100 protein-coding genes, 4 tRNA genes and 1 pseudogene are annotated in these 111,437 nt (G+C 60.6%); 56 read left to right on the top strand and 49 right to left on the bottom strand.

The genetic code is table 11. From position 1 onward, the window contains the following. From DTP52_RS31785 to yjiA, 3 genes are all read left to right on the top strand, one after another. Positions 1 to 94: hypothetical protein (locus tag DTP52_RS31785; protein ID WP_371925661.1), on the top strand; the 94-nt coding region annotated here is incomplete at its 5' end. A 13-nt stretch (positions 95 to 107) separates the two neighbouring features. Next, entirely contained in the window at positions 108 to 305 is a 198-nt protein-coding gene (locus DTP52_RS28900) for a YbdD/YjiX family protein (protein WP_003201656.1), read from the top strand. Between the two features lie 290 nt (positions 306 to 595). Beyond that, the gene (gene yjiA / locus DTP52_RS28890) at positions 596 to 1,567 is read left to right on the top strand and encodes a GTPase (protein WP_178082510.1); all 972 of its coding nucleotides are present in this window, start codon (positions 596 to 598) and stop codon (positions 1,565 to 1,567) included. Here the strand turns inward: yjiA and DTP52_RS28885 are convergent. From DTP52_RS28885 to DTP52_RS28860, 6 genes are all read right to left on the bottom strand, one after another. Further along, complete coding sequence (locus DTP52_RS28885) at positions 1,559 to 2,272, bottom strand: GntR family transcriptional regulator (RefSeq protein ID WP_109756400.1); 714 nt, start codon at positions 2,270 to 2,272, stop codon at positions 1,559 to 1,561. The two genes, yjiA and DTP52_RS28885, sit on opposite strands and share 9 nt — an antisense overlap. 22 nt (positions 2,273 to 2,294) lie before the next feature. Further along, positions 2,295 to 2,999, bottom strand: a complete 705-nt coding sequence (locus tag DTP52_RS28880) for a FadR/GntR family transcriptional regulator (RefSeq protein WP_109756399.1) — start codon at positions 2,997 to 2,999, stop codon at positions 2,295 to 2,297. 59 nt (positions 3,000 to 3,058) lie between these two features. Further along, entirely contained in the window at positions 3,059 to 4,372 is a 1,314-nt protein-coding gene (locus DTP52_RS28875; protein WP_109756398.1) for a C4-dicarboxylate transporter DctA, read from the bottom strand. Positions 4,373 to 4,858: 486 nt separating this feature from the next. Next, positions 4,859 to 5,389, bottom strand: a complete 531-nt coding sequence (locus tag DTP52_RS28870) for a hypothetical protein (protein ID WP_109756397.1) — start codon at positions 5,387 to 5,389, stop codon at positions 4,859 to 4,861. A gap of 208 nt (positions 5,390 to 5,597) precedes the next feature. Further along, positions 5,598 to 6,851 carry a serine hydroxymethyltransferase gene (gene glyA / locus DTP52_RS28865; protein WP_058544066.1) on the bottom strand — a complete coding sequence of 418 codons (1,254 nt, stop codon included), beginning with the start codon at positions 6,849 to 6,851 and terminating at the stop codon, positions 5,598 to 5,600. A gap of 222 nt (positions 6,852 to 7,073) precedes the next feature. After that, complete coding sequence (locus tag DTP52_RS28860; protein ID WP_109756396.1) at positions 7,074 to 10,922, bottom strand: bifunctional diguanylate cyclase/phosphodiesterase; 3,849 nt, start codon at positions 10,920 to 10,922, stop codon at positions 7,074 to 7,076. 271 nt (positions 10,923 to 11,193) lie between these two features. On the opposite strand from DTP52_RS28860, the gene ettA reads away from it, so the two are divergent. After that, complete coding sequence (gene ettA / locus DTP52_RS28855) at positions 11,194 to 12,858, top strand: energy-dependent translational throttle protein EttA (protein ID WP_018601028.1); 1,665 nt, start codon at positions 11,194 to 11,196, stop codon at positions 12,856 to 12,858. A 174-nt stretch (positions 12,859 to 13,032) separates the two neighbouring features. Here ettA and lanM read toward each other — a convergent pair whose 3' ends face one another. The 6 genes from lanM to DTP52_RS28825 all read right to left on the bottom strand — a co-directional run bounded on the left by lanM (position 13,033) and on the right by DTP52_RS28825 (position 20,336). Further along, positions 13,033 to 16,107: a type 2 lanthipeptide synthetase LanM gene (lanM, locus tag DTP52_RS28845; RefSeq protein WP_109756395.1), complete on the bottom strand. Its 3,075-nt coding sequence runs from the start codon at positions 16,105 to 16,107 to the stop codon at positions 13,033 to 13,035. Positions 16,108 to 16,191: 84 nt separating this feature from the next. Beyond that, positions 16,192 to 16,350 (bottom strand): hypothetical protein, encoded by a 159-nt coding sequence (locus DTP52_RS31250; protein ID WP_162893868.1) that lies wholly within the window; start codon positions 16,348 to 16,350, stop codon positions 16,192 to 16,194. Positions 16,351 to 16,883: 533 nt separating this feature from the next. Further along, on the bottom strand, positions 16,884 to 17,375 hold the full coding sequence (locus DTP52_RS28840; RefSeq protein WP_109756394.1) for a GreA/GreB family elongation factor: 492 nt from the start codon (positions 17,373 to 17,375) through the stop codon (positions 16,884 to 16,886). 70 nt (positions 17,376 to 17,445) lie between these two features. Beyond that, positions 17,446 to 17,802, bottom strand: a complete 357-nt coding sequence (locus DTP52_RS28835) for a hypothetical protein (protein ID WP_109756393.1) — start codon at positions 17,800 to 17,802, stop codon at positions 17,446 to 17,448. Between the two features lie 103 nt (positions 17,803 to 17,905). Beyond that, a complete protein-coding gene (locus tag DTP52_RS28830; protein WP_109756392.1) occupies positions 17,906 to 19,759 on the bottom strand; it encodes a DUF4105 domain-containing protein in 1,854 nt (617 codons plus the stop codon). An 88-nt stretch (positions 19,760 to 19,847) separates the two neighbouring features. Next, on the bottom strand, positions 19,848 to 20,336 hold the full coding sequence (locus tag DTP52_RS28825; protein ID WP_030140293.1) for a DUF3015 domain-containing protein: 489 nt from the start codon (positions 20,334 to 20,336) through the stop codon (positions 19,848 to 19,850). A gap of 285 nt (positions 20,337 to 20,621) precedes the next feature. On the opposite strand from DTP52_RS28825, the gene DTP52_RS28820 reads away from it, so the two are divergent. The 4 genes from DTP52_RS28820 to DTP52_RS28805 all read left to right on the top strand — a co-directional run bounded on the left by DTP52_RS28820 (position 20,622) and on the right by DTP52_RS28805 (position 25,194). Beyond that, a complete protein-coding gene (locus tag DTP52_RS28820) occupies positions 20,622 to 23,060 on the top strand; it encodes a Lon protease family protein (protein ID WP_109756391.1) in 2,439 nt (812 codons plus the stop codon). Between the two features lie 351 nt (positions 23,061 to 23,411). Next, a complete protein-coding gene (locus DTP52_RS28815) occupies positions 23,412 to 23,753 on the top strand; it encodes a hypothetical protein (RefSeq protein WP_013694243.1) in 342 nt (113 codons plus the stop codon). 132 nt (positions 23,754 to 23,885) lie between these two features. Then, the gene (locus DTP52_RS28810; protein ID WP_003205748.1) at positions 23,886 to 24,374 is read left to right on the top strand and encodes a TIGR00645 family protein; all 489 of its coding nucleotides are present in this window, start codon (positions 23,886 to 23,888) and stop codon (positions 24,372 to 24,374) included. A gap of 202 nt (positions 24,375 to 24,576) precedes the next feature. Further along, on the top strand, positions 24,577 to 25,194 hold the full coding sequence (locus DTP52_RS28805) for an FKBP-type peptidyl-prolyl cis-trans isomerase (protein ID WP_042731943.1): 618 nt from the start codon (positions 24,577 to 24,579) through the stop codon (positions 25,192 to 25,194). A gap of 132 nt (positions 25,195 to 25,326) precedes the next feature. Here DTP52_RS28805 and DTP52_RS28795 read toward each other — a convergent pair whose 3' ends face one another. The 3 genes from DTP52_RS28795 to DTP52_RS28780 form a co-directional block, all read right to left on the bottom strand. Next, a complete protein-coding gene (locus DTP52_RS28795) occupies positions 25,327 to 25,584 on the bottom strand; it encodes a hypothetical protein (protein WP_003205743.1) in 258 nt (85 codons plus the stop codon). Between the two features lie 206 nt (positions 25,585 to 25,790). Continuing rightward, positions 25,791 to 26,132: a zinc ribbon domain-containing protein YjdM gene (locus DTP52_RS28790; RefSeq protein ID WP_109756390.1), complete on the bottom strand. Its 342-nt coding sequence runs from the start codon at positions 26,130 to 26,132 to the stop codon at positions 25,791 to 25,793. Positions 26,133 to 26,357: 225 nt separating this feature from the next. Further along, complete coding sequence (locus tag DTP52_RS28780) at positions 26,358 to 27,326, bottom strand: polyprenyl synthetase family protein (RefSeq protein WP_109756389.1); 969 nt, start codon at positions 27,324 to 27,326, stop codon at positions 26,358 to 26,360. Between the two features lie 239 nt (positions 27,327 to 27,565). On the opposite strand from DTP52_RS28780, the gene rplU reads away from it, so the two are divergent. The 6 genes from rplU to DTP52_RS28750 all read left to right on the top strand — a co-directional run bounded on the left by rplU (position 27,566) and on the right by DTP52_RS28750 (position 33,613). Further along, positions 27,566 to 27,880 carry a 50S ribosomal protein L21 gene (rplU, locus tag DTP52_RS28775; protein WP_003176051.1) on the top strand — a complete coding sequence of 105 codons (315 nt, stop codon included), beginning with the start codon at positions 27,566 to 27,568 and terminating at the stop codon, positions 27,878 to 27,880. Between the two features lie 35 nt (positions 27,881 to 27,915). Beyond that, the gene (rpmA, locus tag DTP52_RS28770; protein ID WP_003205738.1) at positions 27,916 to 28,173 is read left to right on the top strand and encodes a 50S ribosomal protein L27; all 258 of its coding nucleotides are present in this window, start codon (positions 27,916 to 27,918) and stop codon (positions 28,171 to 28,173) included. A 190-nt stretch (positions 28,174 to 28,363) separates the two neighbouring features. Then, positions 28,364 to 29,587, top strand: a complete 1,224-nt coding sequence (cgtA, locus tag DTP52_RS28765; RefSeq protein WP_039593902.1) for an Obg family GTPase CgtA — start codon at positions 28,364 to 28,366, stop codon at positions 29,585 to 29,587. Between the two features lie 325 nt (positions 29,588 to 29,912). Beyond that, a complete protein-coding gene (proB, locus tag DTP52_RS28760; protein WP_109756388.1) occupies positions 29,913 to 31,031 on the top strand; it encodes a glutamate 5-kinase in 1,119 nt (372 codons plus the stop codon). Between the two features lie 9 nt (positions 31,032 to 31,040). Continuing rightward, positions 31,041 to 31,496: a CreA family protein gene (locus DTP52_RS28755; RefSeq protein WP_003205733.1), complete on the top strand. Its 456-nt coding sequence runs from the start codon at positions 31,041 to 31,043 to the stop codon at positions 31,494 to 31,496. An 80-nt stretch (positions 31,497 to 31,576) separates the two neighbouring features. Next, complete coding sequence (locus tag DTP52_RS28750) at positions 31,577 to 33,613, top strand: toxin-antitoxin system YwqK family antitoxin (RefSeq protein WP_109756406.1); 2,037 nt, start codon at positions 31,577 to 31,579, stop codon at positions 33,611 to 33,613. Positions 33,614 to 33,839: 226 nt separating this feature from the next. Here the strand turns inward: DTP52_RS28750 and rpsT are convergent, their stop codons facing one another. Next, the gene (gene rpsT, locus DTP52_RS28745) at positions 33,840 to 34,118 is read right to left on the bottom strand and encodes a 30S ribosomal protein S20 (protein WP_003185593.1); all 279 of its coding nucleotides are present in this window, start codon (positions 34,116 to 34,118) and stop codon (positions 33,840 to 33,842) included. 254 nt (positions 34,119 to 34,372) lie between these two features. Here rpsT and murJ point away from each other — a divergent pair, with 254 nt between their 5' ends. The 6 genes from murJ to ispH all read left to right on the top strand — a co-directional run bounded on the left by murJ (position 34,373) and on the right by ispH (position 41,844). Continuing rightward, entirely contained in the window at positions 34,373 to 35,911 is a 1,539-nt protein-coding gene (gene murJ, locus DTP52_RS28735; protein WP_109756387.1) for a murein biosynthesis integral membrane protein MurJ, read from the top strand. A gap of 130 nt (positions 35,912 to 36,041) precedes the next feature. Beyond that, a complete protein-coding gene (gene ribF / locus DTP52_RS28730) occupies positions 36,042 to 36,980 on the top strand; it encodes a bifunctional riboflavin kinase/FAD synthetase (protein WP_162893867.1) in 939 nt (312 codons plus the stop codon). Positions 36,981 to 36,993: 13 nt separating this feature from the next. Further along, positions 36,994 to 39,825, top strand: coding sequence for an isoleucine--tRNA ligase (gene ileS, locus DTP52_RS28725; RefSeq protein WP_109756385.1), 2,832 nt, complete (start codon positions 36,994 to 36,996; stop codon positions 39,823 to 39,825). Next, positions 39,818 to 40,330, top strand: coding sequence for a signal peptidase II (gene lspA, locus DTP52_RS28720; protein WP_109756384.1), 513 nt, complete (start codon positions 39,818 to 39,820; stop codon positions 40,328 to 40,330). Before ileS ends, lspA begins: the two co-directional genes overlap by 8 nt. After that, positions 40,323 to 40,760, top strand: coding sequence for an FKBP-type peptidyl-prolyl cis-trans isomerase (fkpB, locus tag DTP52_RS28715; protein WP_109756383.1), 438 nt, complete (start codon positions 40,323 to 40,325; stop codon positions 40,758 to 40,760). The genes lspA and fkpB overlap by 8 nt, the downstream gene beginning before the upstream one ends. Positions 40,761 to 40,896: 136 nt before the next feature. Then, a complete protein-coding gene (gene ispH / locus DTP52_RS28710) occupies positions 40,897 to 41,844 on the top strand; it encodes a 4-hydroxy-3-methylbut-2-enyl diphosphate reductase (protein ID WP_109756382.1) in 948 nt (315 codons plus the stop codon). Here the strand turns inward: ispH and DTP52_RS28705 are convergent. Then, positions 41,798 to 42,337, bottom strand: coding sequence for a GspH/FimT family pseudopilin (locus DTP52_RS28705; RefSeq protein WP_109756381.1), 540 nt, complete (start codon positions 42,335 to 42,337; stop codon positions 41,798 to 41,800). The genes ispH and DTP52_RS28705 overlap by 47 nt on opposite strands. 189 nt (positions 42,338 to 42,526) lie before the next feature. Here DTP52_RS28705 and DTP52_RS28700 point away from each other — a divergent pair, with 189 nt between their 5' ends. The 8 genes from DTP52_RS28700 to DTP52_RS28665 all read left to right on the top strand — a co-directional run bounded on the left by DTP52_RS28700 (position 42,527) and on the right by DTP52_RS28665 (position 50,684). Then, positions 42,527 to 43,000 carry a GspH/FimT family pseudopilin gene (locus DTP52_RS28700; RefSeq protein WP_109756380.1) on the top strand — a complete coding sequence of 158 codons (474 nt, stop codon included), beginning with the start codon at positions 42,527 to 42,529 and terminating at the stop codon, positions 42,998 to 43,000. Next, complete coding sequence (gene pilV / locus DTP52_RS28695; protein ID WP_109756379.1) at positions 42,997 to 43,458, top strand: type IV pilus modification protein PilV; 462 nt, start codon at positions 42,997 to 42,999, stop codon at positions 43,456 to 43,458. The genes DTP52_RS28700 and pilV overlap by 4 nt, the downstream gene beginning before the upstream one ends. Further along, entirely contained in the window at positions 43,455 to 44,168 is a 714-nt protein-coding gene (locus DTP52_RS28690) for a PilW family protein (RefSeq protein ID WP_109756378.1), read from the top strand. Before pilV ends, DTP52_RS28690 begins: the two co-directional genes overlap by 4 nt. A gap of 20 nt (positions 44,169 to 44,188) precedes the next feature. Further along, a complete protein-coding gene (locus DTP52_RS28685) occupies positions 44,189 to 44,659 on the top strand; it encodes a PilX N-terminal domain-containing pilus assembly protein (protein ID WP_109756405.1) in 471 nt (156 codons plus the stop codon). Continuing rightward, complete coding sequence (locus tag DTP52_RS28680; RefSeq protein ID WP_109756377.1) at positions 44,646 to 47,753, top strand: pilus assembly protein; 3,108 nt, start codon at positions 44,646 to 44,648, stop codon at positions 47,751 to 47,753. Before DTP52_RS28685 ends, DTP52_RS28680 begins: the two co-directional genes overlap by 14 nt. Before the next feature lie 10 nt (positions 47,754 to 47,763). After that, on the top strand, positions 47,764 to 48,165 hold the full coding sequence (locus DTP52_RS28675; protein ID WP_109756376.1) for a type IV pilin protein: 402 nt from the start codon (positions 47,764 to 47,766) through the stop codon (positions 48,163 to 48,165). Positions 48,166 to 48,221: 56 nt separating this feature from the next. Further along, positions 48,222 to 49,322: a glycine oxidase ThiO gene (gene thiO / locus DTP52_RS28670; RefSeq protein ID WP_109756375.1), complete on the top strand. Its 1,101-nt coding sequence runs from the start codon at positions 48,222 to 48,224 to the stop codon at positions 49,320 to 49,322. 996 nt (positions 49,323 to 50,318) lie between these two features. Further along, a complete protein-coding gene (locus DTP52_RS28665; RefSeq protein ID WP_109756374.1) occupies positions 50,319 to 50,684 on the top strand; it encodes a DUF6124 family protein in 366 nt (121 codons plus the stop codon). Positions 50,685 to 50,858: 174 nt separating this feature from the next. On the opposite strand, the gene DTP52_RS28660 is transcribed toward DTP52_RS28665, so the two are convergent. The 4 genes from DTP52_RS28660 to DTP52_RS28645 form a co-directional block, all read right to left on the bottom strand. After that, positions 50,859 to 52,205, bottom strand: coding sequence for a sigma-54 dependent transcriptional regulator (locus DTP52_RS28660; protein ID WP_109756373.1), 1,347 nt, complete (start codon positions 52,203 to 52,205; stop codon positions 50,859 to 50,861). Continuing rightward, positions 52,202 to 53,791, bottom strand: a complete 1,590-nt coding sequence (locus DTP52_RS28655; protein WP_109756372.1) for a nitrogen regulation protein NR(II) — start codon at positions 53,789 to 53,791, stop codon at positions 52,202 to 52,204. The genes DTP52_RS28660 and DTP52_RS28655 overlap by 4 nt, the downstream gene beginning before the upstream one ends. Beyond that, the gene (locus tag DTP52_RS28650) at positions 53,781 to 54,014 is read right to left on the bottom strand and encodes a PP0621 family protein (protein ID WP_109756371.1); all 234 of its coding nucleotides are present in this window, start codon (positions 54,012 to 54,014) and stop codon (positions 53,781 to 53,783) included. Before DTP52_RS28650 ends, DTP52_RS28655 begins: the two co-directional genes overlap by 11 nt. Positions 54,015 to 54,139: 125 nt before the next feature. Beyond that, positions 54,140 to 55,156, bottom strand: a complete 1,017-nt coding sequence (locus DTP52_RS28645) for an outer membrane protein assembly factor BamD (protein ID WP_092204245.1) — start codon at positions 55,154 to 55,156, stop codon at positions 54,140 to 54,142. 151 nt (positions 55,157 to 55,307) lie between these two features. On the opposite strand from DTP52_RS28645, the gene rluD reads away from it, so the two are divergent. The 9 genes and pseudogenes from rluD to DTP52_RS31775 all read left to right on the top strand — a co-directional run bounded on the left by rluD (position 55,308) and on the right by DTP52_RS31775 (position 62,167). Further along, entirely contained in the window at positions 55,308 to 56,270 is a 963-nt protein-coding gene (gene rluD / locus DTP52_RS28640) for a 23S rRNA pseudouridine(1911/1915/1917) synthase RluD (protein ID WP_109756370.1), read from the top strand. Further along, positions 56,267 to 56,992 carry a peptidoglycan editing factor PgeF gene (gene pgeF / locus DTP52_RS28635; RefSeq protein WP_109756369.1) on the top strand — a complete coding sequence of 242 codons (726 nt, stop codon included), beginning with the start codon at positions 56,267 to 56,269 and terminating at the stop codon, positions 56,990 to 56,992. The genes rluD and pgeF overlap by 4 nt, the downstream gene beginning before the upstream one ends. A gap of 129 nt (positions 56,993 to 57,121) precedes the next feature. Next, complete coding sequence (gene clpB, locus DTP52_RS28630) at positions 57,122 to 59,686, top strand: ATP-dependent chaperone ClpB (protein ID WP_053125348.1); 2,565 nt, start codon at positions 57,122 to 57,124, stop codon at positions 59,684 to 59,686. Between the two features lie 299 nt (positions 59,687 to 59,985). Beyond that, a tRNA-Asn gene (locus DTP52_RS28625) sits at positions 59,986 to 60,061 on the top strand. Between the two features lie 7 nt (positions 60,062 to 60,068). Next, a tRNA-Pro gene (locus DTP52_RS28620) sits at positions 60,069 to 60,145 on the top strand. A gap of 5 nt (positions 60,146 to 60,150) precedes the next feature. Then, positions 60,151 to 60,226 (top strand) — tRNA-Lys (locus DTP52_RS28615). Positions 60,227 to 60,319: 93 nt separating this feature from the next. Further along, positions 60,320 to 60,396 (top strand) — tRNA-Pro (locus DTP52_RS28610). A 145-nt stretch (positions 60,397 to 60,541) separates the two neighbouring features. Next, a pseudogene (locus DTP52_RS31780) lies at positions 60,542 to 61,312 on the top strand (MCP four helix bundle domain-containing protein); the annotation flags it as partial. Beyond that, positions 61,304 to 62,167 carry a methyl-accepting chemotaxis protein gene (locus tag DTP52_RS31775; protein WP_371925660.1) on the top strand — a complete coding sequence of 288 codons (864 nt, stop codon included), beginning with the start codon at positions 61,304 to 61,306 and terminating at the stop codon, positions 62,165 to 62,167. The pseudogene DTP52_RS31780 and the gene DTP52_RS31775, both read left to right, overlap by 9 nt. Positions 62,168 to 62,375: 208 nt before the next feature. On the opposite strand, the gene DTP52_RS28600 is transcribed toward DTP52_RS31775, so the two are convergent. Genes DTP52_RS28600 through DTP52_RS28585 form a run of 4 tightly spaced genes read right to left on the bottom strand, consistent with a single transcriptional unit; the run spans position 62,376 to position 65,111 of the window. After that, a complete protein-coding gene (locus tag DTP52_RS28600; protein ID WP_109756367.1) occupies positions 62,376 to 63,674 on the bottom strand; it encodes an NAD(P)/FAD-dependent oxidoreductase in 1,299 nt (432 codons plus the stop codon). Positions 63,675 to 63,734: 60 nt separating this feature from the next. Next, positions 63,735 to 63,908 (bottom strand): DUF3094 domain-containing protein, encoded by a 174-nt coding sequence (locus tag DTP52_RS28595; protein WP_003185543.1) that lies wholly within the window; start codon positions 63,906 to 63,908, stop codon positions 63,735 to 63,737. Positions 63,909 to 63,960: 52 nt separating this feature from the next. Beyond that, a complete protein-coding gene (locus DTP52_RS28590; RefSeq protein ID WP_109756366.1) occupies positions 63,961 to 64,488 on the bottom strand; it encodes an MOSC domain-containing protein in 528 nt (175 codons plus the stop codon). Then, a complete protein-coding gene (locus DTP52_RS28585) occupies positions 64,485 to 65,111 on the bottom strand; it encodes a DUF1780 domain-containing protein (RefSeq protein ID WP_003205682.1) in 627 nt (208 codons plus the stop codon). Before DTP52_RS28585 ends, DTP52_RS28590 begins: the two co-directional genes overlap by 4 nt. Before the next feature lie 145 nt (positions 65,112 to 65,256). On the opposite strand from DTP52_RS28585, the gene DTP52_RS28580 reads away from it, so the two are divergent. Both DTP52_RS28580 and DTP52_RS28575 read left to right on the top strand, forming a co-directional pair. After that, on the top strand, positions 65,257 to 65,943 hold the full coding sequence (locus DTP52_RS28580; protein WP_109756365.1) for an energy-coupling factor ABC transporter permease: 687 nt from the start codon (positions 65,257 to 65,259) through the stop codon (positions 65,941 to 65,943). A 63-nt stretch (positions 65,944 to 66,006) separates the two neighbouring features. Beyond that, complete coding sequence (locus DTP52_RS28575; protein ID WP_013694234.1) at positions 66,007 to 66,222, top strand: hypothetical protein; 216 nt, start codon at positions 66,007 to 66,009, stop codon at positions 66,220 to 66,222. Here DTP52_RS28575 and yacG read toward each other — a convergent pair. From yacG to pilB, 5 genes are read right to left on the bottom strand one after another with little or no spacing between them, the layout of a single operon-like run. Continuing rightward, the gene (gene yacG, locus DTP52_RS28570; protein ID WP_109756364.1) at positions 66,219 to 66,425 is read right to left on the bottom strand and encodes a DNA gyrase inhibitor YacG; all 207 of its coding nucleotides are present in this window, start codon (positions 66,423 to 66,425) and stop codon (positions 66,219 to 66,221) included. The two genes, DTP52_RS28575 and yacG, sit on opposite strands and share 4 nt — an antisense overlap. After that, positions 66,422 to 67,045, bottom strand: coding sequence for a dephospho-CoA kinase (coaE, locus tag DTP52_RS28565; protein ID WP_109756363.1), 624 nt, complete (start codon positions 67,043 to 67,045; stop codon positions 66,422 to 66,424). The genes yacG and coaE overlap by 4 nt, the downstream gene beginning before the upstream one ends. After that, a complete protein-coding gene (locus DTP52_RS28560) occupies positions 67,045 to 67,914 on the bottom strand; it encodes an A24 family peptidase (RefSeq protein ID WP_109756362.1) in 870 nt (289 codons plus the stop codon). Before DTP52_RS28560 ends, coaE begins: the two co-directional genes overlap by 1 nt. A 1-nt stretch (position 67,915) precedes the next feature. Continuing rightward, a complete protein-coding gene (locus DTP52_RS28555) occupies positions 67,916 to 69,133 on the bottom strand; it encodes a type II secretion system F family protein (protein ID WP_109756361.1) in 1,218 nt (405 codons plus the stop codon). A gap of 2 nt (positions 69,134 to 69,135) precedes the next feature. Beyond that, the gene (gene pilB / locus DTP52_RS28550) at positions 69,136 to 70,836 is read right to left on the bottom strand and encodes a type IV-A pilus assembly ATPase PilB (protein ID WP_109756360.1); all 1,701 of its coding nucleotides are present in this window, start codon (positions 70,834 to 70,836) and stop codon (positions 69,136 to 69,138) included. 223 nt (positions 70,837 to 71,059) lie between these two features. Here pilB and DTP52_RS28545 point away from each other — a divergent pair, with 223 nt between their 5' ends. Continuing rightward, the gene (locus DTP52_RS28545) at positions 71,060 to 71,470 is read left to right on the top strand and encodes a pilin (protein ID WP_109756404.1); all 411 of its coding nucleotides are present in this window, start codon (positions 71,060 to 71,062) and stop codon (positions 71,468 to 71,470) included. Between the two features lie 267 nt (positions 71,471 to 71,737). Then, positions 71,738 to 72,091 (top strand): BON domain-containing protein, encoded by a 354-nt coding sequence (locus DTP52_RS28540; protein WP_109756359.1) that lies wholly within the window; start codon positions 71,738 to 71,740, stop codon positions 72,089 to 72,091. Positions 72,092 to 72,404: 313 nt separating this feature from the next. Here the strand turns inward: DTP52_RS28540 and DTP52_RS28535 are convergent, their stop codons facing one another. The 14 genes from DTP52_RS28535 to dksA form a co-directional block, all read right to left on the bottom strand. Beyond that, complete coding sequence (locus tag DTP52_RS28535) at positions 72,405 to 72,701, bottom strand: DUF2845 domain-containing protein (protein WP_109756358.1); 297 nt, start codon at positions 72,699 to 72,701, stop codon at positions 72,405 to 72,407. Beyond that, positions 72,702 to 75,635, bottom strand: coding sequence for a DUF748 domain-containing protein (locus DTP52_RS28530; protein WP_178082509.1), 2,934 nt, complete (start codon positions 75,633 to 75,635; stop codon positions 72,702 to 72,704). A 121-nt stretch (positions 75,636 to 75,756) separates the two neighbouring features. Further along, positions 75,757 to 76,773, bottom strand: a complete 1,017-nt coding sequence (locus DTP52_RS28525) for a class I SAM-dependent rRNA methyltransferase (protein ID WP_109756357.1) — start codon at positions 76,771 to 76,773, stop codon at positions 75,757 to 75,759. 200 nt (positions 76,774 to 76,973) lie between these two features. Next, positions 76,974 to 78,911 (bottom strand): acetate--CoA ligase, encoded by a 1,938-nt coding sequence (gene acs, locus DTP52_RS28520; RefSeq protein ID WP_109756356.1) that lies wholly within the window; start codon positions 78,909 to 78,911, stop codon positions 76,974 to 76,976. A 224-nt stretch (positions 78,912 to 79,135) separates the two neighbouring features. Next, a complete protein-coding gene (gene pgi, locus DTP52_RS28515; RefSeq protein ID WP_109756355.1) occupies positions 79,136 to 80,800 on the bottom strand; it encodes a glucose-6-phosphate isomerase in 1,665 nt (554 codons plus the stop codon). Positions 80,801 to 81,174: 374 nt separating this feature from the next. Further along, a complete protein-coding gene (gene panC / locus DTP52_RS28510) occupies positions 81,175 to 82,035 on the bottom strand; it encodes a pantoate--beta-alanine ligase (protein WP_109756354.1) in 861 nt (286 codons plus the stop codon). After that, positions 82,032 to 82,832: a 3-methyl-2-oxobutanoate hydroxymethyltransferase gene (gene panB / locus DTP52_RS28505; protein ID WP_109756353.1), complete on the bottom strand. Its 801-nt coding sequence runs from the start codon at positions 82,830 to 82,832 to the stop codon at positions 82,032 to 82,034. Before panB ends, panC begins: the two co-directional genes overlap by 4 nt. Positions 82,833 to 83,197: 365 nt before the next feature. Continuing rightward, on the bottom strand, positions 83,198 to 83,683 hold the full coding sequence (folK, locus tag DTP52_RS28500; protein ID WP_109756352.1) for a 2-amino-4-hydroxy-6-hydroxymethyldihydropteridine diphosphokinase: 486 nt from the start codon (positions 83,681 to 83,683) through the stop codon (positions 83,198 to 83,200). A 3-nt stretch (positions 83,684 to 83,686) separates the two neighbouring features. Then, a complete protein-coding gene (locus tag DTP52_RS28495) occupies positions 83,687 to 85,084 on the bottom strand; it encodes a polynucleotide adenylyltransferase PcnB (protein WP_057450877.1) in 1,398 nt (465 codons plus the stop codon). A gap of 716 nt (positions 85,085 to 85,800) precedes the next feature. After that, positions 85,801 to 87,234 carry a sigma-54 dependent transcriptional regulator gene (locus tag DTP52_RS28490; RefSeq protein ID WP_109756350.1) on the bottom strand — a complete coding sequence of 478 codons (1,434 nt, stop codon included), beginning with the start codon at positions 87,232 to 87,234 and terminating at the stop codon, positions 85,801 to 85,803. A 22-nt stretch (positions 87,235 to 87,256) separates the two neighbouring features. Further along, the gene (locus DTP52_RS28485; protein WP_163856611.1) at positions 87,257 to 90,211 is read right to left on the bottom strand and encodes a sensor histidine kinase; all 2,955 of its coding nucleotides are present in this window, start codon (positions 90,209 to 90,211) and stop codon (positions 87,257 to 87,259) included. Beyond that, positions 90,195 to 90,371 carry a hypothetical protein gene (locus DTP52_RS28480; RefSeq protein ID WP_003176118.1) on the bottom strand — a complete coding sequence of 59 codons (177 nt, stop codon included), beginning with the start codon at positions 90,369 to 90,371 and terminating at the stop codon, positions 90,195 to 90,197. The genes DTP52_RS28485 and DTP52_RS28480 overlap by 17 nt, the downstream gene beginning before the upstream one ends. 77 nt (positions 90,372 to 90,448) lie before the next feature. After that, positions 90,449 to 91,336, bottom strand: a complete 888-nt coding sequence (gene gluQRS / locus DTP52_RS28475; protein WP_109756348.1) for a tRNA glutamyl-Q(34) synthetase GluQRS — start codon at positions 91,334 to 91,336, stop codon at positions 90,449 to 90,451. Positions 91,337 to 91,486: 150 nt separating this feature from the next. Continuing rightward, a complete protein-coding gene (gene dksA / locus DTP52_RS28470; protein ID WP_109756347.1) occupies positions 91,487 to 91,930 on the bottom strand; it encodes an RNA polymerase-binding protein DksA in 444 nt (147 codons plus the stop codon). 350 nt (positions 91,931 to 92,280) lie between these two features. On the opposite strand from dksA, the gene DTP52_RS28465 reads away from it, so the two are divergent. Together DTP52_RS28465 and sfsA are read left to right on the top strand one after the other, a co-directional pair. Continuing rightward, positions 92,281 to 93,453, top strand: coding sequence for a pyridoxal phosphate-dependent aminotransferase (locus tag DTP52_RS28465; protein WP_109756346.1), 1,173 nt, complete (start codon positions 92,281 to 92,283; stop codon positions 93,451 to 93,453). Further along, complete coding sequence (gene sfsA, locus DTP52_RS28460; RefSeq protein ID WP_109756345.1) at positions 93,453 to 94,208, top strand: DNA/RNA nuclease SfsA; 756 nt, start codon at positions 93,453 to 93,455, stop codon at positions 94,206 to 94,208. Before DTP52_RS28465 ends, sfsA begins: the two co-directional genes overlap by 1 nt. Here the strand turns inward: sfsA and DTP52_RS28455 are convergent. Continuing rightward, on the bottom strand, positions 94,164 to 94,481 hold the full coding sequence (locus tag DTP52_RS28455; protein WP_109756344.1) for a Rieske (2Fe-2S) protein: 318 nt from the start codon (positions 94,479 to 94,481) through the stop codon (positions 94,164 to 94,166). The genes sfsA and DTP52_RS28455 overlap by 45 nt on opposite strands. A 194-nt stretch (positions 94,482 to 94,675) precedes the next feature. Between DTP52_RS28455 and DTP52_RS28450 the strand changes: the two genes are divergently transcribed. Genes DTP52_RS28450 through DTP52_RS28435 form a run of 4 tightly spaced genes read left to right on the top strand, consistent with a single transcriptional unit; the run spans position 94,676 to position 98,226 of the window. Beyond that, entirely contained in the window at positions 94,676 to 95,554 is an 879-nt protein-coding gene (locus DTP52_RS28450) for a hemin ABC transporter substrate-binding protein (RefSeq protein ID WP_109756343.1), read from the top strand. Between the two features lie 50 nt (positions 95,555 to 95,604). Beyond that, positions 95,605 to 96,588 (top strand): iron ABC transporter permease, encoded by a 984-nt coding sequence (locus DTP52_RS28445; protein ID WP_178082511.1) that lies wholly within the window; start codon positions 95,605 to 95,607, stop codon positions 96,586 to 96,588. After that, positions 96,588 to 97,355 carry a heme ABC transporter ATP-binding protein gene (locus DTP52_RS28440; protein WP_109756341.1) on the top strand — a complete coding sequence of 256 codons (768 nt, stop codon included), beginning with the start codon at positions 96,588 to 96,590 and terminating at the stop codon, positions 97,353 to 97,355. Before DTP52_RS28445 ends, DTP52_RS28440 begins: the two co-directional genes overlap by 1 nt. 22 nt (positions 97,356 to 97,377) lie before the next feature. Continuing rightward, positions 97,378 to 98,226: a ChaN family lipoprotein gene (locus tag DTP52_RS28435; RefSeq protein WP_109756340.1), complete on the top strand. Its 849-nt coding sequence runs from the start codon at positions 97,378 to 97,380 to the stop codon at positions 98,224 to 98,226. Positions 98,227 to 98,466: 240 nt separating this feature from the next. Here DTP52_RS28435 and DTP52_RS28430 read toward each other — a convergent pair whose 3' ends face one another. From DTP52_RS28430 to DTP52_RS28420, 3 genes are all read right to left on the bottom strand, one after another. Further along, complete coding sequence (locus DTP52_RS28430; protein WP_003205623.1) at positions 98,467 to 98,739, bottom strand: TfoX/Sxy family protein; 273 nt, start codon at positions 98,737 to 98,739, stop codon at positions 98,467 to 98,469. A gap of 232 nt (positions 98,740 to 98,971) precedes the next feature. Beyond that, the gene (locus tag DTP52_RS28425; RefSeq protein WP_063324353.1) at positions 98,972 to 99,313 is read right to left on the bottom strand and encodes a pentapeptide repeat-containing protein; all 342 of its coding nucleotides are present in this window, start codon (positions 99,311 to 99,313) and stop codon (positions 98,972 to 98,974) included. 91 nt (positions 99,314 to 99,404) lie between these two features. Next, positions 99,405 to 100,961, bottom strand: coding sequence for a bifunctional aminoglycoside phosphotransferase/ATP-binding protein (locus tag DTP52_RS28420; RefSeq protein ID WP_109756339.1), 1,557 nt, complete (start codon positions 100,959 to 100,961; stop codon positions 99,405 to 99,407). Positions 100,962 to 101,077: 116 nt separating this feature from the next. Here DTP52_RS28420 and mrcB point away from each other — a divergent pair, with 116 nt between their 5' ends. From mrcB to DTP52_RS28405, 3 genes are read left to right on the top strand one after another with little or no spacing between them, the layout of a single operon-like run. Next, on the top strand, positions 101,078 to 103,396 hold the full coding sequence (mrcB, locus tag DTP52_RS28415) for a penicillin-binding protein 1B (protein WP_109756338.1): 2,319 nt from the start codon (positions 101,078 to 101,080) through the stop codon (positions 103,394 to 103,396). Between the two features lie 16 nt (positions 103,397 to 103,412). Continuing rightward, a complete protein-coding gene (locus DTP52_RS28410) occupies positions 103,413 to 104,132 on the top strand; it encodes a M48 family metallopeptidase (RefSeq protein ID WP_003205617.1) in 720 nt (239 codons plus the stop codon). Beyond that, entirely contained in the window at positions 104,132 to 104,461 is a 330-nt protein-coding gene (locus tag DTP52_RS28405; RefSeq protein WP_109756337.1) for a YqcC family protein, read from the top strand. The genes DTP52_RS28410 and DTP52_RS28405 overlap by 1 nt, the downstream gene beginning before the upstream one ends. Positions 104,462 to 104,467: 6 nt before the next feature. Here the strand turns inward: DTP52_RS28405 and DTP52_RS28400 are convergent, their stop codons facing one another. Continuing rightward, on the bottom strand, positions 104,468 to 104,890 hold the full coding sequence (locus DTP52_RS28400; protein ID WP_178082508.1) for a DUF4124 domain-containing protein: 423 nt from the start codon (positions 104,888 to 104,890) through the stop codon (positions 104,468 to 104,470). Positions 104,891 to 105,291: 401 nt separating this feature from the next. Here DTP52_RS28400 and DTP52_RS28395 point away from each other — a divergent pair, with 401 nt between their 5' ends. From DTP52_RS28395 to msrQ, 6 genes are all read left to right on the top strand, one after another. Continuing rightward, a complete protein-coding gene (locus tag DTP52_RS28395) occupies positions 105,292 to 107,016 on the top strand; it encodes an acetolactate synthase 3 large subunit (protein WP_109756402.1) in 1,725 nt (574 codons plus the stop codon). Between the two features lie 2 nt (positions 107,017 to 107,018). Beyond that, positions 107,019 to 107,510 (top strand): acetolactate synthase small subunit, encoded by a 492-nt coding sequence (ilvN, locus tag DTP52_RS28390; protein ID WP_003205610.1) that lies wholly within the window; start codon positions 107,019 to 107,021, stop codon positions 107,508 to 107,510. Positions 107,511 to 107,555: 45 nt separating this feature from the next. Next, positions 107,556 to 108,572, top strand: a complete 1,017-nt coding sequence (ilvC, locus tag DTP52_RS28385; protein WP_109756335.1) for a ketol-acid reductoisomerase — start codon at positions 107,556 to 107,558, stop codon at positions 108,570 to 108,572. A gap of 144 nt (positions 108,573 to 108,716) precedes the next feature. Next, a complete protein-coding gene (pssA, locus tag DTP52_RS28380) occupies positions 108,717 to 109,562 on the top strand; it encodes a CDP-diacylglycerol--serine O-phosphatidyltransferase (protein WP_053125264.1) in 846 nt (281 codons plus the stop codon). Between the two features lie 75 nt (positions 109,563 to 109,637). Then, positions 109,638 to 110,651 (top strand): protein-methionine-sulfoxide reductase catalytic subunit MsrP, encoded by a 1,014-nt coding sequence (gene msrP / locus DTP52_RS28375; RefSeq protein WP_109756334.1) that lies wholly within the window; start codon positions 109,638 to 109,640, stop codon positions 110,649 to 110,651. Next, the gene (msrQ, locus tag DTP52_RS28370) at positions 110,651 to 111,271 is read left to right on the top strand and encodes a protein-methionine-sulfoxide reductase heme-binding subunit MsrQ (RefSeq protein ID WP_109756333.1); all 621 of its coding nucleotides are present in this window, start codon (positions 110,651 to 110,653) and stop codon (positions 111,269 to 111,271) included. Before msrP ends, msrQ begins: the two co-directional genes overlap by 1 nt. The last annotated feature ends 166 nt before the right edge of the window (positions 111,272 to 111,437 follow it).

Raw genomic sequence — 111,437 nt, 5'->3', positions numbered from 1 at the left:
CCTGTTCTACGCGCTCAAGGTCGGCATCGCCGCCTGGGGCACCAAGGAACGCACGGACAAAGAAGCGCCATTCCAGGCACTGCCGGACGCTTGAGAGGATTGCAACGATGTTCAATGATTTGAGTCGCCTGGGTAAATACCTCGGTCAGGCCGCCCGCCTGATGGTCGGCATGCCCGACTACGACAACTACGTCGAGCACATGCAGACCAAACACCCGGACAAGCCGTTGATGGACTACGAGGCGTTCTTTCGCGAACGCCAGGAGGCCCGTTACGGCGGCAAGGGTGGGCCCAAGTGCTGTTGAAGCACCGCTTGGGTTGAGGTAACTCCTTGTGGGAGCGGGCTTGCTCGCGATAGCGGAGTGTCAGTGAACGATGCTGTTGACTGACCCACCGCGATCGCGAGCAGGCTCGCTCCCACAGTTGTTTGAGGTGGTCTCAGGATTTGCATGCACCACAGATCCCTTGTGGGAGCGAGCTTGCTCGCGATGGCGTCGGGTCAGTAGCATCGATGCCGACTGACCCACCGCCATCGCGAGCAGGCTCGCTCCCACATTGGCTTGTGGTCTTCTTTTAATTTCGAAACAGGAGAACCATGTTGTCCTCTCCCATCCCGGTCACCATCCTCAGCGGCTTCCTCGGCGCCGGCAAGACCACGCTTTTGCGCTATCTGCTCAAGGCCGAGCACGGCCTGAAAATCGCCGTGATCGAGAATGAATTCAGCGATGCCGGCATCGATACCCAGTTATTGGGCGACGAGCCGGTGCAAGTCATGACCCTGGCCAACGGTTGCGTGTGCTGCACCATTCACACCGACCTGACCAAGGCCCTGTACCTGCTGCTCGAACGACTGGACAGCGGCGAAATCGCCTTCGACCGCCTGGTGATCGAATGCACCGGCCTGGCTGATCCGGCGCCAGTGGCGCAGACGTTCTTCATCGACGAGGACTTGCGCGAGCGCTATATCCTCGACGGCATCCTGACCCTGGTGGACGCCGCGCACGCCGAGATCCACCTGACCCAGGCCATCGCCCAGGCCCAGGTCGGGTTTGCCGATCGCCTGCTCCTGAGCAAGACCGATCTGGTGGAAGCGGCCCAGGTCCAGGCCCTTGGCGAGCGTCTGGCGCGGATCAACCGGCGCGCGCCGATCAGGGTGGTCGAACACGGCAAGATCGACCTGGCCGAGCTGCTCGACATTCGTGGTTTCAACCTCAATGCCGACCTGGGCGCGGGGTTCAGCCTGCGTCCGGTTGGCAAGGCGACCCCGGGCGATCGCATCAGCAGCCTGGTGCTGCGCACGGACAAGCCGCTGGATATCGACAAGCTCAGCGAGTTCATGAACCAGTTGCTGGAAGAACATGGCAAGCAATTGCTGCGCTACAAAGGCGTGCTGAACATCGCGGGCGAACCCCGTCGGCTGGTGTTCCAGGGCGTGCTCAAATTGTACGGTTTCGATTGGGACACCGAATGGGCGGCAGGCGAAGCCCGGGAAAGCGTGATCGTGTTCATCGCCGACGAACTGCCCGAAGAGAAGATCCGCGCCGGCTTCGAAGCCGCTCTACTTTGACGATCCCGTGCCTGCGGCCAGCAGCAGTTTTTGCTCCAGGTGGTCCAGGTGCTCGTCCATCAGCCGCAGCGCTTCGTTGACGTTACGGCCTTCCACCGCGTCGACGATTGCCAGGTGTTCCTGCCAGGCGCAGTGCCGGCGGGATTTGACCTCGTGCCGCGCCAGGGCCAGCGAGGTCAATGGCACCAGGCTACCGAGGAATTGTGCCAATGGCGCGTTGCCGGCCATGGTGGCCAGTTGCAGGTGAAACTCGCCGGACAGGCGTATCGCCGGGCCGCGCTCACCGCGATCCAGGCAGCGCTGCTCCTGTTCCACCAGATCCCGCAGATGCCGTAGATCCTGCGGTTGCGGTGCCTTGCAGGCCAGGCGCACCAGGGTCTGCTCAGCCAGGCGGCGGGCGTGGAGGATCTGCCGGGTCTGTTCCAGGTCCGGTGCGGCGACTTGTGGCCGGTGATTCGGTCGCAGGATCACCACTTGCTGGTGGGACAGGCGCGCCAGCACCCGGCGAATGATGCTGCGGCTGACACCGAACACATCCCCCAGGCTTTCTTCGGTGAAGCGGCTGGCCGGGGCAATGCGTTGTTCGAGGATGGCGTCGAAGATTCGCGGGTAGATATCGTCCACCGACGGTTTGCCGATCCGGCCGGGCAGAGGCAGGGCGGCAAGCATATTGCGATTATGTTGATGGGAAACGAGAGTGTTCATGGCGGTCTCCGCAGGCAATGGCTCAGGTGCCGAGGTTGTCGTCCGGAATATTCAATTCGATGCCCATGCGCTGGCCTTCCCGGAGAATGTGCCGACGCATTTCGGCGCTGGCCTGGGCGCTGTTCTTGCCCCGGATGGCACGGACCACGGCTTCGTTTTCTTCCAGGCGCTCGGCCAGGTGTTCGGGTGAGTTGCGCAGCACATCGGCGCTTTGCTTGAGGGCGTTGCTGGTCTGCTGGACCACGTTCTGGAAGATCGGGTTGGACGTCAGGGCAAACAATTCTTCATGGAAGGCGATGTAGGCGTTGGCGCAGGCATCGCTGTCGTCGGCTTCCAGGGCTTCGCGCATGTCCATGAGGGTCAGGCGCAACTGGCCGACTTCCTTGCTGCTGATGGACTGGGCCACAAGACCGACGATGAAGGGCTCCAGGGTGTAGCGCAGTTGCAGCACGTCTTCCAGGCTCGCGCCGGCCATGGCGCTGCCTTCACTGGCTGTATCGCTGAGAGTGGCCTCCAGCACCACCACGCCCTTGCCGGGCATCGAGCGCACCAGGCCCAGGGTCTCCAGCACAATCACCGCTTCACGCAGGCTGGGTCGGCTGATGCCCAGTTGTTCGGCCAGCTCGCGTTGGCCGGGCAGCATCTCGCCCGAGCGCCATTGGCCCCGGGCCAGGGCGGCGCGGAGCTTCTCCACCACGGAATTGACGACGGTTGATGAACTGATCACATGTCACTCCTTGAAAATCACTCAGGCGGTGCCGGTTCGCGGGCCGGCACCGCAGTCTTTCAGAATTGCTGGTGATGGGCACTGCCCACCGGTTTTCTGGGTTGGAAGGTATAGCCTTGTTGACCGGACAGCACCTTGCGCGCACGAGGGATGTCGATGTCTTTTTCCCAGCGGGCGATCGCCACGGTCGCCACGCAATTGCCAATCAGGTTGGTCAGGGCGCGACCGATGCCCATGAACCAGTCCACGGCCAGCACCAGCACCAGGCCGACCACCGGGATTGCCGGGATCGCGGTCAGCGTGGCCGCCAGGATCACCAGCGCCGAGCCGGGAATCCCATGGGCGCCCTTGGAGGTGATCAGCGAGACCAGCAGGATGGTCAACAGATCGCTCATGGCCAGGGGCGTACCGGTCGCGTTGGCGATGAAGACAATGGCCAGGGTCAGGTAGATCGAAAAACCATCGAGGTTGAACGAGTAGCCGGTGGGAATGACCAGGCCCACGGTAGAGCTGCCGACCCCCAGGTGTTCGAGTTTGCGCATGATCTGTGGCAACACGGCGTCGGACGACGCGGTGCCGAGTACGATCAGCAGCTCTTCGCGCAGGTATTTGAGGAACGGCAGCATCGGCAGGCCCGACACGCGCATCACCACGCCCAGGATCACCGCGACAAAAGCGATGCAGGTCAGGTAGAACAGGCCGACGAGGTTGCCCAGGTGCTGTAGCGAATCCAGGCCGTATTTGCTGGTGGTGAAGGCAATGGCGCCAAAGACACCGATAGGGGCCAGGCGCACGATCATGCCCATGATGCGGAAGATCACGTGGCTGAGTTCGTTGATCAGGCGGGAAATACCGGACGCGGCATCACCGACGAGATTCAGTGCGCTGCCAAACAGCACGGCAAACAGCAGCACCTGCAGGATGTTGTTCTCCGCGAATGCTCCGATCACTGACGTCGGGATCAGGTTCATCAGGAACTGGGTGGTGGTGACCATGTGCTGGCCGCGCTGGGCGATATCGCCCATGTCGGCGCTGGAAAGCTGGTCAAGATGGATGTTCGCGCCGCTGCCGATGCCCGTGGTGAAGGCAAAGACCAGGCCGATGACCAAGGCGATGGTGGTGAGTATTTCGAAATAGATGACCGACTTGAGGCCGATGCGCCCGACCTTCTTGAGATCACCGGCGCCGGAGATGCCGCTGACCACCACGCAGAACACGATCAGGCCGATGAGCATCTTGATCAGCTTGATAAAGCCGTCGCCGAGGGGTTTGAGCTGTGCAGAGTATTCGGGAAGGGTAAGCCCGCAGACGATGCCGAGCACCAGTCCGAGGACAACTTGAAGGAAGATCGACCGCGAGCACCATTTGAGCATGGGAGGGATTCCTGGTTCGGTGTCCATGTCCGCCGGCGCTGGGGCTGTTGGCGTCAGGACTTCATTATTGTGGTCTTACCGGTTTGTCCAGTGCAGGCGCAGTCTAGGCGCTGTTTTTGCGGGTATGCAAGCTTGATTGTGATGATTTGGCTTTACCGGTCTTACCAGTTGTGGTGAAAGCCTTGAGCTTGAGCCTTTTTCCGGCTGGAAAAAATTTTGCCGCCAGATGCCTACGCAAATAGTGAGGAGAGAACACAAGACTGCGGCGCAATGCTGTTCACTTAAGGATTGCTTGATTCATTGTGGCGAGGGGATTTATCCCCGCTGGGCTGCGCAGCAGCCCTGACCCGGCCACTGTGGTGTGCCAGGTGAATCGCATTCAAGCTTTTGGGGCTGCTGCGCAGCCCAACGGGGATAAATCCCCTCGCCACAGGGGATAGATGGGTTGTCCCTGTCTTACATTAAAATGTTCTACGGGTATTTTGCTCAGAGAATACTCAGAATGAACGTCGCTTTTGACTGTTCTTCCGTCTCGGCAAGATAGAGATAAGGCGAACCTCGCAGTCTTAATCCCCCCACATGTTTTTTATTGGCGGTCATGAGCGAAATGCGGGTGTGGCCGGATTTGATATTTTTCGGCGTGATGACATTCTGTTGAAAGTCGATAAGGGTGAAAAGAGTCGGCTTTTTAGTGTTGGGATCCTTTGCACCAAGTACTTCGAACCAGCTTTTACTGAGCACTTTGTTGTAGTGCTCGCCAGTGTTTTTTAGGGTCAGGATATAGCCATTCGCGGTATGCCGGAAGTGCAACCGCAAGGGTTCACCGCGCGTCCTCGGATCTTCGGCGCGCATGCCAAGCAGGTGTGAATGATCCTGGGTCTGGGGTTTGCCGGTATAAAAACCACCGCTGAAAGAGCTGACGGTCGCCAGCGCGGGTTTGCCATGCAGCCTTTCCAGTAGATTGACGTGAGCGCTAAACATATCAAGTGTTGCATGAAAGGAATTTTCACTGTCCATGTGAATATTGACTCCTGTAGTTGTTGATTAAATTTTGGATGGGGCGAACTGGATCTTATTGAGTTGTTAATCCCTTGTGGGGCTGTCTGTATTACAGGAGGTTAAATGCTGGCTGGCGTTAGTTGTTTGATCGTATGTTTTACAACGCCAATAAAAAAGGCCCGCATCTTTCGATGCGGGCCTTTTTGGTTACGTTTTGGCGAGCTGATTAAGCGCCGTACACCGGCAGCTTCTTGCAGATAGCCTTGACCTTCTCACGCACGGCGTCGATCACCGCTTCGTTGTTCAGGTCTGCCAGGATGTCGCAGATCCAGCCGGCCAGTTCCTTGCACTCGGCTTCCTTGAAGCCGCGAGTGGTCACGGCCGGGGTGCCGAAACGCAGGCCCGAGGTGACGAACGGGGAGCGTGGGTCGTTTGGCACCGAGTTCTTGTTCACGGTGATGAACGCCTTGCCCAGCGCCGCATCGGCGTCTTTTCCGGAGATCTCTTGCTTGATCAGCGAGAGCAGGAACAGGTGGTTCTCGGTACCGCCGGACACCACGTCGAAGCCGCGTTCGATGAACACGCCGGCCATGGCCTTGGCGTTTTTCACCACTTGCTGCTGGTAAGCCTTGAACTCAGGTTGCAGGGCTTCCTTGAAGCAGATCGCCTTGGCAGCGATCACGTGCTCCAGTGGGCCACCCTGGGCGCCTGGGAAGACAGCGGAGTTCAGCTTCTTCTCGATGTCGGCGTTGGCGCGAGCCAGGATCAGGCCGCCACGTGGACCGCGCAGGGTCTTGTGGGTGGTGGTAGTGACCACGTCGGCGAATGGCACCGGGTTCGGGTAGACGCCAGCGGCGACCAGGCCGGCCACGTGAGCCATGTCGACGAACAGGTAGGCACCGACCTTGTCGGCGATCTCGCGAAAGCGCGGGAAGTCGAGGACCTGGGAGTAGGCGGAGAAACCGGCCACGATCATTTTCGGCTTGTGTTCCAGCGCCAGGCGCTCGACTTCGTCGTAATCGATCAGGCCGTTGCCGTCGATGCCGTACTGGATCGCGTTGTACAGCTTGCCGGAGGAGGAAACGCTGGCGCCGTGGGTCAGGTGACCGCCGTGGGCCAGGCTCATGCCCAGGATGGTGTCACCGGCCGACAGCAGCGCCAGGTACACGGCGGCGTTGGCTTGGGAGCCTGCGTGCGGCTGGACGTTGGCGTAATCGGCGCCGAACAGTTGCTTGGCGCGGTCGATGGCCAGTTGCTCGACCACGTCGACATACTCGCAACCACCGTAGTAGCGCTTGCCCGGATAGCCTTCGGCGTACTTGTTGGTCAGTACCGAGCCTTGAGCTTCCATCACCGCGGGGCTGGTGTAGTTTTCCGAAGCGATCAGCTCAATGTGCTCTTCCTGGCGCTGAGCTTCTTGCTCCATGGCGGCAAAGAGATCGGCGTCGTACTTGGCAATAGTCAAATCACGGCTGAACATGGCGGTCCTCAAGGATCGGGGGCAGAAAAGGGGGGCATTCTAACCCAACCGGTTTTGGAAGGCATATGAAAGGACATCATGTCGCGGACGAATGGGTTTCACGCAACAGGGGTGTCACCTGTGCAGGCCCTATCGCGGGCAAGCCTTGCTCCCACAGAAGTCTGCGTTCCCCTGTGGGAGCAAGGCTTGCCCGCGATAGGGCGGCCCAGATGGTACAAGGCCTCAGTCGAGCATGAACAACGCATCATTGCTGAACTGCGCTTCAAACCGGTTGGCCGGCATCGGCCGACCGAACAGGTAGCCCTGGACTTCGTCGCAGCCGTGTTCGCGCAAAAAGTCCAATTGCTCGTGGGTCTCGACCCCTTCGGCGATTACCGCCAGGTTGAGGCTGTGGGCCATGGCGATGATCGCCCGGGCGATCTGTGCATCCTGCTCGCCGGACGGCAGGCCGTCGACGAACGTGCGGTCGATCTTCAGCACGTCGATGGGGAATTGCTTGAGGTAGTTGAGCGAGGAATAACCGGTGCCGAAGTCATCCACGGCGATGCTCAGTCCCAGGTTTTTCAAACCGGCCAGAATCTGCATCGCCTCGCTGACTTCGCGCATCAGGATACTTTCGGTCAGTTCCAGCTCCAGGCAGGCCGGCGGCAGGCCGGTGCTGCGCAGGATATTGGCGATGCGCGTGCCCAATTGGCCGTCGGAGAACTGCCGGGCGGAAATGTTGACCGAGACCTTTGGCACCCGGACCTTGGCCTGGTGCCACGTCCTGAGCTGCCGACAGGCTTCGGTGATGACCCAGTCGCCGACGTCCACCACCAGCCCGAGTTCCTCGAGTACCGGGATGAAGTCTCCCGGCGGCACCAGGCCGCGACGTGGATGGCGCCAGCGCAGCAGCGCTTCGGCGCCGGTCAAACGTTTGCCATCGCCGCTGAACTGCGGCTGGTAGTACAACACGAACTCGTTCTGTTCCAGGGCGTGGCGCAAATCGCTTTCCAGTTCCAGGCGCTCCAGGGCGCTGGCGTTCATGTCGGCCTGATAGAACTGGAAGTTGTTCTTGCCGCGTTCCTTGGCGTGGTACATGGCCGTGTCGGCGTTTTTCATCAACTGGCTCAGTTCACTGCCATCCTGGGGACTCAGGGCGATGCCGATACTGGCGGTGACGAAGAACTCCCGGCCTTCGAGCACGAATGGCCGGACCAGGCTGGCGAGGATCTGCTCGGCCACGGTAATGGCCCGGTTCAGCGCCATTTCGCGGCTGGCGCGCGGCTGTAGCAACAAGGTGAATTCGTCGCCGCCCATGCGCGCCACGGTATCGTCGTCGGCGACACAACCGAGCAGGCGCGTGGCCATTTCCTTGAGCATCCGGTCACCGGCGGCGTGACCCAGGGAGTCGTTGATGGGCTTGAAGCGGTCCAGGTCGAGGAACATCAGCACCACCCAGGTCTTCTGCCGCTCGGCCGATTGCAGCGCGGTGTGCAGGCGATCCTGGAACAGCGTGCGGTTGGGCAGGTGAGTCAGGGCGTCGTAATAGGCCAGGCGATGAATGCGTTGCTCGCTGGCCTTGCGTTCGCTGATGTCGCTGAAAAAACACACATAGCTGGCCAGGTCGCCTTCGTCATCGAGCACGGCGGTGATGCCGACCCAGGCCGGGTAATGCTCGCCATTGCGACGCTTGAGCCAGACTTCGCCTTCCCAGGTGCTGTGCTGTTGCAGTTGCTTGAGCACGTAGCGCAGGTGGGCTTCCTGCTGCTCGTCCACGGTCAGCATGTTGGGCAACTGGTCCAGCACTTGCGACACGGCATAACCGCTGACGCGACTGAAGGCTTCGTTGGCCTGGACAATGTAGCCCGCCGGGTCGGTGATCAGGATTGCCGAAGTCGAATGCTCGAATACCGTGGCGGCCATGCGCAGGTCTTTTTCGGCGCGACGCTGCTGGCTGATGTCGCGGCCGACGCCGAGCACGCCTTCGAACGCGCCGCTTTCATCCCACACCAGCACCAGCCGCAACTCGATGGGGATCTTGCGCCCGTCGGCACGCAGGCAGTCGAACAGGAACAGCTGGGTCTGCATCTGGTTGCGCAGCTCGGCCAGTTGTTCGGGCTTGTCGAGGGCCTTGCTGACCCGGTCCATCAGGCTGTAGATGCCGGTCAGTTGTTGCGGATTGGCGATGATTGATTGCCAGCCGTTCTGGAAAATCCAGTCGGCGGTGTAGCCCAGCACCGCTTGCACCGACGGGCTGACATAGTTGAGCGAAAGCTTGTTGTCGGTGGAGAAGATCACGTCGCTGATGCTTTCGGCGAGCATCCGGTAGCGTTGCTCGCTGTCGCGCAGCGATTCGCTGGCCTCGATCTGCTCTGTGACGTCCTTGGCCACGCCGATGATGCGTGTCACCTGGTCGTGCCGGTCCCGGGCCAGGGCCTGTTCACGGATGTCGAAGCAGCGCCATCTGCCATTGCGATGACGAAAGCGCAGCTGGCATTGCAACAGTTGCGTGTACCCGCCCCGGCGCTGTTCCTGGCGCAGGTTGTGGTAGTGATCGGCGTCTTCGCTGTGCAGCAGGATTTCCCAGAAGTACTCGCCCATCTGGTGCAGTTCGGTGCGGTCGTATCCCAGGGTCTGGCCCAGGTGATGGTTGCTGAAGATCATCCGCTGGCTGATGACGTCCTGCACATAGAGATGATCCGGCACGGTGCGCACCACGTCGGACCAGAAACCCTCGCGTTCGAGCAGCGAGAGTTCGATCAGCTTGCGGCTGGTGATGTCGCTGATGCTCAGGATGACCGCGTTGTAGTCGTGCTGTTTTTCCGGCAGGCGCAAGACCAGCCACAGGTGCTGGTCGCGGCCATGGGCGTCCTGGAGCTTGATTTCCAGTTCCAGTTGCTTGTGTTGGTCGAGCAGTGCTTCGAGCAGCTTCGAACCAACGGGGTTGTGTTCCTGCGCACCCTTGCCGACCAGCAGTTGCCAGGCCTGGTCGCAGGAGTCGACGTTGAGCAGCTTCAACGCCATCTGGTTGACTTCGGTGACGTGAACTTCCTGGCGCAATTGTTCGAGTTGATGAGAGGTTTTCATCCAGGCGCGCAGTTGATCGCCATTGTGCAGGCCGGCCCGCTCAAAAAAGGCCTTGAGCCCCGACAGGTCGAGCACGCACAGGGCTACGCCGGTGCCTTCGAAAATGTCCTGGTAGCGCCGCCGACCTTCATGCAACTGTCGCTGCCGCCGGCGCATGTTCAACAGCGCGATCACTGGCAACAACGAAAACGCCAGGCCCAGCAGGCATTTGCCGATGAAGGCCGGCAGCAGTTGCTCGAGCACCTGGCGACGGTCGAACAGCCCCCGCAACTGCCAGTCGCTGCTGCTCAGGGGGATGGTCAGTACGGTGTTCTCCAGGTCATCCGGCGACAAATGGGTAGGGCTGCTCGAGGGCAGGCTTTCGTCGCGGCTGATGATCTGCTGGTTGAGACGGTTTTCCACCAGCCACAGCGGGCGCAGCCCCACATCGGCCTGCTTGGTCAGGGTCGAGAAAAAGCTCGGCGTCAGGCGCAGGGCCCAGTAGCCACGGCTGCTACCGCTGGCCTGGTGCAGCAATAGATGCACCACGGAGCCGTCTTCGGCATTGCTGAAATAATGTGCCTGGGCCCGGCTACGTCGCACCAGCTCACCCAGGTAATCGGCGTCGTGACTGTCGGCGTCGCTGTCACTGAGCACTCGGCCGGAGGGGCTCAGCAGTGCCAGGCTGCGCAATTCAGGGAGCGATTGCTGGAGTTTGCGAACCAGGGCCCGCTGTTCGTCGGCTGTTTGTGGTTGTTCGACGATCGGTAGCAGGTTAAGGGCGATTTGCGCGTTCAGGGCCATGTTCAGGCTGACCTGCGCGGCGAGATCGGCGGTGTAGTCGATGGTGTATTGGCGTTGTTGCTGCTGGGTTTCGCGCAGTTGGTCGAGCAATTGCCAGAACAGCAACCCGAGCAATAGCAGCACGAGGGTGGCCAGCGCGCCCTTCAATGTCCCGCGCAGGGGCGAGCCAGGCACGACAGCGGGTGCGCGAGGGGACAGGGGCGGCGTGACGTTGGACAAGCTGTAATCCTGCGGTTTGCTGGACTGGCGCGACGTGCACTATAAGCCGGACGCCCGAAGGGCGGCTAGCATGCCTTGACTTGTGGCAAAGTGCCAGCCCCTGGCGGCTGGACCTTGACCGACGGTTGAGGTAGCTTTGCCGATCAAACAAGAGCGTTCCAGCTCCAGATCCCCAGGCTCTATCCGCCCGCAGGCATTGATGACCGTCAAGTGCCGGCGCCGCGCATGGCCTGGCTCGTTCTTTTCACCTGTCACTGACGCTAGGTTCACCATGGCTCAATACGTCTTCACCATGCATCGGCTGAGCAAAGTTGTTCCGCCGAAGCGGGAAATCCTGAAAAACATTTCACTGTCCTTCTTCCCCGGCGCCAAGATCGGCGTACTGGGCCTCAACGGCTCGGGTAAATCCACGCTGCTGAAAATCATGGCCGGCGTCGATAACGAATTCGACGGCGAAGCCCGGCCAATGCCGGACCTGAATATCGGCTACCTGCCGCAGGAACCTCAGCTGGACCCGAGCAAGACCGTTCGCGAAGTGGTCGAGGAAGCGGTCAGTGTGATCAAGGACGCCCAGGCGCGCCTCGACGAGGTCTATGCCGCCTACGCCGACCCGGATGCCGACTTCGACAAGCTGGCCGCCGAACAGGCCAAGCTCGAAGCGATCCTGCAGGCCAGCGACGGCCACAACCTGGACCGCCAGCTGGAAGTCGCCGCCGATGCGCTGCGTCTGCCGGCCTGGGACGCGAAGGTCGAGCACTTGTCCGGCGGTGAGAAGCGCCGCGTAGCCCTGTGCCGCCTGCTCCTGTCGGCTCCGGACATGCTGCTGCTCGACGAACCAACCAACCACCTGGACGCCGATTCCGTCGCCTGGCTCGAACACTTCCTGCACGACTTCCCAGGCACCGTGGTCGCGATCACGCACGACCGTTACTTCCTGGACAACGTCGCCGGCTGGATCCTGGAGCTCGACCGTGGTGCAGGCATTCCGTATGAGGGCAATTATTCGGGCTGGCTGGAAGCCAAGTCCGATCGTCTGGCCCAGGAATCCAAGCAGCAGTCGGCCCATGAAAAAGCCATGAAGGAAGAACTGGAATGGGTGCGCAAAGGCGCCAAGGCCCGCCAGTCCAAATCCAAGGCACGCCTGCAACGCTTCGAGGAAATGCAGTCCCAGGAATTCCAGAAGCGCAGCGAAACCAACGAGATCTATATCCCGGCCGGTCCGCGCCTGGGTGACAAGGTCATCGAGTTCAAGAACGTCACCAAGGGCTATGGCGATCGCGTGCTGATCGACAACCTATCGTTCTCCATGCCCAAAGGCGCCATCGTCGGTGTGATCGGTGGTAACGGTGCGGGTAAATCCACGCTGTTCCGCATGTTGATGGGCAAGGAAACCCCGGATTCGGGCAGCATCGAAATCGGTGAAACCGTGCAACTGGCCTGCGTCGACCAGAGCCGCGAAGACTTGGACGGCAGCAAGACCGTGTTCCAGCAGATCTCCGACGGCTCCGATCAGATCCGTATCGGCAACTATGAAATCCCGTCGCGCACTTATGTGGGCCGCTTCAACTTCAAGGGCGGCGACCAGCAGAAGTTCGTCAAGGACCTGTCCGGTGGTGAGCGTGGTCGCTTGCACCTGGCGCTGACCCTGAAGGAGGGCGGTAACGTCCTGCTGCTCGACGAACCGTCCAACGACCTCGACGTCGAAACCCTGCGTTCCCTGGAAGAAGCCCTGCTGGACTTCCCGGGCGCCGCCATTGTGATCTCCCACGATCGGTGGTTCCTCGACCGCGTGGCGACTCACATCCTGGCGTACGAAGACGACTCGCAAGCGGTGTTCTTCGAAGGCAACTACACCGAGTACGAAGCCGATCGCAAGAAGCGCCTTGGCGAAGCGGCTGCCCAGCCGCATCGCGTACGGCACAAGAAACTGGCCTGATTCGGTCAGTTGCATAAAAAACGGAGCCTTCGAAAGGCTCCGTTTTTTTATGGCCGCCGCAAATTCCCTGTGGGAGCGGGCTTGCTCGCGAAGGCGTCGGATCAGCAAGCATTGTGGTTGACTGACCCAGCGCTTTCGCGAGCAAGCCCGCTCCCACAAGGTATGTGGCTGTTTTTATCCCGTGGACTGCTTCGCAAAATCGAGCGAAAGAATATTCGGAAGGGTCGGATCCATCTCGTACAGCAAGGCATAGCCTGCACCGGTTATTCCAGTCAACAGACTGACATCGGGCACCCGATCGCTGTCGAGATAGGGCCCTTCGAAAAACTGCCGGGTGACTTCGCCAAGCGCCTGTTTGACTCTGCTGATGCCCTCAGGATTATCCGAGTGCCGATACAGGTCATACAGGCAGAGCAGATTGCCAAAATCGCCATGACAAAGGTTGTAGCCATCGCCAAACCCGTATTGCCAGAGATTGTTTTCGCACCGCTGTATATCGTCGAGCACTGTCTGCCGGGTCACTTCGTCCAGGGCGTCCCCCATCGACTCCATGAGCTGTCGCCTGGCGATGAGGATACCGCCGTCGCCGTGGCACCATTTGGACGCATGGTCCAGCGGCCCGAGGTTGCGCAGATCCAGCCAGAAACCATCCCGACTCAAGCGGTTTTCTCCCTCGAGCACCTGGACGGCCAGGGGCACCAGAGTCACGTCGCCGGTCACCTCATAGGCTTTGCACAATGCATGGATGACACCCGAGAGGCCGTGGGACAAGCCTGTCAAAATGACGGAGCGCTCATCACGTCGCAGAAGCTGGCCGTCTTCAATCAGGATTTGGCTCTTTATGTAGTCGACCATGCGTTGGATCGCCGGCCGCACATCCTCTTGCGCAGAGAGTGCATGGATATTGGCCAGCAGTGTCACAGCACCACAACAACCGCCCAGGAAGTCGAAATCATAGTCTTCAGGAGGCACTTCAATCAGTTGGGTCAGCAGGCCAGCAATTTTCTCATCATGCCTGGCGTCCCCAGTGATCTGGCGACGATTGATGAGCAGATAGAGGTAAGCCCCCAGTCCGTGATACGCGCTGACAGTCAAATCGGTTTTGAAAAAGCCGAAGCGTTGTTCCAGTGAGTCCAGGACCTGATCCATGCGTGACAGAAAGTGTGGTTTGCCGCTCACCTTGAACAGGCTCAGATAAAACAGGCCAATCCCGGCGATACCGGAGTACAGCCCGTGATCCATTGGCGACGGATATTTTCTCTGAGTCGTGGGGTGTGTATGGAAAGACAGCCAGTTTACATCCTCTACTGCGCCCACTATTGCGAGTTCCTCGAGGCGGGTGCTGATCCTCAGGATCGCGTCGAGGGGCTCCTTTTCAAGGTTCGCCAGGGGCTGCTCGATACGCGATGGAAGATTTCCATTCGGTTCTGGGAACAAACAGATTTCGAGCAAGGTGCGTTGCAAGGCCCAGTCTTTGCGAGACAGGTTGGCTATTTTCTGTAGGCAGCTTTCTAGCGGGGGCTCCACGGCTGCCATCGGTATTGTTTCACCCTGTGCGCTCGTAAAATAGTTGGCGTTCAGCGGCATGGTAAAGCACGGAATGCTGGACCTTTGCAGGTCGGCTATTTCATAGCGGGGAATGCCCTTTTCCCGATAGGGGGCTTTCAAATCTTTCCACAAGGTCGCGAGCAGAAGTTCTCTGTCGAGCATGTTTTGCATGAAGCGTGGGTGGCGGATCAGCCCGATGAAATCAGCGTAGCGCTGAGAGTTTTTCAGCAACACCCGGGTCGACAGTTCGCCTGCGGCTTGTTCAAGCCTTTGCATGATCGCGTGCCGATGAACCATGAGTCTGCCATAGGCATATTCAAAGCCTTGGAGAAGCTCTGCTTTATAAGCTTCGGGCCCCTTGCGCTCACCCTGCAAAAGAGGCAGGTGTTTTTGCATCAGGTGGTGTTCGAATTCAACTTTACGCAGATGGTAAAAGCCACTGTCGAAAATCAGGGAATTGCGGGTCGAGATGAATAGAGCTTGCCGGGTCAGACCGCTTTGGTCGTTTCTGGACTGTTGTGAAAAGGGTACGAAGCCGCTGGAACATATCGACCGCTGGACCAATTTAAAGCTATTGGACAGTGCGCAGCCAGCGGGGAGGTCAGTGAGCAGGTCGCTGGTGGAAGCCGTGAACAAACACTCGAGGTCAATCATTACCGGACTGTTGCCGCACGCGATAATGTTTTCGTAGTGAAAGTCGATCCCATTCAACGCATGGATGATGGCTATTTGTGCCCCCATTTTTTCATAGAACAGTCCAACCTCCGCTTCGCTGTCACAAGGCAGGTTGTCGATTTTCTCTACCCAGCTATGTCGCTCGCGGCTGAGGATCCTTGGGGTGTGGATGGAAAAACAATCCGCACCTGTCCACTCATGCAATTGTCCAAGAAGACGATAGAAAAAAATCGCCTCCCGGTTTGCTCTTGGCTTGTAGACCAATGAAGTCGTGCTGATTTTGACTTGGCAAACCGTTTCGCCGCGACCATGGGGGTCACCCAGGCCAAGCTCGATAGCCTCGATTTTCCGGGATGGGATCGAAAATTCCCGCTCCAGCGCTTCCGCATCGTCGGCGAAGTTGTGAATGACTGCATAAAGGTAATGGAGGGTGTCTTCCAGCAGGTCAAACAGCAGTGTCGCCAGCACCGGATAGGATTCGAAGCATTTCAGCAGCGGCAATGTGCGCAGATGTTCATTGAATCCGTTCAGGTCAATGTCATCACCGTTCGCAATCCGTGTATTCAAATAATGGACCAGGCTTTGTTCTGCCGTGCGTCCAACCCGGGCCAGGACATAGCGTTCAAGGCTTGCAAACAAAGCGGGTTCATCAATGTGCGTTGACGCATTCAAATAGCGCTCATCGGCCTTGAAGGTGTCGACGAAATAAAGAAAAAAACGATAGCTGAACCAATAAAAATTATCCGTGCCGCCTGAGCTTTCTTTTTCAATGCTAATGCTATCGAGACGAGCAAGCTTATCCTTGAGGGTGTTCAAGGCGGTTTCGCCATCGGCGGGCAAGCACTGCTGGTTGATAGGCTCCTTGATATAAGAGACCAGTTGTTCCCTGTTCAACCCAAAGTGATTCAGCAAGGTTTGGTCGTCAGCATGCAGACGGGTCAGGTTGTTTTCAAAAAGGGCGATGTCGCCTTCGGAAGAACCTCTGTGCTTCCCTCGCTGATCCAACTTCAAAGCGTTAACAAGCATGCCGTAGCTCCTGGCATGGATAGAGCAGGCGATGCCTGCTCTATGTTTATAAGTTTTGCCTGTGTGATGATTGGTTAACTGGGGTTAACACATGATTGTCGAGCATTCGAGGTTGGTGCACGTTCCAAAAGTATTGCATTCCATCGTGGTTGCCAGCATTCCCCCAATATTGTTGGCGGGCGCTTGGTAAGCGTCGAATTCGAGATGGAAGTCGCCGGACATGTTCAGGATTTTTTCGCTCATGGTATTTCCTCATCAATTATTAAACATCACGTACAGTAATCTGCGGTCAATCGGAGCCGATCAGTGCGCCCGAACTGTAGGATGTGAAATGAAGTTTTTTATGAATGGGATTAGGGATGTTAAAAGTCGTGTTGCATGGACGACTTTGAAAGGGTGGGATTTAGCACAAAAGAGCGGTGCACCCTATGGTGCCGCACTCGACAATGGTCAGCGCTGCTGACTCAATGCCAAGACTGTTAACTTGTCGGTAGGACATGAAGTCACCGTCGAAGTCACCTGACATTGCCAGTATTTGTTCGCTCATTATGTTTCTCCTCTTTTGTTGTTATGCACCTGTTGGGGTGCGGGAAAAACAGTAGCATGCTCCTGATTTGACACCAACTTGTCGTTATGACCTTATGTTGCGGTTACATGTTGCTACAGGCATGTAACCTACTGTCATCACCTTCTAGTGATAGAGCTTTTAGAACGCCGATCCTGTTGGTGATGAGAGTGGTTTGCAATGTTTTATCGGTGCACTTAATGACAGTCGCTTAATCAAGCTCTATCGCAATGATTTCAATGGCGAGATTCCCCACCGGTCGCTCCCAGATCACCTCATCCCCGACCTTCGCTCCCAGTAATGCTCGCCCCAGCGGCGAGCCCCAGTTGATCAGTCCGCTGGCCGCATCGGCCTGGTCTTCACCGACCAGTTGCACCCGCTGTTCATGATCATGCTCGTCGACGAAGGTCACCCAATGTCCGATCCGCACCTGATCCATTGATGTCGGTACAACGACCTGCGCACTCTGCAAACGCTGGTTGAAGTAGCGCAGGTCGCGTTCAATGTCGGCGATGCGTTGTTTGTCTGCTTGATCGCCTTTGGCCGCGTGTTGGCCATGTAGCGCTTGTAACTGGGCGACGCGGGCCTGCAACTGGGCAAGTCCCGAAGGGGTCACGTAGTTGGGTTGCGCACTGACCTGGCGTTCGACCGGCTGGTCGGCCTGGGCTGCGGCGTTGTCTTCGTTGACGAAAGCGCGACTCATGGTGTTCTCCTCTATTGGAGTTTGGGCCATGGTCGCAGGGTTTTGGTTTCGATGAATGTCTGTACGCGACTCACTGCGAGCGATAAGCCCGGGCGGCGTCTTGGTCTTTCTGTTGCTGCCAGGCCCGTTCACGTTCGTCCCAATGGCGTTCGCGATAGGCATTACGCTCTTCGCTCTCGCGCATGGCCTGGCACTGACGGAAACCATCGCTCCAGCCTTCGGCGTAGCGCGGGTCCTTGAGGTAGCGCGGTACGTCTTTCCTGAACTGGCCGGTGATCACACCCGCCGCTTGCCGGCCACTGCTGCAACCATCGTCGTAGCCGTCGGCGAACGCAGGTGGATAACCCCGGGCGATCAAGTCTTCGTGGGTGGTTTCACAGCCACCGAGCAACATCAACATACCCAGGACCACTGCCACACGCTTCATTCCGCTTTTCCGCCGATTCCCGCTCATACAAGAAGTCTAGGAGTGAATTCGTCAGAAAGGCGTGAAAGGCCGGTGATTAATCCGTTCGTTGCACGCGCCGTTGTCAGTAGTGGTACCACTTCACCTCAAGCATCACCTCGTTCTCCGGCGAGGCCAACTGGCTGAATTCACGCTGGGCACTCAGGCGCAGGCCGAGGTTGCGGGATAATTCCCACTGCTGATTCAGGCTCAGACTACGGCGCACTTCGCCGTTGACGAAATAATCGCCCTTGGCTTCCAGGCTCAGGTTGCCCAGCGGATTTTTCCACAGCATACCGCTGTTGAAGCCGGCGGCCGGGGCGATGAATTGGGCGAAGTCATTGTTGTGCTCGACTCGCACCGTGCCCAGGGCAAAGCCCAGCACATCTTCACCCAGCGCCCAGGTGCCGCCCGCGCCGCCGTTGACGTGGCTGACCAGGGTTTCATCGTCGTGTTTGCCCGGTACCCGCTCCAGGCCGCCGGTGACCTGCCAGGACAGTGGTTGCAGCAACTCATTGCGCGGCGTCAGCGAGCGAATGGTTGCCAGGTCGAGTTGCTGCACCTGCCAATCATTGCCTTCGTACTGGCGCAGTTTCAATTGCAGGATCTCGATCTGCGCGCCCAAGGGGAAACTCTCGGCGTTGTCATTGAGGTCGTGGTAGGCCATGCGCAAGCCATATTCGCCGAACGCCCGGTCGCCCCGCGTGCCGAGGCCGGCCTGCCAGGTGCGTGATTCATGACCGTCCTCGGGCAGGCCCGGTTGCGGGATTTCGAGTTCTGGCGCGGGGTTCTGGTTGATCGCCCGTAACAGTTCGAAGCTGCGCTGGGCGCGTTGCGGATCGCGTTCCTGGCCATTGGCGCGATAGCGTTCCAGGCGATAGGCCGCATCGATGATCAGCGCCTGGCGTTCGCGCGCCAGCGCTTTGAATCCAGGCGTTTGCAGTTGTTGCTGGTCGGCGCTGACTTTCAGTACCCATTGCTGCTCATCGTCGCTGAGCGGCTCGGCGCGGCTGAGCAGTTCCCGTTCCCGGGACGGTCGATACTGGATGCTTTCCACCAACCCGGCTTCTTTCACTGCCTTGACGGTGTCGGTGGGAATCGCCGTCAGTGGGAATTGTTCGGTCAGGCGCAGGCTGGGACGGGCCACTTGCAGCAGCTCGAGCAGGCGATAAGAGCAGTTTTCGTCGAAGAAGAAATAGTCGAACTGGATCTGCTTGAGTTCCCAGACGTGCTCGACCATGCGCTCGGTTTCCGCCTGGCTCAGGTTCAGGCGGTATTCCCACAGGTCGCGGTTCTCCAGGCTACGGTACTCGGAGAGCTTTTCTTGGTATGGCACCAGGGCGAACAGGCCGGGATAGCCCCCCATCAGGCCTTTCCAGGCGTAAAGGATGCTGTTGTCCGAACCTTCGATGTAGGCGCCGAAATTGATCGCATAGCTGAGCAGGGCGGTCTTGTCGCTTTGCACGTCGGCCTGGTCGATGCGCAGCAGGGTATGGCCGAACATCGAGGACGGGCTGTTCAGGTAGGCGGCGGGAAAGATCATCACCGCGCTGTGGGGCGACACGTCCTTGAACCACTGGTTGAATTCGCTGCAATCGACGGTCGGCAGGTCGGTCAGGTTGAGCTGCGCCTTGAGCCAGCGCGTTCGCGCCGGGTACACGCACTGGGCATGCTGCTGGCCGGCGCTGGCAGGGCCATAGAGGGCTCGCAGCGTGGCGGTCAGTTCTCGGTCAGGATGTTGATTGCCGTCGGGGGCGAGGAAGAATTTTTTGTCGCTGATATAGCTGCGCCAGCCACCCAGTTTGGCGGTTTCGTAGTGGCCCAGGGAAATCCAGAAGCGGTCATTGGCCAGTTGCTGCAAACGTTGAGGATCGACATGAGGCGCGGCGGACAGCGGGGCGCACACACAGAGCGCCAGCCAGGCAAGGCGTTTGAGCATAGTCGGCTACTTGGAAAGTCGAAAAAAAAAGACCGAAGGGGCCCCAAAAAGAAAACCCGCTCCCCGAGAGGAGCGAGTGCTGTCGAGCTTAAGCTTGAGTGGCGTACTTGGCCAGGCGAGGATCGTTTTTCAACACGGCCAGGGTATTGGTATGCACATCTTCGGCGGTCACGTCAGCCTTGCTGAAGATCTGCTGGAAGTGCTCGTGGGTGACGGCGGAGAAGTGCGCGCGGTCTTCCGGGGCTACGCCCAGTACCACGGCGTAGGTGGTCAGCGCTTCGCCCTGACCCTTGGCCATGTCCTCGGACAGCTCGTTCATCATGCCATTCATGGCCAGCCAGGACTTGCCACCGTAGGTCAGTGCCGCGTTGGTCGAGCAACCGTTGGTGCCGGATGTCATGCCGAAGGTAGCGTTACCGGAAGTGCCGTTGGTGGTGGATGCCAGGAAGTGAGCCGGGGTGCCACGCTGACCTTCGAACAGCATGTTGCCCCAGCCGCAATCCGGGCCGCCCGGCGCCTGAGCCATGGCGTTGATGGATACAGCGGTGAAGAGAGTACCGAGAAGAATCCGTTTCATAGCTATGTTCTCTTTATGTGCATACCGATGGACAGGGTCTGGCACCTCGTTCCTGTTGGGCTAGGCGCCAGTGGGCCGGTTATTGTTCCAGCCGCGCAATTTGGAGTTTAGGCACGATCCCAGGGTTCCGTGACATTTTGCAAAAACATTACGGGGGATCGCTTCTCTCCGGGCCCGCCCGAGGTTTTCCCGTTGACTATGCTTTGGGCAGAGACGCTCCTTGCCAGTCAGGTACAGGCGGCGCCAGAATGCCGCTATCTGCCCCGCCTGATGTAAGGAAGCCCGATGCCTGATCCTGTTGCTGCCAGCTTGCGTCTAGCGCCCGAAGCGCTGACCCGTCCGTTTTCCGCTGAACAGTTCAGCTTCTCTACCACCAATGATCTGGAGCCCTTCCGCGGTGTGCTTGGCCAGGAACGTGCGGTCGAAGCCTTGCAGTTCGGCGTGGCCATGCCGCGCCCCGGTTACAACGTATTCGTCATGGGCGAGCCCGGCACTGGCCGGTTCTCGTTCGTCAAACGCTATCTCAAGGCCGAAGGCAAGCGCCTGCAGACCCCGGCGGACTGGGTCTACGTCAACAACTTCGATGAGCCCCGCGAACCCCGTGCCCTGGAACTGCCATCGGGCACGGCCGGGGCTTTCATCGCCGACATCAACGGCCTGATCGACAACCTGCTGGCGACTTTCCCGGCGGTGTTCGAACACCCGTCCTACCAGCAGAAAAAAAGCGCCATCGACCGCGCCTTCAACCAGCGCTACGACCGTGCCCTGGATGTGATCGAGCGCCTGGCGCTGGAGAAGGATGTCGCGCTGTATCGTGACAGCAGCAACATCGCTTTCACGCCGATGAGTGAAGGCAAGGCCCTGGACGAGGCGGAATTCGCCCAGTTGCCGGAAGCCGAGCGCGAGCGTTTCCATGAGGACATCTCGGGCCTGGAAGAGCGCTTGAACGAAGAGCTCGCCAGCCTGCCGCAGTGGAAGCGCGAGTCCAGTAATCAACTGCGCCAGCTCAACGAAGAAACCATCACTCTGGCCCTGCAACCGTTGCTGGCACCGTTGTCGGAGAAGTACGCCGAGAACGCTGCGGTCTGCGGTTATTTGCAGGCCATGCAGGTCTATCTGCTCAAGACCGTGGTCGAGCAATTGGTGGACGACAGCAAGACCGACGCCATCGCCCGCAAGCTGCTGGAGGAGCAATACGCCCCGAGCCTGGTGGTGGGGCATCCGTCCAGCGGTGGCGCGCCGGTGGTGTTCGAGCCGCACCCGACCTACGACAACCTGTTCGGCCGGATTGAATACAGCACCGACCAGGGCGCGCTCTACACCACCTATCGGCAGCTGCGTCCGGGTGCCTTGCACCGGGCCAATGGCGGTTTCCTGATTCTCGAAGCGGAAAAAATGCTCGGCGAGCCGTTCGTATGGGATGCGCTCAAGCGCGCCCTGCAATCGCGCAAGCTGAAGATGGAATCGCCGCTGGGCGAGCTGGGACGGCTGGCGACGGTCACCCTTACACCGCAACACATCCCGTTGCAGGTCAAGGTCGTGATCATCGGCGCCCGTCAGCTGTATTACGCCTTGCAGGACCTGGATCCGGACTTCCAGGAAATGTTTCGCGTGCTGGTGGATTTCGACGAAGACATCCCGATGGGCGACGAGAGCCTGGAGCAGTTCGCCCAGTTGCTCAAGACCCGCACTTCGGAAGAGGGCATGGCACCGCTGACCGCCGACGCGGTGGCGCGCCTGGCGACCTACAGCGCGCGGCTGGCCGAACACCAGGGGCGCTTGTCGGCGCGTATCGGCGATCTGTTCCAACTGGTCAGCGAGGCGGATTTCATTCGCCAACTGGCCGGTGACGAGATGACCGACGCCGGCCACATCGAGCGGGCCCTCAAGGCCAAGGCTACCCGTACCGGGCGCGTCTCGGCACGGATCCTCGACGATATGCTGGCCGGGATCATCCTGATCGACACCGACGGCGCGGCGGTGGGCAAGTGCAACGGGCTGACGGTGCTTGAGGTCGGCGACTCGGCGTTTGGTGTGCCGGCGCGAATTTCCGCCACGGTGTACCCGGGCGGCAGCGGCATCGTCGATATCGAACGGGAGGTCAACCTCGGCCAGCCGATCCACTCCAAGGGCGTGATGATCCTCACCGGCTACCTGGGTAGCCGTTATGCCCAGGAGTTCCCGTTGGCGATCTCGGCCAGCATCGCCCTTGAGCAATCCTACGGTTACGTGGACGGCGACAGTGCGTCCCTGGGCGAGGCTTGCACGCTGATCTCGGCTCTGTCGAAAACGCCGTTGAAGCAGTGCTTCGCCATCACCGGCTCGATCAACCAGTTCGGTGAAGTGCAGGCGGTGGGCGGGGTCAACGAGAAGATCGAAGGCTTCTTCCGCCTCTGCGAAGCCCGTGGGCTGACCGGTGAGCAGGGGGCGATCATTCCCCAGGCCAACGTCGCCACCCTGATGCTCGACGAGAAAGTCCTGGCTGCCGTGCGCGCCGGTCAATTCCATGTTTATGCAGTGCGTCAGGCCGATGAAGCCCTGAGCCTGCTGGTGGGTGAGCCTGCCGGCGAGCCGGATGAAAACGGCGAGTTCCCGGAGGGCAGCGTCAACGCCCGGGTGGTGGAACGGCTGCGGGTGATCGCGGAGATGATCAGCGAAGACGACATCAAGGAAGCGGAAAAGGAACTGGCGCAGCAAGCCTTGGCGGAGGCCAAGCCGGCTTGATGTTTTCCTGACCGCCGCAAGCCCCTGTGGGAGAACAGCCTGTGGGAGCAAAGCTTGCTCGCGATAACGTTTGTCCAGTCAACAGAAATGTTGCATATGACAACCCCATCGCGAGCAAGCTTTGCTCCCTCAGGCTTGCTCTCACAATCAATGTTTTGTGGATTATTACTGAAAGGTGCCACCACTTTGGCGTCAATATTCACACTGTGACCGCTCGGCGCATTCTGGTCTCGAAACCCCTTGTAGTCGGAACTTTTCTTCTATCCTCTGCTCAAGGATAACGAGAGTCATCATCGGATCGAAACAGCCTCTTCCCGAGACTGAATACCGGATCTACCGAGGGGCGCCGCCATGTCGCGCAACCTTTGCCTCACTCGTCAATGCCTGGGCCTTGTCACCCGTATCGAATGCGCCATCCGTCCCCTGGCGGGAGATACCGGGATGTGGACCTTGCTCTTCGCCGCCGGAATGGCCGGTGAACAACCTTCCGCCATCAAGGCCCAGGGGCCATTCCCCGGCCCGACTGCCGCCGAATCCATCCTCGATACCATTGTGCAGAGCCTGACATTGCACGGCTATGAGCTGGCCGACGACCCGCAGATCTGGTCCCTGCACATGCAAGCCCAACTGCGTGAAATCAATGGAGGCCGTTGTCGCAACGTGGGTGGCTTCGAGTTTCGCCCGCTGCACTGAAGGCCAACACCGCGCGGACACTGGCAGTAAAGTTTTGACACAAGGGCAGGGACCACGGAGGGCCCCGGCATTTGTGGGGCCAGTCGTGGCTGATATACTCGCCGCGATTTTTCAGCCCTGGTGTGAGACTCAATGGAACGCTTTATCGAAAACGCAATGTATGCCTCCCGTTGGCTGCTGGCGCCAATCTATTTCGGGCTGTCCCTGGGCTTGCTGGCCCTGGCGCTGAAATTCTTCCAGGAAGTCTTTCACGTCATCCCCAACGTGTTCTCCATGGCCGAGTCCGACCTGATCCTGGTGCTGCTGTCGCTGATCGACATGGCGCTGGTGGGCGGCCTGCTGGTGATGGTGATGATTTCCGGCTACGAGAACTTCGTCTCGCAACTGGACATCGGTGACGACAAGGAAAAACTCAACTGGCTCGGCACCATGGACTCTTCATCGCTGAAGATGAAGGTTGCTGCCTCGATCGTGGCCATTTCCTCCATCCACCTGTTGCGCATTTTCATGGATGCCAAGAACGTCGATCCCGAACACTTGATGTGGTACGTGATCATCCACATGACCTTCGTGGTCTCGGCATTTGCCATGGGTTACCTGGATAAACTGACCAAGCACTGAGGTCGTTTTATCGCCCAGGCGCGACGCCCGCCTGCTGAGAAGCAGGTGGGCGTTGTCGTTTCTGGCGGCGGCCCTTGATGCGGGGCTCGTCACCCGCCCCGGCATCTGTGCTAGTCTGCTCGCCCTTTTGGTTCCGGGCGCTCCTGGAGGCGCTGTGGTACACACGGCAACTCTGGAGCCGTCCGCACAGCGGAGCAGCATCATGTCCGAAGTTAACCTGTCCACCGACGAAACCCGCGTCAGCTACGGCATTGGCCGCCAGTTGGGCGACCAACTGCGCGACAACCCGCCACCGGGCGTGAGCCTGGACGCGATCCTGGCCGGCCTGACCGACGCGTTCGCCGGCAAGCCAAGCCGCGTGGGCCAGGAAGAGATGTCCGCCAGCTTCAAGGTCATTCGTGAAATCATGCAGGCCGAAGCCGCTGCCAAGGCTGAAGCCGCTGCTGGCGAAGGCCGTGCATTCCTGGCCGAAAACGCCAAGCGTGAAGGCATCACCACCCTGGCTTCCGGCCTGCAATTCGAAGTGCTGACTCAGGGTGAAGGCGCCAAGCCGACCCGTGAAGACCAGGTGCGTACCCATTACCACGGCACCCTGATCGACGGCACCGTGTTCGACAGCTCCTATGATCGTGGCCAGCCAGCCGAATTCCCGGTAGGCGGCGTGATCCCAGGCTGGACCGAAGCACTGCAACTGATGAATGCCGGCAGCAAATGGCGCCTGTACGTGCCGAGCGAACTGGCTTACGGCGCTCAAGGCGTTGGCAGCATTCCGCCGCACAGCGTACTGGTGTTTGACGTCGAGCTGTTGGACGTTCTGTAAGACCCTGCCTGGTTTAGCGTCGGGCAAATAGGTGGGAGCGGGCTCGCTCGCGAATGCGGACTGTCAGTCGACATTATCGTTAACTGACACACCGCTTTCGCGAGCAAGCCCGCTCCCACATGACTTTTGCGTTCATCCGTGGAACCTGCCGCTGAAATCACCCGTCGGGCGCAACGCTCGGGCATAGCAGAACAGGAACAGATTACGCACCAGTTCCTTGAGCACCAGCGGCTCGCTGGAATTGAGGCTGTTGAGGTCCAGATCCCCCTGGTCCTGCAGTTCATTCAGGGCTTCTTCTTCAAGCACTGCACAGACTTCCCCGGTTTCCCGATGCAGGATCCTGAGGTAGGGATGTGGGCGGTCCAGCCAGGCATCGATCAAATAAGTCATGGTTCTCATCTCCTTGATGGGGTTCGATGAGAATAATTCTTATTCGCTAAATAGCAAGCCTCTATTGGTGTTCCGATTGTTTTTCTGATGATGGGTTGTGGCCGCTCAAGACGGCTGGCACCTGGCCGGCGCCCGAGAAATGGGGCTGGAGCGGGGAGGGTGGGGCACCATCCCGCACACGGGGTGCGGGATGGAATACAGCAAGATCAGACTTTTCTGACGAACTCGGATTTGAGTTTCATCGGGCCGATGCCGTCGATCTTGCAGTCGATGTCGTGGTCGCCATCGCACAGGCGGATGTTCTTGACCTTGGTGCCGACCTTGACTACCAGCGAAGTGCCCTTGACCTTGAGGTCCTTGATCACGGTGATGGTGTCGCCGTCCTGCAGGACATTGCCGACCGAATCTTTCTTCACGGTGTCGTCGGATACCGCTTCAGCTTCGCCGCTGGCGGACCATTCGTGGGCACACTCCGGGCAGACCAGTTGGGTACCGTCTTCGTAGGTGTATTCGGAATTGCATTTCGGGCAGGGAGGCAACGTGCTCACTAAGGTTCCTTGGGTATCAGGAGGACAAAAGGGCGCACATTATATAGGGAATTGTGGCGAAAGAGGGACGGTGCTGCGTTCGGAGATCCTGTGGCGAGGGAATTTGTGGGAGCAAGGCTTGCCCGCGATGGCGACGATGCGGTCCTTCAGAAACCGAGTCGCCGGTTTCGCGGGCAAGCCTTGCTCCCACACAAGCCTTGCTCCCACAAAAAAATCCCTTGTGTATCAGTGGGTACGGGCGACCGCGAACTCGCTCAGTTCCACCAGGGCATCGCGGTATTCGCTGGCCGGCAGGGCGTCGAGGCATTTGATCGCGCGGGCGACGTAGTCCCGGGCCAATTTCGCGGTGTAGTCCAGCGAGCCAGACGCTTCGACCGCGGCACGGATGCTCTCCAGGTCTTCGATCCCGCCTTTCTGGATTGCCTGGCGGACCAGGGCCGCCTGTTCTGGCGTGCCTTCACGCATGGTGTAGATCAGTGGCAGGGTCGGCTTGCCTTCGGCCAGATCGTCACCGACGTTCTTGCCCAGGGTTTCGGCGTCGCCTTTGTAGTCCAGCAGGTCGTCCACCAATTGGAAAGCCACGCCCAGGTGATCGCCAAAGGTGCGCAGCGCCTCGCTCTGCTCGGCGCTGGCGCCGGCCAGGGCCGCGGCGCTGTGGGTCGAGGCTTCGAAGAGCATGGCGGTCTTGCCGCGGATGACTTCCATGTAGGTTTCTTCCGTGGTGCTGGCGTCACGCACCTTGGACAGTTGCAGCACCTCGCCTTCGGCGATGATGCGCGTGGCCTGGGACAGGATCTTCATCACCGGCATCGAGCCCAGTTCGACCATCATTTCGAACGAGCGCGAATACAGGAAGTCGCCCACCAGCACGCTCGGGGCATTGCCCCACATGGCGTTGGCGGTCGAACGGCCACGGCGCATGCCGGACATGTCGACCACATCGTCGTGCAGCAGGGTCGCGGTGTGCAGGAATTCGATGGTGGCGGCCAACAGGCGCATGTCATCGCCTTCGCGACCCAGGGCCTTGCCACACAGCAGCACCAACAAAGGACGCAGGCGCTTGCCACCGGCTGAGGTGATGTAGTCGCCGATTTTCGATACCAGAGGCACTCGGGAAGTCAGCTGCTTCTTGATGATGCCGTCGACGGCGCTAAAATCGTCCGCCACCGCGCGGTAGAAAGCTTGGGGTTGCATCAGCGACAGGTGCTCCAGAAGGGTTGCGCGGCATGCTAGGACCCACGTCCGCAGGTGTCAAGGCGCGATGGACGGCTACTTGCAAGGCTGTCTTGGCTTGCGTACAATCGCGCACCCTGAACTTCCTGGGCAGCACCTGCCTTACGCAATTGCATCCGGGCCTTCCAGCCCATGCAGCCATGCCAGCCAATACCTCTTCTTATAAAGCGCTGGGTGAGCAGGATTATCGGAGAAATACCATGTCGTACGCAGTAATTGTTACTGGTGGCAAGCAATACAAGGTCGCCCCAGGTGAATACCTGAAGATCGAAAAACTGGAAATCGCTACCGGCGAATCCGTGACTTTTGATCGCGTTCTGTTGGTCGCCAATGGCGATGACGTGAATATCGGCGCTCCAGTCGTTGCTGGCGCTACCGTTGTGGCTGAAGTGATCTCCCAAGGTCGTCACGATAAAGTCCGCATCATCAAGTTCCGTCGCCGTAAGCACCACATGAAGCGTATGGGCCACCGCCAGTGGTACACCGAGATCAAAATCACCGGTATTCAGGCTTAATTTCAGCCTAATTCCTCACTAGGAGAATTGAACTCATGGCACACAAAAAAGCTGGTGGTAGTACCCGTAACGGTCGCGACTCAGAAGCCAAACGCCTTGGCGTGAAGATGTATGGCGGCCAGGCTATCAAAGCAGGCAACATCATCGTGCGTCAGCGCGGCACCCAATTCCACGCTGGTTACGGCGTTGGCATGGGCAAGGATCACACCCTCTTCGCTAAAGTCGAAGGCGTGATCAAGTTTGAAGTAAAAGGCGCCTTCGGTCGTCGTTACGTAAGCGTTATCGCAGCTTAATTGCGAGACCGCTGGAAAAGCCCTGTCTTGCGACGGGGCTTTTTCGTTTGTGGGGTGAGTCTCTTGCAAAACTGTTTGTATGGGCTGTCGGCGCTGCGGTTGGGGCGTGTCATCAGGTCGCTGCGCTCATTTTTGCAAGAGTCTTATGTCTTGTTTTTTTGGCTCGTCCGTATGGCGAGAGGCGTGTGTCATGAAGTTTGTTGATGAAGTATCGATTCGAGTGAAGGCCGGCGACGGCGGCAATGGTTGCATGAGTTTCCGTCGGGAAAAATTCATTGAAAACGGTGGCCCGAACGGCGGTGATGGTGGCGACGGCGGCTCGATCTATATGCTCGCCGACGAAAACCTCAATACCCTGGTGGACTACCGTTACACCCGGCACTTCGATGCCGAGCGTGGCTCCAACGGTGGCAGCACCGACTGCACCGGCAAGAAGGGTGAAGACCTGATCCTGCGCGTGCCGGTCGGCACTACGGTGATCGATTCCGCCACCCAGGAAGTGATTGGCGACCTGACCAAGGCTGGCCAGCGTCTGTTGGTCGCCCATGGCGGCTGGCACGGCCTGGGCAACACCCGTTTCAAATCCAGTACCAACCGTGCGCCACGCCAGACCACGCCAGGCAAGCCGGGCGAGCAGCGTGACCTCAAGCTGGAAATGAAAGTGCTGGCCGACGTGGGCCTGCTGGGCCTGCCGAACGCCGGTAAAAGTACCTTCATTCGCTCGGTGTCGGCGGCCAAGCCGAAAGTTGCTGATTATCCGTTCACCACCCTGGTGCCGAACCTGGGCGTGGTCAGTGTCGATCGTTGGAAGAGCTTCGTGATCGCCGATATTCCGGGGTTGATCGAAGGCGCTTCCGAGGGCGCGGGCCTGGGCATTCGCTTCCTCAAGCACTTGTCCCGTACCCGTCTGCTGCTGCACCTCGTGGACATGGCGCCATTGGATGAAACCAGTGCCGCCGATGCCGCCGAAGTCATCGTCAACGAACTGACCAAGTTCAGCCCTGCCCTGGCCGAGCGTGACCGTTGGCTGGTGCTGAACAAGTGCGACCAGATCCTCGAAGAAGAACACGAGGAGCGGGTCAAGGAAATCGTCGACCGCTTGGAATGGGAAGGTCCGGTCTATGTGATCTCGGCCATCGCCAAGGAAAACACCGAGCGCCTGTGTCACGACATCATGCGTTACCTGGAAGATCGCGCCGACCGCCTGGCCAACGATCCGGCCTACAAGGAAGAGCTGGCCGAGCTCGATCAGCGCATCGAAGACGAGGCTCGTGCCCAGTTGCAGGCGCTGGACGACCAGCGTGCCCTGCGTCGCAGTGGCGTGAAGTCGGTCCATGACATCGGTGATGACGATTGGGACGAAGAGGATGTGGATGACGAAGACGGTCCGGAAATCATCTACGTTCGTGACTGACCGTGTGCTGATGTCACTCAACTGAAGCCAAGACCTGTGTGGGCGAATCTGTGGGAGCAAAGCTTGCTCGCGATAGCGGTTTGCAGCCAGCAAAGGTGTTGGATGTGACGAGGCCATCGCGAGCAAGCTTTGCTCCCACAGGCTCACTCCCTCAAGGATTCTTGGGGACAGGTTTAACTGGTCCTGCGCGGTGTTATCATCGCCGGCAAGCCGGTTCCCAAGGCGCCGCTCATTCGAGCGGCGTTTTGGTATCTGTAAAACGCAAATACGAATAATCCCATGGGCGGCGCTGGGTCGCGCCGTTCGCTGGCAAAGGTTGAAGATGATGCGGAGCAAGGTGACGGGTGCGCGGCGCTGGGTCGTGAAGATTGGCAGCGCACTGCTGACGGCGGATGGCAAGGGCCTGGATCGCCAGGCCATGGCGGTGTGGGTCGAGCAGATGGTGGCCTTGCATGAGGCTGGCGTCGAGCTGGTATTGGTCTCTTCGGGGGCTGTGGCAGCCGGTATGAGCCGTTTGGGCTGGACGTCGCGACCCAGCGCGATGCACGAATTGCAGGCCGCTGCCGCCATCGGCCAGATGGGGTTGGTGCAGGCTTGGGAATCGAGCTTTGCCGAGCACGGTCGCCATACGGCGCAGATCCTGCTGACCCACGACGACCTGTCCGACCGCAAGCGCTACCTCAATGCCCGCAGTACCTTGCGCGCGCTGGTGGAGCTCAAGGTCATCCCGGTGATCAACGAGAACGACACGGTCGTCACCGACGAAATCCGTTTCGGCGATAACGACACACTGGCCGCGCTGGTGGCGAACCTGGTGGAAGCGGACCTGCTGGTGATTCTCACGGATCGCGACGGCATGTTCGACGCCGACCCGCGCAACAATCCGGATGCCAAGTTGATCTACGAAGCCCGTGCCGATGATTCGGCACTGGATGCGGTGGCGGGCGGTACCGGTGGTGCGCTGGGCCGTGGCGGTATGCAGACCAAGTTGCGTGCGGCGCGTCTGGCCGCGCGTTCCGGGGCGCACACCATCATTGTCGGCGGTCGGTTGGAGCGGGTGTTGGATCGCCTGAAGGCGGGCGAGCGCATCGGCACCTTGCTTTCCCCTGAGCGCGGCATGCTGGCGGCACGTAAGCAATGGTTGGCCGGGCACCTGCAAACTCGTGGCACCTTGGTATTGGACGAAGGCGCGGTCGCGGCTTTGTCCCAAGGCAACAAAAGCCTGCTGCCGGTGGGGGTGAAGCTGGTCCAGGGCAGTTTCCGTCGTGGCGAAATGGTGGTGTGCGTAGCGCCGGACGGTCGTGAGATCGCTCGTGGCCTGGCCAACTACAGCGCCCTGGAGGCGCAGAAAATCATCGGCCAGTCGTCTGATGCGATTGTCGGTCTGTTGGGCTACATGGCTGAGCCGGAATTGGTTCACCGTGACAACCTGATCCTCGTCTAAGGAAAAATCATGGGTTTGGCAAAAGGATTGATTGGCTTGCTGCTGGCAGTGCCGCTGCTGGCTTCGGCCGAGGAGATCGGCCAGGTATCGACGGTGTTCAAGTTTGTCGGGCCGAACGACCGGATCGTGGTCGAGGCGTTCGATGATCCCAAGGTGGATGGCGTGACCTGTTATCTGTCGCGGGCCAAGACCGGTGGCGTGAAGGGTGGCCTGGGCCTGGCCGAGGATCGTGCCGAGGCCTCTATTGCCTGTCGTCAGGTTGGCCCTATCAGCTTCAAGGGTGAACTCAAGGATGGCGAAGAAGTGTTCCGCGAGCGTACCTCGCTGGTGTTCAAGACCATGCAAGTGGTGCGCTTCCTCGACAAGAAGCGTAATACGCTGGTGTACCTGGTCTACAGCGACCGCGTGATCGAAGGCAGCCCGCAGAACGCGGTGACGGCTATTCCGATCTTGCCGTGGCGTTAAGTATCGAATGACGGGCGAGCCGATCGGCTCGCTTTTTAATTTCCATGGATTTGTTGTGCTTTTGGCGCGAAGGGATTCGTATGCGTTCGTTTTTGCTGCTGTTTGTATTGGGTTGTTCCGTTTGCGCCGGGGCGCTGGCCGAGCCGTTTTATGGTGCAAAGCCGCTGGCGCATCCGGTGATAAAAACTTCCCAGGAGAGTGGGGCGACGCTGGCGTTTATCCGCGAGACGGAGGGTGTCGTCGGCTATTCATGCCTGTGCGATTCGCCGGACGGTGTCCCGCAAGTGCTCGACACTTATGGCGATGCGAGCATCGAGTCGGTGTTCTACGCCAGTCTCGACAGTGATCTACAGACGTTGATCGTGTTGTCCCGCATCAAGGGGCAATCTGCACTTCACGGCTATCGCTTCGTGCCGGCCACTGGTGGGTATCGCCGGCTGGAGACGCTGCAACCGGTATTGGATCGTATTGCCGCTGAGCGCAAGGTCCTCACTGCTGCGCTGGTCCAGAAAGAGCTGGGCAAGTTGCCGCCCTACGACTACAGCGCTGTGTTACCCAAGACCGGCATCGCCGAGTTCGACGCGTTGGAGCCCGCGAGTGGCACGCTGGTGGGTTACTTCGGCGTTGATGGTGTCCCGGCGTCTGCGGGGCAGTCGGCAGAGGATCCTCATCGCGATACCTACAAAAAGGCCTTCCAGCAGCGCGAAGGTCGATGGCTCACGCTGACTTATGGGCGTGTGCCTCCCCGGGATGAGGATGTGGGTTCTGCCTACCGTGTCAGCAGAATGGCTTGGGAGACCAATCCAAAGGTCTATCAGGGCTCCGAGGATGGGGCCTGGGCGGCCTTGGGCGATGGCCGGCTCTGGGCGCTGGGTTCGTATGTCCAGGGTAAGAGGTCGGGCCAGTGGACTGAATTCGACGAGTCGGGCTACGCGTCCACCGGCGCCTATGTGGAGGGATTGCGCCAGGGGCCGTGGGTCGTCAGTGACGGAGGCACGGTTTCCAAGGGCATGATCGTCGACGATTTTTATGAGGGGCGCTGGACGATAGAAGCGCGGGACGATGGGGAGCAGATGTCGGGCTTCGATACTTACAAACATGGTGATTTTGACGGGCCATCCGAGCGCGTAAGCCGGGGCGTGGTTGTCCAGCGCGGCGATTTCGTGGCGGGGCAACAACACGGGGACTGGATAATGCCCTGGGGTGAGGGGCGTTATGTGCGAGGTGTGCGAGAGGGTCGCTGGACATTGAAAATGGACGGCAGCGGTATCCAGACTGTGGATTTTGTCGCCGACAAGAAGCAAGGCGAATTGCGCGAAGTGGATGCCGCGGGTGTATTGCGGCTCGTCGAGCATTACCGCGCGGGTGTGCTGGATGGCTTGAAAGAAACCTACGCGGCCAATGGCAAACTCACCTATTCGGCCAACTACACCAATGGACAGATCGAAGGGCGGGCGCTGACCTACACCGATGACGGTGCGGTGCTGCTTTCAGATATCTCGTGGCGCCATGGTTCGCGAGAGGGCGCTTTCCGTCTCTATCACCCCAATGGTCAGCCCGATACGGTGGCAACCTACGAGGCGGATGAGCCCATTGGTAACGTGCAGTCATTCGATGCGAATGGGGTGTTGATCGCGGACCGGAACTATTGCCACGTACCTGATGGTAAATACACTCGTATCAAGCTTTGCGGCAAGCAACGCGGGGCTTTCAATAATGGTCATTTCGACTCGGAGAGTGATTACCTGTTCGGCAATGAGCAAAGTGCCCGCCATAGCCAGGATGGGCGCAAGGTTCGGGAGGTGTTGCTGGGGCCTGATGATCGCGTGACTCACAACGAGTACTACCCCAGTGGTCAGCTGAAATTCTCCGAGGCCAAGCAGGGCTTTCGCCTGATAACGGTCGAGGGGAAGGAGTACAAGGATTACTCATACGCCAAGCGTGAAGGCGAGACGGTCTACTACTACCCGACGGGTGTGGTTGAGCGCCGCATGAACTTCAAGGATGACAAGATAGTGGGGTGTTACACCGGCTACGATGAGGCAGGCGTGCAGAATTTCCCGCCGCCGGGAGGTTGCCCTCCGCCCAAGCCGGTGGTTTTCAATTTTGGGGAATAGAGTTATCGCGGAGAATGTGGGGTGAGCTCAGGGCTCATGCCCACTGAAGATCCAGTGTGGGAGCGAGCCTGCTCGCGATGAGGGCAGTGCAGTCGCCATCTTCATCGTCTGGCCCGCCGCCATCGCGAGCAAGCTCGCTCCCATAGGAGAAAGGTGCTCTGGTTGGAGGTAGATCGCAGGCAATAAAAAACCGACCCTGAGGTCGGTTTTTTAACGAGCGCGTCGCTTAGGCAGCAGCGGCAACGTTCAGGGCCTTTACGTGGCCATTCAAACGGCTCTTATGGCGAGCAGCCTTGTTCTTGTGGATGATGCCTTTATCGGCCATGCGGTCGATAACTGGCACAGCCAGAACGTAAGCAGCTTGAGCTTTTTCAGCGTCTTTTGCGTCGATGGCCTTGACTACGTTCTTGATGTAGGTACGGACCATGGAACGCAGGCTGGCGTTGTGGCTGCGACGCTTCTCAGCCTGTTTTGCACGTTTTTTGGCGGAAGGTGTGTTGGCCACCGTCGAGCTCCTCGAAAGACTTTTTGGGAAATAGCAAACAAAATAGGCCGCGAATCATGCCGATGAGTTGAAGTCTTGTCAAGGGCGGGTGACGCGTTCCGCTGAATGGCAGGTGCGGCGCACCGAAGGATTTCTTTCCGGCGTGCGACCTGTAAACTCGCGGGCTTTGGCTCTGCACTGTTTAGCGGCGCGGAGTATCGCACAAGTGGGCGCGTTGTTCGCCTGCTGTTTATCGACAGGCAAAAACTCTTTTCATGAATCTGCTCAAATCGTTGGCTGCCGTCAGCTCTATCACAATGCTTTCCCGCATCCTGGGGTTCGTTCGCGATACGCTCATCGCACGGATATTCGGCGCCGGGATGGCCACCGACGCCTTCTTCATCGCCTTCAAGTTGCCCAACCTGTTACGGCGGATCTTCGCCGAGGGGGCGTTTTCCCAGGCCTTTGTGCCGATCCTGGCGGAATATAAAAGCCAGAAGGGCGACGAAGCGACCCGCACGTTCATTGCCTATGTCACGGGGCTACTGACCTTGGTGCTGGCACTGGTCACGGCCGCCGGCATGCTCGCCGCGCCCTGGGTGATCTGGGCCACGGCGCCGGGTTTCACCGATACGCCGGAAAAGTTCCAGCTCACCTCGGACCTGCTGCGGGTGACCTTTCCTTATATATTGCTGATTTCCCTGTCGTCCCTGGCTGGGGCGATCCTCAATACCTGGAACCGCTTCTCGGTGCCGGCCTTTGTGCCAACCCTGCTCAACGTCAGCATGATCGTGTTCGCGGTATTCCTGACACCGTATTTCGATCCTCCGGTGATGGCCCTGGGCTGGGCGGTGCTGGTGGGTGGCCTGGCGCAATTGCTGTACCAACTGCCGCACCTGAAAAAGATCGGCATGCTGGTGCTGCCACGGCTGAACCTGCGCGACAGCGGCGTGTGGCGGGTAATGAAGCAGATGCTGCCGGCGATCCTCGGGGTTTCGGTGAGCCAGATTTCCCTGATCATCAACACCATCTTTGCCTCGTTTCTGGTGGCCGGGTCGGTGTCGTGGATGTATTACGCCGATCGGTTGATGGAATTGCCGTCCGGTGTGCTGGGTGTGGCCCTGGGCACGATCCTGCTGCCAACCCTGGCCAAGACCTACGCCAGCCAGGATCGCCATGAATACTCGCGCATCCTCGATTGGGGCCTGCGCCTGTGTTTCGTGCTGGTGTTGCCGTGTGCCCTGGCGCTGGGCATCCTGGCTGAGCCACTGACGGTTTCGCTGTTCCAGTACGGTCAATTCAATGCGTTCGACGCCTTGATGACCCAGCGTGCGCTGATCGCCTACTCGGTGGGCTTGCTCGGGATCATCGTGATCAAGGTGCTGGCGCCAGGCTTCTATGCCCAGCAGAACATTCGCACGCCGGTGAAGATCGCCATTTTCACCCTGGTGATGACCCAATTGTTCAACCTGTTGCTGATCGGTCCGCTGGCGCACGCCGGCCTGGCCTTGGCAATCAGCGCCGGGGCCTGTCTCAACGCCGGGCTGCTGTTTTATCAACTGCGCAAGCAGAAGATGTATCAGCCGCAACCGGGCTGGGGCAAATTTGGCCTGAAGCTGCTGGTGGCCGTGGCGGTGATGTCGGCGGTTTTGCTTGGCGCGATGCATTTCATGCCGGCCTGGGGAGAAGGGCAGATGCTCGCGCGTTTCCTGCGTCTGGGCGTATTGGTCGTCGCTGGTGTGGTGGCGTATTTCGGTATGTTGCTGCTGATGGGTTTCCGTCTGCGCGACTTCAATCGCAAGGCCTTGGGCTGAAGGGGCGGCCCTCGATAATTCAGGGGCGGACGGCGGTTTTGTCGGTTCGATCACTTTGGGGTGCGGTGTTGCCTGTCGTCGGCCGCCGGGTGTGGTTATAATCGGCCACTTTATGAGCAAGAAGCGCGTTATGCAGCTGGTTCGAGGCCTCCACAACCTGCGCCCCCAACATCGGGGCTGTGTCGCCACTATTGGCAACTTTGACGGTGTTCACCGTGGCCACCAGGCTATCCTGGCGCGGTTGCGCGAGCGTGCGCTGGAATTGGGCGTGCCGAGCTGCGTGGTGATCTTCGAACCGCAGCCCAGGGAGTTTTTCGCCCCGGACACCGCCCCGGCCCGGCTGGCCCGGTTGCGGGACAAGCTGCAATTGCTGGCGGCCGAAGGTGTCGACCGGGTGCTGTGCCTGGCCTTCAACCAGCGCCTGAGCAAGCTCAGTGCCGCCGAGTTCGTCGAGACCATCCTGGTGGACGGTCTGGACGTGAAGCATCTGGAAGTCGGCGATGATTTCCGTTTCGGCTGCGACCGGTCAGGGGATTTCGATTACCTGCAACAGGCCGGTAGCGTCCATGGCTTCACCGTCGAAGCGGCGCAGACCGTCGAGATGGGCGGCTTGCGCGTCAGCAGCACCCAGGTCCGCAATGCCCTGGCGGCTGCCGACTTCGAATTGGCCGAGCGCTTGCTCGGCCGGCCGTACCGGATTGCCGGGCGGATCCTGCACGGGCAGAAGCTGGCGCGCCAATTGGGCACGCCGACGGCCAACGTGCAGCTCAAGCGTCGTCGTGTGCCGCTGACCGGGGTGTTCCTGGTGAGTGTCGAGATCGACGGCAAGACCTGGCCCGGTGTCGCCAATATCGGCGTACGGCCCACGGTCCAAGGGGATGGCAAGGCCCACCTCGAAGTACATGTTCTGGATTTTGCCGGCGATCTGTATGACCGGCGTTTGACGGTGGTTTTCCACCAAAAGCTGCGTGAAGAGCAGCGTTTTGCCTCTCTGGAGGCGCTCAAGACGGCGATCCATGCAGATATCGCCGCCGCCCGTGCCCTTGTCGCAACCAGCGCCAATCGCTAATGAAGAGCCTTAAATGACCGACTATAAAGCCACGCTAAACCTTCCGGACACCGCCTTCCCAATGAAGGCCGGCCTGCCTCAGCGCGAACCACAGATTCTGCAGCGTTGGGACAGCATTGGCCTGTACGGAAAGTTGCGCGAGATTGGCAAGGATCGTCCGAAGTTCGTCCTGCACGACGGCCCTCCGTACGCCAACGGCACTATTCACATCGGTCACGCGCTGAACAAGATTCTCAAGGACATGATCATCCGCTCCAAGACCCTGTCGGGTTTTGATGCGCCGTATGTCCCGGGCTGGGACTGCCACGGCCTGCCGATCGAACACAAGGTCGAAGTGACCCACGGCAAGAACCTGGGCGCGGACAAGACCCGCGAGCTGTGTCGTGCCTACGCCACCGAGCAGATCGAAGGGCAGAAGTCCGAATTCATTCGTCTTGGCGTGCTGGGCGACTTCGCCAACCCGTACAAGACCATGGACTTCAAGAACGAAGCCGGTGAAATCCGTGCCCTGGCGAAAATCGTCGAGGGCGGTTTCGTGTTCAAGGGCCTCAAACCGGTGAACTGGTGCTTCGATTGCGGTTCGGCCCTGGCCGAGGCGGAAGTCGAGTACGAGAACAAGAAGTCCTCGACCATCGACGTCGCGTTCCCGATTGCCGATGAAGACAAGCTCGCCGCCGCTTTCGGCCTGGGCAAGCTCGCCAAGCCGGCCGCGATCGTGATCTGGACCACCACCCCGTGGACCATCCCGGCCAACCAGGCGCTGAACGTCCACCCGGAGTTCAACTACGCCCTGGTCGACGTCGGCGACAAGCTGCTGGTGCTGGCCGAAGAATTGGTCGAATCCTGCCTGGCCCGCTACAACCTCGAAGGTTCGGTGGTCGCCACCGCGCCAGGTTCGGCGCTGGAGCTGATCAATTTCCGTCACCCGTTCTATGACCGTCTGTCGCCGGTATACCTGGCCGACTACGTGGAACTGGGTGCGGGCACTGGCGTGGTTCACTCCGCGCCGGCCTATGGCGTCGACGACTTCGTGACCTGCAAGAAATACGGCATGGTCAATGACGACATCCTCAACCCGGTACAGAGCAATGGCGTGTACGCGCCGTCGCTGGAGTTCTTTGGCGGCCAGTTCATCTGGAAAGCCAACCCGGCCATCGTCGACAAGCTGACCGAAGTCGGCGCACTGCTGCACACTACTGTCATCGAACACAGCTACATGCACTGCTGGCGCCACAAGACCCCGCTGATCTACCGCGCCACCGCGCAGTGGTTCATCGGCATGGACAAGCAGCCCACCACTGGCGACACCCTGCGCCAGCGTTCCCTCAAGGCCATCGAAGACACCACGTTCGTGCCGGCCTGGGGCCAGGCGCGCCTGCACTCGATGATCGCCAACCGTCCCGACTGGTGCATCTCCCGCCAGCGTAACTGGGGCGTGCCGATCCCGTTCTTCCTGAACAAGGAAAGCGGCGAGCTGCACCCGCGCACCGTCGAACTGATGGAAGAGGTGGCCAAGCGCGTCGAAGCCGAAGGCATCGAAGCCTGGTTCAAGATGGATGCCGCTGAGCTTTTGGGTGACGAGGCGCCGCTGTACGACAAGATCAGCGACACCCTGGACGTCTGGTTCGACTCCGGCACCACCCATTGGCATGTGCTGCGCGGTTCGCACCCGATGGGCCACGAAAGCGGCCCGCGTGCCGACCTGTACCTGGAAGGCTCGGACCAGCACCGTGGCTGGTTCCACTCCTCGTTGCTGACCGGTTGCGCCATCGACAACCACGCGCCGTACCGCGAGTTGCTGACCCACGGCTTCACCGTCGACGAGTCCGGCCGCAAGATGTCCAAGTCCCTGGGCAACGTGATCGCGCCGCAGAAGGTCAACGACACCCTGGGCGCCGACATCATGCGCCTGTGGGTGGCCTCCACCGACTACTCCGGCGAAATGGCCGTTTCCGAGCAGATCCTACAGCGCAGCGCGGACGCCTACCGGCGGATCCGTAACACTGCGCGCTTCCTGCTTTCCAACCTGACCGGTTTCAACCCGGCCACCGACCTGCTGCCCGCCGAAGACATGCTCGCGCTGGACCGTTGGGCCGTGGACCGTACCCTGCTGCTGCAACGCGAATTGCAGGAACACTACGGCGAATACCGTTTCTGGAACGTCTACTCCAAGATCCACAACTTCTGCGTGCAGGAGCTCGGTGGCTTCTACCTCGACATCATCAAGGACCGCCAGTACACCACCGGCGCCAACAGCAAGGCGCGCCGTTCGTGCCAGACCGCGTTGTTCCACATCAGCGAAGCGCTGGTACGCTGGATCGCGCCGATCCTGGCGTTCACCGCCGACGAGTTGTGGCAATACCTGCCGGGCGAGCGCAACGAATCGGTGATGCTCAACACCTGGTACGAAGGCCTGACCGAACTGCCGCAAGGCTTCGAGCTGGACCGTGCGTATTGGGACCGCGTGATGGCGGTCAAGGCAGCGGTCAACAAGGAAATGGAGATCCAGCGTGCGGCCAAGGCCGTCGGTGGCAACCTGCAGGCCGAAGTGACCCTCTACGCCGAAGAAGCCCTGAGTGCCGATCTGGCCCGGCTGAGCAACGAGCTGCGCTTCGTGCTGATCACCTCCACCGCCAGCGTTGCACCTTTCGTGCAGGCGCCGGCCGATGCGGTGACCACTGAAGTCAGCGGCCTGAAGCTCAAGATCGTCAAGTCGAACCACACCAAGTGCGCTCGTTGCTGGCACTGCCGCGAAGACGTTGGCGTGAACCCGGAGCATCCGGAAATCTGCGGTCGTTGCGTGGACAACATCAGCGGCAGCGGTGAGGTTCGTCACTATGCCTAACGTGGCGAGCCGTTTCGGACGGCTGGGCTGGTTGTGGTTGAGCGCGCTGGTCCTGGTCATCGACCAGGCCAGCAAGTACTACTTCGAACACTCGCTGACCATGTACCAGCAGATCGTGATCATTCCTGACTACTTCAGCTGGACCTTGGCTTACAACACCGGGGCGGCGTTCAGTTTCCTGGCCGACAGTTCCGGCTGGCAGCGCTGGCTGTTCGCCCTGATTGCCGTCGTGGTCAGCGCTGTGCTGGTGGTCTGGCTCAAGCGCCTGGGGCGCAATGAGACCTGGCTGGCGGTGGCGCTGGCCTTGGTACTCGGTGGTGCCCTGGGCAACCTCTATGACCGCATCGCCCTGGGCCACGTCATCGATTTCATCCTGGTGCATTGGCAGAACCGCTGGTATTTCCCGGCGTTCAACTTTGCCGACAGCGCCATCAGCGTGGGCGCCGTGATGCTCGCCCTGGACATGTTCAAGAGCAAGAAAACCGGAGAAGCCGTCCATGACTGAGCAGCGTATCGCTCAAAACACTGAAGTGAAGCTTCACTTCGCCCTGCACCTGGAAAACGGTGACACCGTCGACAGCACCTTCGACAAGGCCCCGGCGGTGTTCAAGGTCGGTGATGGCAACTTGCTGCCAGGCTTCGAAGCGGCAATTTTCGGTTTCAAGGCCGGTGACAAGCGCACTGTAGTGGTTCCACCGGAAAATGCCTTTGGTCAGCCCAATCCGCAAAACGTGCAGACCATGCCACGCTCCCAGTTCCAGGACATGGAGTTGTCCCAGGGCCTGCTGGTGATCTTCAACGACGCGGCCAATACCGAGCTGCCGGGTGTGGTAAAGGCATTCGACGACGCCCAGGTAACCGTGGACTTCAACCATCCGCTGGCGGGCAAGACCTTGAGCTTCGAAGTGGAAATCCTCGAGGTCAAGGCGCTTTAAGGTTTAACGGGCAGTGGCTGCCCCCACAATTCCTGTGGGAGCGAGCCTGCTCGCGATAGCTGAGTCCCAGCCACCGTCAAGCTGACTGATCCACCGCATCGCGAGCAGGCTCGCTCCCACAGACACGAGGCACAGCATGCAAATCAAACTCGCCAACCCCCGTGGCTTCTGCGCCGGTGTGGACCGGGCGATCGAAATCGTCAACCGCGCCCTGGAAGTCTTCGGGCCGCCGATCTATGTGCGCCACGAAGTGGTCCACAACAAATTCGTCGTCGAAGACCTGCGTAGCCGCGGCGCCATTTTCGTCGAGGAACTGGACCAGGTGCCGGACGACGTCATCGTGATCTTCAGTGCCCACGGGGTTTCCCAAGCGGTGCGCACCGAAGCCGCCGGCCGTGGCCTGAAGGTATTCGATGCCACTTGCCCACTGGTGACCAAGGTGCACATTGAGGTGGCGCGCTACAGTCGCGACGGCCGCGAATGCATCCTGATCGGCCACGAAGGCCATCCGGAAGTCGAAGGCACCATGGGCCAATACGATGCCAGCAACGGTGGTGCGATCTACCTGGTCGAAGACGAGGACGACGTTGCGGCCTTGCAGGTGCGCAACCCTGAGAGCCTGGCTTTTGTCACCCAGACGACCCTGTCCATGGATGACACCAGTCGTGTGATCGACGCCCTGCGTGCTCGTTTCCCGGCCATCGGCGGCCCGCGCAAGGATGACATCTGCTACGCCACCCAGAACCGTCAGGACGCGGTCAAGCAACTGGCCAACGAATGTGATGTAGTGCTGGTTGTCGGTAGCCCGAACAGCTCCAACTCCAACCGCTTGCGCGAGCTGGCCGAGCGCATGAATACGCCGGCCTACCTGATTGATGGCGCCGAGGACATGCAACGCAGCTGGTTCGATGGCGTCGAGCGCATCGGTATTACCGCCGGTGCTTCCGCGCCGGAAGTGCTGGTGCGCGGCGTGATCCAGCAATTGCAGGCCTGGGGCGCAATCGGTGCCGATGAGTTGGCCGGTCGCGAGGAAAACATCACTTTCTCGATGCCGAAAGAGCTGCGCGTCCGCTCCTTGCTTTAAGTTCTTTTTCGCACAGCGCCTGCTCGGCTTTGACGCTTTCCAGGTGGACGCGGCCGGAGGGCGCCAGTATCACTTGATGGTGGCTGACCGGCCCGCGTTTGGCGCAGACATGCAGCGTGCCTGCCTGGAATGCGCCGTTGGCGTGCAGCGCTTCTCCCTGGCTGCCGAACCTCACCCTGCGTTTCACCGGCTGGTTGCCGACCACCCGGGCGCTTGCCCTGCGCTCCATCAGCACGGTCTTGTCCTTGTCGTCCAGGGTAATGCGCCATCCCCGGCCCCAATCGTCATCTATCCCCCTGAGCACGACTGTCTGGTTGCGGGCAATGGCTTCGCTGCGCGCGCTGCGCAAGCCGCTGATCAGCAACTGCGCGGTGTCCTTGCGTTCGATGGATTCGATCAGCTCTTTGTAGCCCGCGCCGGCCCACGGCAGAACAATTGCGGCAATTGCCAGTCCCATGAGCAGTTCGATCAGGCTGAAGCCCTGTTGATACATGACGTCTCCTCCCTGGAGAGCGTGAAGCGGATTCAAGACTTATGAATCATTGTGGCGAGGGGATTTATCCCCGTTGGGCTGCGTAGCAGCCCCAATAAGGCTAAATCCCCTCACCACAGATGCACACAAAGGCGGTGGTTTGTTCTAGCGTGTACAAGCAGGTATAGCCGACGGCAACGGAGGGCACCGATGGATCTTCGTACAAAAGGTTTCACGCTGATCGAGGTGCTGGTGGCCCTCGGCGTGCTGCTGATCCTGATCACCCTGGCGGTGCCGGCGTTTACCGGATCGATGCAGAGCACCAAGGCCGATACCGAGATCGGCGATCTGCGCCGGGCGCTGAACTTTGCCCGGATGGAGGCGATCGACCGTGGTATCACCACGCGAATTCGTCCCACGGCCCAGGGCAGTGCCTGGAGCGGCGAACTGACGGTGTATGACAGTACTGGCTCGTCGCCCAATATATTGCGGGTTGTTCCAGCGATGGGCAGTGGCGTGACTCTGACGCTACCCTCAGACGTGACTAGCGTCGATTTCAACAACCTCGGCGGGTTATCGGCACCGGCCACGCCAGTGAGCTTCAATTACGTAAGAGGAGCGCAGAGCAGGACGCTGAGTGTTTGCCTCAATGGAAGAATCGTATTGGGTGGAAGTTGCGGATGAAGGGTTGCAATAAAAGGGCGCAGGCCGGCATGACGTTGATCGAGGTGCTGGTGGCGGTGCTGATTCTCGGCGTCGGCTTGCTGGGGGCGGCGATGATCCAGCTCAATGCGCTCAAGTACACCGACAGTTCGCGCATGACCAGCCAGGCCAGTTTCATTGCCTACGACCTGCTGGACCGCATTCGCGCCAATTCCGGCGCCGACTACACCATCACGCCGCCCAGCTCGCCGAACCTCAGCGTGGCCCGGGACCAGGACCTTTATGATTTCAAGACCAACATCATCGCCTTCGGCGGCGCCACTGCCACCGGCACCATTGCGCTGAATCAGCGGGTCTACACCATCACCATTTCCTGGGACGACGCACGCGCCGCCAACACCACCAACGCGGCCGAGGCGCGGCGCAGCTTTGTGCTGACCAGTCGCGTCGCCGTCGATCCGGTGGGGGCGACGCCATGAACCGGCACAGTCGCGGTTTTGGCCTGATCGAGTTGATGATCGCGCTGGTGCTCAGCTTGATCGTCGTGCTGGGTGTCGTGCAGATCTTCATCGCCGCCAAGAACACCTACATCAGCCAGAGCGCGGCGGCGGTGATGCAGGAGGACGCCCGGTTCGTACTGAGCAAAATGGTCCAGGAGATTCGCATGGTGGGCATGTTCGGTTGCCTGGGGACCATTACCGATGCGTCCACGGCCAATGATTTCAATGCCAGCCAGATCACCCCGATCCGCTGGGACAACGCTAACCGGAGATTGACCCTGGTCACCGCGGACATAGGCAGTGGCGGGAGCACTCCGACCTGGACCGTCGTCTCCGATTGCCGCACCTCGGCGACGGCCTATACCAATGCACGGTTACCGGCGGCGGGGCAGTTGGCCTTCCCGATCCGCCGACTGATCTACAGCTTCAACAACAATCAATTGCTGCTGGGTAGCGGCGCCGGCAACCCGACCTTGTCGGTGCTGGTGGATAACGTGCGGGCGTTCGACGTGACCTTCGGTGTGGCCGGGAGCGCGACGGATATCGCGGCGTCGAGCTACACCGCCAACCCGGCAGACCCGGCACTGATCCGCAGCGTACGCTTGACCCTGACGCTCTTTGATCCGAAGAACGCGGTGCGCGAGCAGACCTTCAATGTGGTTGCCGCCTTGCGCAACCGGCTTCTATGAGGGGGCGATCGATGAGTTCGATGAATCTCAAGCATCGCCAGCGAGGCATGGCTCTGCTGGTCAGCCTGGTTTTTCTGTTGCTGCTGACGCTGATCGGCCTGTCGTCGATGCAGAGCGCCACTCTCCAGGAAAAAATGACCAGCAGCGTCATGCTGCGCAACCAGTCCTTCCAGATTGCCGAGGCGGCGTTGAGGGTGGGTGAGAGCGCGGTGCAGGTCGAGACCTATTCACTGGCGGTCTGTACCACCGCGACTCAGTGCGCGCCACCGGCCGAGTCGGCGACCATCATGGCGGCCGGGCGCAATTCATCCTCGGGGGTCCTCTGGGTCGCCGCTGGTGGCGGGTTTTATGGCGTGCAGAACATCGGCACCACGCTCGCAGCGGTCAATGTGCCGGTCAATACTTCGGCGACGCTGTACCGGATCACAGCGGTGGCGGTGGTGGGCAACAACCAGCGCAGCGTGGTGGAGAGCATCTATGCGAAATACTGAGGCTCGCCGAGGCTGGATAGCGATGTTGTGGGGGGTATTGCTCAGCCTTTATCTGGCTGCCCCGGCCTATGCGTTCACGCCTTCGGACTCGCCGTTGCTGAGTGCGGGTGCCGTCACGCCGAACGTGATGCTGCTGATCGATGACTCGGGGAGTATGAACAACATTATCTGGGCGGCGGGGTTTGATCCGACGGCGACGCAACCACCGGTATATATATGCACTGACGACAGAAGCTGCAGCAGCAGCAATAGGGCGCTGCTTGCGGCAAACGATGGGAACGTCTTGCTGGCGAGTCTGTTCCGTGGAGGCTGCTCAAATGGCTGGTATGGCTTCTACCGAGTAGGCTTTGGTCAGGTTTGCCTGCGGCTACCCGATCCTGTGGGTGGCGAGAATACCCGCTACACAACTAGATACTTATCTTATCTAATGACTTTGGCCAACGGTTCGAACCGGGACTTCACCACCGGGACGATTCCCAATGACTATCGAATCAACGTGGCGCGGGATGTGTCCAATGACCTGGTCACCAATAACCGCGCCTTGCGCATTGGTCTCGCCACGTTCAACCCACCCAACAGCGGCAACTCCGGTCCTGGAGGCTACATCGCCCGTTCGGTCAGCGACCTTTCGCCGGTCGGCGGCAGCGTGACCCAGACCCAGGCCAACAGCAACTACACTGCCCTGCTCAATGCGATCAACGGTTTGGGCGCTGTGGCGAATACGCCGCTGGCCGAGAGCTACTACGAAGTCACCCGTTACTTCAGGGGGATGGCGCCGTACTACAACAGCACGCCGACAACCTATACCAGCCCGATCCAGTACCGTTGCCAGAAAAACTTCGGCGTGGTGATCACCGACGGCTTGCCTACCTATGATCGTACGTTTCCCACCAACGACCCGCTGGGAGGGGCCCGCTTGCCGAACTGGGATGGCATCAGCACCAACGATGGTGACAACCCCAGTGGTGACGGCGAGGGCGATACGCTGTACCTGGACGACATCGCCAAGTTCGCCTTCGACATCGACATGCGCTCCACTGGCACCGACGCCACCGGCCAGAGTTGGAACGCGACGGATTTTCCCCGGCAATACCTCAATACCTACACTGTGGGTTTTACCGCCACCAACCAGATGCTGTCCGACGCCGCCCGCTATGGCACAGGCAAGTATTACCAGGCGACCGACAGCGAGGGTTTGAACGATGCCCTGTCATCAGCCCTGAGCGACATCACCTCCAAGGCCGGGTCCGGAGGTGCTGGCACCACCAACGCCGCCACGGTGTCCAGCACCTCCAGTTATTATCAGACCACCTATGACCCCAAGGACTGGCGCGGCACCATCCGGGCGTTCGGTTTCACCGCGGCAGGCACGGTCGACAGAGCCGCGGTGCAATGGACCACCGACACCGCCATCGTGCCCGGTGCCACGGCGCCGATTTATCAGTCGTGGAATACCGCGACCAATGTGCCTGTCACCCTGGCCTACGCTAACTTCTCGCCGGCCCAGCAAACCAGCCTCAGCCAGAACCTGCCCTCGGGGATCACCGGCAACGACCTGGTGGAGTGGAGCAAGGGGGTCAATAAAACCGGCCTGAAAGTACGCAGCGTGTTGCTGGGAGACATCATCAATTCGCCGCTGGTACTGGCATCGCCCAATGAGCAGACCGCAGCGGATTTGCTCAACGACACCAGCTACAGCACTTACCTGACGACCAAGGCGACGAACATGAATACCAGCCTGGTGGTGAACGCCAACGACGGTTTTTTCAGCGTCATCAACAGTGCCAACGGTACCCGGCGTTACGCCTATATGCCGTCGAGCGTGTTGTCATTGTTGCAGGACATTGCCGACACCAACTACGTCAACGGTGTAAGCCACAAGTTTTTAGTGGATGGGCAGGTCGGCGTATTCGATACGCAATCGGGGAGTGCCTGGAAGACAGTGGCGCTGGGCGGTACCGGTGCCGGGGGCAAGACGTTCTATGCGGTCCAGTTGTTCGATGCGACGGCGGGTAATGTATTGCGGGCGTTGTGGGAGATCAGTGCACCGACCGTGGCCAACACTGCCAACGCCTTCAATGACCTGGGCTACGCCTACGCCCGCCCCGAAGTCGCCCGCCTGGCGGACGGGCGCTGGGCTGCGTTCATCTCCAATGGCTACGGCAGCAACAGCGGTGTCGCGGCGTTGTACGTGGTGGACATCCGCGACGGTTCGTTGATCAGGAAAATCGTGATCAACGGCAGCGAAACCGATAATGGCCTGTCGTCGGTCAAGTTGCGGGTCAACTCCCAGAACGTGGTGCAGGCGGCTTACGGTGGCGACTTGAAAGGGCGGATGTGGAAGTTCGACCTCAGTGCTACTTCCCCGACCACATGGGGCGTGGCGTTTTCCGGCCAGCCATTGTTCACTGCGCCCGGTGGCGCGACTCAGCCGATCACCGTTCAACCGCTGCTGGCGGACAACCCGCAGGGCGGTACCCAGGTGTTTTTCGGCACCGGCAAGTTCAACGAAACGGCGGATAAACTCAACAAGGACCTGCAAGGGTTCTACTCGATATGGGACGCCACCGGCGGTGCCGGGCAAATCACCGTGTCGAACCTGCAGGCCCAGTCGATCACGGGGGTGTTCTCAGGCAGTACGGGGCAGTTCGTGACCACCAGCCAGACCGACGTGGCTTATCCTTCGAAAAAGGGCTGGTACCTGCCCTTGGTGTACAACAACGTGCTGACCGGAGAGCGGGTGATCAACCCGGCCAATCTGGTGAGCGGGCGCGTGGTCTTTACCACGGCTGCCGTGGACACCACCGACCCTTGCGCCAGCTTTGGTACCGGCAAACTGATCGAAGTGGATGCGTTCAACGGTAAGATGCTCAACTATGCGGTGCTCGATACCAACGGTGACGGCAAGCTCAACAGCTCTGACACGATTTCCAGCGGGGTGGTCTTCACGGGCGGCATTCCGACCTTGAGCGCCGTGGTTAGCGCCAGTGGGGCTACCAACATGATCGTCAACGATTCCAGCGGCAATATCACCGAGTTGCTGGAAAAATCCGTGGGCGGCAGCCGTCGCATCATGTGGCGGCAAATACAGTGAGAGGCAAGGTATGCGCAGATCCAACCGGGGTTTCACCTTGATCGAAATCATGATCGTGATTGCGATCATCGGTATCGTGATCACCGTCGGCTATCCGAGCCTGACCGAATACATGAAGAAGGGCCGACGCACTGAAATCGCCGGGCTATTGTCGGAGCAGGCGCAGATCCTCGAGCGCTACTACTCGAAGAACAACGTCTACACCAACGCGACCGGCCTGAGCAGCGGTAACGATTTCTACACCATTACCCCGACCCTGGCAGACCAGAGCTTCACCCTGACCGCCGTGCGCAAGAGTGGCTCGTCCATGGCCACGGACAAATGCGGTGACTTCACGATCAACAATACCGGTGTGCGGAGCATGATCAACGCTGCTGCCGGGCTGACCACCAAGGATTGCTGGGGCCGCTGAGTTTCTTTTATTCGGGCGCAGCCTTGCGCCCTCTGTCTTATGAGTCGAATCAGAACATGACCAGGCAACAGCAAGTGGTGATTGTCGGCGGCGGAGTCATTGGCCTGTTGACAGCGTTCAATCTGGCGTCCGAAGGGCAGCGCGTGGTGCTGCTGGACCGCTCCAGTGTCGGCCAGGAATCGTCCTGGGCTGGCGGCGGTATCGTGTCGCCGTTGTATCCATGGCGCTATAGCCCGGCTGTCACGGCGTTGGCCCATTGGTCGCAGGATTTTTATCCACAACTGGGCGAGCGCTTGTTCGCGGCGACCGGGGTCGATCCGCAAGTGCATGTCACCGGATTGTATTGGTTGGACCTGGATGACCAGGAAGAAGCGCTGGCCTGGGCCGAACGGGAAGGGCGTCCGTTGCGGGCTGTGGATATCTCAATTGTCCACGATGCGGTGCCGGTGCTGGGCGCGGGTTTTTCCCGGGCGATCTACATGGCCGACGTGGCCAACGTGCGTAATCCCCGGTTGGTGAAATCCCTCAGGGCTGCATTGTTGGCGCTGCCGAATGTCACGTTGCATGAACACTGTGAAGTCAGCGGGTTCATCCGTGATGGCGGGCGAGTGGTGGGGGTGCACAGTTCGGCCGGTGAAATTCGTGGCGATGAGGTGGTATTGGCCGCCGGTGCCTGGAGTGGCGAGCTGCTCAAGACATTGGGCTTGAAGTTGCCGGTCGAGCCGGTCAAGGGTCAGATGATCTTGTACAAGTGCGCGTCGGATTTTCTGTCGAGCATGGTGCTGGCCAAAGGACGTTATGCGATTCCGCGTCGTGATGGGCATATCCTGGTTGGTAGCACGCTGGAGCGCGAAGGCTTTGACAAGACCCCGACTGATGTTGCGCTGGAGAGTCTGAAGGCTTCGGCGGTGGCACTTATTCCGGAACTGGCCGATGCTGAGGTGGTTGGGCATTGGGCTGGGCTGCGGCCCGGATCGCCCGAAGGCATTCCTTATATCGGCGAGGTGCCTGGGGTGGCGGGGTTGTGGTTGAACTGTGGGCATTATCGCAATGGGTTGGTGTTGGCACCGGCGTCGTGTCGGTTGTTTACGGATTTGATGTTGGGGCTTGAGCCTGTGATTGATCCTGCGCCTTATGCGCCGGCGGGGCGCTTGTAGGGCTCGGCTTTGGCTCGGGAGTTTTGGTGACGAGGCGGCCTTAAAGCCGACCTGTTACTTCCGGCCATATTCAGATCCAACTGTGGGAGCGAGCTTGCTCGCGATGGCGGCCTGACAATCGGCCAGGATGTTGTTGACCGGGTACATATCCGTTGCTGCGGTAACGGCTACTTATGGTTCCGCTCTTACAGCGGGTCACTTTCGAAAAGCGCGAAAGTAACCAAAGCGCTCATGCCCCACCACTCGGTGCCTCGCCTAGGCTCGGCATGCCCGAACGAAGGCATTGCTCCGTGGGCCGCCGCGAAGGGCCATCCATGGCCCAGCGCGGCTACCTCGGCATCCATGCCGAGGTGCCCACTGCGCAATACCTTCGTTCGGCCATCGTGGTTAACGGGGCGCCAAAATCTACGTCCACCGCGAGGCGGCCTGACAGCCGGCCTGGCTCTCCCGGTCGTACACCTGTCAGATTTGTGGGAGCAAAGCTTGCTCGCGAGGCGGCCTGACAGCCGACCTAGTTCTTCCGGCCGTACACCGATCCAGTTGTGGGAGCGAGCCTGCTCGCGAAGACGGCGGCACATCCAACGCTGATGCAAGCAGATCCACTGCTATCGCGAGCAGGCTCGCTCCCACAGGAGAAACGCGGTCTTACCAAGAGTCAGGTCGGCTATCGGGCACACCGAGCCTAGGCGAGGTGCCGAGTGGTGGGGCATGTAGCGTTTTGGTTACTTTTGCGCTTTTTTCAAAAGTGACCCGCTGTTGAGCGGAACCCTAAGCAGCCGTTACCGCAGAAACGGATATACACCCCGCCCTCACAGCCAACCAGGCTTTGTGGGAATGGTCGGACAAGATCCTGATTCGAGCCGAATTTTCCGACGAGCTCTGGCGGTTGCCGGGTGGGAAGAACTCTGGCTAACCTTTTCCCGTCGCTGCCAATTCAGCGTCCGGGTGTCGCGGCCCGAAAAACTTGGTAATCCATTCCCTCTTTGGAGTACCGCAATGAGTGACAAACCCCTACCACCTTCAGAAACCAATAACACTTCTCCTGACTCCAGCCTTAATCCAAAAGGGCTTGATGAAGCCGCCAAACGCGCCCTCGACTATTACCTCGGCCCAAAACCCGAAGCCAAAAAGAAACCAACCTCAAACCAGTTATTCACTGTAGTGGACGGCATCGACACCGAATGCCTCCTCACCAACCTCAGCGAAACCCTGGCCTGCGCCAATGCAACGATCAGCGACCTGGCCTTCGAACTTGAAGGCTCGCGGCGACATATAGCCTTGGGGGTACAGCAATTGATTGAGTTGAGTGAGTTATTGGCCAATCGTGTTCTGGACGAGCGGGTACCTCTGCCGGAGGGCTAGAGAGCGGCGTTACAGAGGGTGAACGCCGAACCTGTGGCGAGAGAGCTTGCTCCCGCTGGGACCTGAGATCTCGGAGTGTGAGGTTGATTGAGTCGCTGCTTTGGGGCTGCTTCGCAGCCCAACGGGGATAAATCCCCTCGCCACAGAGGCAGGCGCGGGCTTCGAAACCGCGGCTCAATCCAACCCCAACTTCTTCAACCGATACCGCATCGACCGAAACGACAACTTCAACCGCTGCGCCGCCGCCGTGCGGTTCCAGCGGGTTTGCTCCAGGGCCTGGAGGATGAGCTTGCGCTCGACGTCTTCCAGGTAATCCTCCAGGTTGTCGACCTGCATCAAATCGGGATTGCCCGCCTCAGTAGTACTATTACCCTCGGCCAGGCGCAGGTCGTCGGCTTCGATCTGTTGCTGTTCGCAAAGGGTGTAGGCACGTTCAAGCATGTTCTCCAGTTCCCGCACGTTGCCCGGGAAGCGGTAATTCCTGAGAGCGTCCAACGCCTGGGGATGCAACTTGGCCGGTGGACTACCGGTGTTGGCCGCCAGACGCTGGAGCATGTGATTGGCCAGCGGTTCGATGTCTTCGCGACGTTCGCGCAAGGGCGGGACGCGCAGTTCGATGACATTTAGCCGGTAATACAAATCCTGGCGAAAGCGCCCGACGGCGACTTCGGCATCCAGGTCCTTGTGGGTGGCGCAGAGGATTCGCACATCCACCACTTCTTCCTGTTGGCCGCCAACAGCGCGCACGGCCTTTTCCTGGATCGCCCGCAGTAGCTTGACCTGCATGGCCAGGGGCAGGTCGGCCACTTCATCGAGGAATAAGGTCCCGCCGTGGGCGGCCTGGAACAGCCCGGGCTTGTCTTCGATGGCGCCGCTGAAGCTGCCTTTTCGATGGCCAAAAAACTCGCTTTCCATCAGCTCAGTGGGAATCGCCCCACAGTTGACTGGCACAAAACCCTGGTTGGAACGGGGCCCCTGTTCGTGGATCAGCCGGGCGACCAGTTCCTTGCCGCAGCCCGATTCCCCGCTGATGTACACCGGTGCCTGGCTGCGAGCGAGTTTTTCGATCTGTTTGCGCACATTGCGCATCGGCGGGGAGTCACCCAGCAGGCAACGCTCGATAGTGCTTGCCGGAAGAGCGACCGGCGGCAGGCGCAGGGCGCTGCTGACCAGCTCCCGCAACCGACCCAGGTCGACCGGCTTGGTCAGGAAGTCGAAGGCGCCGGCCTTGAGGGCGTCGATGGCGGTTTCCAGGCTGCCGTAGGCAGTGATCATCGCCACAGGCAGTTGCGGGTAGCGCTGCTGGATGTGCTGCACCAGTTCCAGGCCGGTGCCATCGGGCAGGCGCATGTCGGTCAGGCACAGGTCGAAGGTATCCCCCGCCAGCAGGCTTTGGGCCTCGGCCAGGTTCTTGGCGCTGCGGGTGTCGAGTTTCATCCGGCCCAGGGTAATGTCCAGGAGTTCGCGGATGTCCGGTTCGTCGTCGACGATCAGGATTCGTTGCCGTGAGCGAATATTCAAATCTGTTTCCGTCCGTGAGCAAAGGTGATGCGAAAGCAGCCGCCGCCTTGGCGTGGTTTGAAGTCTAGGCGGGCCTGGTTGCTTTCGCACAGCTCACGGGACAGATAGAGCCCAAGGCCGGTGCCCTGGCTGCTGGTGGTAAAGAAGGGCTCGAACAAGTGCGCTTGCTGTTCTGGAGTCACGCCGGGGCCGTTGTCGATGATGTCCAGTGTGGACAGCTGGCTGTGGGGATCGATGAACAGTTTCAGCCAGGCCTCGGCCTGTTCGTGGGCCATTGCGCTGTGGCGCCAGGCGTTGCGCAGCAGGTTGTCGAGTACCTGGGTCAACTGGTCGGGGTCCATCAGCGTGGTGTAGTCGCCCGGATCGATGCTCAGGTGCAATTGCTGGTGCTCGGCCATGCTTTCGTGGGCCTGTCGGACGAACTGTTCGAGCCAGGTCCGCAGATCGAGGCGTTGGGGTGTGGTTTGCTGGCGGCGAGACAGTTGCAGGACGTTTTCAATGACGCGATTCATTCGTTGAGAGTGATCTTGAATAATCTGCGTCAGACGCCGATCCGCGTCGTTCAGTTCCTCGGATTCGCGCAGCAATTGCGCCGCGTGGCTGATGGCGCCCAGGGGGTTGCGGATTTCGTGGGCGATGCCGGCCGTCAGGCGTCCGAGGGAGGCTAGCTTGAGTTGTTGGGCCTGCTGCGCAACCTGGGCCAGGTCTTCGAGGAAGACCAGGATCTGATGTTGCTCGTTGTGGCCCAGGGCGATGAAGCTCGGTTGCAGTGCCAGGCCCGTGCCGCTGATGGTCAGGCTCTGTGCGCGCAGGCTAGGGTTGTTCAGCCACAGTTGCAGACGTTCGACCAGGGCGACGGAGTAGTCATCGATCCGCTGGCCGACCAGGTCGTGCATGCCCAGCAGGTTCAAGGCGCTTTCGTTGGCCAGTTGTACCCGACGTTCGCGGTCCAGCACCAGGATGCCGGTGCGCATGCGTTGCAGGATCAGCGCGTTGAGTGCTTCGAGGCCGATCACTTCGCTGGCCCGTTGCTCAGCCAGGGTTTCGCTGGCTTCCAGTCGTCGGGTCAGGCCTTGTACCAGCAGGGCGGCGGCGAAGCACAGTGCCCCCAGGGTCCCGGCTTGCAGGTAGCTGCTGGGGCGGTTCGAGTCGCTCAGGCCGAGGAAGAAAGTCGAGCCGACGATACCGATCGTGGCGACAGCGGCGATCAACAGGCCGACTCGGCCTCGCAATAGCGTATTGCCGATGGCTACCGAGACGATGAGCAGGTTGCCGATGGCGCTGGGCACACCGCCTGCGGCGAAGAACAGCCACGAAAGCAGCAGTACGTCGGTGAGGGCCAGGCCGAACAGCCGGGCAGGGCGGCGAGTGTTTTCAAGGAACACTACAAGCAGGATGTTCAGCACCAGATACAACCAACTGCCGCTGCGCAGCAGGTCGTCGTTGGCGAACTCCAGCAGGCGATTGTCCAGTTTGCTGGAGATCAGCAGCACCAGGGTGATGCCGATGCTCAGGCGGTACAGGTGATAGAGACGCAGCAGACGCTGCGTCTGTTTTTCGCGCGGGCTTGAGGTCTCAGCGCTCACGAGTGCCCGGGCCTTGCTCGAGGTGAGCCTGGCTGCAATACCATTGTTGTTCGAGGGCCAGTGCCCGGTCGCGAGGCAGGTGTACGCCGCAATGAGCGCAACGGACCATGGGGGGAGCGTCCTGCTCGCGGGGTGCCTGCGATGGGGAAGAGGTGCTCTTGAGCTTGCGCCAGAACCATACCGCGGCGGCAATCAGGGCGATCCAGAACAGTAAACGAAGCATGATGGGCGGCTTTTTGGCTAATGATCCGGCAGTTTAGCCAAGGACAGGAACGGCGCACAGCGCAATAAAAGCCAGGTACAAAAAAGGGAGACCGTCGGGTCTCCCTTTTTGCTGATGCCCCTGTCTCAGTCGAACAGGCCGAAGGTCAGGTGGCTGAACCAGGAGCGGTCGCTGGACTCGTTCTCAGGCTCTTCTTCTTCGATCACGTCGCCATTTTCATCCTTGGGCTTGAGTTCGTTCGGGATGGCTTCCTTGGCATCCTGGAATTGGCGTTGCACGTCCTGGTTGGCGCGCGTCTCTCCCGGCGGCAGCGGCGGACGCGACTCGATCAGGCCCAGGGTCGCCTTGCTCAGCCACGAACGGTTGTCCGCTTCGTCGACCCGCGGGGTGAACTGGCCATCGACCAGGGATGGGTGATCCGGGTAGTTCAGCTTGAGGGTTTCCAGGCTGGTGGCCGCCAGGTCGTCCAGGTGCAGGCGCTGGTAGGCTTCGGTCATCACGGCCAGGCCGTCGCCCACCGATGGGGTTTCCTGGAAGTTTTCCACCACGTAGCGACCGCGGTTGGCAGCGGCGACGTAGGCCTGACGAGTCAGGTAGTAGTCGGCTACGTGGATTTCGTAGGACGCCAGCAGGTTGCGCAGGTAGATCATGCGCTGCTTGGCGTCCGGCGAGTAGCGGCTATTGGGGAAGCGGCTGGTCAGCTGGGCGAACTCATTGTAGGAGTCGCGCGCGGCGCCCGGGTCACGCTTGGTCATGTCCAGCGGCAGGAAACGCGCCAGCAGGCCGACGTCCTGGTCGAAGGAGGTCAGGCCCTTGAGGTAATAGGCGTAATCGACATTCGGGTGCTGCGGGTGCAGGCGAATGAAGCGCTCGGCAGCGGATTTGGCGGCTTCCGGCTCGGCGTTCTTGTAGTTGGCGTAGATCAGTTCCAATTGGGCCTGATCGGCGTAGCGACCGAACGGATACCGCGACTCCAGGGCCTTGAGCTTGGCGGTGGCGCTGGTATAGCTGTTGTTATCCAGGTCGTTCTGCGCCTGTTGGTACAGTTCGACTTCGCTCAGGTTTTCGTCTACGACTTCCTTCGACGAGCAAGCAGCAGTCAATGCGAGGATGGCGATCAGCAGCAGGTGTTTCACTTGCATGGCGGCTTGCGTCCCTATGACGGCCGCTGTCTTGGGCGGGGCCGTCCTGTTATGATGAGCGCCCCGTTGAAAAGCCTCGGGGCAAAAGACGCCGTATTTAACCACAAGCGCGCAGCCGAAACCAAAGGCTGTGCCGACGCCCAGTCCGAGCATGTCCGATAAAATAGAACTTCGCGCAGAGGTGCCGTCCGAATTGGGCGGCCAACGCCTCGATCAAGTCGCCGCACAACTCTTCGCCGAGCACTCGCGCTCGCGCCTTTCCGCCTGGATCAAGGACGGCCGCCTGACTGTGGATGGGGCGGTGATCCGCCCGCGCGACATCGTCCACGGCGGTGCCATCCTCGAGCTGACCGCCGAGCAGGAGGCCCAGGGAGAATGGGTCGCCCAGGACATCGCCCTGAACATCGTCTATGAAGACGACGACATCCTGGTGATCAACAAGCCGGCGGGCCTGGTGGTGCACCCGGCTGCCGGTCATGCCGACGGGACGTTGCTCAATGCCTTGCTGCACCATGTACCGGACATCATCAATGTGCCGCGTGCCGGCATCGTGCATCGCCTGGACAAGGACACCACCGGTCTGATGGTGGTGGCCAAGACCATCCAGGCGCAGACACAACTGGTCACTCAGTTGCAAAGCCGCAGCGTCAGCCGTATCTATGAGTGCATCGTGATCGGCGTGGTCACCGCCGGTGGCAAGATCAACGCACCGATTGGCCGTCACGGCCAGCAGCGCCAGCGCATGGCGGTGATGGAGGGCGGCAAGCAGGCGGTCAGCCATTATCGTGTGCTTGAACGCTTCCGTTCCCACACGCATGTGCGGGTCAAGCTGGAAACCGGGCGTACCCACCAGATCCGTGTGCACATGGCCCACATCAACTTTCCGTTGGTGGGTGACCCGGCCTACGGCGGTCGCTTCCGCATTCCGCCAGCCGCCAGCCAGACCATGGTCGAATCGCTGAAGAATTTCCCGCGCCAGGCGCTGCACGCGCGTTTCCTGGAGTTGGATCATCCGACGACCGGCAAGCGCATGAGCTGGGAGTCGCCGTTGCCGGATGACTTCGTCTGGCTGCTGACGTTGCTCAAGCAGGACCGCGAGGCGTTCGTCGGATGAGTGACTGGCTGATACCCGACTGGCCTGCGCCGGCCCGGGTCAAGGCCTGCGTCACCACCCGAGGGGGCGGCGCCAGCCTGGCGCCGTTCGACAGCCTCAACCTGGGCGATCATGTGGGCGACGACCCCACGGCTGTCGCCGAAAACCGCCGTCGTCTCACCGATCAGTTCGCCATCACCCCGGCCTGGCTGCAGCAGGTCCACGGCATTGCCGTGGTCGAGGCTGACCCCACCCAGGTAGCGACCGCCGATGCCAGTTGGACCGACACACCGGGTATCGCCTGCGCGTCAATGACGGCGGACTGCCTGCCCGTACTGTTCTGCAACCGTGCCGGCACCCGCGTCGCAGCGGCCCATGCCGGTTGGCGCGGACTGGCCAACGGTGTGCTGGAGGCCACCCTCGACAGCCTTGCCGTGCCTGCGGATGAAATCCTCGCCTGGCTCGGCCCGGCCATTGGTCCGCAAGCGTTTGAAGTTGGGCCGGAGGTGCGTGAAGCCTTCATCGCGCAACTGCCCCTGGCGAGCCAAGCCTTCGCTGCGAGCCCCAACGCCGGCAAGTTCCTGGCCGATATCTACCAACTGGCCCGGCTGCGCCTGGCCGCGCGCGGGGTCACGGCCGTCTACGGTGGCGGTCTCTGCACCGTGACCGATCCTCGTTTCTTTTCCTACCGCCGCAATCCGCGCACCGGTCGCTTCGCCTCGCTGGTCTGGATCGAACGCTAGACTTCTCTGATCTGTATCAAGGCTGCGCTGCTTGAAACTTCCAGAATCGACCACATCTATAAGGGTATCTGGCAGGTTTCTTCATTCAGGATGTGTTTAGGTCCGGCCTGCTCAAAAGGAAGGTGACCCATGCGTATTGATCGTTTAACCAGCAAATTACAGTTGGCCCTGTCCGATGCCCAGTCCCTGGCCGTCGGCCTGGACCATCCCGGTATCGAACCGGCGCATTTGATGCAAGCCATGCTCGAACAGCAGGGCGGTTCCATCAAGCCCCTGCTGATGCAGGTCGGCTTTGACGTCAACAGCCTGCGCAAAGAACTGGCGAAAGAACTCGACCAGTTACCCAAGATCCAGAATCCGACCGGTGACGTGAACATGTCCCAGGACCTGGCGCGGCTGCTCAACCAGGCCGATCGCCTGGCCCAGCAGAAGGGCGACCAGTTCATTTCCAGCGAGCTGGTGCTGCTCGCCGCCATGGATGAAAACAGCAAGCTCGGCAAACTCCTGCTTGGCCAGGGCGTGAGCAAGAAAGCCCTGGAAAATGCCATCAACAACCTGCGTGGCGGCGAAGCGGTCAACGACGCCAACCACGAAGAGTCGCGCCAGGCGCTGGATAAATACACCGTCGACCTGACCAAGCGTGCCGAAGAAGGCAAGCTCGACCCGGTGATCGGCCGTGACGACGAGATCCGCCGCACGATCCAGGTGCTGCAACGCCGCACCAAGAACAACCCGGTGCTGATCGGTGAGCCAGGCGTGGGTAAAACCGCCATCGCCGAAGGCCTGGCCCAGCGCATCATCAACGGCGAAGTGCCGGATGGCCTCAAGGGTAAGCGGCTGTTGTCCCTGGATATGGGGGCCTTGATCGCCGGCGCCAAATACCGTGGTGAATTCGAAGAGCGGCTCAAGGCGCTGCTCAATGAGCTGTCCAAGCAGGAAGGACAGATCATCCTGTTCATCGATGAACTGCACACCATGGTCGGTGCGGGCAAGGGTGAAGGCTCGATGGACGCCGGCAACATGCTCAAGCCAGCGTTGGCTCGTGGCGAGCTGCACTGCGTCGGCGCGACCACGCTCAACGAGTACCGCCAATATATAGAGAAAGACGCGGCCCTTGAGCGGCGCTTCCAGAAAGTACTGGTGGAGGAGCCGAGCGAAGAGGACACCATCGCTATCCTGCGCGGCCTTAAAGAACGCTATGAAGTTCACCACAAGGTGGCGATTACCGATGGCGCGATCATCGCGGCGGCCAAGCTCAGCCACCGCTACATCACCGACCGCCAATTGCCGGACAAGGCCATCGACCTGATCGACGAGGCGGCCAGCCGCATCCGCATGGAAATCGACTCCAAGCCTGAAGTGCTGGATCGGTTGGAGCGGCGCCTGATTCAACTCAAGGTCGAGTCCCAGGCCCTGAAGAAAGAAAGCGACGAAGCGGCGAAGAAGCGTCTGGAAAGGCTGCAGGAAGAAATCGTTCGCCATGAGCGCGAGTATTCCGACCTCGAGGAAATCTGGAACTCGGAGAAAGCCGAAGTCCAGGGCTCGGCGCAGATTCAGCAAAAGATCGAACAGTCCCGCCAGGAGCTGGAAGCGGCGCGCCGTAAAGGCGACCTCAATCGCATGGCCGAGCTGCAGTACGGGGTGATCCCGGACCTGGAGCGCAGCCTGCAGATGGTCGACCAGCACGGCAAGAGCGAAAACCAGTTGCTGCGCAGCAAGGTCACCGAGGAAGAAATCGCCGAAGTGGTCTCCAAGTGGACCGGTATTCCGGTGTCGAAAATGCTCGAAGGCGAGCGTGACAAGCTGCTGAAGATGGAAAGCCTGCTGCACCAGCGTGTGATTGGTCAGGAAGAAGCGGTGGTGGCGGTGTCCAACGCCGTGCGCCGTTCCCGCGCCGGGCTGTCGGATCCTAACCGGCCGAGTGGTTCGTTCATGTTCCTCGGCCCTACCGGTGTCGGTAAGACTGAATTGTGCAAGGCGTTGGCCGAGTTCCTCTTCGATACGGAAGAGGCCATGGTGCGCATCGACATGTCCGAGTTCATGGAGAAACATTCCGTGGCACGGTTGATCGGTGCGCCACCAGGTTATGTCGGCTATGAAGAGGGTGGCTACCTGACCGAGGCTGTGCGGCGCAAACCGTACTCGGTGATCCTGCTCGATGAAGTCGAGAAGGCGCACCCGGATGTGTTCAACATCCTGCTGCAAGTGCTGGAGGATGGTCGCTTGACCGACAGCCACGGGCGCACGGTGGATTTCCGTAACACGGTGATCGTGATGACCTCCAACCTGGGCTCGACGCAGATCCAGGAACTGGTGGGTGACCGCGAGGCGCAGCGCGCTGCGGTGATGGATGCGATCTCTACCCACTTCCGGCCAGAGTTCATCAACCGGGTCGACGAAGTGGTGATCTTCGAGCCGTTGGCCCGCGATCAGATTGCCGGCATTACCGAGATCCAGTTGGGTCGCCTGCGCAGCCGTCTTACCGAGCGTGAGCTGAAACTGCAGTTGAGCGATGAGGCGTTGGACAAGTTGATTGCCGTGGGTTACGACCCGGTCTATGGCGCACGGCCGCTGAAGCGGGCGATCCAGCGCTGGATCGAAAACCCGCTGGCGCAGTTGATCCTGTCGGGTCGCTTCATGCCGGGTGAAACCGTGACCGGTACGGTGGAGAACGACGAAATCGTCTTCAACTGAAAGCCGGCATTGCCTGCAATTGGAATGGCCTCGCTTTGCGAGGCCATTTTTTTCATCAGGCCGTTGAACTCAAAGGAAAAGGCTTGTAAAGTGCGCCCCGCAGTCAGTCACCCCAAGGACGACTTCTCACTGAGAAGGAATCCAAAATAAGTTGCAAATCATTGTCTTGAAAGCAATTTAAGGGGTTGACAGAGGTTTTGAAGATTGTAGAATAGCGCGCCTCAGACACACGAACGCAGCGATGCGTAAGGGTAGAAGAGGTTGAAGCTAGCTTCAACGTTGTAACTTGAAATATCAGTTCCGTGATAGCTCAGTCGGTAGAGCAAATGACTGTTAATCATTGGGTCCCAGGTTCGAGTCCTGGTCACGGAGCCATTTCAATCGGGGTATAGCGCAGTCCGGTAGCGCGCCTGCTTTGGGAGCAGGATGTCAGGAGTTCGAATCCCCTTACCCCGACCATATTTGGGTCGTTAGCTCAGTTGGTAGAGCAGTTGGCTTTTAACCAATTGGTCGTAGGTTCGAATCCCACACGACCCACCATTTTTGAAACCAGTTCGCTGGAATCGAATCTTAAGATCAGAGGCCAAAAGCGCTGATCGAGAAGGCGACTTGCGAAGGTCGCCTTTTTTTTACCGGGGTATAGCGCAGTCCGGTAGCGCGCCTGCTTTGGGAGCAGGATGTCAGGAGTTCGAATCCCCTTACCCCGACCATATTGAAAATCCTCGTATCGAAAGATACGGGGATTTTTTTTGCCTGTGATAAAGCAGATAGCCTTAAGTCATCGTACAACCTGCCGATAACCCACCGACAGGGGCATGGCCCCACTTCAGGCCAATAATAAAAAAGGCGCTCCCCATGGTTCTTCGTCAACTGAATATCGCCCCCCGTGCTGCGTTGGGTTTCGCTTTGATCGCCGTGCTGGTGGCATTGCTCGGGGTGTTTGCGCTGGGACAGATGTCGAGTATCCGTGACAGTGAAGTCGCGGTAGAAACCCAGTGGTTGCCCAGTATTCGCGGCGGTGACGAGATCCGTGAATTGATGTTGCGCATCCGCACGATCTCCCTGCGCATGGCCCTGGACCAGGATCCGAAGAACATCTCGGTGTATCGTGGGCAAATGGACACCCGCGACAAGGAACTGAGCGAAAAAATCGCCAGTTACGAAAAGCTGGTCGTCACGCCTGAAGGCAAAGCGCTTTATGACCAGTTCAAGCAAACCTTCGCTGCTTACCGCACGGGCATCGCCCAATCCTTTGCACTGGCAGAGCAGGGACGTCGGGACGAGTTGATCAAGCTGCTGCTGGTGGACATGAAGACCGTGGTGGACGGTTCCGGCAAACAACTCAACGACCTGGCGGAGCTGTTCTCCAAACAAGTCTCCATCGAAAGCCAGAAATCCCAGGAGCACTACGTCAATTCCCGGATGATCGTCAGCCTGTTCATCGTGCTCGCCGCCCTGGCGACGGTGGCCCTGGCCATGCTGCTCACCCGCAGTATCGTCAAGCCTTTGGGCGAGGCCTTGAATGCTGCCGAGAACGTTGCCCGAGGCGACCTGACCCGACCGATCGAGACCCACGGCAGCGACGAAGTGAGCCGCTTGCTCAAGGCGCTGGCGACCATGCAGCAGAACCTGCGTGAAACCCTGCAGGGTATCAGCGGCTCGGCTACCCAACTGGCGACCGCCGCCGATGAGCTGAACGCGGTCACCGTCGATAGCACCCACAGTCTGCAACAGCAGAACAACGAAATCGAACAGGCGGCCACCGCCGTCACCGAAATGACCACCGCCGTGGAGGAAGTCGCGCGCAATGCGGTTTCCACCTCCGATGCCACGCGTCAGTCCAGTGAGTCGGCGTCCCTTGGGCAGCAGCGGGTCAGCGACACGGTCGATGCCATCGGCGCCCTTGCCAGCGATGTGCAAGTGACTGGCGGCCTGGTGCAATCCCTGGCCAGCCAGTCGCAGGATATCGGCAAGGTGCTGGATGTGATCCGGGCCATCGCCGAGCAGACCAACCTGCTGGCCCTCAACGCGGCCATCGAAGCGGCCCGGGCGGGTGAGAGTGGACGGGGGTTCGCGGTGGTCGCGGACGAGGTGCGGGCGCTGGCTTATCGCACGCAGCAATCGACCCAGGAAATCGAACAGATGGTCCAGGGCATGCGCAGCGGTGCCACCCAGGCACTCGACTCCATGCAGGCCAGCTCCAGTCGCGCCGCCAGCACCCTGGCGATGGCGGAACGGGCAGGGGAAGCGCTACAGACCATCACGGCCTCGGTCAACGAGATCCACGAGCGTAACCTGGTGATCGCCAGCGCCGCCGAAGAACAGGCGCAAGTCGCCCGTGAGGTGGATCGCAACCTGGTGAACATTCGTGACTTGTCGGTGCGCTCGGCCTCCGGCGCGGACCAGACCAGCGCGTCCAGCCATGAGTTGTCGCAACTGGCGAATTCGCTGCGCACGATGGTGCAGCGGTTTCAGGTTTGATTGATGCTGCGGAGCTCGATTTTTATCGTTTAGATGACTATTGACTGCACTGCCGCCTTCGCGAGCAAGCCCGCTCCCACAGGAGATCGAGTATTTCATGAGTATGCGATCAACTGTGGGAGCGGGCTTGCTCGCGAAAACGGTGGAACAGGCGATGCACCTCTAGAACCCATCGCTGTCACGAGCAGTTTACGCGTCGCTTTTATCCTCAGTGCAACTTCAGCCGAGGCTCAGTCCCACGCCCGATCTTGCTCCCCAGCATCAGCATCGCCGTGCGAAACATGCCGTACAGCGCCATCTGGTGCATGCGGTACAGCGACACGTAGAACATCCGCGCCAGCCAGCCTTCGAGCATCACGCTGCCGGTCAGGTTGCCCATCAGGTTGCCCACTGCCGAGAACCGCGACAGCGAGATCAACGAGCCGTAGTCGGTGTACTTGTATTCAGGCAGGGCTTTGCCCTCGATCCGCAGCTTCAAGGACTTGGCCAGCAGCGAGGCCTGCTGATGCGCTGCCTGGGCGCGGGGCGGGACGTTGCGTTCGCTGCCGGGTTGCGGGCAGGCGGCGCAGTCACCGAAGGCGAAGATGTTCTCGTCACGGGTGGTCTGTAGCGTAGGCAGCACGTGCAACTGGTTGATCCGGTTGGTCTCCAGGCCGTCGATGTCCTTGAGGAAGTCCGGTGCGCGAATCCCGGCGGCCCAGACTTTCAGGCTCGCGTCGATCACTTTGCCATCCGCCGTAATCAGGCTGTCGGCGGTCACCTGGCTGACAGCGGCGTTGGTCATGACATTGACCCCGAGTTTTTCCAGGGTCTTGTGCACCGGTCCGCCGATACGCTCCGGCAGTGCCGGCAAGACGCGTGGGCCTGCCTCGATCAGGGTGATGTGCATGTTTTCCGGTTTGATGCGGTCCAGGCCGTAGGCGTGCAGTTCGTGGGCGGCATTATGCAGCTCGGCCGCCAGTTCGACCCCGGTCGCACCGGCGCCGACGATGGCGACGCTGATGCGCTCGACGATATCGGTCTGCCCGGCATGGGCGCGCAGATAGTGGTGAAGCAGTTGCTGATGGAAACGCTCGGCCTGCTTGCGGGTGTCGAGAAACAGGCAATGCTGCGCCGCGCCTTCGGTGCCGAAATCGTTGGTGGTACTGCCGACGGCAATCACCAGGGTGTCGTAGCCCAGTTCCCGGGCCGGCAACAATTCGACGCCGCCCTCGTCATAGGTGGCGGCCAGTTGGATTCTCTTGCGCTCGCGATCCAGGCCACTCATGCGCCCGAGCTGGAACTCGAAGTGGTTCCATTTCGCCTGGGCGACATAGTTGAGTTCGTCTTCGGAAGAGTTGAGGGAGCCGGCGGCCACTTCGTGCAGCAGGGGTTTCCAGATGTGGGTCAGGTTCGCGTCGACCAGCATCACGCTGGCCGTACCGCGCTTGCCCAGAGTCTTACCCAGACGGGTAGCCAACTCCAGACCGCCGGCGCCGCCGCCAACGATGACAATACGATGAGTCATGGGGATATCTCGCAAGGCTAAAGGAAATCGGTGCCGTTACCCGCGCGAGCATCAAGCGGCTCATAGCGTCAGGTAACTGATCAGTCGGCTCAACAGGCCCAGGCCGATGGTCACGGCCAGTACCACCACCAGGAGCATCCACGGCCGGAAGGGCCGGCGCTCGACTCGGTGCTGGGACAGTTGCAGGTACTCTTCGACATGCTTCTGGTCATCTGGGTTCAGGCGGCTGGTCATAAAGGCCTCGTCAGGTAGACGTTGCGAAAGGTGTAGACGCTACAGCGTCCGGCTATCCGGCATTGAAAGCAGCGTAGCCGCTCGCCGGAACAGGTTCGACACGCAAGCTGTCGTCCAGGCGAATGATTCCACTTTTTAACACCCGGGCTGTGATTCCGCCATGGCCGCGTACGGCCTGGAACGTCCCTTCGCCGAGGTTTCGCTCCAGTCGCGCGCACGGCTGGCACCAGCCGGTGGTTTCGAAGATCGCCTGGCCGATGCGAAAGCGCCGGCCCTTGAGGCTGAACAGATTGATGCCGCTGATCACAAGGTTGCGTCGCAGCTCTTGTGGCAACACCGGTTGATCCGCCGCGCGGCCCATCAGGGAACTGATCACGGCCAGGTGCTCCCACTGAATCAAGGTGACTTGCCGGGCATTGCGCACGCCGGGGCGGGCATGATCACCCGTCAGGCCGGCTTCCAGGCGGGCCTCCACGGCGTCCAGTTCGATCATGGGCGCATGGCCCTGGGGGCGCACGCCAATCCAGCGTACGCAGCCCTGCTGCGGCACGGCGGCGATCAATTCCTGCAATGGGCTCACAGGCTGATCCCGACATCGAACACAATGCTGCGCCCCAGGTTGCTGCGCAGGAAGTCCGGCGCATCGGGATGGGCGAACAGCACCCGGGCGAACGTCGGCCCCACCAGCGACAGCGAGCGCCAGCCCTGGCGCAGGTATTCGGTCGGCGGCGGGAAATGGCTGTTGAGGTCCAGCACTTCGCGCTTGAGGCTGGCGAAGGCGATGATGTCCAGGTCGCCCAGGTCCATGCCGCGCTCGGTGTAGTTGTGGGCTTTCTTGCGCAGGGTCGGGGCCAGCCGCATCAGGAATTCATTGGCCGGGATCCGCCGGGGCTTGGCCTCGCGACGCACCAGTTGGCTCAGGGAGAACGCACTGCGGCGGCGTTGCAGTTCATCGCGCCATTCATCATTGAGACGGCGGCCCTCGTCGAGCACGAAAAAAACCTCGAAATTGGCATCGCGAAACAAGACGTCCGGCGGTTCGCCGGCCGGCGCGAACTCGTCGGCGCGATAAGGCACGTTCAGCCCTTGCAGCAGACGCTGGCAGACCCAACGCTCACGCTCCCATTTGCGGGCATTGGAGAGAAAGGCGTTGGCTTGCTCGGCCGCGATGGTCAGCAGGCGTAAGTAATCGGAGTCATCCATGAGCCCAAGCTTAGCGTTCAATTGCGACAAGCTGGAAGCGTTGCGTTGATTAATGGCCGTTATGGGGCGGGGTGTAGACTGCCAGCTTGGATCGCGAAGCGATCAAGGAGTCTTTGATGCAAGGGCAAGTGAAAGGAGTAGTCCCATGATCGGTGCTGAACTGCTCTCACCGCAGACCCTGGCGGCTGGTTGGCTGATTTATGTGCCGGTATTGGTCTGGGCGGTGTCGCGAGCACCGTGGGTCGAGTTGTTCACCGACAGTCGTCGCCAGCACCTGCTGTTCGGCACGGTGCTGGCGTTGTTCATGCTGTGGCTGGTGCGCCGGGATTTCGACACGGGTGTCTCGTATCACTTCATCGGCATGACCGCCGTGACGTTGCTGCTGGACTGGCCCTTGGCGATCCTGGGGGGCCTGTGTGCACAGTTTGCGCTGGTGCTGCTGGGGCGCCAGGACATGGCGGCTGTAGGGGTCAACGGTGTGCTGTTGATCCTGTTGCCGGTGCTGGTTACCGAGTGTTGCGCGATCCTGGTGGAGCGCGCCCAGCCGCGCAATCTGTTCGTATATATCTTCTGCTCGGGTTTTCTCGCTGCCGCGCTCGCGGCGTTGGCGTGCCTGCTGCTGGGGCTTGGCCTGCTGTGGTACGACGGTATATTCGCCATGCCTTACTGGCTGGAAGATTTTGTCGGCTACCTCTGGCTGATCATTTTTCCCGAGGCCTTCATCAACGGCATGGTGATCAGTGCGTTGGTGGTGTTCAGCCCCGAATGGCTGGAAACCTTCAACCGCACGCGCTACCTGTCGGCCCCGTGGAACGATGATGACAAGCCTTGATTCACGTCAAGGCTGCACAATCGCACGCCCTTCATGCTCTGGAAAACTTCCAGGAGCACAACCATGAGTGTTTATGAGTGGGCGAGACAAGAGATCAGGCGTAGTCACGATGCCGCAATGGAGATCGGTTTCGACCCGGGCTTGAGCCTGCGTGCCTTGCTCAGTGCGATCGTGCAGCAGAGCAAGACAGTGCGCAGCCCAGAAGACCTGGCCGATGAGTTGAGTTTCCTGGCGGAAAACCTCGACGATGAACAGGACTACGGTTTCATGCGGCCTTAATGATGTGAACGCGGTTCGAAATCTTCGCTGAACAGCTCATCCTCGGCATCGGGACTGACCGGAATCTTGTGTTCCTCCGATGCCCATGCACCCAGGTCGATCAGTTTGCAGCGATCAGAACAGAACGGCCGGAATTTGCTCTCCGGGCTCCATTCCACGGGGGCGCCACAGGTTGGGCAATCAACGGTTGGGATTTGGCTCATGACTGGCCTCCACGCAAAGTAAGGTAAAAGTGATGCAGGCGCTCGACCTCGCTGTGCAGCCAGGCGAGGTCGCGATCGTTGACCACCACATCGTCGGCATGGCTCAGGCGATCCTGACGGCTGGACTGGGCCTTGAGAATCGCCTGGACCTGCTGCTCGCTGGTCTGGTCGCGCTGCAAGGTACGTTCGATCTGCAGTTGTTCCGGCGCATCGATCACCAGGATCCGCTGGGTCATGGCGTACTGCCCTGACTCGATCAGCAGTGGCGATACCAGGATCGCGTAGGGCGATTGTGCCTGGGCCAGATGATGGGCGATCTCATCGGCGATCAGCGGATGCAGCAACGCCTCGAGCCAACGGCGTTCGTCGGCATTCTCGAAGATCAGCTTGCGCAGCGCCGCCCGGTCAAGTGCGCCATCGGCCTGCAATACACCGGGGCCGAAGTGCTCGGCGATTTTCGCCAGCGCCGGACGCCCGGGCTCGACCACCCAGCGCGCCGCATGATCGGCGTCGATCACGTGCACGCCCAGGTCAATGAAATGCTGGGCTGCCGCGCTCTTGCCGCTGCCGATGCCACCGGTCAGGCCGAGAATCCAGGGTTTTTCCAGGGGGGTATTCATTAGAAACCGACAGACTGCCAATAGAAGTCGGTTATTTGACCACCCCAGAGCAAGGCAATCCAGCCGGCAATGGCCAGATAAGGCCCAAAGGGGATCTGCGTCGACCCTGGGGCATCCCGCAGGCGCAGCACGATGACCCCGATAACGGCGCCCACCAGCGACGACAACAACAACGTCAGCGGCAGGATCTGCCAGCCACCCCAGGCCCCCAGCATCGCCAGCAGCTTGAAATCCCCGTAGCCCATGCCCTCCTTGCCGGTGATCAGCTTGAACACCCAGAACACCGACCACAGCGCCAGATAACCGGCCACCGCGCCCCACATCGCCTGGTTCAAGGAAACGAACAGCCCGAAGCTGTTGACGATCAAGCCCAGCCACAATAACGGCAATACCAGGGTATCGGGCAGCAATTGATGTTCGGCGTCGATCAGGCTCATGCCCAGCAGGCCCCAGGACAACACCATCACCATCGCCGCTTGCCAGCCAAAGCCGAAATGCCAGGCGACGAACGCCGACAGCGCGCCGCAGGCCAGTTCGGTCAGGGGGTAACGCCTGCCGATGGGCGCGGCGCAGCTCGAACAGCGACCGCGCAGCATCAGGTAGCTGAGCAGCGGAATGTTTTCCCAGGCGCGGATGCGATGGCCGCAGTGCGGGCATTGGGAATGGGGCAGCATCAGGTTATAGATCGGGCCCGGGGTTTCAGCCGGCAGGCCCAGCAGGTCGTGGGCTTGCAGGCGCCATTCGCGGTCGAGCATCTTTGGCAGGCGCCACACCAGCACGTTGAGGAAGCTGCCGATGATCAGACCGAGCAGTGCCGCAACGAGCACGAAAGCCAGGGGATACAGCACGAAGAATTCGCTCAGGGGCATGTCAGATCGCAGAGCCGAGTTGAAAGATGGGCAAGTACATGGCAACCACCAGGCCACCGACGACGACCCCCAGGACCACCATGATGAAGGGTTCCATCAGGCTGGTGAGGTTGTCCACCAGATTGTCCACCTCGGCCTCATAAAAGCTCGCCACCTTGTCGAGCATGTCATCCAGCGCACCGGATTCTTCGCCGATGGCGGTCATCTGGATCGCCAGGTTCGGAAAGATCCCTGAGGTACGCATGGAGAAATTCAACTGCATGCCGGTCGAGACGTCTTGCTTGATGCGCTGCACCGCGCGCTTGAACACCACGTTGCCGGTGGCGCCAGACACCGAGTCCAGGGCTTCCACCAGCGGCACGCCGGCGGCGAAGGTGGTGGAGAGCGTGCGGGCGTAGCGGGCCACGGCGGATTTGTACATCAGGGTGCCGATCAGTGGCAGCTTGAGCAGCCATTTATCGCGCCAGTCACGAAAGGCCTCGGAGCGCCTGAGTGCGTATTTCACGCCAAAGAATCCGCCCACCATCCCGCCGAGCAGTATCCACCATGACTCCTGCATGAACTCTGACAAGCCGATGACCATCACCGTGAAGGCCGGCAGCTGCGCGCCGAACCCGGAGAATACCGATTCGAACTGCGGCACCACCTTGACCAGCAGGATCCCCGTGACCACTGCAGCAACGAGAACGACGGCGGCTGGATAGGTCATGGCTTTCTTGATCTTGGCCTTGAGGGCTTCGCTCTTTTCCTTGTAGGTTGCGACCCGGTCCAGCAGCGTGTCCAGGGCGCCGGCCTGTTCACCGGCGTCCACCAGGTTGCAGTACAGGTCGTCGAAATACTGCGGGCATTTGCGCAGCGATGCGGCAAAGCTGTTGCCGGCGGCGACTTCCTGTTTCACCTCATCCACCAGCTTGCGCATATTGGCGTTGTCGAAGCCTTCGCCAATGATGTCGAACGCCTGTAACAGCGGCACGCCCGCCTTGAGCATCGTTGCCATCTGGCGGGTGAAGAGGGCGATATCCAATGGCTTGATGCGCTTGCCCTTGCTGAATATCGAGGTGGACTTCTTGCGTACCTTCTGCGGGTTGATGCCTTGTTTACGCAGCTGTGCCTTGACCAGGGCCGGGCTCTGGCCCGTCAGCTCGCCGGTCATTTTGGTGCCTTTGCGGTCCTTGCCTTCCCAAGTGTAAACATCGGTTTTGACTGCTTTGACCGCCATGTTCAATCCTTGGTGACCCGGTTGATTTCTTCGAGGCTGGTGACGCCCTGCATCACTTTGAGCAGCCCCGATGTACGCAGGTCATTGAAACCGTCCTTGCGCATTTGCAGATCGATTTCCAGCGAGTTGCCCTCGGCCATGATCAATCGCTGCAGCTCGGGCGTGTTCTTGACCACTTCGTAGACCCCCACGCGCCCTTTGTAACCATGGTTGCACTGTTCGCAACCGACCGGCTCATAGATCGTGAATGTGCCGATGCGTTCCCGGGGGAAGCCTTCCTTGAGCAAGGTCTCTTCGGGGATCTCGATGGCCTTCTTGCAGTGGTTGCACAACTTGCGCGCCAGCCGCTGGGCGATGATCAGGTGCACGGCGGTGGCGATGTTGAACCCTGGAATGCCCATGTTCTGCAGGCGGATCAGGGTTTCGGCGGCGCTGTTGGTGTGCAGGGTGGAGAGTACCAGGTGCCCGGTCTGGGCGGCCTTGATGGCGATCTCGGCGGTTTCCAGGTCGCGGATCTCGCCGACCATGATCACGTCCGGGTCCTGGCGCAGGAACGAACGCAGGGCCTGGGCGAAGTCCAGCCCCTGGCGAGGGTTCACGTTGACCTGGTTGATGCCTTCCATGTTGATCTCCACCGGGTCTTCAGCGGTGGAAATGTTGATGTCCACGGTGTTGAGGATATTCAGCCCGGTGTACAGCGATACGGTCTTGCCCGAGCCGGTCGGCCCGGTCACCAGGATCAGCCCTTGCGGTTGCTTGAGGGCCGCCATGTACAGGTCTTTCTGGTCCGGTTCGTAGCCCAGGGCATCGATGCCCATTTGCGCGCTGGACGGGTCGAGGATCCGGATCACCACTTTTTCGCCCCAGAGGGTGGGCAGGGTGTTGACCCGGAAATCGATGGATTTGCTTTTCGACAGGCGCATTTTCAGGCGTCCGTCCTGGGGTTTGCGTCGTTCGGAAATATCGAGGCTGGCCATGACTTTCAGGCGCGCGGCGATACGGTTGGCCAGTTGGATCGGCGGCCTGGCGACTTCCCGCAGCATGCCGTCGGTGCGCACCCGCACCCGGTAGATTTTTTCATAGGGCTCGAAGTGCAGGTCGGAAGAGCCGCCCTTGATCGCGTCCAGCAGCATCTTGTTGACGAAGCGCACCACGGGCGCGTCGTCGGTGTCCTGGCCGGCGATGGAATCCTGTTTGGTATCGTCGATCGATTCGATGTCCAGGCCATCGAGGTCGACATCGCCCATGCCTTCCAGGCCTGTGCTACTGGATTCGAAGAACTTTTCGATGGCGTCGCTGAGCTTGTCGTCCTCCACCAGGATGGCTTCGGTGGTCAGGCCGGTGCTGAACTGGATGTCATTGATGGCCTGGTGATTGGTGGGGTCGGAGATGCCCACGAACAATTTGTTGCCTCGTCGCCACAGCGGCAGGGCGTGATGCTGGCGCACCAGTTTTTCGCTGACCAGGCCTGTGGGCTGGGTTTCCTTGTCCAGGCTGTTGAGGTCGAGTAGGGCGACGCCGAAGTGCTCCGAGGCGATTTCCGCGACCTGGCGGCTCTGGACCAGTTTGTTCTGTACCAGATAACTGACCAGGGGTATGCGACTGCGCTGGGCCTGTTGATACGCCTGTTGCGCGCTTTGCTCGGTGAGCAGTTCGGCCAGTACCAATTGCTTGGTCAGGCCGCTGAGGGCGATGTCATTCATGGGAATCCCGGCGGCGAACAGTTCATGACTTATAGCCTAGTCAAGCATCGACGCCAAACCAGCGAGCCAGGGTGACAAAAAACGTCAGATAGTGCGGTTGTTGAGGTAGGACGTAGCCGTTGAGCTGGTTGAAACCCCTTGCTCATGGGGTTGCCGGGTTGGCATGTGCCCTGCAATGGCCGTTTCAGGTCATGAGATTCCGACTCATGCATGGGAGATGTCTATGAATAAGCAGAGTGGCTTTACCTTGATCGAGCTGCTGATCGTCGTGGCGATCATCGGCATTCTGGCGACCTTTGCGTTGCCGCAATATTCCAAGTACCAGGCGCGAGCCAAGGCAACGGCCGGGCTGGGGGAAATCTCTGCGTTGAAGGTGCCGTACGAGGACATGATGAATCAGGGTACTAGCCCGACAGCAGCCAACATGAACATCACGACGCCTACCAGCAACTGCGCAATCGCAGTCACGGGTACTGCGTCGGCAGGTACGGGCACCATCGTTTGTACCCTCTCGAATGCTCCTGCTGCCGTAGCGGGTAAGACGATAACCTTAAGTCGTGATGCCGCCGGCGCCTGGACATGCGCCTCTAACGCTGCCAAGGAATTCCTGCCGGCTGGCTGCCCTGGCGTCTGATTTTCATTTTTGGGGAGGGGGCGCTCCCTCTCCCCATAAACCCTTCGTAATTCATAAACTTAGCAACCGCTCAAAACCCGCAAGTTGCATGTCCAGAATCACCGCTTCATGCATTTTGCATGATCACGAAAATCGCCGCTTCGCTTAACTTGCTGATTTATAAGCAATTAATAAATATTTCAAAAGTGGCACAGCCTTCGCACTACTCCTGATAACCCTGCCGGGATGCACGTCCGGCAGTTTTTGAGAAAAACAGGAGTTACTCGTATGAAGAAGTTCGCTATCACTGCCGCCGCTGCTACCGCTCTGACCCTGTCCATGGCTAGCGCATTCGCCGAGACCACTCAAGCAACTCAGGCGCCAATGATGCTGGCTGCGGGCGAAGTGACAGAGGCCAAGGAAGACGTTTCCGATACCTGGATCACCACCAAGGTCAAAGCTGATCTGGTCACTGAAAAAGGCATTCCAGGCACAGATATCAAAGTCGAAACCAACAAAGGTGTTGTGTCCCTGTCTTCGATGACCAAAGTCACTGATGCACAAAAAGACACCGCTGTGGCGATCGCCAAGAAAATCAAAGGCGTCAAGGCCGTATCGGCTGACGGCCTGAAAGCCGAGTAAGGCTAAGACTTCTCGCCTGGACTGGGAGAAGGCGCGGCAAGCGGGCCAGGATATACGTTTGCCGTCGCTTTGGAGTTCATGCGAAAGGCCACAAGGATGTGGCCATTACAGGCCTCCGGCATTCGTGTCGGGGGCCTGTTCTATTTCAGGGTGGCTCAAACTGTGGGTCAGACTCAGGCACCGGGCTGTTGCCATCGTGAGCAGGCTCGCTCCTACAGGTGATCGATTTCTCTCAGGAAGAACGCAATCCAATGTGGGAGCGAGCCTGCTCGCGATGAAGGCGGTACTTCACAACACATATGGGTGGACAAGCTCAGCGCCCACGCTTGCTGGTAATCTGCACCAGCCGATTGCCCTCGAAACGCAGGTACTGATACATGCCGCTGTTGGGGCCGTAGGTCCATTCTTCCACCGGGTATTCCTCCCGGCGATTGACGCTGCGCTTATAGCCCAGGTCATCCCGCGCCGCAGGCTCCCCGCACTTTTGCAGCACTTCGCTCGAGCGGTCGCCGACGCTGATCAACTGGTTGCCACAGCGCAGTGTGTTGGCAGCCGAGGCCTGGCCGGCGGCGAGCAATAGAACCAGGCTGAGCCCGAACCAGGTTTTCATTTATTCGGCATCCAGGTGCATAGGGGTAATCACTCGGCCATCGCTCTCGGCCTGGCCGAGGCTGGCGTCGATGAAATACACGCGGTCGTCGGCCAGTTGCCCTTTGTCCACCAGGAAGTCCTTGATACTGCTGGCCCGTTCCTGTCCAAGTTGGCGCAGGAGCACGTCACTGCCACTCCAGAACTTGATCACGCCTTCACGCAGTTTCTCGATACGCGCCTTTTTGTCCAGTTGCGTCCATTCGGCGGGCGGCTGGGTCTTGAGGCGGGTGCGGTAGATGCCTTCGAGCAGTGGTGGTTTTTCATCCTCGGGCACCTGTATCAGCGAGGCCTGGGCCGGTACCTTGTCGCCCCGACGCTGCAGCATCTTGTAGTAGTTGTACTGGTACTCGCGCTCCAGGCGCTGGGCGGCGAGCAGCGGGCCGTCGCTGCTCTCGGCGGCGGTGCCTTCGATCTCCAGGCGCAGCTCCGGACGTTTACCCAGGGCCTCGGACAGCTTGAGCAGTACACCTTCGTTTTCCTTGCTCAGATCGCTGGAGCCGGGAGCGAACGACACACTGCCCAGGTCCTCAGAACCGCCACCGGCTACCAATCCGCCAATGAGCTTGAACGGCGCCTGGGCCGCTCGTACCAGCAGGTTGCGCAGGGTCTGCCAGATGATTGGCATGACGCTGAATTGCGGATCGTTGAGATCGCCGGACACCGGCAGTTCGATGGAAATCTTGCCGTCGGAGTCCTTCAGCAGTGCGACAGCCAACTTGAGTGGCAGGCTCACGGCGTCCGGGCTGTCGACTTTTTCCCCCAATTGCAGTTGCTCGACCACCACCTTGTTCTCCGCCTGGAGCTTGCCCTGGGTGATCCGGTAATGCAGGTCGAGATTGAGCCGGCCCTTGCGGATGCGATAGCCAGCGAACTTGCCGGAGTAGGGGGTCAGGGTGGTCAACTCGACCCGTTTGAAGCTGGTGGCGATGTCGAGGCTGGCCATCGGGTCGAAGGGGTTGACCGCACCCTTGATGGTGACCGGTGCATAGCGATCGACCTTGCCCTTGATGTCCACGCTGGCCGGTTTGGCCTGGCGGCTGTCGATGGTGCCGATCTGGCCGTTGAGCTGCTGGATGGCCGTGGCGAAGTTCGGGGTCAGGCTGAAGTCGGCGAAGTTGGCCGAGCCGTCGTTAATGGCAATGCCGCCGATATGGATACCCAGCGGTTTTTCCTGGGAGGCCGGTTTTGCCGCGGTTTTCTTCGTGCCGCTGTCGGCCGGTTGTGGGATCAGCAGGTCATCGACGTTGGTGGTGCGGTCGTCGTTGATCATGAAGCGCGCGTACGGCTGGAACAGGTTGACCTTGTCGATGGACAGGCTGTCCCCGTGCTGATAGTTCAGGCCCTCGAGGACCAGGCTCTGCCACTTGAGGAAATCGCGGGTCTTGAGGGTGTCGAGGGTGTGCAACTGATCGACCTGGGCGCGACCGGTAACGGCGAATGCCAGCGGCTCGGTGCTCTTGAGATCCACCGCCAGGTCGCTGCCGAGCATCCCGGAGCGCAATTCCAGGCGAATGAATGGGTTGATGTACGACTGGGCAACACGCAGGTCGACGTCCTGGGTCTTGACCTTGAGCCGTGCACTGATCGGGTTCAGGTTGACCTCGCCGTCGGCCAGGATCTTGCCCTGTTTGCCTATCCCGGTGTCCAGCTTGAGGGTAAAGGGCGAGCCGTTGAGAGTGTCGTAGTTCTGCAGGTCGAGGTTCAGCGGGCCGACCTCTAGTGCCACGGCGGGCTGCGCCTGGCGGTCGGCCAGGTGCACCTGGTAGTTGCGCAGTTGCACGTCCTTCAACATCACCTGCCACGGTTTGCTGGGCGGTGCCGGTTCAGCTTTTGGCGAATCGGCCGCTGCCGGGGCGGACGCCGGTTCAGCCTTGACCTGGGGTTTGGCCGGCTGGCTGGCGAAGAGTTTCTGCCAATCCAGTTGTCCGTCCGCCTCGCGTGCGGCCCAGGTTTCCAGCTTCTGGCTGCGGATCTTGCCCACCACCACTTGCTGCTTGGCCAGGTCCACCGTGGTTTCACTGACGTCCAGGCGTTCGAGTTTCACCAGTGGACGGCCATCGGGGGCCTTGATGGCGAAAGGTGCGACGCTGACGGCGACGTTGTTGAGCAACAACTCGGTGCCCTTGGCCAGGTTCAGCTTATAGTCGGTGCTGAGGTTCAGGATGCCGTTTTCCAACACCAGCGGTACGGCGTCGCGAACATAGGGCCACCAGGCTTTCATCTGGCCACCAGTGACTTTGAGCGTGCCTTGGGAGGCGATCGGCGTGAGACTGAAATTACCGGTCCAGTCGATCTGCCCGCCTTCTGGGCCGGCGGCCACCAGGGTCATGTCGGCATTGTCGTCGGGCAGGGTGCTGAGATTTTTCAGCTCGAAATCGAGGGTGTCGTAGAGAAATTCGATGGGCTCGCTGGGACGCAGGTCCTGGAAATGCACATAACCGCCGGCCAACTTGATGCGATCGACCCGCAGGGGGAACGGTTTGGCCTCGGGGTCGACGGGCGTCGGTTCGCTCGCCGGCAGCTTGAACAGGCCCAGCAGGTTCAGCTGGCCGTCCTTGGTGAACACCACTTCGGTCTTGGGCTTGTCCAGTTCGATGTCGACCAGATGCAGGGCGCCGGACCACAGGCTATCGAGTTGCAGGTTGGCGTAGAGCCGTTCGAAGCCGACCTGCTCCTTGCCCGGTTCGCCGATATTCAGGCCCCAGAGGGTGACTTCCAGACTGAAGGGATTGAGTTCTATACGCTGGATCTGGGCCGGCACCGTCGCAAGGGCGGCCAATTGCTGGTTGGCGATGCGCAAGGCAATGCCCGGCAATATCAGGAAACCCAACAGGCTGTAGAGGGCCAGTGCGGTCAACAGAGCGCCGATAGCGCGAATCAATCCTTTGGGCATGTGCGGCTTCATCTTGGTGTGAATTCGGAATGCCTTGGAGTATGGCATGCGTTTACGGTTCCGAAGCCACTGTGATTTATGAGATTTGTCTGGTTTTCTCGGTAAGAATTTCGACGCGGGCCTAGAGCTGGAGGATCAACGTCTTGAGCGGCGGTTGCTGATCCAGGGAGGGGAAATCGCTGCCAGGCGTCAGCACGCTCCATTCGCGCACCGGCCGGCCAGCCTTTTCCGCGCAACGCAACACCTGCTCGCGCCAGTCGTCCATGGACACTTTTGCCAGGTTGTTGCAGCAGATCAGTACGCCATTGTCGGCGGTGGTGAGCAGCGCCGGTTTCAGCAAGCTTTGGTAGTCACGCAACAGGTCGACGGTGCCAAATGCACTTTTCGCCCAGGCCGGTGGGTCGAGCAGCACCAGGTCGTACTGGCGTTGCTCCAGGCGCGCGTAGCTTGGCAGTTTCTGCCCGCGACGCTGGCTGATGGGCAGGCCGGCCAGTTGGCGGATCGCCGGGAAGTAATCCGACTGCACGAATTCCATCGGCGGCAAATCGGGGTTGAGCAGGCCGTTTTCGCGGCCCACCGCCAGATTGCCCTCGGCGAAGTCCAGGTTGCACACCTCCCGCGCGCCACCGGCCGCAGCACTCAGGCCAACGCCGCAGGTATAGGCGAACAGGTTCAGCACGCTTTTGTCGCGGCTGTGCTCCTTGACCCAGCTCCGGGCGTTGCGCAGGTCGAGAAACAACAGTGGATCCTGCCCGGCATGGCGGCCGCGAACGCGATAATTCAAGCCCCATTCATGTCCGACCAGGTCTTGCAGGGCGGCCTCGTCAGCCTGATAGACAGTGTCCTGGCGGTCGACGCGCGAATTGCCCCGGGCGCGGTCGTTGTAGACCAACAGGGTCTCCAGGCCCAGCCGCTCGTTGACGATGCCGTGCAGTTGCAGCAAGTCGTCGCGCTCCAGCGACTGATGGAAACTCTGGACCAGCAGTTGCGGGCCGTAGCGGTCGACGGTCAGGCCGGGCGCGCCTTCCTGACTGCCATGGAACAGGCGATAGCAGTCGGTGCCTTGCTGGTGCAGTTGGCCGAGCAGCTCCTGACGCTGGTCGAGGGCGGCGCGCAGCGCCTGATTCAAGGAAGACATGCTGGGCGCGCCTTTGAGAAATGAGGCGCGGGAGTTTAGCAGTTATGAAAGATCGGGTTTGAGGTTGCATCAGGCTGCGAACCCGATACGGTCCCGTGGCGAGGGAGCTTGCTCCCGCTGGGCTGCGCAGCGGCCCTATGATTTTTGGGAGTGCTACGCACTCCAGCGGGAGCAAGCTCCCTCGCCACAGGTTCTTGTGCTTATCGATTCAAGCGCTTGTCGATCAGCCCCTCCACCACACTTGGATCGGCCAGGGTCGAGGTGTCGCCGAGGCTGTCGAGTTCGTTGCAGGCGATCTTGCGCAGGATGCGTCGCATGATCTTGCCCGAACGGGTCTTGGGCAACGCCGGTGCCCATTGGATCAGTTCCGGCTTGGCGAAGCTGCCGATTTCCTTGCTGACGTGGGCGAGCAATTCCTTCTTCAGCTCGTCATTGGCTTCCACACCGTTCATCGGCGTGACAAAGGCATAGATGCCTTGGCCCTTGAGGTCATGGGGGTAACCGACCACGGCCGCTTCGGCGATGTTGTCGTGCAGCACCAGGGCGCTTTCCACCTCGGCGGTGCCAATGCGATGCCCGGAGACGTTGATCACATCGTCGATGCGCCCGGTGATCCAGTAATCGCCGTCCTCATCGCGGCGCGCCCCATCGCCGGTGAAGTAATAGCCGGGGTAGGGCTTGAAGTAGGTGTCGACCATGCGCTGGTGGTCGCCGAAGACGCTGCGAATCTGCCCTGGCCAGCTGGATTTGATCGCCAGTACACCGCTGCCGGCGCCGCTGATTTCCTTGCCCACCTCATCCAGCAAGACCGGTTGCACGCCGAACATCGGTTGGGTGGCGCAGCCCGGTTTGAGCCGTGGGGCACTGACCAGCGGGCTGAGCATGATGCCGCCGGTTTCGGTCTGCCACCAGGTATCGACAATCGGGCAGCGCTGTTCGCCGACCGCGTTGAAGTACCATTCCCACGCCTCCGGGTTGATCGGCTCACCGACACTGCCGAGCAATCGCAGGCTTTTGCGCGACGTTTCCTGCAGCGGTCCGGTGCCTTCGCGCATCAAGGCCCGCAGTGCGGTGGGTGCGGTGTAGAAGATGTTGACCTGATGTTTGTCGATCACCTGCCAGAAACGCGAACTGCTGGGGTGGCTCGGCACGCCTTCGAAGATCAGCGTGGTGGCGCCGTTGGCCAACGGGCCGTAGACGATGTAACTGTGGCCGGTGACCCAGCCGACGTCGGCGGTGCACCAGAACACTTCGTTGTCGCGGTAATCGAGCACGTACTTGAACGTCATCGCCGCTTGCAGCAAATAGCCGCCCGTGGTGTGCAGCACGCCCTTGGGTTTGCCGGTGCTGCCGGAGGTGTAGAGGATGAACAGCGGATCCTCGGCATCCATCGGTTCGGGTGGGCAGTCGTCGCTCATCTCGTGCATGGCCTCGTGGTACCAGAGGTCACGCCCTTCAACCCAGTCCACGTCGCCCTGGGTGCGCTCGACCACCAGCACGGTGCTGACGTTCGGACAGCTTTCCAGGGCTTTGTCGACGTTGCGCTTGAGCGGTATGAAGCGCCCGCCGCGCACACCCTCGTCGGCGGTGATCACGGTGCGGCAATCGGCATCGAGAATTCGGTCACGCAGCGAATCCGGCGAGAAGCCGCCGAACACCACCGAATGCACCGCGCCGATGCGGGTGCAGGCGAGCATGGCGTAGGCGGCCTCGGGGATCATCGGCATGTAGATGCAGACCCGGTCGCCTTTCTTAACGCCACGACTTTTCAGCACGTTGGCCAGGCGGCTCACATGATTGTGAAGTTTCCTGTAAGTGATTTGCGCCGATTCGGCGGGGTCGTCGCCTTCCCAGATGATCGCGACCTGGTCACCGCGGGTGTCCAGGTGGCGGTCGATGCAATTGGCGCTGACGTTCAGCTTGCCGCCGGCGAACCAGGTCGCGTCGCCGTTCTTGAGGTCATAGCGCTGAACGGTTTGCCAGGGCGTCATCCAGTCGAGAAAGCGCGTGGCCTGCTCGGCCCAGAAGGCGCTGGGGTGTTCGATGGATTCTTTGTAGAGCCGCTGGTATTCGTCTTGACTCAGTTGCGCAGCCCGGCGGACGGCATCGGCGTGGGGGTACTGGCTGATATCGAACATGACGGTTCCTTATTCTTGTTTTTGCGACAAGTCATAAAGATGCGCCCAGTAGCGGGAGGGTTCAAGTCATGTACAAAGCAACTGTGGGGGCGAGCTTGGTGGGAGCAAAGCTTGCTCGCGATGACGTCGTCACATTCAACGGATAGGTTGATGTCAGACCGCTATCGCGAGCAAGCTTTGCTCCCACAAAGCCCGCTCCCACAGGGGGAGTGAAAACCCAGGGATCAGCCGCGATGACGCCCGCGGAAGTAGCTGATCAAGCCCTGGGTCGAGGCATCTTCGGCCGGGCTTTCTTCGCTGCCCACCAGGCGGTTGTAGACGCCCTTGCCCAGTTCCTTGCCCAGTTCCACGCCCCATTGGTCGAAGGCGTTGATACCCCAGACCACGCTCTGCACGAACACCTTGTGTTCATACAGCGCCACCAGTGCGCCGAGGCGCCGTGGGCTGATGCGTTCGACCACCAGGGTATTGCTCGGACGGTTGCCGGGGATCACCTTGTGGGAGGCCAGTTTCTGCACCTCTTCTTCGCTGGCGCCCTTGTCCCGCAGCTCGGCTTCGGCTTCGGCGCGGGTCTTGCCGAGCATCAGCGCCTGGCTCTGGGACAGGCAGTTGGCGTACAGCCACTGGTGGTGATCGGAAACCGGGTTGAAGCTGACGATCGGCACGATGAAGTCGGCCGGGATCAACTGGGTGCCTTGGTGCAGCAACTGGTGATAGGCGTGCTGGCCGTTGCAACCGACGCCGCCCCAGATCACCGGGCCCGTGTCGGTCGACACCGGCGTGCCGTCCTGGCGCACGCTCTTGCCGTTGGACTCCATGTCCAGTTGCTGCAAGTGCTTGGTGATGTTGCGCAGGTAATGGTCGTACGGCAGGATCGCGTGGCTCTGCGCGCCCCAGAAGTTGCCGTACCACACGCCCAGCAGTGCCAGGAGCACCGGCATGTTCTGCTCGAACGGTGCGCTCTGGAAATGCTGGTCCATGGAATAGGCCCCGGACAGCAACTCCTTGAAGTTCGACATGCCGATGGCCAGGGCGATCGGCAGGCCGATGGCCGACCACAGCGAGTAGCGCCCGCCGACCCAGTCCCACATCGGGAAGATGTTTTCTTCGCGAATACCGAAGGCCACGGCGGCGGCGTTGTTGCTCGACACGGCGATGAAGTGGCGATACAGCTCCGCTTCGGAACCGCCCTGGGCCAGGTACCAGGCGCGGGCGGCCTGGGCGTTCTTCAGGGTTTCGAGGGTGTTGAAGGATTTCGACGAAACGATGAACAGCGTGGTTTCGGCGCGCAGCTTCATGGTCAGTTCATGGAATTCGCTGCCGTCGATGTTCGCCAGATAGTGGCAGCGAACGCCTTTTTGCGCGTAGGACAACAGCGCTTCGGAAACCAGTTCCGGGCCGAGGAAAGAGCCGCCGATACCGATGTTCACCACGTCGGTGATGGGCTTTTCGGTGTAGCCGCGCCACAGGCCGTCGTGAATGCGGCCGACCAGGTCGGTGATCTGGTTCAGCACTTTATGTACGTCTGGCATCACGTTGACACCGTTGACCAGCAATTTGTCGCCCACTGGCCGACGCAGGGCGGTGTGCAAGGCAGGGCGGTTTTCCGAGGCGTTGACGATTTCGCCTTCGAACAGCGACTTGATCGCGCCCTTGAGGTCGACTTCGTTGGCCAGGCCCACCAGCAGGTCGCGGGTCTGGGCATTGATCAGGTTTTTCGAGTAGTCGAGAAACAGGCCGCAGCTCGACAGGGTGAATTGAGTGAAACGCTGCGGATCGGCATTGAACGCTTCGCGCATGCTGAAATCCTGCATGGCTTTGCGGTGGTCATTCAGCGCTTGCCAGGCTGGCAGAGCGGTCACGTCATGAGGGGTTCGGTAATACGCCATCGCTGCGGGTTTCCTTTTTACTTGAACGACCTTTTGTACACTAAAAATTCCGACGCGGCTCGAGGTGGGCGTCTGGACACTGCGTCGACACGATCGCCGGACGCAGGGCGACTACAGTAAACCTCGCGTTGCGATCTGTCTTGACTTTGTAAGACCGGTTCCCGGTACTTTTTTATACAACGGGGGTGGGACGGGGCCGACAGACGGAAACGCGATGAGGTCTTGCGGACAAACTGAGTTGTTGTGGGGGGGCTTGTGGGAGCAAAGCTTGCTCGCGACGACGCGGTCACATTCAACACCTATGTTGACTATCAGACCGCTATCGCGAGCAAGCTTTGCTCCCACGGGCCTCCTCCCGCGGGGTGTGCGTTGGTTCAGGCGGGAGTGTCGAGGTCCAGGTGCAGGTTATCGATCAGGCGCGTGGTGCCCAAAAATGCAGCCACCAGAATCACCAGGTCGCGGTCCTCGCTCAACGCCGGGCGCAGGGTCTTGGCGTGACGGATTTCCAGGTAATCAGGTCGCAGGCCGGCGGCTTCCAGTTGCTTGAGCTGTTCGCCGATCAAAGCCGGGAAATCTCGTTGGCCCTGCCTGATCTCCTCGGCGATCTGGCTCAGGCTGCGGTAGACCACGGGTGCGACCGCGCGTTGCTCCGGGCTGAGGAAGCCGTTGCGCGACGACAGCGCCAGGCCGTCCTCGGCACGGACGGTCGGCTCGCCGATGATCTGGATCGGCATGTTCAAGTCATGGACCAGGGCGCGGATCACCGCCAGTTGCTGGAAGTCTTTCTGGCCAAACACCGCCAGGTCAGGCTGGACCATGTTGAACAGCTTGCTGACCACCGTCGCCACACCCTCGAAATGCCCTGGACGGCTGGCGCCGCACAAGCCTTCGGACAATTGCGGGACGCTGACCCGGGTTTGTCCGGCCATGCCGTCGGGGTACATCTCTTCGACGCTGGGAGCGAACAGCAGATGGCAGCCGGCCTGGAGTAGTTTTTCCTGGTCGGCCGCCAGGGTGCGGGGGTATTTGTCCAGGTCTTCGCCGGCGCCGAATTGCAGCGGATTGACGAAAATGCTCGCCACCACGAAGTCGGCCCGTTGCGCAGCCTTGGTCACCAGCGCCATATGACCGCTGTGCAGGTTGCCCATGGTCGGTACGAAGGCGATGCGTTTGCCTTCGCCGCGGGCACGGGCCACGGCGGCCCGCAGTTCGCGTACGGTTTTGACGGTGTTCATGCAGAGAATCCGTGTTCAATGCCTGGGAAGGTGGCTGCCTTGACTTCAGTGACGTAGGCACCCAGGGCCGCCTGGATGGAGGTTTGCCCGGTCATGAAGTTCTTCACGAACTTGGGCACGCGACCGCTGATCGACAGCCCGAGCATGTCGTGCAGGACCAGCACCTGGCCGTCGGTGGCGCTACCGGCGCCGATCCCGATGACCGGAATCTTCACCGCCTGGGTGATTTCTTCAGCCAGTTCGCTGGGCACGCATTCAAGCAGCAACATCGCCGCGCCAGCCTGCTCCAGTGCAATGGCATCGGCGCGCATCTGCCGCGCCTGGTTTTCATTGCGGCCCTGGACTTTGTAGCCACCGAGGATGTTCACCGCTTGCGGGGTCAGGCCCAAGTGCGCGCACACCGGGATACCGCGCTCGGCCAGTAACCGAATCGAATCGGCCAGCCACAACGCGCCTTCGACCTTGACCATGTGGGCACCGGCCTGCATCAGCATGGCGCTGTTGGTCATGGTTTGTTCGAGGGTGGCGTAGGCCATGAACGGCAGGTCGGCGAGGATCAGTGCATCGGTGTTACCGCGTTTGACAGCGGCTACATGGTAGGCCATCTCGGCGGTGGTCACCGGCAGCGTGCTGTCGTGACCTTGCAGCACCATGCCGAGGGAATCGCCCACCAGCAACACTTCGACACCGGCCTCGTTGCAGGCGTGGGCGAAGGTCGCGTCATAGCAGGTCAGCATGGCGATTTTCTCACCTTTTTGCTTGAGACCTTGCAGCGTGGTCAGGGTAATAGCTGGCATGAAAAAGTCCTCATTAGGCGCTCGTGAATTACTGCGAGTAACGCGCATGATTCGTCATTTATACAGGCGCACCCTCTATGCGTGGTGCTTGTAAGGCCTGGACTGCGCCCTTTAAACGCCGCGTTGGCGGCAACGGGACGCCTATAGTCGTGAGGAGCACTCGGGAAGTCAATTGGATGTGTTACCGCCGGGTGTTACCGGGGTTACTGATGCGTTTCAGCGTAGAGGGAGTGTCCCGGATCTGACTGTCCGGTACCGGATCCTGTGGGAGCGAGCCTGCTCGCGATAGCGGTGTGTCAGTCGACATATACATTGACTGATCCGCCGCTACCGCGAGCAGGCTCGCTCCCACAAGGGTATCTATGTCAGTTGGGAGGCAAGCGTTCCAGGCCGACGAATGGGCACGCCGCAAGCAGGTCCTTGAGCCGGCGCCCATCGGCCAGGCGCAGGTCGGCGGGCGCCAGCTCGGCCAGTGGATACAGCACGAAGGCCCGGGCCTGCATGTGGTAATGGGGGACCTTGAGGCGGGGCTCGTCGATCAGGCGATCACCAAACAGCAGGATGTCCAGGTCCAGGGTGCGCGGGCCCCAGCGTTCGAGGCGTTCGCGACCCTGTCCGGTTTCGATGGCTTGCAGCGCATCGAGCAGATCCAACGGCGCCAGGTGGCTGTCCAGCGCCGCCACCGCGTTGGTATAGCGCGGCTGGCCGGGCAGCAGGGAATCGCTTTGATAAAACGCCGAGACCCCCACCAGTTGGGTCTCGGGCAATTGCGCCAGCGCCTGGACGGCACAGCGCAATTGTTCGGCGGGTTCGGCCAGGTTGCTGCCCATGCCGATGTAGATGCGTTCCATCGATTACTCGCCCGATGCGCTCGGTACACCGGCACGCTTGCGCTTGGCGCCGCTGCTGCGACGACGCTTGCGCGGGCCGCTGGCGCCGTCATCCTTGCCGCTGAGTTCGCGAATCATGTCGCGGCGCTCGCTGTCGTTGGCGTCCTGGTAATCGGTCCACCATTCGCCCAGGCCATCGGTCTGCTCGCCTGCGCTTTCACGCAGCAGCAGGAAGTCGTAGCCGGCGCGGAAACGCGGGTTGTCCAGCAGCAGGTCGGCACGTTTGCCGCTGCGCCGTGGCAGGCGCTCCTGCATGTCCCAGATCTCGCGGATCGGCATGGTGAAGCGTTTTGGAATGGCGATGCGCTGGCACTGCTCGGCGATCAGCTCGTGGGCGGCCTCCTGCATCGCCGGGATCGGCGGCATGCCACGTTCCTGCAGGCGCAGTACCCGGGCCGGCAGGGCCGGCCAGAGCAGGGCGGCAAACAGGAAGGCCGGGGTTACCGGCTTGTTCTGCTTGATGCGCAGGTCGGTGTTGATCAGCGCTTCGCTGATCAGGGTGTGGGTATAGGTCGGGTTGTGCTCCAGGGCCTCGGCGCTGGCGGGGAACAGCGGATCGAACAGTTGCAGGTCCACCAGCATCTCGAAGGTGTCCGCCGCGTTGCCCGACAGGAACAGCTTGAGCACTTCTTCGAACAGTCGGGCCGAAGGAATTTCCCGCAGCATCGGCGCCAGTTCGCGAATCGGCAGGGCGCTGTGTTTTTCGATGCCGAAATCCAGCTTGGCGGCGAAACGCACCGCCCGCAGCATCCGCACCGGATCTTCCTGGTAGCGCTGCTTGGGGTCGCCAATCAGGCGGATCAGGCGATTGCGAATGTCGTGTACGCCGTTGGCGTAATCGAGGATGCGCTCGCTGACCGGATCGTAATACAGGGCGTTGATGGTGAAGTCGCGGCGTTGCGCGTCTTCTTCCAGGGTGCCGTAGACGTTATCGCGCAGGATGCGCCCGCTCTCGTTGCGAGAAGACTGATTGCTGTCTTCCTCTTCGTCGTTTTGCGGGTGATTGGCGCGGAACGTCGCCACTTCGATGATTTCGCGACCGAAGTGGATGTGGACCAGCTTGAAGCGCCGGCCAATGATCCGCGCATTGCGAAATTCGGCCCGTATCTGTTCCGGCGTGGCACTGGTGGCGACGTCGAAATCCTTGGGCGTGATGTTGAGCAGCATGTCGCGCACGCAGCCACCGACCAGGTAAGCCTGGTAGCCGGCGTTCTGCAAACGTTCGACGATGTTCACCGCATAACGGCTGAACTGGGCCTTTTGCAGTGAATGCTGGCCGCTGTTGAGCACTTCAGGCGTGCTGCGAATGTGTTGCGTACGACGCAAGGGAGAACGGAATGACTGGAACAGCTTCTTCAGCATGGGATGCACTGTTTGAAGGAATATTCGGCCAAAAACAAAGAATGACCGCATGATGGGCCGGGATTCTAGCATTTAGTCGAGGGATGGTGTAGGACGCAGGAGTTTTGAGCTGCAAGCTTGCGCGACAAGCCTTGTAGGCTACGGGAGAGTGGAACGACAGAAACCACAAGGGGAGCCGAAGCTCCCCCAGAATTAGTTGCGTGCTCTGTTTTTATTATTGGTTTCGGGCTTCTTGTTTTTGTTGAGTGCCCGCGCCACGAGGTTTTCCCTTCGTGACCCTCCCAATCGGGAGTCAAGAGCAAACGGATTGCTTTGGTCGCTGTGTTGCAGTGATCTGTCGATCCAACCAGTTCAGGCACCTGTCTTGAGACAGTTTTTATTGTTCTCGGCCTGGTTGTGGGGCAAGCCCCAAATACAACGCCTCTCCAAAAGAATCAGTTAGCTGCGCCTCTCGCCGTCTTGTTTTTATTGTGCGTGAGTCGATTCGTCTTATTTTTATTGTCTTTTGCATTGCTTGTTATTGTTCTTGTACCAAAGCTATAGCAGGGTGCGTGCCAACTTTTGCGAAACCCAGCGAAACCGGGGGTTCTATGGTTATAGCCATTTTCCCGGGGCGAAAAAAAGCCGGGGTTTCGTTACCGTAAACCCCGGCTTCTGTTACGTGAAAAAGACTGGGGTAACAGTTTTTTCACATTCAGAGGTGTTACCCCCACACCTCAGCTTTCGCTGGTCGCCCCGGTCTTGCGCCGTGGAATCCCCAGGCGCTGGCGACGTTCCCACAGGCACTTGCGGCTGACGCCCAGCTTGCGTGCCAGTTCGGTCTCGGTCATGTGGTCCTGGTGCTCGAGCACGAAGTGCTGGAAGTAGTCTTCCAGGGACAGGTCTTCAGTGGGTTCGTGGCTGGTGTTGTTGGCGGCGCCGCCCTGTTGCGGGGCCAGGCCGATGAATTCTTCGTCGTCCAGGTCACTCAGCTCGATGTCGATGCCCAGCAGGTCGGCAGAGATTTCCGGGCTCTCGCACAGGATCACTGCCCGCTCGACTGCGTTTTCCAGCTCTCGAACGTTACCCGGCCAGGCGTAGTGACGAATGGCTTGTTCAGCGTCCGGGGCGAACTTGAGGTCGGTGCGGTTGACCCGCGCACTCTGGCGGGCCAGGAACGCCTGGGCGATTTCATTGACGTCCGCGCCACGCTCGCGCAGGGGAGGCAGCTTCAAGGCGATGACGTGCAAGCGATAATACAAGTCTTCACGGAACTGGCCGATCTTGGCCAGGCTCTTGAGGTCTCGGTGGGTGGCCGCGATCAGCCGGACGTCGACCTTTTGCGACTGCACCGAGCCGACCCGGCGGATTTCGCCTTCCTGAAGGACCCGCAGCAATCGTGCCTGGGCTTCCAGTGGCAGCTCGCCGATTTCATCGAGGAATAACGTGCCGCCGTCCGCCGCTTCCACCAGACCGGCACGTCCGGCGCTGGCACCGGTGAACGCGCCTTTTTCGTGGCCGAACAGTTCGGACTCGATCAGGCTTTCCGGAATCGCCGCGCAGTTCACCGAGATCATCGGTGCCTTGGCCCGGCGTGACAGATTGTGCAGGGCCCGGGCCACCAGTTCCTTGCCGGTACCGGATTCGCCCTGGATCAGGACATTGGAGTCGGTGGGCGCCACTTTGCGGATCTTGCCGTACAAGTCCTGCATGGGCGGGCAGGAACCGATGATGCCGATTTCGCCATTGCTGTTGCTGGCGCCGGCTTTCGCCGAGGCGCTGGCCTTGCCGACGGGTTCCGCCAGGTTGCTGGTCGCCGCCTGTCGGTCGCGCAGGATGCGGGCCACGGCCTGGAGCATCTCGTCGTGGTCGAACGGTTTGGCGATGTAGTCCACCGCGCCCATTTTCATGGAGTCGACCGCCGAGCGCAGGCTGGCGTAACTGGTCATGATCAGCACGGGGGTGCCCTGGCCGAGCTTGATCAGCTCGGTACCCGGGGCGCCAGGCAGGCGCAGGTCGCTGACGATCAGGTCAAACGTGGGAATGCTGAAACGCTCTTGTGCTTCCTGCACTGAACCGGCTTCGCTGACCTGGTACTGGTTGCGTTCCAGCAGGCGGCGCAAGGCGGAGCGGATAATTGTTTCGTCTTCGACGATCAAAATGTGCGGCATTGATTCGATTCTCTCGACGGTCTCAGTTCACAGCGGACGTCGCTTCGACATGACGCGGCAAGGTCACCCGGATACGGGTGCCGCGTTGGCTTTGTACATCGGCCGGGCTGTCGATGGTGATTTGTCCATAATGCTCTTCAACGATGGAATAGACCAGTGCGAGGCCCAGACCGGTGCCTTCGCCAGGATCCTTGGTGGTGAAGAAGGGTTCGAACAATCGGTCCATGATGTTCTGTGGGATTCCGCTGCCTTCGTCTTCGACGATCAGGTCGACCGTGTGTTCGAAGGCTTCGCTCTTGACCCGCACCGCGCTGCCGGCCGGTGAGGCGTCCCGCGCGTTGGATAGCAGGTTGATCAACACCTGGGCGAGCCGCTGGGGGTCGCCATCGACCCAATGTTCCGGGTCGCACAGGTTGAAGAATTGCACTTCGAAATTGCGCCGGTTCAGCGCCAGCAGACCAATGGCATCCTGGGCCACTTCGGCCAGACAGACGGGCTCGTCATTGTGCTGGTGACCGCCAGCATGGGCGAAGCTCATCAGCGACTGGACGATACGCGACACGCGCTTGGTCTGTTCGAGGATCTGGCCGCTGATTTCCGTCAGCTCGCCGTCGTCCTCGCGCTCTTCGCGCAGGTTCTGCGCCAGGCAGGCGATGCCGGTGATCGGGTTGCCGATCTCGTGGGCCACCCCGGCGGCCAGCCGGCCGATGCTTGCCAGCCGTTCGGAATGCACCAGCTTGTCTTCGAGCATCTGCGTGTCGGTGAGGTCTTCCACCAGCAGCACCAGGCCGCTGTTACCGGGTGCCAACGGCTCGTCGATGGCCGCCTTGTGCAGGTTCAGCCAACGGGTCTGGCCGTCGAGGGCCAGGTGCTGTTTGTGCAAGTGCTCGTCCGGCAGGTCGATGAAGCCTTGCAGCAAGCCTTTCCACGGTTCGCCCAAGGTGCTCAGGCGCGAACCGACCACGCGCTGGGCGGCGATCCCGGTCAGTTCTTCCATGGCTTTGTTCCACATCAGGATTTCCTGGTCCTTGGCCAGGGAGCACACGCCCATCGGCAGTTCCTGCAAGGTCTGGCGGTGGTAACGGCGCAAGGCGTCCAGTTCGGCGGCCAGGCCCGTGAGGCGCGAGTGGTAATCCTCGAGGCGGCTTTCGATGAAGTGGATGTCTTCGGTGACATAGTTTTCGCCGCCGGCCTTGTAGGGCAGGAACGTCTCGACCATGTCCTGGGCCACGCTGGGGCCCATCAGGCCGGACAGGTTGGCTTCGATCCGGTCCCGCAGGCGACGCAAGGCATAGGGGCGGCGTTCATCGAAGGGCAGGTAGAGGTCGCGCAGGGCCTGTTCGACTTCCTTTTGCGCGGCCTTGGCGCCCAGAGGCTTGGCCAGTTGCGTGGCGAATTCCTGGGGCGAGGCGGCGTGCAGCTCGCGGCGCTGCGGGCGGCGGACGTTGTCCACCGCACAGGCTTCGGCGGCGCTGGCCTCTTCGCTGCTGGCGTTGGTGAACAGTGAGATCAGGGTGAACATCAGCACGTTCGCCGCCAGGGAGGCGATGGCCGCCATATGCCAACTGGTGTCGTCGAGCACATAGATCATATTCAACAGCGGAATATAGAAGCCCTGCAGGTTGCCCATCAGTGGCAACAGCATCGCCACCAGCCACACCAGGATCCCGGCCAACAGGCCGGCGATGAACCCGCGGCGGTTGGCGGTTGGCCAATACAGCACCGACAACACGCCTGGCAGGAACTGCAAGGTAGCGACGAAGGCGACGATGCCCAGGTTGGCCAGGTCCTGTCCGTCACCCAGCATCAGGTAGAAGCCATAGCCGGCCATGATGATCGCGACGATCAGCGCCCGACGCGTCCATTTCAGCCAGCGATAGATATTGCCTTCGGCCGGTGGCTGGTAGAGCGGCAGCACCAGGTGGTTGAGAGCCATGCCCGACAAGGCCAGCGTGGTGACGATGATCAGGCCGCTGGCCGCCGAGAGGCCGCCAACGTAGGCCAGCAGCGCCAGGGCCTTGCTGTTGGCGGCGATGCCGATGCCGAGGGTGAAGTATTCCGGATTGGTGCTGGCGCCCAGTTTCAAGCCGGCCCAGAGGATCAGCGGTACCGCCAGGCTCATCAGCAGCAGGAACAGCGGCAAGCCCCAGCTCGCGCTCACCAGCGAGCGCGGGTTGAGGTTTTCGGTAAAGGTCATGTGGTACATGTGCGGCATCACGATGGCCGATGCGAAGAACACCAGCAACAGCGTGCGCCACGGCCCTTCCTGCAAGGGCGTGTGCAGGGCGGCGAGGGCGGTCTGGTTCTGCAGCAGCCACAACTCAAGCTGCTGCGGGCCATCGAACACGCCGTACAAGGCATAGAGCCCGACGCCGCCAATGGCGATCAGCTTGATCACCGACTCGAAGGCGATGGCGAACACCAGGCCTTCGTGCTTTTCCCGCGTGGCAATGTGCCGGGAGCCGAAGAAAATCGTGAACAGGATGATCAGCGCACAGAAGCTCAACGCCACCCGGTGTTGTACCGGCTCGCGGGTCAGGATGCTGATGGAGTCGGCCACGGCCTGGATTTGCAGGGCCAGCAGCGGCAACACCCCGACCAGCATGAAGATCGTGGTCAGCGCACCGGCCCAGGTGCTGCGAAAACGAAAGGCGAACAGGTCGGCCAGCGACGACAGTTGGTAGGTGCGGGTGATTTTCAGGATCGGGTAGAGCAACACCGGCGCCAGCAGGAACGCGCCCGATACACCGAGGTAACTGGAGAGGAAACCATAGCCGTACTGGTAGGCCAGCCCGACCGTGCCATAGAACGCCCATGCGCTGGCATAGACACCCAGCGACAGGGTGTAGGTCAGCGGGTGGCGGATGATCGCGCGGGGGATCATGCCTCGTTCGCTGATCCAGGCGACACCGAACAGCACGGCCAGGTAGGCGGCGCTGATCAGGATCATCTGGGTCAGGCTAAAGCTCATCGGCATCTTTTTGGCTCTGCAGGATGAAGGTCACGACAATCAGGATCAGCCAGAGCAGGTAAGGCCGATACCAGGCACCCGTGGCATCGATCCACCAATCCATGATGGCCGGGGAGAACAGATAAATCCCCACTACCAGGAGCAGGACCAAGCGATAGATATACATCCCGGCCTCTCTAATTTATGCGCGTGCCCGAAAACGTGCGGCGATGGTAACGGATGGGCGCCAAGCTGCAAGGGCCGTCAACGTATTTGCGCTTCGGGCAGGCTCAGTGTGCGCGGGATCTTGCCCGCGTCCCAGTGGCCAATGCCCCAGACCAGCAGTTCCCGCGGGCTGGCATCGACCAGTTCGAGACCCGGTTGCTGGCCCAGCGCGCGCAACGCCCGTAACAGCAGCGGTGTGGCCTGGTCGGCTGCCAGTGGCGGTGAACGATAGGATTTGCCCAGCTTGTGCCCATCGGGCTGGGTGATCAACGGCACGTGCAGGTAACGCGGTTGTGGCAATCCGAGCAATTCTTGCAGGTAGAGCTGGCGTGGTGTGGAGTCCAGCAGGTCGGCACCGCGCACGATATCGGTCACCCCCTGCCAGGCGTCGTCCAGGACCACGGCCAGTTGATAGGCGTAGAGCCCGTCGCGGCGGCGGATCACGAAATCGCCGACCTCACGGCCCAGGTGCTGGCGGAACTCGCCCTGGACCCGGTCGGTAAAGTGATATTCAAGTTCGGGGACGCGCAGGCGGATGGCGGCGTCCTCGGTGTCGTGCCCGGCGTTGCGGCACAGTCCCGGATAAATGCCCTGGTACGGCTCCAGTTGTTTGCGCGAACAGGTGCAGGCGTAGGCCAGGCCCTGGCTGAACAGCCGGTTGATGACTTGGTCATAGGCAGCATGGCGCTCGCTCTGGCGGACCATTTCGCCGTCCCACTCAAACCCGTAGCTTTCCAGCGCCTTGAGAATCGCTGCTTGTGCGCCCGGTTCCTCCCGGGGTGGGTCGAGGTCCTCCATGCGCAGCAGCCAGCGCCCGCCCACGGCCCGGGCATCCAGGTACGACGCCAGGGCGGCGACCAGCGAGCCGAAATGCAAGTGGCCGCTGGGGGTGGGGGCGAAGCGGCCGATGTAGGGGGCGGTAGTCATGGGGAATATTACTAGCTTGGATCTGGCAGAGGCGCATTTGTGGGAGCGGGCTTGCTCCCACAGGATGTCGCAAGGTTCAGGATGGTGGTCAGGTGCCGGAAACAAAAAACGGAGCGTATGAACGCTCCGTTTTTGTAACAGCCCCGGCGATTACTTGCCGACCTGTTTTTCCTTGATTTCCGCCAGGGTCTTGCAGTCGATGCACAGGTCGGCGGTCGGGCGGGCTTCCAGGCGACGAATGCCGATCTCGATGCCGCAGGACTCACACCAACCGTATTCTTCGTCTTCGATCAGTTGCAGGGTCTTGTCGATTTTCTTGATGAGCTTGCGTTCGCGATCACGGGCGCGCAGTTCGAGGCTGAACTCCTCTTCCTGACTGGCACGGTCGGCCGGGTCCGGGAAGTTGGCCGCTTCGTCTTTCATGTGATCCACGGTGCGGTCGACTTCCTGCATCAAGTCCTGTTTCCACTTGTTCAGGATCTTGGTGAAGTGCGCGCGCATGGGGGCGCCCATGTACTCTTCGCCAGCTTGCGGGACGTAAGGCTCAAACCCGCTGAGCGTGTTATTTGGGTTTTGCTTTGCTTGGGTGGGCATGAATGGACCGCCTCTACTCTTGTAATCCACTACGCAGGATTGCTCCATCACCGACACCTGCCGGCCCTGCGGCTGCAAGCGGGCGAACTTACCAGATCAAATCGGGCCGCGCTACTCCCGGTTGTCGAGCCTGCGGCGGCCGGGGTCTGTAGAACGTGGCTGGGTTCGCTTCGGTGGGGATGTAAACCTGCTCAATGCTTGATTCTAGTCAAGCCTGGGCCAATCGCGGGAGTCATTTCCTGCAATTCACGGCCTCAGACCGCTTTCGGTTCGCGCTCGTTCCCGCAGTTGTTTCTGACTTGGCGGGAGAGTTGGGTAGAATCGGTTCTTTTTTTCCTGAAGGAAGGCCAATGGCTCAGCCCTACAGTGCGCGCAGCCGCGCCATCGAACCTTTCCATGTGATGGCGCTGCTGGCCCGTGCCAACGAGCTGCAGGCCGCCGGGCATGACGTCATCCACCTGGAGATAGGCGAGCCGGACTTCACCACCGCCGAGCCGATCATCCAGGCCGGTCAGGCTGCGCTGGCGGCGGGCAAGACCCGCTACACCGCGGCCCGCGGCATTCCCGAGCTGCGCGAGGCCATCGCCGGTTTCTACGATCAGCGCTATGGGGTGGAGATTGATCCGCGACGCATCCTCGTGACCCCAGGCGGATCCGGCGCGTTGTTGCTGGCCAGCGCCTTGCTGGTGGACCCTGGCAAGCATTGGCTGCTGGCCGACCCCGGTTATCCGTGCAACCGTCATTTCCTGCGCCTGGTCGAAGGTGCGGCGCAATTGGTGCCCGTGGGGCCGGAGGTGCGTTACCAATTGACGCCGGACCTGGTGAACCGGCATTGGGATCAGGATAGCGTCGGTGCGTTGGTGGCCTCGCCGGCCAACCCGACCGGGACGATTCTCACTCGGGACGAACTGGCGGGGTTGTCCAAGGCCATCAAGGGCCACAACGGTCATCTGGTGGTGGACGAGATCTATCACGGCCTGACCTACGGCACCGATGCCGCCAGCGTGCTGGAAGTCGACGACGAGGCCTTTGTCCTCAACAGTTTCTCCAAGTATTTCGGCATGACCGGTTGGCGGCTTGGCTGGCTGGTGGCCCCGTCGGCGGCCGTCGGCGAGCTGGAAAAGCTCGCGCAGAATCTCTACATCAGTGCGCCGAGCATGGCCCAGTACGCCGCCCTGGCCTGTTTCGAACCCGCGACCATCGAGATCTTCGAGCAGCGGCGGGCCGAGTTCGCCCTGCGCCGTGACTTTCTACTGCCGGCCTTGCGTGAATTGGGCTTCGGTATCGCGGTGGAGCCGGAAGGGGCGTTCTACCTGTATGCCGACATCAGCGCGTTCGGCGGCGATGCCTTTGCGTTCTGCCAGCACTTCCTGGAAACCGAACACGTGGCCTTCACGCCGGGGTTGGATTTTGGCCGCCATCAGGCCGGCCACCATGTGCGTTTCGCCTACACCCAGAGCCTGCCGCGGCTCCAGGAAGCCGTGGCGCGAATCGAACGTGGACTACGGAGTTGGCAAGGCTGATGCATTTTTCTCCTGCGTTGGAAGAAGGTCGCTTGATTCGGCGTTACAAGCGTTTTCTTGCGGATATCGAGACCGTTCACGGCGAACTGCTCACCATTCACTGCCCGAACACCGGCTCGATGCTCAATTGCATGGCGCAAGGCGCGCGCGTCTGGTTCAGTCGCTCCAGCGACCCCAAGCGCAAGTTGCCCGGCACCTGGGAAATCGGCGAAACCCCTCAGGGGCGACTCGCTTGCATCAATACCGCGCGGGCCAACGCCTTGGTCGAAGAAGCCTTGCGCGCTGGGGTCATCAGCGAACTGAACGGGTTTACCGGGCTCAAGCGTGAAGTAGCTTATGGTGTGGAAAACAGCCGAATCGATTTTCGCCTGGACTACGATCGAGGCTCGGCCTGGGTCGAAGTCAAAAGCGTCACACTGGGTTTCGATGGCACCAACGTTGCGGCGTTTCCCGATGCGGTGACACTGCGCGGCGCCAAGCACCTGAGGGAACTCGCCTGCCTGGCCCGGGAAGGCGTGCGGGCGGTGCAACTGTATTGTGTGAACCTGAGCGGTATCGAAGCGGTGCGCCCGGCACAGGAAATCGACCCGGTGTACGCCGCCGCCCTGCGTGACGCGGTGGCGGCGGGTGTGGAGGTGCTGGCCTATGGGGTCACGCTGACGCCCGAGCAGATGTGGGTCGACCGCGCGTTGCCGGTGTTGCTCGAGCCGCTAGAGCTGGACCCAGATGCCATGCTCATCCTCCCGGCTGTCTAGGGCCGCCAGGAACTGGCCGGCGCAGGGCCCGGCCACGCATTCACCGCTTTCGATCAGGAACAGCGCGCCGTGAGTGGCGCACTGGATCAGGCTGGCGCTGGGGTCGAGAAACTGGTCGGGTTGCCATTCCAGCGGCACGCCACGGTGCGGGCAGCGGTTGAGATAGGCATACACCTGGCCGGAGCGCCGCACGGCCAGCACCTTGCGCCCATCCAGATCGAAACCGCGACTGCCGTTGTCGGGCACTTCGGCGGCGGTACAAAGAAACTTCATGTGTATCTCTATATTTGTGTTGAAAAGTCCCCTGTGGGAGCGAGCCTGCTCGCTCCCACAGAGGTTCATGCCACAGATGTCTATGCTTGACGGTCAAATGAAAACAATTATCAAATGGCGTCATCCTTCGCAGATGGGGGAGGATACTTGGCCATGCCCGCTCCTGCGAAAAACTTCTTTGAGGACGCTGCCTGATGCGCCTGAACATCCGCTTTGTTGCGCTCTGTGTCGCACTGTTGATCAACCAGGGGGCCCGCGCGGACGAATTGCCGCAACGTTGGGTCAGCGCCGGTGGCGCGTTGTCGGAGTGGGTCAGTGCGTTGGGGGGCGAGTCGAAGCTGGTGGGTGTGGACACCACCAGCCAGCATCCCGAATCCTTGCGGGCCCTGCCCAGTATCGGCTATCAACGACAGCTGTCGGCGGAGGGGGTGCTGAGCCTGCGTCCGCAGATCCTGGTGGGCACCGAAGAAATGGGGCCGCCGCCGGTGCTGGCTCAGATTCGCAACGCAGGCGTGCAGGTCGAACTGTTCTCGGCCACGCCTGATCTGCCTACCCTCCAAGGCAATTTACGTCATTTAGGGCAGTTGCTGGGGAGTGAAGCCCAGGCCGCGCAGTTGTTTCAAGGTTATCACCAGCAGTTGGACCGGCAAGCTGCCCGGGTGCGCGAAGTCCAGCTCAAGCAAAAGGCTCCCGGCGTGTTGCTGTTGGTGGGAAGTTCCGGCGGCAAGTTAATGGTGGCCGGCAAGGACACCGCCGCTAACTGGCTGTTGCAGCAGGCCGGGGGCCGCAACCTGGCGACCCACGGTGGCTACAAGTCTTTTTCCGTGGAGAGCCTGGCCGGCCTGAATCCTGAAGTGCTGGTCTTTGCCGACCGTGCCTTGAGCGGCGAAGAAGCGCGCGCGGCGCTGTTCAAGGAAAACCCGATTCTGTCCTCGACCCGAGCCGCCAGGGATGGGCGCGTCATGGAGCTGGACCCGACGCTATTGGTGGGTGGGCTGGGTCCACGGTTGCCACAAAGCTTGGAGAAACTGACGGCAGGGTTCTATCCGGCTGTGTCGGCCACGGCGCCATGACTTCGTTGGTCAAACCTCGCACCTTGTTCATCGGCCTGAGCCTGTTGTGTCTGCTGGCGACCTGGTTGTCCCTGGCCCTGGGGCCGGTGAGCTTGCCGCTGCTCGACACCTTGCGCGCCGCCGCGCGCCTGCTGGGTTTGCCGGTGGCTGCCGATGGCCTGGAACAGGCCGAACTGATCCTCGGCCAGATCCGTTTGCCGCGCACCTTGCTGGGGTTGGCGGTGGGCGGGGTGTTGGCATTGTCCGGTGTGGCGATGCAGGGGCTGTTTCGCAATCCATTGGCCGACCCGGGGCTGGTGGGCGTTTCCAGCGGTGCGGCACTGGGCGCCGCGTTCGCCATTGTCGGTGGCTCGGCGCTGGGTGGGTTGCCCGAAACCCTTGGCCCCTACGTGTTGTCATTGTGTGCATTCCTCGGTGGGCTTGGCGTTACGGCGCTGGTCTATCGTCTGGGGCGACGTAATGGCCAGACCCATGTCGCGACCATGCTCCTGGCCGGTATTGCCCTGACCGCACTGTCCGGTTCGGCCGTCGGCCTGTTCACCTACCTGGCGGACGACGCGACCCTGCGCACCCTGACGTTCTGGAACCTGGGCAGTCTCAACGGCGCCAGCTATGCGAGGTTGTGGCCGCTGTTGCTGGTCAGCTTTGGTGTGGCGCTCTGGTTGCCTCGGCGGGCCCGGGCGCTCAATGCGCTGTTGCTGGGGGAGTCCGAAGCGGCCCATTTGGGCGTCGACGTCGAAGGCCTCAAGCGTGAACTGGTGTTTTGTACGGCGATGGGGGTTGGCGCGGCGGTGGCGGCGGCGGGCATGATCGGTTTTGTTGGGCTGGTGGTGCCACATCTGGTGCGACTGGTGGCCGGCCCTGACCACCGTGTGTTGTTGCCCGCCTCTGTGTTGGCGGGTGCCAGCCTGTTGCTGTTCGCCGATTTGGTGGCGCGCCTGGCACTGGCCCCTGCGGAATTGCCGATCGGCATTGTCACGGCCTTCATCGGGGCACCGTTCTTCCTTTATCTATTGGTGCGAGGGCGCGCCTGATGCTGCGAGCGCAGAACCTGCACATTCAGCGTGGCCGGAAAACCGTGCTGGCGGACATCGATCTGCTGCTCAACCCCGGCGAAGTGCTCGGTGTGCTCGGGCCCAACGGTGCGGGCAAAAGTACCTTGCTGGCGGGCCTGTGCGGCGAGTTGCGCCCGGCCCAGGGGCAGGTCTGGCTCGATGACCGGCCACTGGCCCAGTGGCACGGTGCCGAGCGTGCCCGTCGCCTGGCGGTATTGCCGCAGTCCTCGACCCTGGATTTTGCCTTCCGTGTCGAGGAAGTCGTCGGCATGGGGCGCCTGCCGCACCAGAGTGGTCGGCTGCGTGACGAGCAAATCGTCGCCGAGGCGCTGCAAGCGGCAGATGCTGCGCATCTGCACGGTCGCAGTTACCTGGCGTTGTCCGGCGGCGAGCGTCAGCGGGTGCATCTGGCGCGGGTGTTGGCGCAGTTGTGGCCGGGTGAGGCGGGGCAGACCCTATTGCTGGACGAGCCGACCTCGATGCTCGACCCGCTGCATCAGCACACCATCCTCCAGGCGGTGCGTGAATTCGCCAGTCGCGGCGCCGCCGTGCTGGTGATCCTGCATGACCTGAACCTGGCGGCGCGTTACTGTGATCGCCTGTTGCTGCTCGCGTCCGGTCGCCCAGTGGCCCTGGACACGCCCCGGCATGTGCTGCGCCCGGAACCGCTCAAGGCGGTGTTTGGCCTGGACGTGTTGGTGCAAGACCATCCGGAGCGCGGGCATCCATTGATCATTGCCCGTTGAGGGCACCCTTGAGGATACCGACGTGCGCCTGCTCCTGATTCTGGCATTGAGTGTACTGACGGCGTGCCAGAGCATCGCACCGCCCCCGCTTGGCGGACGAATCCGTGATTTGCACAATGGCCAGGCCGTGACGCCCCAGGCGTTGATCGAACGCCTGGCAAAGGCACCTCGGGTGGTGATGGGAGAACGGCACGACAATCGCGATCACCATGCACTGCAGGTATGGCTGCTCCAGGCTTTGGCCGGACAGCGGGCCCAGGGCAGCCTGTTGCTGGAAATGCTCACCCCCTCCCAACAGCCACGCGTCGATTCGGTCCGCCAGTTACCCGCCTTGCCAACGGACCTGCCCGACGCGCTGGCCTGGTCGCCCGGCTGGGATTGGAGCCTGTACGGGCCCGTGGTCGAGTTTGCCCTGGCGCAACGTTATCCGTTGCTGGCCGCCAATCTGGACGCCGCCGAGATCCAGCGTTTCTATCGAAACCCACCCACCTTGATGGGCGCTCGCTCCAATGCGGCCACAGTCAAGGAGGAGTTGTTGGGGCAGATCCGTGAATCCCACTGCGGTTTGCTGCCGGAGTCGCAAATGCCAGCGATGCTGGCTGTGCAGCAACAGCGTGACCGCCGCATGGCCGAACGCCTGCTGCAAGCGCCGACACCGGCATTGTTGTTCGCCGGTGCCTGGCATGCTCGAAAGGATGTCGGTGTGCCGCTGCATGCAGTGGATCTTGGTGCCAGCGAGGCACCGATCGTCCTGATGCTGGCCGAGGAGGGCAGTGACGTAACGTCGGCCATGGCGGATTACGTGTGGTACACGCCGGCCATGCCACCACAGGATTACTGCGCGCAGATGCGTGAACACGCCGGAAAATGATCTTCTACAGGTGATTTTTCTACAGGCAAAAAAAGACCCGGCAAAAGCCGGGTCAAATAACCGTGATTAGCCTGATGAGGAGATATCTGAGAGTCCGAACCAAGGGCTGTTCAAATATCGACCAGTCTCGCGACCGGATGTGGTAATCATAGCGATTCTCATTACCATGTCAAACATTGTTTTTCGATTCGCGGAAATAACCTGGTCGGTTATGGCGCCATTCGACAAAACAAGAGGCAGTCAGGCTTTATGACGCGTCGAAATGGCGTCCAGCTGCTTGTTCAGGGCTTCCTTGCGTTCGGCGGGGATGTCGTTCCAGTGCACATCCATCAATGCGCCTTCGATGGCGTACAGCAACACCTTGGATGCCCGGAAGCCGCGCGTGCGCACGGCCCGATAAGCGTCCACCGCACCAAGCCGGCGTAAATCCGAGGCGCTGTGAATGCCGACGGCGTGCAGCCACTGGGCTGATGTCTTGCCCAGATTCTTCAGGTGTTGCAGTTCATCATTCATCGAGCCTCCTTGCGACGGCCGACTGGTGCATTGGGCAAGCTTCTGAGCAGTGTAGCGGTCAGTAGGAAAAGCGTGATTCTTTGGTGGGATTCGATGCAAAAGCTTCTAATGCATTACGCACGATAGAGGGAGCGTGCGGCACGGTGCATCGTCCAGCGCGGGCGGGGGCGCTGGAGCTCAGTTCGGACTGTGGTGGGTTCGCCGCATGTCGGCTTACCCGGTTTCCACCGTATCAGCGGGTGCGATAGCGCAGGCGGGTGCCGAAGTTCATCGACATCAGGATCTCGTCCGCAGACAGTTCGGGCGGGAAGTAGGCGCCGGATATTTGCGCATGGGCCAGGCTCGCACCTTCCAGTGACGACTTGCGAAAATCGATGCCACGCAAATCGGCGGAACGGAAGTAGGCGTCGCTGAAGTCAACGTCGTCCGCGTTCAGTTCCCGTAGATCGAGGCCTCGAAAGTCGCCGCCGCGCATGTCGACCGGACCTTGTGGGCGTTCGCTGTTGAACCCGGCGATATCGTCTTTGCGCAGCAAGGCATAAAGCGGGGTATTGAGAAGCTTGGGAAGGCTCATTTCATATCACCTGTTGGTTTTATGACGCCAGTATAGTGCCACTATTTGGTGGCCGTGAAGCCGGGCATCGCTTCACGGCCCAAATAGTTACCTACAGGCCGGGCAGGCGCTGGCGGATTTGCGCGACCACGACGTCGAGCGTGCCGCTTTCATTGGTTTGGACTCGTTTGCTGCAGAGTATTTCCGCCGGAGTAAGGGCTTCACGGCTGGACTGTTGGGCAGCAATGACCGCCAGGTTCGCATCGGAAGGGTCGTTCTGGTCGGCCTGGCGCTGGGCCAGCCGGCTTTCGATGACCGCTTGCGGTGCGTCGCAGTCGAGGATCAGGAACGGGGCGCCGGTGGCCTCGGCGATTTTCGCCGCGGCGTCGCGCTGATCGTGCTTGAGGTAAGTGGCATCGATCACCACCGGGAAGCCGGCGCGCAGGATCACCGCGGCGATTTCATGCAGGCGGGCGTAGGTGGCGTTGCTGGCGTCGTTGTTATAAATGCCGGCCTGTGGGGCGTTGGGCACCTGTTGCTGGCCGAACAGGCGCTTGCGCTCTACATCCGAACGCAGGCGAATGGCGCCCAGCGCCTCTACCAGACGCATCGCGACATGGCTTTTGCCGACGGCCGAAACGCCGTGGGTGATGGCCAGGAAGCGCGACGGAATGGTGCTGTAGCTTTCGGCCAGGTTGGCGTAGTTGCGGTACTGGCGCAGGGTGGTGGCGCGCTGCACCGGATCGGCTTCGGCGGGCATGCTGAACAGCGCGACTTTTGCCCGGACAAGGGCGCGATAGGCTTTATAGAAGTTCAGCAACTCCAGGCCCTGGTAGTCACCGGTCAGTTCCAGGTACTGGCTGACGAAGCGCCGCGCCAGCGACTTGAGGCCGCGGTCCTCCAGGTCCATCGCCAGGAACGCGGTGTCGGCGTAGACGTCGGTGAAGCGGAACGGTTCGTTGAACTCGATGCAGTCGAAGATCACCACCTTGCCGTCGATCACGGTGGCGTTGCCCAGGTGGATATCGCCGTGGCATTCGCGGATGAAACCTTCGGCCTTGCGTTGGGTGAACAACGGCTTGAGGCGTTCGAAACTGGTCTCGGCCCAGGCTTGCAGCGCTTCGAGTTGCAGCAGGTCGGCCTTGTCGTTGAGGAATGGGCGGATCTGTTCGAAGTTCTGCAGCACCGGAGCCATCACGCTTTGCGGGGTGCCGGCGTCGTTCTCGGCGGGTACCTTGGGCGTGGAGAGGTGGAACCGGGCGATTTGCGCGGCCATCTCATCGATGTGCGTGGTGGTCAGTTCGCCGTTGGCTTGCAGCGTGCTGAGCAGTTGGCTCTGGGGGAACTGACGCATTTTCAGGGCGTATTCGATGGCTGGGCCGTCGCCACCCAGTTGCGGCGCTTCGGCGCTGCCGGTAATCGGCAGGACGTCCAGGTACAGGTCCTGGGTCAGGCGCTGGTTCAGGCGCAACTCCTCGCCACAGAAATGTTTGCGCGCCTCGAGGCTGGTGAAGTCGAGGAAACCGAAGTTGACCGGCTTCTTGAATTTGTAGGCGTAGGGCCCGGTGAGCAATACCCAGGAAATGTGGGTCTCGATGACCTGGAACCCTTCGACGGGATGCGGGTAGAGGGCCGGGTTTTGCAGGGCAGCGATCAGGGATTGGCTCACGGGCGGTCCTTCAGAGACTGGAAAATTCAAGGCCGTCATTATGGCCGTAAGCGACGTTAACGCAAACCTCGTCGGGCTCATGTTGAACCGCGGCAAAGTGCGTATAATCCGCCGCCATGACTCGTACCCGATCCCCCCGTACCCCCAAGAAACCACCCGCCAGCCGCCTGCGGCCCTGGCTGGGCTGGGCCCTTAAACTCAGCCTCGTGGGCCTCGTCGTGCTCGCCGGTTTTGCGGTCTACCTCGATGCCGTGGTCCAGGAGAAATTCTCCGGCAAGCGCTGGACCATTCCGGCCAAGGTCTATGCCCGGCCGTTGGAGCTGTTCGTCGGACAAAAGCTGAGCAAGGATGATTTCCTGACCGAGCTCGATGCCTTGGGGTATCGCCGTGAAAGCGTGGCCAATGGCCCGGGTGCGGCCTCGGTCAATGGCAATACCATCGATCTCAACACCCGTGGCTTCCAGTTCTATGAAGGCATGGAGCAGGCGCAACCGGTGCGGGTGCGTTTTTCCGGCGATTATGTCGCTGCACTGACCGGCGCCAACAATGCGAGCCTGTCGGTGGTGCGCCTCGAACCGCTGCTCATTGGTGGCTTGTACCCCAAGAACCTTGAAGACCGGATCCTGATCAAGATCGACCAGGTGCCGCCGTTCCTGCTCGATACGCTGATCGCCGTCGAAGACCGCGACTTCTATCATCACTTCGGCGTCTCGCCCAAGTCGATTGCCCGGGCCGTCTGGGTCAACACATCCTCGGGGCATATGCGCCAGGGCGGCAGTACCCTGACCCAACAGCTGGTCAAGAACTTCTATCTGACCAACGAGCGCAGCCTGACCCGCAAGCTCACCGAAGCCATGATGGCGCTGTTGCTGGAGCTGCATTACGACAAGCAGGAGATCCTGGAGGCCTACCTCAACGAGGTATTTATCGGCCAGGACGGTCAACGAGCGGTGCACGGTTTCGGCCTTGCCAGCCAGTTCTTCTTCAGCCAGCCACTGTCCGAGCTCAAGCTGCACCAGGTAGCGTTGCTGGTGGGCATGGTCAAGGGGCCGTCTTCCTACAATCCGCGGCGTAATCCGGAGCGTGCCCTCGAGCGGCGCAACCTGGTGCTCGACCTGCTGCAACAGCAAGGCGTGGCGACCGCCGAGCAAGTCGAAGCGGCGAAAAAGATGCCATTGGGCGTGACCAAGCGTGGCAGCCTGGCGGACAGTTCCTTCCCCGGCTTCATGGACCTGGTCAAGCGTCAGTTGCGCGAAGACTATCGCGACGAAGACTTGACCGAAGAAGGCCTGCGCATCTTCACCAGTTTCGACCCGATCCTGCAGATGAAGGCCGAAGCCTCGGTCGAAGACACCTTCAAGCGGCTGGGCGGGCGCAAGGGCGCTGACGAAGTCGAAGCAGCCATGGTGGTGACCAACCCGGAAACCGGCGAAGTGCAGGCCATGATTGGTAGTCGCCAGGCCAGTTTCGCCGGTTTCAACCGGGCCCTGGACGCGGTGCGCCCGATTGGCTCGCTGATCAAGCCGGCGGTTTACCTCACCGCCCTGGAAAAACCGAGCCAGTACACGCTGACCAGTTGGCTGTCGGACGAGACGTTCTCGGTCAAGGGCGCGGATGGCCAGGTCTGGAAACCGCAGAACTATGATCGTCGTTCCCACGGCACGGTGTTCCTGTACCAGGGCCTGGCGCATTCCTACAACCTGTCGACGGCTCGCCTCGGGTTGGAGGTCGGCGTGCCGAACGTACTCAAGACCCTGGCGCGCCTGGGGGTGAGTCGCGAGTTCCCGGCGTTCCCATCGATGCTGTTGGGGGCTGGCGGCCTTACGCCGATCGAGGTGGCGGCCATGTACCAGACGCTGGCCAACGGCGGTTTCAATACGCCGATGCGCGGGATCCGCAGCGTGCTGACCGCCGATGGCGAGCCGCTCAAGCGTTATCCGTTCCAGATCCAGCAGCGTTTCGATCCGGCCTCCATTTATCTGATCCAGAGCGCCATGCAGCGGGTCATGCGCGAAGGGACCGGCAGTTCGGTCTATAACGTGTTGCCCCGGACCCTGAACCTGGCGGGCAAGACCGGCACCAGTAACGATTCGCGCGACAGTTGGTTCGCCGGCTTCAGCCAGGATCTGCTGGCGGTGGTCTGGCTCGGCCGGGATGACAACGGCAAGACCCCATTCACCGGTGCCACCGGTGCGTTGCAGGTCTGGACCAGTTTCATGCGCAAGGCCGACCCGTTGCCGCTGGACATGCCACAACCGGACAATATCGTTCAGGCCTGGGTCGATTCGCGCACGGGACAAGGCTCCGATGCCAATTGCCCGGGCGCCGTGCAGATGCCGTATATTCGCGGCAGCGAGCCGCCACCCGGTGCTGCCTGTGGCGGCACGAATCCCGCCGAATCGGTGATGGATTGGGTCAAGGACTGGATGAATTAAGCAAAGAGGGTTTCAAGTGAACAAGTGGTTGATTCCAGCGGTAACGGCCGTGGCTTTGCTCAGTGGTTGCTCTACCGTACAGCGCGGTTCGATTCCGGTCGTAGACTCCGGCACCGCTGTTTCCAACAGTGAGCGGGTCTCGGCCAACGGCGGTTTCCGGCAAACGACGGTGAAGCGGCCGGCGCAGGGCCAGGTCCAGGCAATTCCCCAGGGCGACACCGGTGTCGTCGTGATGGTGCCCGGTGGTGGCGCGACGACCTCGGCACCGATCAGCAGCACGCCGATCACGCCGGGCCCGATTACCCCGGGCCCTATCGAGACTTCGCCGATCGATCAGGGCAGCTACAGCATGCCTTCGACGCCGAGCAGCATCCCGTCGGCGGGCGCCGGTGGGTTGTCCGCCGATGAGCAACTGGACGGCCCGGTGTTGGCCTTGCTGACCACGGCGCAACAGCAACAGGCCGGAGGTGACCTCAACGGTGCCTCCTCCAGCCTGGAACGTGCCCAGCGTGTGGCGCCGCGCGAACCCCAGGTTCTGTATCGCCTGGCCCAGGTGCGCATGGCCCAGGGCGATGCGCCGCAAGCCGAACAACTGGCCCGGCGTGGCCTGACGTTCTCCAGCGGTCGTCCGGCGCTTCAGGCCAGCTTGTGGGAATTGATCGCCCAGGCTCGTGAGAAACAAGGCGATTCCGCTGGCGCGGCGTTGGCCCGTCAGAAGGCCAAGGTTTCGCTCTGATGGATACGCGTTTCCCCCAGATCGCCGATCAGTTGTTGCTGATCGAGCGGGAACTGCGTGTCCAGGGCTGGTGGAGCGACGTTTCGCCTCCGGCGCAAGCGTTGGCCAGTGTCGAGCCGTTTGCGGTCGACACCCTGGACTTCGAGCAATGGCTGCAATGGATTTTCCTGCCGCGGATGAAAACCATCCTGGAAAATGACCTGCCGCTGCCCAACGCCTCGGGCATCCTGGCCATGGCTGAAATGGTCTATGCCCAGCGGCCAGGGCAGGGCGTGGCGCTGCAGCGGCTGTTGGCGCAGTTCGATCAGATGATCAGTAACGTCGGCTGACCGACGTTACTGGCAGTTCTCCTCGATCTGCTTGCTGGTTTCATCGATGCGCTGGCGCCGCTCTTCGTCAGTGAGGCGGCGCATTTCCCCCTCTACGTCCTCGCGAACCCTCGGGTTGTTTTGCAACTGCGCCAGGTTGGTCCTGGCCTGTTCGCAAAATGCCTTGAGCTGGGCTTCCTGCTCGGCAATCTGTTTCTTGACCTCTTTATCGATCGCTTTCTGGTCACCAATGGGCCCACCGGAAGGCGGTGCTGGCGGTTTGGTGACGGACGGTGAGGACTTGATCACGGTGGTGGCCTCGGTGCCTTCGGGCGGCTGGGCGCCGAAGTGGGTAACGCCCTGGGCGTCTACCCATTTGTAGACCTGGCCGGCCATGCACATCGGGCTCAGGCCAACCAGCAGGCTGGCCGTCAGGAAGATCATTCGCATGCTGTTTCCTTGTCATGGGTTGCGCAATTGAAGCTAACACAGTTGCCGTTTAAAGGTTTTTTCTTGCGTTCTCATGCGCTTACTTCGAATAAAGCACATTGACGACTTGACTTGCAGAAGGCGAAACAGAAGAATCCAAAGTCCGCTGTAGAGGGACTGCCAGAAGCAGACCCACTCGGCAGATCATGAGGCGCACATCCGCGCCGACCTGTTACACCCGCAACGCGTTACCTCGCGCTGGGTGGGAAAGGCCCGCAACACTTGGGACGATCCCAATACTTGCTCAGTCAGTGCTGACGTAGTCGGCGACCACCGTCGCTCATGCTCTGCCGAGAAGTAAACCTATTAAGACCCGTCCCCTCTTTGTGGGGCGGTATTCTGGCGTTTTAGAGGTGAACAACGTGGAGCTTTTATCTGGCGGTGAGATGCTCGTCCGCTTTTTGCGTGACGAAGGCGTCAAATATATCTACGGGTACCCCGGTGGTGCTCTTCTTCATGTCTATGATGCCCTGTTCAAAGAACCGGAAGTGACCCACATCCTGGTTCGTCACGAGCAGGCGGCCACCCATATGGCTGACGGCTATGCCCGTGCCACCGGCAAGGCCGGCGTGGTATTGGTGACTTCCGGTCCAGGCGCCACGAACGCCATCACCGGTATCGCCACCGCGTACATGGACTCCATCCCGATGGTGATCATCTCCGGCCAGGTGCCTAGCACCATGGTCGGCACCGATGCGTTCCAGGAAACCGACATGATCGGCATCTCCCGGCCGATCGTGAAGCACAGCTTCATGATCAAGCACGCGTCGGAAATCCCGGAGGTCATGAAGAAAGCTTTCTACCTGGCTGAATCCGGTCGTCCGGGCCCGGTCGTGGTCGATGTCCCGAAAGACATGACCAACCCGGCCGAGAAGTTCGAATACATCTTCCCGAAAAAAGCCAAGCTGCGTTCCTACAGCCCCGCGGTCCGTGGTCACTCCGGGCAAATCCGCAAGGCAGCCGAAATGCTGCTGGCGGCCAAGCGCCCTGTGCTGTACTCCGGTGGTGGCGTGATCCTCGGCGGTGGCTCCGCGCCGCTGACCGAGCTGGCGAAAATGCTCAACCTGCCGGTCACCAATACACTGATGGGCCTGGGCGCGTTCCCGGGCAGCGACCGTCAGTTCATCGGTATGCTCGGCATGCACGGCAGCTATACCGCCAACCTGGCGATGCACCACGCCGATGTGATCCTGGCGGTCGGCGCGCGTTTCGATGACCGTGTCATCAATGGCGCGGCGAAATTCTGCCCGAATGCCAAGATCATCCACATCGACATCGACCCGGCTTCCATCTCCAAGACCATCAAGGCAGACGTGCCGATTGTCGGTCCGGTAGAGAGTGTGCTGACTGAAATGGTCGCCATTCTCAAGGAAATCGGCGAGGTTCCGAACAAGGAGTCCGTGGCCAGCTGGTGGAAGCAGGTCGATGAATGGCGCGGCGATCGTGGCCTGTTCCCTTACGACAAGGGCGACGGCAGTGTGATCAAGCCGCAGACCGTGATCGAAACCCTGTGCGAAGTGACCAAGGGCGATGCCTTTGTGACCTCCGACGTGGGCCAGCACCAGATGTTCGCCGCGCAGTACTACAAGTTCGACAAACCCAATCGCTGGATCAACTCCGGCGGCCTGGGCACCATGGGCTTCGGTTTCCCGGCGGCCATGGGCATCAAGTTGAGCTTTCCGGATGCCGACGTCGCCTGCGTCACCGGCGAGGGCAGTATCCAGATGAACATCCAGGAGCTGTCCACCTGCCTGCAATACGGCTTGCCGGTGAAGATCGTGATCCTGAACAACGGTGTGTTGGGCATGGTTCGCCAGTGGCAGGACATGAGCTACGGCAGCCGTCACTCGCACTCCTACATGGAATCGCTGCCTGATTTCGTCAAGCTGGCGGAGGCCTATGGTCACGTTGGCGTGCGCATCACCGAATCGAAGGATTTGAAGTCGAAGATGGAGGAGGCGTTCGCCATGAAGGATCGCCTGGTGGTGATCGATATTGCGGTCGACACCAGCGAGCACGTCTACCCGATGCAGATCAAAGACGGCTCCATGCGCGATATGTGGCTGAGCAAGACGGAGCGTACCTAATCATGCGACATATTATTTCCTTGCTTCTGGAAAACGAACCGGGTGCGCTGTCTCGTGTTGTAGGCCTGTTCTCGCAGCGTAACTACAACATCGAAAGCCTGACCGTGGCGCCAACCGAAGACCCGACCCTGTCGCGTCTGACGCTGACCACCGTAGGGCACGATGAAATCATCGAGCAGATCACCAAGAACCTGAACAAGCTGATCGAGGTGGTCAAGCTGGTGGACCTGTCGGAAAGCGCTCACATCGAGCGTGAGCTGATGCTGGTCAAGGTCAAGGCCACCGGCGCCCAGCGCGCCGAGATCAAACGTACTACCGATATTTATCGTGGGCAGATCGTCGATGTCAGCGCCAGCGTCTATACCGTTCAGTTGACCGGTACCAGCGACAAGCTCGACAGTTTCATTCAATCGATCGGTACTGCCTCGATTCTGGAAACCGTACGCAGTGGCGTCACCGGGATTGCCCGTGGCGACAAAGTACTGAGCATCTAAACCAAATTAGCGAATGGCCTGAACGGCCGGATATAGGGGAATTTCATGAAAGTTTTCTACGATAAAGACTGCGACCTGTCGATCATCCAGGGCAAGAAAGTCGCCATCATCGGCTACGGTTCCCAAGGTCACGCCCAGGCGTGCAACCTGAAGGACTCTGGCGTTGACGTGACCGTCGGCTTGCGTAAAGGCTCGGCCACCGTTGCCAAGGCTGAGGCCCATGGCCTGAAAGTCGCTGACGTGGCTTCTGCCGTTGCCGCTGCCGACCTGGTGATGATCCTGACCCCGGACGAGTTCCAGGGCGCGTTGTACAAGAACGAAATTGAGCCGAACATCAAGAAAGGCGCGACCCTGGCCTTCTCCCACGGCTTCTCGATCCACTACAACCAGGTTGTTCCGCGTTCCGACCTCGACGTGATCATGATCGCGCCGAAGGCCCCGGGCCACACCGTGCGTTCCGAGTTCGTGAAGGGCGGCGGTATCCCTGACCTGATCGCGATCTATCAGGATGCGTCCGGCAACGCCAAGAACGTGGCCCTGTCCTACGCCGCTGGCGTGGGTGGCGGTCGTACCGGCATCATCGAAACCACCTTCAAGGACGAAACCGAAACCGACCTGTTCGGCGAGCAAGCCGTTCTGTGTGGCGGTACCGTCGAGCTGGTCAAGGCCGGTTTCGAAACCCTGGTTGAAGCTGGCTACGCGCCAGAAATGGCCTACTTCGAATGCCTGCACGAACTGAAGCTGATCGTTGACCTCATGTACGAAGGCGGCATCGCCAACATGAACTACTCGATCTCCAACAACGCCGAGTACGGCGAGTACGTGACTGGCCCGGAAGTCATCAACGCCGAGTCCCGCCAGGCCATGCGCAACGCCCTGAAACGTATTCAGGACGGCGAATACGCCAAGATGTTCATCAGCGAAGGCGCCACCGGCTATCCTTCGATGACCGCCAAGCGTCGCAATAACGCCGCCCATGGCATCGAAATCATCGGCGAGCAACTGCGCTCGATGATGCCGTGGATCAGCGCCAACAAGATCGTCGACAAAACCAAGAACTAAGTCGCGAGCTTGATCGAAAAACGCGGCCTTGGCCGCGTTTTTTCGTTTGGGCGGTGGCTTCTGGTATAAAGCTGCATCGTTTGCGGCCGAACCGTCGACCCAGACATCTGTCGAATTTTTTCACACCGTTGCAAGGTATTGTCCATGAGCGAACGTCCCGACGAGCCAAACCAGGCTCCTGACGCCGAAAGCCTGTTGCCCATCGATGAGCACATCGAAGAAGGCCATGACGCTGAAGGCCGTAAGGTCCGGCATCGTGGCATCTATCTGCTGCCGAACCTGTTCACCACCGCGAACCTGTTCGCCGGTTTCTATTCCATCATCAGTTCCATGAGTGCCCAGGCCGCCTTGAGCGCCGGCGATAGCGCAGGGGCGAGCCGCTACTTCGCGTTCGCCGCCATCGCGATCTTCGTCGCCATGGTGCTCGATGGCCTGGACGGGCGTGTCGCCCGCATGACCAATACCCAGAGCGCGTTCGGCGCCGAGTACGATTCGCTGTCCGACATGGTCGCTTTTGGCGTGGCTCCCGCCTTGCTGGCATTTGGCTGGGCGCTGGGGGACATGGGCAAGGTCGGCTGGATGGTCGCCTTTATCTACGTGGCAGGTGCGGCGTTGCGCCTGGCGCGTTTCAACACGCAAGTAGGCAAGGCTGACAAGCGCTACTTCATTGGCCTGGCCAGTCCGGCTGCGGCCGGTGTCGTGGCCGGTGTCGTCTGGGCATTCAGCGACTACGGCATCCAGGGTTCGAAGATGTCGTTCCTGGTGGCGTTGCTGGTTGCGGCGGCCGGGATGCTGATGGTCAGCAACATCAAGTACAACAGCTTCAAGGAGTTGGATCTGAAGGGCCGTGTGCCGTTCGTTGCGATTCTGGCGGTGGTGCTGGTATTTGCCGTGGTGTTCAGTGACCCGCCGCGTATCCTGCTGCTGGTGTTCCTTGCCTATGCCGCTTCCGGCCCGGTGCAGTACTTGCTGCGTCTTCGTCGACGCTAAACGTTGCCTTAATGTAATTTCCCCCATACTCCGCAGTCTATTGGTGCATCTGCCCTCCAATACTGCGGAGTTGTCATGCTGATCAAGATCCCCAAGTCGTCCGACTGCCGTGAATCGGATGTCACGCCCGAATCCCTCTATCTATCCCGTCGTCAAGTCCTGGGGGCCACCATGGCGGGTCTCGCCGTGAGCAGCTTGCCGCGATGGGCCGGCGCGGCCGATGCGGCGCGTTACGCCGATGTCGAGCCCGGCAAGGCTCCGTCCTGGTTTGTCGAGAAACTACCGTCTACCCAATGGGGGGCGGTCACGGTCAAGAATGAGCCCATTACACCGTTCAAGGACGCGACTCATTACAACAACTTCTATGAGTTCGGGACCGACAAGGGGGATCCGGCAGCCAATGCCGGATCCTTGAAGACCGAGCCCTGGAGCGTGGTAGTGGACGGGGAAGTGGGCAAGCCGGGACGCTATGGGTTGGAAGACTTCATGAAGCCTTATCAACTGGAAGAGCGTATTTATCGATTGCGCTGTGTCGAGGCTTGGTCGATGGTCATTCCGTGGATCGGCTTTCCCATCTCTGCATTGCTCAAGCAGGTCGAGCCGACCTCCAAGGCTAAATACATTCGCTTCGAGACTCTGCAGGATCCCAAGACCATGCCCGGGCAGCGTTCAGGTTTCGCTTTGATCGACTGGCCGTATGTCGAAGGCTTGCGATTGGATGAGGCGATGAACCCGCTGGCCATCCTGGCGGTAGGGATGTACGGGCGGGAGTTGCCGAACCAGAACGGCGCGCCGTTGCGGTTGGTGGTGCCGTGGAAGTACGGTTTCAAAAGTGTGAAGTCGATTGTGCGGATCAGTCTGGTGAGTGAGCAGCCGAAGACGACTTGGCAAAGCATTGCGTCTGATGAGTACGGCTTCTATGCCAACGTCAATCCGACAGTCGATCACCCGCGTTGGACCCAGGCACATGAACGCCGTCTGCCCAGTGGGCTGTTCAGCCCCAATGTCCGCGATACGTTGATGTTCAACGGCTATCAGGATGAAGTCGCTTCTTTATATGCGGGGATGGACCTGAGGAAGGACTACTGATGCGTTTTCCTGTCTGGCGAATTGGCGTCTTCATCGCGGCGGCGGTCTGGCCGTTGTTCTGGCTTTACGAGGCCTTGATGAACGCGCTGGGTCCTGACCCGGGCAAAGTCCTGGTGGATCGGCTCGGGTTGGGGACGCTGATTCTGTTGCTGATCACCTTGAGCATGACACCGCTGCAGAAACTGACGGGGTGGGCGGGGTGGATCGCCGTCCGGCGGCAGTTGGGGTTGTGGTGCTTTGCTTATGTGGTGTTGCATTTGAGTGGGTATGCGGCGTTCATATTGGGGTTCGACTGGTCGCAGTTGGGCGTGGAGTTGAGCAAGCGGCCTTACATTATCGTCGGGGCGCTCGGGTTCCTCGGTTTGTTGGCGCTGGCGGTCACATCCAATCGCTACAGTCAGCGACGGCTTGGTGTGCGCTGGAAGAAATTGCATCGCCTGGTTTATCTGATCCTAGGGCTTGGGTTGTTGCATATGCTGTGGATCGTGCGGGCGGATCTGAAGGAGTGGGCGATATACGCCTTTATAGGTGGCGTACTGTTGCTGCTGAGGGTGCCGCCGGTGATGCGCCGGATCCCGCGTTTGCTGGGCAGGAAAGTTCCTTCCGCAACAAAAGCGTAATTAAGGGTTGACGGCAAATTCTGGACGTCTATAATTCGCCCCACTTCCGGCGCAGTCGAAACGGAAAACTCCTTGAGATTCAATGAGTTAAGTAGGTTTCGAAGGGGGCAGGCTTCAGGTCATCGAAGCCAGGAAGTAGCTGATAGGGCAGTGTGGGTTTGGTCTT

Origin of the sequence: Pseudomonas sp. 43mfcvi1.1 (genome assembly GCF_900115935.1) — a bacterium.
GTDB classification, from domain to species: Bacteria; Pseudomonadota; Gammaproteobacteria; order Pseudomonadales; family Pseudomonadaceae; genus Aquipseudomonas; species Aquipseudomonas bijieensis.
Note: the sequence above shows the minus strand (reverse complement) of the source record. Positions and strands in the feature narration are given on the sequence as shown.

What these genes read in the sequence shown, in the direction of transcription:
- panB (WP_109756353.1), bottom strand. Translation starts at nt 82,832, where the DNA reads ATGCCAGCTATTACCCTGACCACGCTGCAAGGTCTCAAGCAAAAAGGT.
- coaE (WP_109756363.1), bottom strand. Translation starts at nt 67,045, where the DNA reads ATGAATACCCCCCTGGAAAAACCCTGGATTCTCGGCCTGACCGGTGGC.
- DTP52_RS28835 (WP_109756393.1), bottom strand. Translation starts at nt 17,802, where the DNA reads ATGAAGCGTGTGGCAGTGGTCCTGGGTATGTTGATGTTGCTCGGTGGC.
- acs (WP_109756356.1), bottom strand. Translation starts at nt 78,911, where the DNA reads ATGTTCGATATCAGCCAGTACCCCCACGCCGATGCCGTCCGCCGGGCT.
- DTP52_RS28600 (WP_109756367.1), bottom strand. Translation starts at nt 63,674, where the DNA reads ATGACTCATCGTATTGTCATCGTTGGCGGCGGCGCCGGCGGTCTGGAG.
- DTP52_RS28805 (WP_042731943.1), top strand. Translation starts at nt 24,577, where the DNA reads ATGTCCGAAGTTAACCTGTCCACCGACGAAACCCGCGTCAGCTACGGC.
- ilvN (WP_003205610.1), top strand. Translation starts at nt 107,019, where the DNA reads ATGCGACATATTATTTCCTTGCTTCTGGAAAACGAACCGGGTGCGCTG.
- DTP52_RS28450 (WP_109756343.1), top strand. Translation starts at nt 94,676, where the DNA reads ATGCGCCTGAACATCCGCTTTGTTGCGCTCTGTGTCGCACTGTTGATC.
- DTP52_RS28665 (WP_109756374.1), top strand. Translation starts at nt 50,319, where the DNA reads ATGAGTGACAAACCCCTACCACCTTCAGAAACCAATAACACTTCTCCT.
- lanM (WP_109756395.1), bottom strand. Translation starts at nt 16,107, where the DNA reads ATGCTTGTTAACGCTTTGAAGTTGGATCAGCGAGGGAAGCACAGAGGT.
- panC (WP_109756354.1), bottom strand. Translation starts at nt 82,035, where the DNA reads ATGAACACCGTCAAAACCGTACGCGAACTGCGGGCCGCCGTGGCCCGT.
- DTP52_RS28490 (WP_109756350.1), bottom strand. Translation starts at nt 87,234, where the DNA reads ATGCCGCACATTTTGATCGTCGAAGACGAAACAATTATCCGCTCCGCC.
- DTP52_RS28830 (WP_109756392.1), bottom strand. Translation starts at nt 19,759, where the DNA reads ATGCTCAAACGCCTTGCCTGGCTGGCGCTCTGTGTGTGCGCCCCGCTG.
- fkpB (WP_109756383.1), top strand. Translation starts at nt 40,323, where the DNA reads ATGACTGAGCAGCGTATCGCTCAAAACACTGAAGTGAAGCTTCACTTC.
- lspA (WP_109756384.1), top strand. Translation starts at nt 39,818, where the DNA reads ATGCCTAACGTGGCGAGCCGTTTCGGACGGCTGGGCTGGTTGTGGTTG.
- rluD (WP_109756370.1), top strand. Translation starts at nt 55,308, where the DNA reads ATGTCCGATAAAATAGAACTTCGCGCAGAGGTGCCGTCCGAATTGGGC.
- ribF (WP_162893867.1), top strand. Translation starts at nt 36,042, where the DNA reads ATGCAGCTGGTTCGAGGCCTCCACAACCTGCGCCCCCAACATCGGGGC.
- ettA (WP_018601028.1), top strand. Translation starts at nt 11,194, where the DNA reads ATGGCTCAATACGTCTTCACCATGCATCGGCTGAGCAAAGTTGTTCCG.
- DTP52_RS28555 (WP_109756361.1), bottom strand. Translation starts at nt 69,133, where the DNA reads ATGGCGGTCAAAGCAGTCAAAACCGATGTTTACACTTGGGAAGGCAAG.
- DTP52_RS28870 (WP_109756397.1), bottom strand. Translation starts at nt 5,389, where the DNA reads ATGGACAGTGAAAATTCCTTTCATGCAACACTTGATATGTTTAGCGCT.
- DTP52_RS28705 (WP_109756381.1), bottom strand. Translation starts at nt 42,337, where the DNA reads ATGTATCAACAGGGCTTCAGCCTGATCGAACTGCTCATGGGACTGGCA.
- mrcB (WP_109756338.1), top strand. Translation starts at nt 101,078, where the DNA reads ATGACTCGTACCCGATCCCCCCGTACCCCCAAGAAACCACCCGCCAGC.
- DTP52_RS28820 (WP_109756391.1), top strand. Translation starts at nt 20,622, where the DNA reads ATGCCTGATCCTGTTGCTGCCAGCTTGCGTCTAGCGCCCGAAGCGCTG.
- DTP52_RS31775 (WP_371925660.1), top strand. Translation starts at nt 61,304, where the DNA reads ATGCAGCAGAACCTGCGTGAAACCCTGCAGGGTATCAGCGGCTCGGCT.
- DTP52_RS28495 (WP_057450877.1), bottom strand. Translation starts at nt 85,084, where the DNA reads ATGCTGAAGAAGCTGTTCCAGTCATTCCGTTCTCCCTTGCGTCGTACG.
- DTP52_RS28525 (WP_109756357.1), bottom strand. Translation starts at nt 76,773, where the DNA reads ATGTCTTCCTTGAATCAGGCGCTGCGCGCCGCCCTCGACCAGCGTCAG.
- DTP52_RS28900 (WP_003201656.1), top strand. Translation starts at nt 108, where the DNA reads ATGTTCAATGATTTGAGTCGCCTGGGTAAATACCTCGGTCAGGCCGCC.
- msrP (WP_109756334.1), top strand. Translation starts at nt 109,638, where the DNA reads ATGCTGATCAAGATCCCCAAGTCGTCCGACTGCCGTGAATCGGATGTC.
- DTP52_RS28680 (WP_109756377.1), top strand. Translation starts at nt 44,646, where the DNA reads ATGCGAAATACTGAGGCTCGCCGAGGCTGGATAGCGATGTTGTGGGGG.
- DTP52_RS28480 (WP_003176118.1), bottom strand. Translation starts at nt 90,371, where the DNA reads ATGTATATCTATCGCTTGGTCCTGCTCCTGGTAGTGGGGATTTATCTG.
- ileS (WP_109756385.1), top strand. Translation starts at nt 36,994, where the DNA reads ATGACCGACTATAAAGCCACGCTAAACCTTCCGGACACCGCCTTCCCA.
- pgi (WP_109756355.1), bottom strand. Translation starts at nt 80,800, where the DNA reads ATGGCGTATTACCGAACCCCTCATGACGTGACCGCTCTGCCAGCCTGG.
- DTP52_RS28700 (WP_109756380.1), top strand. Translation starts at nt 42,527, where the DNA reads ATGGATCTTCGTACAAAAGGTTTCACGCTGATCGAGGTGCTGGTGGCC.
- yjiA (WP_178082510.1), top strand. Translation starts at nt 596, where the DNA reads ATGTTGTCCTCTCCCATCCCGGTCACCATCCTCAGCGGCTTCCTCGGC.
- DTP52_RS28425 (WP_063324353.1), bottom strand. Translation starts at nt 99,313, where the DNA reads ATGAGCCTTCCCAAGCTTCTCAATACCCCGCTTTATGCCTTGCTGCGC.
- DTP52_RS28875 (WP_109756398.1), bottom strand. Translation starts at nt 4,372, where the DNA reads ATGCTCAAATGGTGCTCGCGGTCGATCTTCCTTCAAGTTGTCCTCGGA.
- DTP52_RS28545 (WP_109756404.1), top strand. Translation starts at nt 71,060, where the DNA reads ATGAATAAGCAGAGTGGCTTTACCTTGATCGAGCTGCTGATCGTCGTG.
- DTP52_RS28560 (WP_109756362.1), bottom strand. Translation starts at nt 67,914, where the DNA reads ATGCCCCTGAGCGAATTCTTCGTGCTGTATCCCCTGGCTTTCGTGCTC.
- DTP52_RS28840 (WP_109756394.1), bottom strand. Translation starts at nt 17,375, where the DNA reads ATGAGTCGCGCTTTCGTCAACGAAGACAACGCCGCAGCCCAGGCCGAC.
- rplU (WP_003176051.1), top strand. Translation starts at nt 27,566, where the DNA reads ATGTCGTACGCAGTAATTGTTACTGGTGGCAAGCAATACAAGGTCGCC.
- sfsA (WP_109756345.1), top strand. Translation starts at nt 93,453, where the DNA reads ATGCATTTTTCTCCTGCGTTGGAAGAAGGTCGCTTGATTCGGCGTTAC.
- rpmA (WP_003205738.1), top strand. Translation starts at nt 27,916, where the DNA reads ATGGCACACAAAAAAGCTGGTGGTAGTACCCGTAACGGTCGCGACTCA.
- gluQRS (WP_109756348.1), bottom strand. Translation starts at nt 91,336, where the DNA reads ATGACTACCGCCCCCTACATCGGCCGCTTCGCCCCCACCCCCAGCGGC.
- proB (WP_109756388.1), top strand. Translation starts at nt 29,913, where the DNA reads ATGCGGAGCAAGGTGACGGGTGCGCGGCGCTGGGTCGTGAAGATTGGC.
- DTP52_RS28780 (WP_109756389.1), bottom strand. Translation starts at nt 27,326, where the DNA reads ATGCAACCCCAAGCTTTCTACCGCGCGGTGGCGGACGATTTTAGCGCC.
- dksA (WP_109756347.1), bottom strand. Translation starts at nt 91,930, where the DNA reads ATGCCCACCCAAGCAAAGCAAAACCCAAATAACACGCTCAGCGGGTTT.
- DTP52_RS28795 (WP_003205743.1), bottom strand. Translation starts at nt 25,584, where the DNA reads ATGACTTATTTGATCGATGCCTGGCTGGACCGCCCACATCCCTACCTC.
- DTP52_RS28650 (WP_109756371.1), bottom strand. Translation starts at nt 54,014, where the DNA reads ATGCTTCGTTTACTGTTCTGGATCGCCCTGATTGCCGCCGCGGTATGG.
- DTP52_RS28440 (WP_109756341.1), top strand. Translation starts at nt 96,588, where the DNA reads ATGCTGCGAGCGCAGAACCTGCACATTCAGCGTGGCCGGAAAACCGTG.
- DTP52_RS28405 (WP_109756337.1), top strand. Translation starts at nt 104,132, where the DNA reads ATGGATACGCGTTTCCCCCAGATCGCCGATCAGTTGTTGCTGATCGAG.
- DTP52_RS28690 (WP_109756378.1), top strand. Translation starts at nt 43,455, where the DNA reads ATGAACCGGCACAGTCGCGGTTTTGGCCTGATCGAGTTGATGATCGCG.
- cgtA (WP_039593902.1), top strand. Translation starts at nt 28,364, where the DNA reads ATGAAGTTTGTTGATGAAGTATCGATTCGAGTGAAGGCCGGCGACGGC.
- pilV (WP_109756379.1), top strand. Translation starts at nt 42,997, where the DNA reads ATGAAGGGTTGCAATAAAAGGGCGCAGGCCGGCATGACGTTGATCGAG.
- folK (WP_109756352.1), bottom strand. Translation starts at nt 83,683, where the DNA reads ATGGAACGCATCTACATCGGCATGGGCAGCAACCTGGCCGAACCCGCC.
- DTP52_RS31250 (WP_162893868.1), bottom strand. Translation starts at nt 16,350, where the DNA reads ATGAGCGAAAAAATCCTGAACATGTCCGGCGACTTCCATCTCGAATTC.
- clpB (WP_053125348.1), top strand. Translation starts at nt 57,122, where the DNA reads ATGCGTATTGATCGTTTAACCAGCAAATTACAGTTGGCCCTGTCCGAT.
- DTP52_RS28530 (WP_178082509.1), bottom strand. Translation starts at nt 75,635, where the DNA reads ATGCCCAAAGGATTGATTCGCGCTATCGGCGCTCTGTTGACCGCACTG.
- pssA (WP_053125264.1), top strand. Translation starts at nt 108,717, where the DNA reads ATGAGCGAACGTCCCGACGAGCCAAACCAGGCTCCTGACGCCGAAAGC.
- DTP52_RS28540 (WP_109756359.1), top strand. Translation starts at nt 71,738, where the DNA reads ATGAAGAAGTTCGCTATCACTGCCGCCGCTGCTACCGCTCTGACCCTG.
- DTP52_RS28430 (WP_003205623.1), bottom strand. Translation starts at nt 98,739, where the DNA reads ATGAATGATGAACTGCAACACCTGAAGAATCTGGGCAAGACATCAGCC.
- DTP52_RS28825 (WP_030140293.1), bottom strand. Translation starts at nt 20,336, where the DNA reads ATGAAACGGATTCTTCTCGGTACTCTCTTCACCGCTGTATCCATCAAC.
- DTP52_RS28465 (WP_109756346.1), top strand. Translation starts at nt 92,281, where the DNA reads ATGGCTCAGCCCTACAGTGCGCGCAGCCGCGCCATCGAACCTTTCCAT.
- DTP52_RS28455 (WP_109756344.1), bottom strand. Translation starts at nt 94,481, where the DNA reads ATGAAGTTTCTTTGTACCGCCGCCGAAGTGCCCGACAACGGCAGTCGC.
- DTP52_RS28645 (WP_092204245.1), bottom strand. Translation starts at nt 55,156, where the DNA reads ATGCAAGTGAAACACCTGCTGCTGATCGCCATCCTCGCATTGACTGCT.
- msrQ (WP_109756333.1), top strand. Translation starts at nt 110,651, where the DNA reads ATGCGTTTTCCTGTCTGGCGAATTGGCGTCTTCATCGCGGCGGCGGTC.
- thiO (WP_109756375.1), top strand. Translation starts at nt 48,222, where the DNA reads ATGACCAGGCAACAGCAAGTGGTGATTGTCGGCGGCGGAGTCATTGGC.
- yacG (WP_109756364.1), bottom strand. Translation starts at nt 66,425, where the DNA reads ATGAGCCAAATCCCAACCGTTGATTGCCCAACCTGTGGCGCCCCCGTG.
- DTP52_RS28750 (WP_109756406.1), top strand. Translation starts at nt 31,577, where the DNA reads ATGCGTTCGTTTTTGCTGCTGTTTGTATTGGGTTGTTCCGTTTGCGCC.
- ispH (WP_109756382.1), top strand. Translation starts at nt 40,897, where the DNA reads ATGCAAATCAAACTCGCCAACCCCCGTGGCTTCTGCGCCGGTGTGGAC.
- DTP52_RS28885 (WP_109756400.1), bottom strand. Translation starts at nt 2,272, where the DNA reads ATGAACACTCTCGTTTCCCATCAACATAATCGCAATATGCTTGCCGCC.
- pilB (WP_109756360.1), bottom strand. Translation starts at nt 70,836, where the DNA reads ATGAATGACATCGCCCTCAGCGGCCTGACCAAGCAATTGGTACTGGCC.
- DTP52_RS28580 (WP_109756365.1), top strand. Translation starts at nt 65,257, where the DNA reads ATGATCGGTGCTGAACTGCTCTCACCGCAGACCCTGGCGGCTGGTTGG.
- DTP52_RS28815 (WP_013694243.1), top strand. Translation starts at nt 23,412, where the DNA reads ATGTCGCGCAACCTTTGCCTCACTCGTCAATGCCTGGGCCTTGTCACC.
- DTP52_RS28575 (WP_013694234.1), top strand. Translation starts at nt 66,007, where the DNA reads ATGAGTGTTTATGAGTGGGCGAGACAAGAGATCAGGCGTAGTCACGAT.
- DTP52_RS28810 (WP_003205748.1), top strand. Translation starts at nt 23,886, where the DNA reads ATGGAACGCTTTATCGAAAACGCAATGTATGCCTCCCGTTGGCTGCTG.
- DTP52_RS28595 (WP_003185543.1), bottom strand. Translation starts at nt 63,908, where the DNA reads ATGACCAGCCGCCTGAACCCAGATGACCAGAAGCATGTCGAAGAGTAC.
- DTP52_RS28755 (WP_003205733.1), top strand. Translation starts at nt 31,041, where the DNA reads ATGGGTTTGGCAAAAGGATTGATTGGCTTGCTGCTGGCAGTGCCGCTG.
- murJ (WP_109756387.1), top strand. Translation starts at nt 34,373, where the DNA reads ATGAATCTGCTCAAATCGTTGGCTGCCGTCAGCTCTATCACAATGCTT.
- DTP52_RS28485 (WP_163856611.1), bottom strand. Translation starts at nt 90,211, where the DNA reads ATGCCGATGAGCTTTAGCCTGACCCAGATGATCCTGATCAGCGCCGCC.
- DTP52_RS28685 (WP_109756405.1), top strand. Translation starts at nt 44,189, where the DNA reads ATGAATCTCAAGCATCGCCAGCGAGGCATGGCTCTGCTGGTCAGCCTG.
- pgeF (WP_109756369.1), top strand. Translation starts at nt 56,267, where the DNA reads ATGAGTGACTGGCTGATACCCGACTGGCCTGCGCCGGCCCGGGTCAAG.
- glyA (WP_058544066.1), bottom strand. Translation starts at nt 6,851, where the DNA reads ATGTTCAGCCGTGATTTGACTATTGCCAAGTACGACGCCGATCTCTTT.
- DTP52_RS28535 (WP_109756358.1), bottom strand. Translation starts at nt 72,701, where the DNA reads ATGAAAACCTGGTTCGGGCTCAGCCTGGTTCTATTGCTCGCCGCCGGC.
- DTP52_RS28585 (WP_003205682.1), bottom strand. Translation starts at nt 65,111, where the DNA reads ATGGATGACTCCGATTACTTACGCCTGCTGACCATCGCGGCCGAGCAA.
- ilvC (WP_109756335.1), top strand. Translation starts at nt 107,556, where the DNA reads ATGAAAGTTTTCTACGATAAAGACTGCGACCTGTCGATCATCCAGGGC.
- DTP52_RS28675 (WP_109756376.1), top strand. Translation starts at nt 47,764, where the DNA reads ATGCGCAGATCCAACCGGGGTTTCACCTTGATCGAAATCATGATCGTG.
- DTP52_RS28400 (WP_178082508.1), bottom strand. Translation starts at nt 104,890, where the DNA reads ATGCGAATGATCTTCCTGACGGCCAGCCTGCTGGTTGGCCTGAGCCCG.